The sequence below is a fragment of the Paraglaciecola sp. QJM3NY_14 genome (genome assembly GCF_056173245.1).
Map to the genome: position 1 here is coordinate 2,883,572 of NZ_CM149664.1, position 115,343 is coordinate 2,998,914.

Here is a 115,343-nt window from a genome sequence, read left to right on the forward strand (position 1 = left end):
AAATGATAATAATTAGCATTAACATCCATACACTTTTTCATGACCCTAAATGGATATTCAATGCGGTACACCTGTTTAACACCTATCAGCTATTTATCAATCCTCAGCGTTTTAGTTAGCACAGCACTTCAGGCTCAAAGTAACACGCAAAACGATAACCCAACTATCGAGCGTATGATAGTGACGGGTAGCCGTATTATGGAGAGTATTGATGAAGTGCCTGCATCAATCGTGATCATCACCCAGCAACAAATTCAAGATCAGTTAAAAGTAACCAGTGAGTTACAGTCGCTACTATCAACACTTGTTCCAGGTCTAGCACCATCAACTGGCACGTCTAGTAATTCAAGCCAAACACTACGAGGCCGCGCCCCTTTGATCATGATTGACGGCGTGCCTCAGTCCACACCATTACGTAACGGTTCATTGGGAGTACGCAGTTTAGATGCTAGCACTATTGAGCGTATCGAAGTCATTAAAGGGGCAACTTCGGTATATGGTAACGGCGCTGCTGGGGGGATTATTAACTACATCACTAAAAAAGCCGCCAGTGATAAAGCGATGGCCGGTCACGTCACCATTTCTTCACGTTTTAGTGCGGTAAAACTCGAAGACACCTTAGGTAGTCGGGTGGATGCGGGCATGAATGGGCAGCTAAATAAATTTAGCTATGTACTTAATGCAAGCTATGAAGAAAGCGGCGTTCAACGGGATGCACAAGGCGATATTCTCGGTCTAACTTATGGGCTATCGGATACTAATTCGCAAAATTATTTTACTAAATTTGGTTATCAGTTTGATGACGAGAAGACGCTACGCCTGACCTACAATTATTTTAAGTCAAAGCAAGATACTGACTTAATTAATGTGGTTGGCAATATCAATTCAGGCGATAAAACGTATGCTATTGAATCCCCCGACGGCTCGTCTATCGTCGGTGAACCTCAAGGCCCAGAAAACCACAATGTCATGCTGAAGTACTCAGATGACGAGATATTTAGTCAAACCCAATTAGTGGTCGATGCATACACCCAGCGGATTGAAAATGTTTTCTTCTTTTCGACAAATCTAGCCAACCCAGAACAAGGATTTGATGGAGGCCAATCCATTATAGAGTCTGAGAAAAAAGGCCTACGGGCCACATTTAACAGCCAGTTTACCTTGCAGGACATTGATACCACGTTAATTTACGGCATCGACGCATTAAACGATGTTACCTCACAGCCATTAGTCGACGGCCGTGTATGGGTGCCTGAAATGGATATGGAAAACATCGCTGGGTTCGTGCAAGGCAAATGGATTGTAAATGATGACATTATTATCAAAGCCGGCGTTCGTCATGAAAACATTGATTTAAAAGTGGCTGATTTTAGCACCCTTCGCTTGTGCCGCACGGCCGACCAATGCTCAGTCGCCTTTGACGTCGTCGGTGATACCCTCAATTACAAAGCCACTACCTACAATGCAGCCATTCGCTATAACTTAAGTGATGCATTTAGACCCTTTATCAGTTATTCGCAGGGCGCAGACATCTCAGATACCGGCCGCCTGCTGCGCACTGCAACCGTCACTGACATCGCCCTTATTCGTACCCAAGCCTCAATTATTGATAACTACGAACTCGGTTTTACGTCTGAAATCGACGCCCTACGCGTCGAGTTTTCCGCCTATCGCAGTACGTCAGAGTTAGGCACGACAAATTCTTATGATGCTGAGACCGGGGTATATTTACCCGTTCGTGCCCCACAAGAAATATATGGCTACGAAGCGTTGGCCACTTATAAAGTGCAGTCCAATTTAGACCTGTCAGCGACTTACTCTTGGGTTGAAGGTAAAAATACTGAATTAGATGTGTATTTAGGAGGTAAAGATATTGGTGCTCCAAAAGGCACCTTTAATGTAAATTGGCAACCCGTTGATGGTGCTCGCTTGGCACTAAATTACTTATACGTAGGTTCACGAAAACGCTTTGGTCAAGTTGATGGCGAATATATTGGCGATCAGGGGCCTGTTGATAGTTACCAGTTGATCAATATTAACGGCAGTTATGATTTAGGTAATCAATGGCAAGTATTTATGGGCATTGAAAATCTGTTGAACAATGATTACTACCCTGCTCGCTCACAAGTCTATACCTACGACGGATATAACCACAAAGGCTTAGGAATGACCGTTAACCTTGGCGCGACTTACCAATTTTAACGCACCCCATGGTCGCGCCCATTGCATCACGTAACCTGATGCAATGGGCAACACATGTGCAGCTAGCATTCATACTTTGAAGGACTAATTTGAAAACCTGGTTAAGACGAGTACACCTTATACTGGCGTTAGTCAGCGCTATTTTTATCGTTAACTTAAGCGTGACAGGTGCATTTTTAGTCTTTGCTAAAGATATTCAGGCGTGGCTAAACCCTCAGTATTGGTCTGTACAGCCCATTCAAATCGCCGATGTACTGCCCATCCCATTACCTGTTAGCCAACTAGCCGAACAGGTCTATCAAACGACTCAATCACCGATCGTTTTTATTGAACAAGACAAATCTCCTTTTAGGGCGTGGCAAGTTCGCCTCGCTGATAAAAGTTATGTGAGCATTAACCAATACAACGCCAATGTCCTGTTACATTACCAATATGATGAAACGTTTTATGGCTTTACCATGGCCTGGCACCGATGGTTACTATACACCGCAGATGATGCTCGGCCATTTGCCTTATTACCCCCTATTGCGACATTAATTTTGTGTTCCGAACTGCTACTTGGCTTTTACTTGTGGGTTCGCCCCAAGAACCGCTTAAAACGCCTTAACGTGAAATGGAAAGCGAAAAACAAAATCCGCTTCATGCAATTACACAATGTGTTGGGGGTTTATAGTTTGCTCCCTCTGTTTTTAATTGGATTCAGTGGCCTCGCTTTTTACTTTAAAAATGAAACTCAGGCAATCGTAGAAACATTGACATTTTCGTCAGTTCAAACCCCGCGACCAATGAAAGTACTGAGCGATAATCGAACCTTTTCTCAGCGAAACTTGTGGAATAAGTCAAGCAATGAGCAATATCAACTTGATGCAGCGGTTAAATCTGCTCAGGCTGAACTGCCGGGTGGCTGGCTGTATCGTGTGTATTTACCACAAACGCGAAATGCCCCACTGAAACTTCGAATACGTATGCCAAATGAAAGTCATGCATATAGCTACAGTTGGTCAAATGTCTCGACGGGGCAAGCTATCGAGAGCTTTGATGCAAGTGATACCTCTTTAGCAACTCGGGTATGGAACTTTAAATACGCCTTTCACATTGGCGACTTTATTGCCCTACCGATCAAATTTATGTGGTTAATATTGAGCCTGCTACCGCTATTTTTTGTGGGCTCAGGCATTTATTTGTATTTTACTCGACGCAGAGCAAAGAAAGGCAAATTAACGACTCAAAGGAATAAACGCACCAGGGCTATCAATGGTGCGACTCGGTAACAATTATACCAAGCATGAATAATTTTCTTCCCTCTCTTAAATTTGTTTCCCACTGATCTGTATATGGTATTGGCTTTAAAGAGCAACGCATCCTTTGCACACCGCTTGTGAATTGAGGTTCAGCAGCAGACGTCTGATTTTATCTCGTCTGGTACAGTCCATGCTTTATTAGTTTCAACGTTAAGTATCTTTACTCAAAGTGGGGCACAGATGTTCTTCATGAGCATTATAAGGTGTCGCCACTGCTAATAGGAGAACACAATGTCTAACGATATTCGCGAAAAAATGTGGAAAGCCATGGCTGATAGCCCCATCGTCATGCTTGGCCTTACGGATTCAGATGCTCATCAAGAGCCCATGCACGCCCAATTAGATAAAGACGCCGATAGTGCTTTTTGGTTCTATACCACCAAAACCAATCGTAGTGCTGCAGGTGGCAGTGCCATGGCACAGTTCGTCAGTAAAGATCACAAGGTATTTGCCTGTATATCAGGTACTTTGGTAGAAGAAACCGATCCTAAGATCATCGATAAGTATTGGTCTAAGCAGGTTGCTGCATGGTACAAAGACGGTAAAGACGACCCCAGCCTTAAAATGCTGCGTTTTGAGTTAAATGAAGCTGAGGTGTGGCACGCTGATCCTGACTTCAAAGCGATGGTCAACTTAACGTTTGGTGGCAAAGTGCAACCAGAAAAAATGGGCGATCACGAAAAAGTATCGTTGTAGAGAGAGCCTCGTTTAGGAGATGCGCCAGTATAAAATAAGTCGCATCTACGGCGTTTATCTAACACGCGTATGCATTTACAAGCCAGCATGAAAGTGCTGGCTTTTTTATATGCCCTATTATCACTTTTGCAAGCTTCTCACACTATTTTTAAATAGTGTCGAATCATACAGCTGCTTTTGGTCGCTACACTTTCTTAGCAATAGTTAGAAAGGAAAGTAACGAATAAAGGCTGCCGTTCACTGCTTAATTCAAATTAAATTTCGCCAAATTTAAACCTTTCTCCCCTTCCCTTCGACTTACCCAATGATTAAGGCAAAAAACAGGGATAAGCATGAACACGCCAAACACTGGGCGCGCAAAAAATGATGGTATTTCAGATACCAGCGCTCAAGACACAATAATTCAAAAAAAGAAGTCATCTAATGCACGGTGGATAGCGGTGTTGAGCGTTATCTGCGTACTCATTCTATATTGGGCGGTTGCCCCAGCAGTAAACAGTTGGCAATCATCCGACACCAGTATTTCCGCCAAACGCATTCACCTAGGCAAAGTTGTTAGGGGTGATTTAGTGCGTGATTTATCCGTTCAGGGGCGGGTTGTGGCAGCAGTTAGCCCGCGTTTGTATAGCCCAGCACAAGGCTCGATAAACCTATTGGTAGATGCAGGGGATTCTGTCACCAAGGGGCAAGTTGTCGCCAGTGTCGATAGTCCAGAATTAACTAATGAGTTACAACAAGAGGAATCAAGCCTACAAAAGCTCAAAATGGAGCTTGACCGCCAGCGAATTCAAGCTAAAAAGCAAGCACTGGAAAATCAAAAAGCGGTGGACTTAGCCAATGTTGCCCTTGTCGCGGCTGGCCGTGAAAAGCGCCGAGCAGATAAAGCCTTTGGCACCCAATCTATTAGCCAAATAGATTTCGAAAAGGCCCAAGATGAACTCGAAAATGCCAAGCTTGTGTTTCAACACGCCAAGCAAGATGCCGCTTTGAGCAAAGAGAGTTTGGCGTTTGAAGTACAATCAAAACAGCTATTAGTAAAGCGCCAAGCGTTGTTAGTCAGCGACTTGGCTAGGAAAGTCGACACACTTGACGTGCGCTCACCTGTTAGCGGCATTGTAGGCAATTTAGCGGCCCAGCAAAAAAATCAGGTAGCAAAGAATCAAGCGATTTTAAGTGTGGTTGACTTATCTGAGTTCGAACTCGAAGTGGATATTCCAGAAAGTTACGCCGATGACCTAGCGATAAACATGTCAGCGATTGTCAATATCAACGGTGATGAGCACCTTGCCACATTAGTCACTATTTCCCCAGAAATCGAAAATAACCAAGTTACCGGAAGGGTCCGCTTTGCCAATAAAGACGCTCAAGGCAATGATTTAATTCAACCCCAGGGCTTACGCCAAAATCAACGCTTAACCACGCGTATTCTGATGGACAAACGTCCTAATGTATTGATGCTATCTCGCGGTCAATTTTTAGAAAGTGGCTCAGGACGTATTGCCTATGTCGTGGAAGGTAACTTAGCCAAACGTACCAATATTGTCACTGGCGTACGCAGTTTATCCAATGTCGAAGTATTGTCGGGTCTGACCGCTGATCAACAGGTAATCATATCAAGCACTGAACAATTCAATGATGCGCAAACCGTGCTCATTACTCAGTGAAGCAGGACACAAAAATAACGCTGCTAAGCGCGACCAAATAGAGAACATCCAGATAAACAAAGCGCCAATAAAAATTTAAACACCTTAAACACACGAATTTATAAAAAAGATAACACGAAAGCTCATTTAAAAAGACATAAACAAACACCCACTAATACGCGGTAAAAACGTTTACACATACAGGGAACAACATCATGCTGACCATGACTGACATCAAGAAAATTTATCGTACTGACTCAATTGAAACCCACGCGCTACGTGATTTCAACTTACAAGTAAATGAAGGCGACTTCGTTGCTGTGACCGGCCCTTCAGGCTCGGGTAAAACCACCTTTTTAAATATCGCAGGGCTGCTTGAGACGTTCGAAGAGGGCCGCTTTGAACTAGATGGCGTTGATATCAGTCACCAAAACGATGCCGCTCGAAGTCGCCTGCGCAATCAAAAGATTGGTTTTATTTTTCAAAGTTTTAACCTCATCCCTGACCTGAACTTATTTGATAACGTTGATGTGCCCCTGCGCTACCGTGGGTTTAATCGCCAAGAGCGAAAAAAACGTATCGAAAATAGCCTTGAGATGGTCGGCTTAGCCAAGCGCATGAAACACCTTCCAGCTCAACTATCAGGTGGACAACAACAACGCGTTGCAATCGCGCGAGCGCTGGCCGGCGAGCCACGATTTTTACTCGCTGATGAACCCACAGGGAATCTTGATAGCAACATGGCCCAGAGCGTTATGTCATTACTCAAAGACATCAATGCCAATGGAACCACCATCATTATGGTCACCCATGATGCGGGTTTGGCAACGCAAGCAACGCGCAACATACATGTGCGTGACGGCAAGGTCAGTGAAATGAATGAGTCCGTTGTCACCAAAGTCGACATGCCAAATCTGGCGACCACGGATACCGGCCCTGCTGTTGCTTTGGTTAAATAAGGACGTCCCATGTTTAACTATTACCTAAAACTTGCCTTTAACAGTTTCAAACGTAATCCGATACTCACAGGGTTAATGATTGCGGCTATCGCCCTTGGCATCGGTGCAAGCATGACCACAGTCACAGTCAATTACTTGATGTCTGGGGATCCTATCCCTGAAAAAAGCAGCCAGTTATTTCATGTACAAGTCGACAGCTGGGACCCCAATACTGGCTTTAACGATGAGCCAAACACCCCGCCTAATCAACTGACCTGGACAGAAGCCACTAACCTTATGACGGCGAAGAAAGCTTTTCGGCAAACCGCCATGGCCAAATCAGGGGCCATCATTCAGCCAGATAATCCGGACATAAATCCGTTCGAGGCCTCGATCCGCTTAGCCTTTAATGACTTTTTCCCTATGTTTAACGTGCCCTTTAAATATGGAAACAGCTGGGACCAACAAGCCGACGAAGACCGCCAACTGGTTGTCGTGTTGAGTAAAGAGACGAATGACAAGGTGTTTAGCGGAGAAAACTCCGTGGGTAAAAGCATCATCATCTTTGGCAAATCGTTTCGCGTTATCGGCGTACTCGATGCTTGGCAACCCTTGCCAAAATTTTATGACGTTAACAACGGCGCATTTGACGATCCCGAAGATCTATTTATGCCCTTCTATCTAAAGCAAGAACTTGAGCTGCCAAATTGGGGCAATACCAACTGCTGGAAATCCCCTGAAGGGGAAGGCTTTCAGGCATTTTTACAATCAGAATGCATTAACTTTCAAATGTGGGTAGAGCTCGAAACCGAGCAAGATAAACAAGCGTATCTGACATTTCTGAACAATTACGTGAATGACCAAAAGAAGCTTGGCCGCTTCCCTCGCCCCCTAAACAATCAATTACTCAATGTGATGCAGTGGATGGACGACCAGGAAGTCGTGGCTGATGACGCTCAAATTATGATGTGGCTGTCTTTCATGTTTTTAATTGTGTGCTTGCTCAATACCATAGGCTTGCAACTGGCTAAGTTCAGCGCGAAATCTGCTGAAATTGGCCTGCGCCGAGCGGTGGGCGCGACCAAACAAGATTTATTTTTACAGTATACAGTTGAGACCGGCGCGGTTGGTTTAGCGGGTGGAGCAATGGGCTTATTACTTGCCCTGCTCGGCTTGGTGGGCATTCGCCACCTTTACGGCGATGAGCTTAATGATTTAGCCACATTAGACAGCACCATGATTGTTACTGCACTACTGTTGTCGTTATTTGCCAGTGTTTGTGCTGGCCTTTACCCAACGTGGCGCGCATGCAACATAGCCCCTGCTAGTCAGCTTAAAAGTCAATAAGGATTGAATGATGAATACACTAAAAGAGCGGTCTTTTTTCGCTGAAAACTGGGAAGTGGGCCCGATATTAAGAGCATTGCTGCGAAACAAAGTCGGCGCCATACTGATTGCTTTGCAAATCGCCTTTACCATGACCATAGTCGTTAACGCTATCTATATTATTCATGAGCGCAGCGAACAAATGAAGCGCCCTAGTGGTATCGATGAAGCCAACAGTTTTTATCTTTCAAGCGTTGGCTTTACCCATGACTTCAACACGTTAGTGACGATCAAAGAAGACTTAAACTTAATTAGATCTCTTGAAGGCGTGGTGGATGCCATTCAAATCAACGCCATTCCAATGAGCAACAGTGGTTGGTCAATGGGATTACAAACCCAGCCTGGAGCCGAGTTTGATGGCACGGGCAGCGCTGTCTATATGGTCGACGAACACGCTTTAAACACCTTGGATGTGGCGTTGGTGGCTGGTGAAAACTTCAGCCCAACCGACATTCAAACGCGTGTTGCGAGTCAAAACCACTGGCCAGATAAAGTGATCATCACACTTGCTATGGCGAATCGTTTATTCCCGGATGATGGCTTAGGGGCACTGGGTAAGACAGTGTACATTAACGATATCGAACCCATGATAATCACCGGCATTATCGACAAATTGCAAGCGCCTTGGGTGGGCTGGGACAACGTCGATAATGTGATACTGACCCCAGAAATTCGCGATGCTGAAACGAGCCGTTATTTCATTCGAACCAAACCCGGCCAACGTGATCGCATTATGACCGAAGTAGAAAGCCTACTAGCGAAAAGTAACACGGGTCGTATTGTGCGAGATATGCGTAGCATTGACGAAACGCGAGTTCGCGCCTATCGCGACAACAGTGCGATGATCCGAATTTTGGTAACGGTTATGGTGGTCTTGGTCATTGTCACTGGCCTTGGCATTGTGGGGCTAGCAAGCTTTAGCGTGAATCAACGTAAAAAACAGATAGGCACACGTCGAGCCTTAGGCGCCAGTCAGCAAGCGATTGTTCGCTACTTTATGTTAGAAAACTTGCTAATAAGTACTGTGGGTGTGGTCTTGGGCGCAATGTTAACCATAGGGCTGAATATCGTGCTGGTAGACGTTTTCAGCCTAAACCCAATGACTTGGTATTACATCCCTCTAGGCATGCTAGCGCTTTGGGTTGTGGGGCAATTAGCCGTATATGGCCCAGCTAAAAAGGCAGCAAACATTCCCCCGGCGCTAGCCACGAGAAACGCATAGCCTATGAATAGCACTTCAACCTCGTCATGTTAAAGATGACGATGTCGCATTGATAAATTGATCACATTTGTCAGCCAAGATGGATTATTGTCTTGGCGTTAACACCCACCTTACGCAATAATATAGTACCTCGATGACAGCTTTTAGCTGCCTCTTAGTCATCAGTCGCAACCCTGTTGCATATAGGTAACGAATGCGTCAATCCGCTACTCACTACATCGCCCTTGATGGCAATATTCTTGTTACCGAAATTACCGGAACCATAGATAAGGTCATGTATCGCAAAATGTTTAAGGAAGTCAGAGAGCAAATAACACCTCTTTGCGGGGCTCCTTGGGGTAACATTATTTTGGCCGAAAAATGGGAACTAAGCGCTTTAGAAATAGATGACACTTTGATAGAGATTGAAAGTTGGGCCAGAACGCATAATCGATCTCATTTAGCTTTTGTTGTTGGTGAAGAGCTCGCCCAAATTAAACGTTTTACTCTCGAAAAATATCTTGGCAATAATCTGAAAAAAGACACGGTGGCTATCTTTTCGAGCACATCATTAGCATTAGCTTGGCTATCCCAGAGTGGATTTTTATTGACCTCAAGAAACAGTGATATTGGTTAGGTAATGCTTGAAGAATTGAAATTATTTCGCTAATCTCCCCTGCGTCTTAGGGGAGTAGCCCGCTCGTTCATTCGAGTGAGACTGTCAACATACTTGAGCCCTCATGGCTTATGGCAGTTTCGTATTAACATTCACATTTGTTGATATCGGCAAGACCTAAGGCAAATAGCGCCCCATTGCGGGAGGCGACTATTTGCCTTTGGTTTAGTATCCCGCTTGAGTATCTTCAAATGGACGCCTTATTTACCTCAACGCTGACCGTTACCCTTGCCGAAATGGGCGACAAAACTCAGCTTTTATCTTTACTTCTCGTGACTCGCTTGCAAAAGCCGTGGCAAATCATCGCCGGCATTTTAATCGCTACTTTGCTTAACCATGGCATTTCCGCATGGTTTGGGAGCTGGATAAGCCAGTTCCTGAACAGTGATATGGGTCAAACCATCATCAACGCCAGCTTTATCATAGTGGGGTTGTGGTTGCTTATTCCCGATAAAGACGATGCGCCAAATACAAGCTTGGATAAATATGGCGCGTTTGTGGTGTCGTTGGTGCTGTTTTTCATCGCTGAAATCGGTGATAAAACCCAAATCGCTACGGTACTGTTAGCCGCGCAGTACCAGTCCTTTGTATGGGTAACCATGGGAACAACACTCGGCATGTTATTGGCAAATGTACCAGTGGTATTTGCAGGTAACTACATCATGCAGCGCATTCCATTCTCCCTGACCCGTGTGCTTGCAGCGGTAGTATTTATTGCGATAGGTGTGTACGGATTTTTTTGAGATGCTCGTGTTGTTTTATTAAAACTAATTTCATTCACTAATGAGCCCCTTGGCAAAAAATTAATGGACCCCATTTGATTGAATCAGCTACTGCTCTTAAAGCATTGCAAGAAGGGGTGAAATGTTTTGTTATCATTATTGGCTCTCTTTTAGCGGCATTAATGCTTATAATGCGCCTATTGGTTCAATCGGTTAAATGAAAGAGTTAAGTACAAGAAATGAAGTTTATTATTAAGTTTATCCGCGAAGCCTTGGGTCGATTGATCATTTTAATTGATTTAATCACCCGCCCTCGCAAACAGAAACGCAGTCCTGAAGCACAAGCTAAAGTAGAAGCCGAGTTAAGCAATTATGCGTTGTATCAGTTTTACGCCTGCCCGTTTTGCATCAAAACGCGCCGAGCGTTACACAAACTGAATTTACCTATGCAAAAGCGTAACGCTAAAGAAGGCTCAGAGCACAGAGCAGCCTTACTACAAGGCGGCGGTGCCGTAAAAGTGCCTTGCCTGCGTATTCAAAAAGACGGCCAAGACACCTGGATGTACGAGTCATCTGAAATCATTAATTATTTACAGCAAAAATTTGCCTAAACAATTAAAGGCTAAAAGAAGAAGCTGCTTAGTCAACTAGGCGCTCTTTCGCAGTAATACGATAAAATGCTTTAAAGTGCGGTGCTTGGCTGAATTAGCTAAGCACCTTTTTTGCAGCCCTAGAATATCGCCAATGTTTTACAGCCCATCCTTAATTCCTTTTATGTCAGTTCCTCACATCTACTCTTGTTTACAAATACAACAGCCATCAGTAAAGTAATGGTAAGTTTTACTCCCTTCACTTCTAATTAATGGGATAAACAAATGCTGAATGTCATGACGGCTCATGATACTGGCCCAAGCCCGTCACTTGATGCGATAACTGGTCAACACGTTCACGTCATTTTGCTACACAACCATAAAACTATGACCCACATGGGTGCTAGCATACAAGGAGGTTTAATGAACAATATCAATACGGCGCAAATTGCTATTTTTTTGCTCGTTCTATTCGCACTAATACTTCAATATTGGTTAATGAAAACGAAGAAATTTACTCCCGTGACATATTCCTCCAAACGAAGGCTAGGGATCGCAATCGCCGTTTCTACTCCTGTTTTTTTATCGAGCTATTTCTTATCAAGCTTCCCAATATTTATTTATGGCATTGCCTTTGGTATTTTCTGTTATACAAAGAAATCTTGGCAAACATGGAAAAAATAATAGAAACGCCAAACCGCTGGCGTGTTAATCAGTACTCAATGAATCAATCGATTATAAGTCTGTGTAGTCGTTTTTTGAGAATATATGCATATAAATTCAGAGACAGCTATCTTGGAATCAGCCCAAATGCCTAAGGGCCAAAAAGGGTGAAAATGCAAAGGAATAATTTACTTGTTAGCGCTGGGTACTTGAGCTTTTTTGCAGCACTACTTCACGTTAGTTGCATTTATGGAGGCCCAGACTGGTATCGTTTCTTTGGTGCTGGTGAGCACATGGCCCAAATGGCTGCTAATGGAGACTCATACCCAACCATTGTGACACTGGTTATCGCGACAGTCTTATCTGTTTGGGGGCTTTATGCTTTATCTGGTGCAGGGTTAATCTTTAAATTGCCCTTTATCAAGACGTGTTTAGTCGCCATTAGCGTTATTTACTTGGTGCGTGGGGACGCTGGTTTGGTCGTTCCTTTTTTTACCACGAATCCCGTTATTCACCAAAATTCAATGATGTTTTGGATGGTAAGTTCCATTGTATGCTGCATCTACGGTACATTTTATTTATTAGGTACAATGCGGTTATGGCGACAGGATCCATAGCTGACGATAACTGTTTCGCAAGTCAGTTATCAGAACAAATATATTTCACTACAGTAAATTTGAGGTTAACGGCTCTTAGGTCTTTCACAACCCTGTTTTTCAAATCAAGCTAGAAGCAATGCAAAAATCCCTTAGCCAATGAAAACGGCACAAAGACATTAAAAATGTCGTGCCATCCCTGAGATAAAAATGCCATCAATCAGACAGGTAATATTCTACTGTTGACACCACTCGCAGCTTTTTAATGTGGGGGTTGTTTCTATCTCTCGCGGTAATGCTAAATTGCCCTTGTGAGGCACGTTTTATTTTACCAAGCACACTGTTTGAATCTTTAGCGAACTTTTCGGCGACTTCTCTGGCTTTTTTGGTGGCTTCTTCGATCATCGAAGGTTTAACATCATTTAGACGTGTGAAAATATATTCGACGTTGGCTTGATAGTTATTTTGATTAAGTACTATGCCTTTTTTGCCCAGCTCAGTTAGCTTCCCCATGACCTCGCGCACCAAACTGATGTTGCCAGAATAGACAGTCACTGTTTGCACAGCGGTGAACCTAAAGGTGGGCGTGGCATTACCGCCGTATTGCTGGGCCGATTTATCGGTAATGGCCGCCGCGGATACGCTGATGTCAGTCTGAGGGATGTGATGTTGACGTAGAAAGTCTGAAATGAGACCGGTGTTGGTTTCAATCGATGCATAAAGTGCGTCAAGTGAGTTATCCGCTACCGTGTATTGAATTGGCCAAATGACAATGTCTGCGGGGTATTCCTGTTCAGATAAGCCTTTTACTGTGACACTGCGCTCGAATTGGCGGTACTCGATTACCGCACTGCTTATCTGAAAACCCAGTACAACCAACCCGGCACACAAAAACGTGCCTAATATAAAAGCTGCGCCTCTACTCTGGGTACTCACGTCCTGGGTATTCTTCATCGGAACTTAAAAATGGCGTTGTTTATTAAGGTTCTCGAATACGACTATCAGTAACGTCGCAAAGGGTCCCACAAACAAAGATACGATAAACCAAATAAGACCATTACGGCCTTTGCCTTGTGCTAAACCGGCGTTAATCAGTGCGAGGGTAAACCAGCCAACAAAATAAGAGCTTGTATTGGCGATGGATTCAAATTCCGACATATATATCCTTGAAATTAATAAAAATAGCGTGCGAAATGGCGTTCGTACCCTAGCTTATCAAAGCTAATTCAATCGCGCTGCTTTTTTACGACTTTAGGATAATATGATGAAAAAAAAGCAAGTAGGACGCCGCTAAACATTTAACGACGCACGTACTTGCTTCTGGCTTGCTTCTGGCTTGCTTGTGGTTTATTTAGGTATTGAACACTTAGCGTAAAAACGAGGTCCGTTCAAAACCGTCAAATAGTGATACTAGAATCGCGTTTAGAATGCAGCACTTGCCCAAACCCACAACTTATCAGTATCTTGACGGCCACTGTCCCCTGAATAAGCAGCGTATTTGATACCCGTGGCATAGCCGCCTTCAAATTTACGCACATAACTGAAATCAATCTCACTGCCTAAATCATCAACCGTGCTTGAGTCCTTATCGGCACTGAAATCATGATAAATCACAGACCATCCACCACCTGCCAATTTGCCGGATGCAGAAACACTCACATCCACTAGCCCTTCAGCTGGGGTACTCAAGAAGGTGTCAGCCCATCCATTGAATTTGTGCAGAGTAGCAAGTGGCGTCGAAAAGCCATATGCGCCATCGTCAGAGCCCAATGACTCGTAACCAAGTTTTAAGGTCACTGCCGACAGTTTCACCCCTGCTTCTAGCATCAAGTAATCAGCGTCAAAATCAGTGGTGGCGGTTTCGCTACTCTGGGTGGCATATTCAATGCCGTACAACACTGAAGTATCCGCTATTTTTGTGCCGCCATTAAAGCTAAAACCATAGGTATCCAGTGAATTGTCAATGTCGTTATCAACTTCTAACAAGTAGCTGTAACCCACTAATTTGCCTAATGCGGTGTTGTACCCAACATTGAAGAGATGATCTTTGCTGTCTAAATCAGCGTCTTGGCCAAAGATACGATTACGTTGGCTTAAATAAGCGTAGTTTAAGGTTAAATCTTTATTGGCTACGTATTTTACGCTCACCCCGTCGAACGTTTGCCAATCTTGACGCCACCCTACATGCCCCACAAACCTGTGATTGTCCATGGTGATAATTTGACGACCAAACTTTGCCGTGACACCGGCGTTTTGGTATTGCACGTAGCCTTGATCAAGCTCTGTATGCTCTGGATCTGCGATAACCGAATATTGCCCAGGATTATAGCCACTTGGGCCCACCGTGTAGTCGCCCTGCCCCAATACAATGCGTGTGTCTTCAACTTCAATTTTGGCTGAAAAACCCTTGTAGCTATCAGTGGTATAATTAAGCATAGTGCGCAAGGTTAATGCACTGGCATCGTTAGTATCTTGATCAACATCTTCGTAGCGCAATCGCAGGTTAACCGCTGCAGTGCCTTCTTTTAAGGCGCTGGTAATGCTGCTTTGCTCTGCTGCATGTGCCTGTCCCATGGTCGCCCCAGCACATACCAACCCAACCATTAGCGCAAGTGCAGATTTCTTTTTGTTAAGTTTTACGATGTGCGTGCTCATGTATATCCCTTAATATTGTGTGATGTAAAATGTGTTTGTGCCCGTTACGTCGAGCTTATATTTGATTTTTTAGTCGCACAGAGCCTTTCGCCAGCCTAAGCGGCTAGGTTCATTCTGTTCAGCGTTTATGTCTGTTTATCCACTTGTTCTACTTACATCAATGGCAGATAACCCGTATCGCCATTAGCCTGTATTAGGCGACATTCGCGCTTTTATCTTTGTTATTGACCTGTGATTTTTTGCGGTGAGCAGCTACCGATTCGACCTTGCGCTGCTTCTCATATAAGAAGGTCAGTACTTCGTGACGATAGTGGTTGTACTGAGGGTTGTCTGCCAGTGCCAAACGGTCTCTAGGACGAGCAAGCTCAATCTCCAAAATTTCGCCTATGGTGGCTGACGGCCCGTTAGTCATCATCACGATGCGGTCTGACAAAAGCACCGCTTCGTCAACATCATGGGTGATCATCACCACTGTGTTACCTAGGTCGGCGTGAATTTCCATGATGGAGTCTTGCAAATGCGCCCGAGTCAACGCGTCTAGCGCACCGAATGGCTCATCCATCAATAGCACTTTAGGCTCCATGGCTAGCGCTCTGGCAATACCGACGCGTTGCTTCATACCACCGGATATTTCAGCAGGCAGTTTGTCTACCGCATGACTCATGTGTACCAGCTCTAAATTGTGCTCAACCCAGTCGCGCATTTCTGCTTTACTGCGACCTTTACTGGTTTGCTTGACCGCTAGTTCAACATTTTTATACGCCGTTAGCCAAGGCAACAAGGAATGGTTTTGAAACACAACAGCGCGCTCAGGTCCCGGCTCATTTACCTCGTGACTGTCTAAGATTACCCCGCCTTTGGTGGCTTTGTGTAAGCCAGCAATGATGTTGAGTACTGTCGATTTACCGCACCCTGAATGACCAATTAGGGATATAAACTCACCTTTATTGATACGCAAGTTCACATCAGTTAACGCCGTAAACGGCCCTTTTGGGGTAGGAAAATCAATGCCTACTTGTGTTAGTTCTAAATGATGTTTATGCGTCATTATTGTCTGCCTTATCGTTGCCGATTTGTTTAAAAGTAGGTTTAGCTCGCTGATAGAGCAGTGGCGATATTGCCAAGGCTTGTTAACGCAGCACCGCCCCTTTGTCCCAGCTCACTTGTTTCTGCAGCAGCAACATTAGTCTGTCTAACGCAAAACCAATTAAGCCGATCGTTAATACCGCGACCATGATCCTAGCCAATGACTCTGAGCTACCATTTTGAAACTCGTCCCATACGAATTTGCCTAACCCTGGGTTTTGCGCGAGCATTTCTGCAGCGATAAGCACCATCCAACCTATGCCTAACGACAACCGTAAACCGGTAAAAATCATTGGAATTGATGATGGCATCACAATTTTCATTACATGTGAAAAAGGTCCCAATCGGAGCACCTTGCTCACGTTGATCAAATCACTGTCAATACTTGATACCCCAACAGCGGTATTGATCAAAGTGGGCCACAAGCAGCACAAAGACACAGTGACCGCTGATGTAATAAACGATTTCGAAAACATCGGGTCATCGCTTACATACACCGCACTAACCACCATAGTGACCAATGGTAACCACGCTAAAGGTGACACAGGTTTGAGCAGTTGGATCAACGGGTTAATGGCCGCATAAGAGGCTTTACTTAAGCCGCATAATATCCCCAGTGGTACCGCTATAACCGAGGCGATCAAGAAGCCAACCGTGACTGTGTATAGGCTGGTCCATATTTGATCAAAGAAAGTCGGAGCACCGGTAAATGCACGAATAGTCGGACTGTAGCTGGGATCTTTGGCGACCCGTGCGGCATTGCGCTGCTCTTGGCGCTCATAAAATGCGTTGGCTTTACTTCGCTGTTCCCCATGCTCTTCAATCAACACTTGAGCCTGAGTTAACACATCGCTTGGACCTGGGAACTTCCCCAGTGATGTATCAATGTTTTTGGCAAGCACAGCCCACAAGCCGAGAAATATTAAGATCCCCAGTAGTGGCAATGCTGCATTTCTTAGCCAGGATGAAACCAAGCTGATATTGACGCTTTTCACGGGTGTTAATATAAGCGATGCCGTTTGTGCTTTAGACATAATATGTTCCTCTAAGCCGAGGTCGAGCCATGCCCAACCTCTTTGGCTGCGATTAAATTTTGCTGTCGCCTTTTAAGCCAATCTCGAACTTTTCAAGATAAGCATTAGGCTGACTGCCGTCATAAACGATATTGTCGATAAAGTGTGTTTGTGGCTTTTTGAAGCCTGATTCGCTGGCAAATTCGGGAAAATCCGCTACGCTTGCTTTCCCCTCAGCTATCAATGACTTCGCCGCTTGAGCATAAATATCAGGGCGATACACTTGCTTAGCGATGTTTTTGTACCAATCATCAGATTTTTGCTCACTGATTTGGCCCCAACGACGCATTTGGGTTAAGTACCAAATAGCATCACTGTAATAGGGATAGGTGGCATTGTGGCGAAAGAACACGTTGAAATCTGGCACTGAACGCTTATCGCCTTTTTCATATTCAAAGGTGCCGGTCATACTGTTGCCAATCACCTCTGCATCAGCCCCTACATACTGGCTTTTCGCTAGAATTTGTACCGCTTCAGGACGGTTAGCATTGTCTTTCTCATCTAACCATATAGCCGCGCGGATCATCGCTTTTACCACACGAATATGGGTATTTGGGTTTGCTTCTGCCCATGCTTTGTTTACCCCGAACACTTTTTCAGGGTTGTCTTTCCAAATTTCGTAATCGGTAACCACCGGCACGCCTATGCCTTTGAACACCGCCTGCTGGTTCCACGGCTCACCTACGCAGTAACCATAAATAGTGCCAGCTTCCATGGTGGACGGCATTTGTGGTGGTGGAGTAACCGATAATTGAGCATCGGCATTAATCAGGCCTTTCACGTCATTATTCGGCCCATAATATCCTGGATGTATACCGCCTGCGGCTAACCAATAACGCAGCTCATAGTTGTGAGTGGACACGGGGAATACCATGCCCATTTTGAATGCTTTACCTTGTTTTTTGTAACTATCAACAACCGGTTTAAGGGCATCGGCTTTAATAGGATGGACTGGTTTGCCGTTCTCCTTGGGAATATTTGGCTTCATCTGCTGCCAAATATCATTCGAAACCGTAATGGCATTTCCGTTTAAGTCCATGCTGAAGGCGGTAATGATGTCCGCCTTTGTGCCATACCCTATGGTTGCCCCTAATGGTTGCCCCGCTAGCATATGCGCCCCATCTAATTGACCGTCAATGACGCGGTCGAGTAGCACTTTCCAGTTTGCTTGTGCTTCCAATGTGACATACAAGCCTTCATCTTCGAAGTAGCCTTTCTCATAAGCTATTGCCAACGGCGCCATGTCGGTAAGTTTAATGAAGCCGAATTTTAGTTCTTCTTTTTCTGGCCATCCTAACTCTTGTGCCGCCACACCCTGCCCAAATAACGTTGTTGTGCACACTGCTGAAATCATTGCAAAACGAAGCGATTTCACGGTATGTACAAGCGAGTTTAACAATCTGTTATTAACCATTTCCTACTCCGTATCAGTTCAAAAATTTTCCAAAAAAAAACCCACAACCATCCAAAATTTGGATGCTTGTGGGCTACTTTGCCGGTTGTAGTTCCGCCGTCATGGCAAACCTACAAATATGTTTCATGCTGCGCTGTATGCTCTATAAATACATGCGTTTTAAACACATGCTTTATGAATGCAATTATGCATGCACGTTAAGTGCACTTCCCATATGCCTATTTTTATTGTTTTATTGCAAATACCTCTTAGCATCAACAATGCCAACTTAAAATAACAATTAAAAACAATGACTTAACCATGAGGTAGTGTTAGGAGCTGTTTTAACTAAAACCATATAGGTGCAATTTTGCACGCCATTTGCACACTCTTTGCACACCTAAATCGCTAACAAGCTGCTAAAAAAAACCTGATAGATGCTCTGATTACGGCACTGAAGCAGCTGCTAAAGATGCGTTAAAAAGGGGAAGATAATTAAAGTAAGCTCAAAAGATACAGGATAATAACCAGCTGAATAATGCACAGCCCTTTATACACTACTAACGGGTTACGCTTGATAAGAGGTTGTTTGTTTGCAGCGGATACTAGCGCCTGATTGGGTTGGGAGAGATCCACTAAAAACTCAGAAAACGCATCATAACGAAACAGCGGATTTGGCTGCAGCGCTTTGCGTAACGTTAAGTCTAACCACTGAGGTAAATCACCTCGAAAGGTCTGTAATGGCTGGTAATCCCATTCATCGAAGGAACGGGGGATGTAATCTTGATAGCGAAACGCTTTAAACGGCAAGTGCCCTGTTAGCATTTCATACACCACCACGGCCACAGAAAACATATCGCACTTGTAATCACTGTTTTGCGTAAGCAAATACTCAGGTGCAATGTAGTGAACCGAGCCCAAGGCTATATTTTCAAGGGGCAGTGAATTGGTTTCTGCCAAAGCATTCACCAGCACAGTACCAAAATCAATCAGTTTGACTTCGCCGTTACCGTCCACCATCACATTCTCAGGCTTCACGTCTCTGTGCACCATGTCTCTGCGCTGCAGCACACGCAACGCAAGCACCAATGGGCGAATAATAGTGCGCACCTGCTCAATAGACGGAGCGGGGTTGTCGTGCATCCACTGGCGTAATGTTTGCCCCTCTATGTATTCACAAACATGATACATAAACTTCGCGTCATTTGGTCGCTTATGAATACGCATAATATTTGGATGAGCGATGTGTTGGCCTATCCACTCTTCACGCAGAAATCCACTGAGATAAACAGGATCATCAACAAAGTGTTGTGAGGGCGTTTTTAAGCCGTAGGTTTTGCCGTCTGATTCGTTTACGACTTTGTACAAGCTACTGCGCGTACCATTAAACACCGTTTGTACCACGCGATAGCCTTCAAGCTTCATGCCCACGTCAAGCGCTGGCGGCATGGCCAAATGCATAATTTGTCGATAATGCTCATCTAAACTGGCATTGGGCAGCTCAGTCACTTTGACCAACAGACACGTTAGGTTGTCGTCACTGCCTGAGGCGATGGCTGCGTTAACAACATTTTTAGCCCGCTGCTCTAAGGAAGTATCCGTGGCTGTCATGAGAGCAATCAGTGTTTTGCTGTTTAAAAATTCATGCACCCCGTCAGACGTTAAAACGAAAATATCATCCTTGACGAGTTCGACTGTACGAAAATCAACGTCTAAATGCGCCTCTATCCCCACCGCCCGAGTCAATACATTATTGCGCCCTTGTCGTGATACGTGATCTGTGGTGAGTTGCTCAAAATCATTATTTTGTATGCGACAAATGCGCGTGTCACCTGAATGTAAAATAAACCCCGTCGTCGATTTGAATATCATACTGCTGAAGGTAGTCACCATCTGGCTGTGACCACCGTGCTCGTAATCGTGCTGACCATAGCACCAGCGGTTGAGGCCTTGTAATACTTTGCCGGAAGCGTGTTTTACCGTCCAGGTTTGGGGAGTTTGGTAGTAATCTTGAATAAAATTGGTAACGCAGGTGATGGCTGCCTCTTTAGCACGTGTACAAACACTAACACCATCGGCGATTGCGGCCACGCCGCCTTTAGAGGTTAAATCAGGCTCTTTGGGTAAGTAAGCGGCAAAGGCGTCTTGATTTTCTGCCTTTACCCCTTCACTGGAAAAACCGCCAAATTCTAATTTAAGTTTTTCCAAGGCTCTTTTCTCATATAAACAGACTGAACGCTACGTTACCTTATGTAACGTTGATAAGCTCGACACTACCATCTTCGCGCACTTCCGTCATCGCTCCTTGTGGCTCTTTCATAAACAACAATGCCACAAACCCAAGCACAGCGGTGCACCCAATGACCACAAAGAAAGTGGACGTATCAACCACAGAGTAAACCGTTAAATAAACAACTGCTCCGACATTCCCGTAGGCTCCTGTCATACCGGCAATTTGCCCCGTTAAACGACGTTTTATCAAAGGAACCACGGCAAAGACCGCCCCTTCCCCTGACTGGACAAAGAAAGAACACGCCATAACCGCAACCACCGCCAACCAAATCGGCCATGTGGCATCAATCAAGCTCAAGCAAAAGTAACCCGCTGCTAATCCCGCGGTTAAAATAAGTAGGGTTTTTCTGCGCCCGAAGCGGTCCGAAATCAGGCCTCCACCAGGACGCGACATTAAATTCATGAATGCATACATACCCGCCAATAAACCCGCCGTCGCCATACTGAGCTCAAAGGTCTCGGCGAAAAATGCCGGTAGCATAGAGACCACCGCTAGTTCAGAGCCAAACGTGGCGAAATACAGAATGTTCAATACCGCCACTTGCCTAAAAGAATAACGATGTACCTCGGCAACCGGGGTAGTAAATAAGTCTTTATTGACCTTGTAGGTAAGATACGCGTCGTAAACATACAATGCACTTAGACCCAGATATATTGCTAACGCAACACCTTCACCTAATAGCGATACGCCTTGCGGTGAAAGCTTCCAGTTAAGTAGCGCTAAGGCCAGATACATAGGTGTTTTCATCACCAGCAGCAAGTAAAAGTCACCTACGCTTGTGACTTCCATTCCGCCTAAGTTTTTAGGGCGGAAATAAGTAGAACCTTTCGGGGTATCTGTGGTGTTTTTATAGTAAACAAAGCTGAACAATAAACTCATCAGCCCAGTAATGCCTACTGCATAGCGCCAGCCATCTTCGCCACCAAACAAAATAGCTATAGTGGGCAAGGTAAAAGCAGCAGCCGCTGAACCGAAATTGCCCCAACCTCCGTAAACGCCTTCGGCCGTGCCAAGCTCTTTGGGTGGGAACCATTCACTCACCATGCGAATTCCCACAACAAAGCCTGCACCAATACAGCCTAATGCAAAACGCGCGATAAGCAGTTGGGTAAAGCTATCAGCCAGAGCAAACATAAAACAGGGTATTGAGCATATTGCCATTAATGCAGAGTAAACAATTCGCGGCCCGAACTTATCGGTTAGCGCGCCGATAATCACGCGCGCAGGGATCGTCAACGCAACGTTGATAATGAGCAGGGTTTTCCATTCGCTGAGAGTCAGGCCTACACCATCGACAATAGCGCCTTTTAGGGGCGCCATATTGAACCACACCATAAATGTGATAAAAAAGGCTATCCAGGATAGATGTAGGGTTTTCATTTTGCCGGTGAAAGACAGCAAATTAAATTTCTCAACGCTCATGATGAATTCTCATAGAAAATTTACTCAAAAAAAAACCCGCAAAGACTCCAGGACACGGAAAGTCATTGCGGGCTACATTGCCTTACTTAGAAATTACAACGAGGTAATTCTGTCAGTATGTGTTTCGTTTTTAACGTTATTATTAACACAAGTGCATTCAACAATAATATTTGCACCTATGGTGCCAACATTATAAAAACTATTAATTACAATAAGTTAAGTGTTTTTAGACGAATTTGAAACGCGTTTAATAGAAACTGTGGGGTGATATTGGTGCATCTTGCACTGTAATCGTGCTTTGCGCTTGCTTTGCTCTTTCTTTAGATAGCCTCCCACCATCCTACTCGTTGTGAACATGTTATACGCTATGCACGCAACAATAACTTGCTTGGTAAGTATCCACATTATTTTCTGTGAATACCCCCTTGAGAGATGCGTTGAGAGGAGCTTTGCGATACGCTTTAATAAGCGTGCTTTTTGAATAAATCTTTGAAAACGTTGCCGAGCATGAAAAACCGCATTCCTTTGCGTTAGATAAGGTTATAAATGTGAGGCCACTTTGCTAAGCCAATGGGCCTTTTGCTCGTCATCCAAGAAGCTTGCTTTAAAGCTATTCTCGGCCAACGTTTTGACCTGTTCATGAGTCATGGGCAAATCGGCCGCTAATGCGTGGTAGTTATCGTTTAAGTAACCACCGAAGTAACTTGGATCGTCAGCATTAACCGTGACCAACAAACCTGCATCTAATAGGGTAAGAATATTGTGGTCCGCCATTTTATCAAATACGCATAACTTGATATTGGACAAAGGGCATACGGTTAACGGCATTTGCCTATTGGCCAGATGTGCCATTAGCTGAGTATCTTCAACACTGCGCACACCATGATCCACACGGTGCACATCTAACTCGTTTAACGCACTCCAAATATATTCGGCGGGCCCTTCTTCACCGGCATGCGCCACACGCATCAAACCCAGAGATTTCGATTTGGCAAAAACGCGAGCAAATTTCTCTGGCGGATTACCCAGCTCAGAGCTGTCTAGGCCAACCGCTGCAATCATAGGTAAGTAAGGCACGGCAGCATCGAGGGTTTCAAACGCACTGTCTTCACTTAAGTGGCGTAAGAACGACATGATCAAGAGACTAGATTGCCCCCATTCTTTTTCTGCCTGTTCCATCGCGCGTTTGAAGCCTGGCATGAATACGTCAAAACCGACGCCGCGCTCAGTATGGGTTTGTGGGTCGAACATCATTTCAACATGCACTACGTTGTCTTCTTTACACTTACACAGGTAATCCCACATTAAGCGGTAAAAATCGTCTTCATCTTGCAGCACTGACGCCCCCAAATAATACAAATCGAGAAAACTCTGTAGATTATCGAAATTGTAGGCGCTGCGTACATCATCGATCGTTGCGTACGGCAGTGCGACGTTATGCTTTGCTGCCAAAGACATCATTAATTCAGGCTCAAGTGTGCCCTCTATATGCAAATGCAATTCAGCTTTGGGAAGTGAATTTATTAGTTCTGCAATGGGTGTAGCTTGCGTGGGCATTTTTTATTCCTCTTATCATTATTATGGATGTACACAACGGCCCATTCATATTTTTATTGCTTTTGGTTGTTCTTGTTAGTTTCTGCTGCGTTACAAGGTGATAGTGTATTGTCTGTTATTTTAGTCCTGCGTTAGCGGATTAATATGGGTTATGTGTCTTGTGATGCACTGCTGTGCATGCATTCAGCGCGTTGTTAAACCTGTTTATCTATTGCGCGCTTAGTCAGTCACTACACTCGCTGTCGATTGCGCTCTTGAGCAACCAAACGTGTCATCTACTGCACTTTTCATCGAGTAAACGAGTTAGCTATTGCACTAGAAAAAGGCATATAACGCACCTAAAATGAGCAGTCGTTGGCAATAACCTAAGCTAAATACGTATTTTACCTCAAGAAAACACCCTTGCCGCTATTATTTTCCCGTTGTTAACGGTTCAAGAAAGCGCTTCTTAGTGACTTTGTGTATCATTGTTCAGCATAAACCACACCAAAGCTAGACTAAATGGTCAGGTTTTTGCTTCACGGGGTTACTTTAACCCTTTCATCATTGGCCCTGTGCGGCTAGTAAGAGAACCCAATGAGAAGCATCCATGTTTAACGCAGTATTCGAAAAGCTTTTTAAGCTGCAAGCCAACGGCACCAATATTAAAACTGAATTTATCGCCGGCCTAACCACTTTTGCGGCTATGTCTTATGTATTGGTGGTTAACCCGAGCATTCTATCCGCTGGCGGTATGCCGGTTGTCGGCTTAATAACCGTCACAGCACTTGCCGCTTGCTTGGGCACCTTGCTAATGGCTTTTATGACCAACTACCCCATCGCCATGGCGCCCGGAATGGGCTTGAATGCATTCTTTGCCTTTACAATATGTTTAACTAGGGACATTCATTGGGAAGCAGCTCTGGGTATTGTGTTTTGGAACGGTATTCTGTTTTTGCTGTTGTCGGTGACTGGGGTGCGAACCAAAATTGCCGATGCCATCCCCGCTGCGCTCAAAATAGGGGTGCAATGTGGTATTGGTCTATTCATCGCTTTTATTGGCTTAAAAAACGCCGGCATTGTCGTTGACCACCCTGCCACGTTCTTGACGATTGGCGATCTATCAGAGCCTGCCACTATGCTCGCGGTGGCCGGCATTTTGCTAACCATTGTACTTTTTATTAAAAAGGTCACTGGGGCAATATTAATTTCTGTATTGGTGCTGACCTTGATTGGCGCATTTATACCCACTGCAGACGGTTACCTTACTCAGCACACTGACTCATTTATTGGCATGCCCGATAGCATAAGCTCTACGTTTTTCGCCATGGATCTCATGTATCCCATAGAAAACATCGCAACCACGTGGGACCTTATCTTCGCCCTGCTGTTCGTGAACATGTTTGACACTATCGGTACTCTAATTGGCGTTTCACGCCGGGCTAACTTGTTAGACAAAGATGGGCGTTTACCCAAAATAGGCCCTGCGATGACCGCCGATGCAACCGCAAGTGTGGTCGGTGCTGCCCTTGGTACATCCCCCGTGACATCCTATGTGGAATCTGCTGCGGGGGTATCTTCTGGTGGCCGCACTGGCCTTACCGGTGTGTTCGTAGCGTTATGTTTCATGCTTGCCTTGTTCTTTACCCCTTTGATGAAAGTGATCCCGCTTATGGCGACCACGCCGGCGCTGATCATGGTGGGTATCTTAATGATGGACTCTTTCAGGCAGTTAGACTTTGATGATTTAACGGCGCTTGCCACAGCCACTGTTGCGCTATTGGTTATGCCACTGACGTTCAGTATCAGCGAAGGCATAGCCATGGGCTTTATCACTTATGTGGGTATCATGGTCGGCACAGGCAAGTACAAACAGGTCACATGGATAACCTATGCCATGGCTGCGGTGTTTATTCTGCGTTACGTCCTAGATTTGAAATAACGAATTAGTGTAGGCATCTGAGCCCGACCCCCACAAAAAAACGCGTAGAGGGCTTGCCTACTACGCGTTTTTTTATGGCTTGAGCGCAGCAATATATCACTGCTTGTTACCTTCTACTGGCTACTTGTTACTTGTTACTTGTTACTTGTTACTTGTAGGGAAAGTTATCTTTCCAATGTTGCGCTATTTCTTGTCTAGTGCACAGCCATACTTGGTCATGACTTTGTACGTATTCGATAAAGCGTTGCAGCGCAGCCATACGCGCAGGTCTACCTATGATCCTGCAATGCAAACCAATCGACAGCATTTTAGGCGCGTAATTGCCCTCTTCGTATAGCACGTCAAACGCATCTTTAAGATATTGAAAGAACTGCTCACCACTATTGAACCCTTGTGCACTGGCAAAACGCATGTCGTTGGTATCTAGCGTGTAAGGCACAATCAACAAAGGTTTTGGATAGTTGGTGTCGTAATAAGGAAGATCGTCCGCGTAAGAGTCGGCGCAATATAACAGATCATCACGCTCTGAGATGAGCTTTAAGGTATTCGGACTGGTTCTGCCTGTGTACCAACCCACAGGTTTTGAACCAGTAATGGCTTGATGAAGCTGCATAGAGGCATCAATCATTTTACGCTCTTGGGCTTCAGGCATATCTTGATAGTGGATCCAGCGCATCCCATGGCTAGCAATCTCCCATTTGGCGTCTTTCATTGCAGCGACCGCTTCTGGGTTTCGTTGCAACGCCATCGTGACACCAAATACAGTGATCGGCACATTTAAGCGTTCAAACAAGCGGTGTAATCGCCAAAAACCTGCACGGCTACCGTATTCGTACATGGACTCCATGCTCAGGTGTCTGTCTTTGTATGCCTGTGCGCCAATAATCTCAGAAAGAAAAACTTCAGATGCTTCATCACCATGAAGTACACAGTTTTCTCCACCTTCTTCATAATTGAGTACAAACTGTAGCGCGATCTTTGCCTTACCGGGCCAGTTTGGGTTGGGCGGAGTATCGCCATAACCGATTAAATCTCGTGGATATGCGTGGTTCATTGTCTATCTCTTGTCATTTATATTCGTTCGGTACTGTTAGGCCGCAGCCTTGCAAAATGAGCTTAATTAAACTCTTAGTGGCGTTTGCGAATTCGCTTTGATCCATCTCGTGCCCCATTAGTTCAGTGATCTGAGCAGAAAAATCAGCATAGTGCTGACTGCTCGCCCAAATATTGAACAACAAATAATGAGGATCAATGTCTGGTAATTTTCCTAACTCGATCCATTGGCGTATTACTGCCACTCGAGAATTCATCCAATTGGAATGTTGGTCTTTAAAAAAGCTGCTCAAGTTTGGTGCACCGTTGATGATTTCCAGTGCAAAGATTTTCGATGCATCAGGCCGAGAACGAGAGATTTCCATCTTGTCTGCTATATACGCAGCCAACACTTGAGCAGGATCATCTTGCGCTTTAGCGTTGTCGAAACTGCTGTTCCACAAACTTAGAATTTCTTGTAGCAGCGCAAGATACAAACCGTCTTTGGATTTGAAATAGTATAAAATATTAGTCTTTGGCAATTCCGCTCTATCCGCTATATTCTGCACTCTGGTTCCTTTAAACCCATGAATTGCAAACTCTTTTTCAGCTGCGGTTAAAATTTTTGCGCGATTAATTGCGCCAATGCTGTCATCTTTTTTTGATAATGAGTCACTCATCTAATCCGTTACTATCCTTTTCAAAGGGCTCATATTGAAGAGCCTTACATGCCCCATTAACATTGAGTTAACATCCTACCTAAAAATCTCTTGATTGCCTATATTCACGGTTAATTCTCGACAAATTAGCGACTTAGGCATTATTCAAGCAAGTCATAAACATAAAATGTCGCTAGGCACTAAGCACTCATAATACCAAGAATCGAAAAGTATTTAGCAAAAACCTGACCAACTGGTCTGGTTTTTGTATTTAATCAAGCTATTATACCCATCATTATAAGTAGTTTTATGACTGAGCCACGCGGAGACCACCATGATCAGCTTTTTACTTAACGACAAAGCTGTGCACATAGATGCCACACAAGCTGACACCACTTTACTGAATTATTTAAGAGATGAACGTAATCTGTGCGGCACCAAAGAGGGTTGTGCCTCAGGAGACTGCGGCGCGTGCACCGTCGTGGTGGCAAAAGCGAATGAGCAAGGCTCAGCACTTGAATACCAAGCTTTGAATAGCTGTGTTACGTTTTTATCTGCGGTGCAAGGTAAGCAACTTTTAACCGTTGAACATTTGGCCGATGGTGAAACGTTGCACCCAGTGCAAGCAGCAATGGTAGATGCCCATGGCTCTCAATGTGGATTTTGTACCCCTGGTTTTGTAATGTCGATGTTCGCCCTTTATCAACAAGGCAGCGCACCCAACCGGGAGCAAGTGAATGTAGCATTAGGCGGCAACTTATGCCGCTGTACTGGGTATCGCCCTATCATTGATGCCGCTTTAGCTTCATGCACTGGCACGCCACAAGACAAATTCAGCCAACAGCAAGCCGCTACAATAGCCCAGTTAAACTCGCTGCCTAAAAGTGAGGCTGGCTTAGATACCTTATTTATGCCGACTAACAGAAATGAGCTTGCTGCGACGATTAAAGCAGAACCTACCGCACGCTTTTTTGCGGGCAGTACGGATATCGCATTAGAAGTCACTCAGCAGTTAAAGTCATTGCCGACACTTATCAGCTTGACGCAAGTGAAAGAACTCCAAGTTGTTGAAGCAACTAGCAGCGGTTTAAAAATTGGTGCAGCGGTCCCCTTCAGTAAGATGGAAGCTTTACTTGTTAAACATTTCCCATCATTGCACGAACTACTCGACAGGTTTGCCTCAACACCTATCCGTAATCAAGCCACTTTAGGCGGCAACGTTGCGAACGCCTCCCCCATCGGTGATATGCCCCCAGCGCTATTGGCGCTAAATGCGGTGATCAAGGTAGATAATGGTACAACTCGTCGAGACATCGCTATCAGCGATTTTTTCACGGGTTATCGCCAAACGTTGTTGCAAAGTGATGAATGGATTGAAGCGATTTTCATCCCTTACCTTGAGCCGAGCGCCCAAGTGCGCGCGTATAAAATTTCTAAGCGCCAAGAAGATGATATCTCAGCTGTGTGTGCCGTGTTTAATTTGACGCTGGACGAGAACAACAACGTAACACAACTAAAATCTGGTTTTGGCGGCGTAGCAGCCACACCAGCATCAGTTGATGCGTTAAGCGATGCCATAAAAGGCAAAGATTGGTCTAAAAACAGTACCTTTGAGTTAGGCAAAAAAGTACTGAGTGAATCGTTTACGCCCCTTGATGACGTGCGCGCCAGCGCTGAGTATCGTCAAACCTTGTTAGTCAATCTGTTTAAGCGCTTTTGGTTACAAACGAATCAACACAGCCAGCAAATTGAAACACGGGTGCACGCATATGAATAACCTTTGCTGTGTTACTTGTGGCCACATGTCATTTGCACCTCGTGTGCTTTTTTGTCTTCTTAGCTTTTTCCATTCACTAATACAGCGAGGTTACGACCATGCGTAAACTTATTGAACAGCCGTTTACCAGTAACCCCCAAGGGAAAGTAGGCAAGTCTCATCCCCACGAAAGTGCCATTCGCCAAGTCAGCGGCCAAGCCCGTTATGTGGATGATATGCCCCAGCCTTCGAATTTGCAGTACGCGGCCGTGGGCACCAGCCCCGAAGCCTCAGGTACATTAAATTCTATCGATTTGACAGCGGTTTGGGCAAGCCCAGGCGTAACTGATGTGATTACTGTGGATGATGTACCAGGTCATGTGGATATCGCCCCAGTATTTGATGGCGACCCTATTTTTGCCCAAGGTAACGTATTATTTAACGGTCAGGCCTTATTCGCGGTATTAGCCGACAGCGTGCAACATGCGCGTCAAGCCGCTCTGAGAGCCAAGGTTGATATTACGCCATTAGCTCCTTGCCTAACGGTTGAAGCTGCGAAACAACAGAGTAATTTTGTGCGCCCAGCGCATTTTATGCAACAAGGTGATTTTGACACGGCCATTGGCCAAAGCGAACTAAACGCGCAAGGACATATAAGCATAGGCGGTCAAGAGCACATGTATCTTGAAGGCCAAGTGTCTATGGCGATAAACGATGAGGAAGACCGCGTATTGGTTTACACATCGAGCCAGCACCCCAGTGAAGTTCAAAAACTCATCGCAGAAGTATTAGGCTGTAAATTGCACAAAGTCGTGGTGGATATGCGCCGCATGGGCGGTGGTTTTGGCGGTAAAGAAACCCAAGCAGCACAATGGGCGTGTATAGCTGCCCTGCTTGCCAAACGTAACCAGTGCGCTGTAAAACTTCGCTTACCGCGCATGCAAGATATGATTGCCACGGGTAAACGTCATCCATTTGAAAACAGCTATCAAGTGGGATTTAACTCAGAAGGCTTAATTAACGCGGCTGATATAGATATAAACGGTAACTGCGGGCACTCACCTGACTTATCAGATGCCATTGTCGACAGGGCGATGTTCCATTGCGATAACGGTTATTATCTTGAAAACGTCAATGTGGCGGGCCATCGCTGCCGTACCAATCAGGTGTCACACACAGCCTATCGCGGTTTTGGTGGCCCACAAGGTATGATAGTTGCTGAAGCCATGATGGACGCTGTTGCTCGAAAAGTAGGAAAAGATCCGCTAACGGTACGTAAGTTAAACCTATATGGCGACAAAGATCGAAATCTCACACCTTATGGTATGACGGTTGAACACAACCTGTTGGGCGATTTGATTGCACGATTAGAAACCTCTTCTAATTATTGGGCCCGCAGAGAGGCCATCACTCAGTTTAATAAAAGCAGTCCCATTGTTAAAAAAGGCCTGGCGCTGACGCCCGTAAAATTTGGCATCTCCTTTACTGCTAAGCATTTGAATCAAGCTGGGGCACTGCTGCATGTGTACACGGACGGCAGCATGCAGATTAATCACGGCGGCACAGAAATGGGTCAAGGCTTACATACTAAAATTGGTCAGATTGTAGCCAATGAGTTTGGCATTTCTTTGCATGATGTAGAAGTCACCGCTACGCGTACTGATAAAGTGCCGAATACCTCGCCCACGGCAGCATCAAGTGGCACCGATCTTAACGGAAAAGCAGCACAAAATGCGTGTATCAGCGTCAAACAGCGCTTAGCAGAATTCTATGCACAAACCATTGACGATTCGGAACTTACCGCAGATAAAGTGACTTTCGCCGACAATCGCGTCACGTTAGGCCAACATAGCGTGGAGTTCGTGCAATTAGTACAAGACGCTTATATTGGCCGCATATCGTTATCATCAACGGGCTTCTATAAAACCCCTAAAATCCATTATGACCGCAGCACAGGTAATGGCCGCCCATTCTTTTACTTTGCTTATGGTGCGTCGGTATCCGAAGTCTCCATCGACACCTTAACGGGCGAGTACAAAGTAGAGCGTGTCGATATTCTGCATGATGTGGGCCGCAGCTTAAACCCAGCCATTGATATAGGGCAGATAGAGGGTGGCTTTATACAAGGCATGGGCTGGCTCACTACCGAAGATTTAAAGTGGGATGATAAAGGTCGCTTGATCAGCAACAACCCGGCGACCTACAAGATACCTGCCATTGGCGACACCCCCGACGTGTTTAATGTGGACCTATATCCAAGGGACAATGACGAAGACAGTATTTATCACTCTAAAGCGGTGGGTGAACCGCCCTTTATGTTGGCGAATTCAGTTTGGTGTGCCATTAAAGATGCGATTTCAAGCTTAACAGACTACAAAATTGATCCTCAGTTACCCGCCCCTGCCACGCCAGAAGCCGTGCTGAAATGTATTATGTCTATAGATGCTGACCCCACGTCTAGCGAGCCTAGTTAAGATGAATACCAATAAATGGTTTGACGCATTGCATCAATGCCAAGCGCAAGGCAAAGCCTACGTATTGGTAACAGTCCTTGGCGCTGCGGGCTCGACTCCTCGCGGCAACGGCACCAAAATGATCGTGACCGGGGATGAAACTTTCGACACGATAGGCGGCGGGCACTTAGAATTTGCCGCTACGGAACAAGCCAGAGGTCTACTCGCGAATAACGAGCAAACACAGCACATTGAGCACTATCCGCTTTCCAGTAAATTGGGGCAATGCTGCGGCGGTGCGGTCAACGTATTGTTTGAAGTGATGATAGAACAATGCCAAACCGTGCAAATTTACGGCGCGGGTCATGTGGCCCATGCATTAATTCCGTTACTAGCGCAGTTGCCTCTGCAAATACAATGGATTGATCAACGTGAAGCATTATTTCCCAAGAGCAGCGCGGGACAAAGACACCCGAATTACGATTTTGCCAATTTAGATATCATAGTGAGCGATGAGCCAACTGAGCATATCGCTCGGGCACCTGCCAATAGTTGGTTGGTGGTTATGACCCACAATCATCAATTAGATTACGAATTGGTTGAGCTGGCGCTTAAACGCCCTGACCTGCCTTATATTGGTATGATAGGCTCTAACACCAAAGCGAAACGATTTGTCACGCGTATCGCCGCGCGCATGCCTGATGTAACTCAGCCCGAGCGCTTGGTCAGCCCAATTGGGGTATTAGACATTCCAGGTAAACGCCCCATTGAAGTGGCGGTGTCTATTGCGGGTCAAATCATACAACGCCTAAACAATGATGCACTTGAGCAACAATCCAGTGAGGGCGCGAGTACGCAAGAAAACCAACTTAACACCAACCAAGCGCTTAAAATGCGACAAAAGCAAGTGAACGCGTGGCGCGCCTCTAAGAAATTAAAAGACTCATTATGACCTTAACTGAATTGAATAACCTCACTGCGAGTGAGGCTGAAACGTTTTTTGCTCAAACTTGCGCAGCGCAGCGCTGGGTAACGAAAATGCAAGAGCAACGGCCTTATGCCAATGCGCCGAGTCTGCTGCAAAAAGCGCAAGCAAGTTGGCAAGACATGAATAAAGAGGATGTTCTGCAAGCATTTGACGCCCATCCCATGATTGGGGATATCAGCAGCTTGCGTGAGAAATATGCCAGTACCAAGGCCATGGCAAGCAATGAGCAAGATGGGGCTGCGCAAGCGGATGAGGCAACCCTACTGGCTTTGCAAAAACTGAACTTAGCCTATAAAGAAAAGCACGGGTTTATTTTTATCATTTGCGCCAGCGGCTTGAGCGCGAAAACCATGCTTCAGGAAATCGAACAGCGTATCCATAATACTACTGCCACCGAAATCGATATTGCCAGTGGTGAACAAATTAAAATTACCATGCTACGTATACTAAAGGGTCTTTCAGATGAATAAAGCACCGTCACTTTCTAGCCATGTGCTAGACACCACCTTAGGCAAGCCTGCGGCTAATATGCAATTAATACTAACAACACCAGAAGGCAATATTGCGCATGTGCAAACTGACCCAGATGGCCGTTGTAATCAGTGGGGTGAGTTAACGATTTCAGCAGGACAATACCAACTTAGATTTCTCACTGGTGAGTACTTGTCAGCGGCCCACGGCAGTGCGTTTTACCCTTTCGTAGATGTGCATTTTGAAATAACCGCCGACGGTGGTCATTATCATATACCGTTGCTCATCTCTCCATTTGGCTTTAGCAGTTACCGCGGTAGCTAACGGGATCTATTTTTAAATGACGACACATCTATACCTTGCCTCTATTTTACATTTTCCACAGAAGACGGCGCAGCCGAAAGTAGACTTCAGCTATATCAAGGACGGCGCTTTGGTCACTCAAAATGGCAAGATCCTAGCCACAGGCCAGGCTAATGATCTTTTGAGCCAGTACCCTGAAGCGGTTTCTCACGATTATCGTGGCCAGATCATCATGCCGGGATTTATCGACAGCCACTTGCATTTCCCGCAGACAGAAATGTTGGCGAGTTTCGGTGAGCAGTTGCTCGATTGGCTGGATAATTACACCTTCCCCACTGAGAAGAAATTTGCGAACCCAGAGTATGCAGCCAAAATAGCAGATATATTTTTACGCCAGCTTTATCGCAACGGTACCACCAGCGCCATGGTCTATTCTTCGGTGCATCAATGTGCTGCAGATGCACTTTTTAAAGCGGCTAAGCAACACAAAATGTTAATGATCGCGGGTAAGGTATGCATGGACAGGCACTGCCCATCATGGCTACAAGACACGCCAGAAACCGCCCAAAAAGAAAGCGCTGAGTTAATTGAGCGTTGGCACGGCAAAGACCGCTTATATTATGCGATCACCCCGCGTTTCGCGCCCACCAGTAGCCATGAACAACTGCATGCATTGGGCGAGTTGGCACAGCAATATCCAGATGTGTACATTCAGAGCCATTTGAACGAAAACCTGAATGAGATCGACTGGGTTAATTCACTCTTTCCTGACTATAACGGTTATTTAGACGTATATGACAAGTTCAATATGCTGCGCCCTAAAGCCATGTTTGGTCACTGTATTCACATGCAAGAGCATGAATGGCAACGCATGAGCGATAGTGGCGCCAGTATTGCTTTTTGCCCTACATCGAACTTGTTTTTAGGCAGTGGTTTGTTCGATTTAAAAACGGCGGAAAAATACGATATCCCAGTGGCCCTCGCCACGGATGTTGGTGCAGGAACCACTTTTAGTATGCTGCGTACGTTGGGCGAAGCCTATAAAGTAGGGCAATTACGCTCCGAGCAGTTACCACCATTACATGGGCTGTATCTGATGACCCAGGGCGCCGCTGTTGCACAAGGTTTAGAGCAAAGTATTGGCAACCTAAATGCTGGGACAGATGCAGATTTCGTCATAGTTGACCCGTATTTTGACGAGCTCACCAGTTTGCGCTGTGAACAACAAAACGAGATCCAAGACATTATATTTGCGTTGAGTATGCTTGCTGATGACAGAGCCATCACGGCCACTTATATCGCCGGCGAGCCGGTTTACCGAGCAAACACATAACTTACTATAAGAATAAGAATTACAAACAAGGAACATCATAATGGCATGGTTTGAATGGTCATCTTTATTTATCCGCTGGTTTCACGTGATTGCGGGTGTCGCTTGGATAGGCGCTTCTTTTTACTTTATTTGGCTTGATAACAATCTACGTACACCGCCAAAGTGGAAACAAGACAAAGGCATAAAAGGTGATTTATGGGCAGTACACGGAGGTGGCTTTTACGAAGTGGCCAAATATCAACGTGGGCCAGAGAAGATGCCAGAAACCCTACACTGGTTTAAATGGGAAGCCTACACCACTTGGCTAAGTGGCTTCTTGCTGTTGAGCTTAATTTACTACCACGGTGCGTCTATTTATTTGATCGACCCTGCTGTGATGGACCTAACCCCAAGAGAAGCCATTATTCGTGGTTTGGGCTTAATATTTGGCGGACTCTTTATTTATGAAGGTGCTTGTCGCAGCGCACTTGGCCGTTACCCTGCTCTATTCGGTGTGTTCTTACTGTTACTGCTTGGCGCGGTAAGCTATTTAGCCACACATTGGTTTAGTGGGCGCGGCGCGTTTATGCATGTTGGCGCTTTGATTGGCACAATAATGGCTGGCAATGTGTTCTTTAAAATCATGCCCGCCCAGCGCTTAATGGTCGATGCAGTCACCAACAACAAGGAGATTAACCCTGCTTGGGGATTAGCGGCCAAACTGCGCTCAGTACACAACAACTACCTGACCCTGCCATTGCTGTTTATTATGATCAGCAACCACTACCCTATGACCTTCCAACACCCTCAGGCATGGGCTGTGCTTATGGCTATTGGTATAGTCTCTGCGTGGATACGTCATTACTTTAACCTAAAGCACGTAGGCATTTCGCGCCCATCAGTGCTCATCACGGGCGCAATAGGTATGTTACTAATTGCCGGTTGGGTCTCTTACCCTCGAGCGCATATTGATGACACGAAAGCGCTTGAAACCGCCAATATCAACGCGTCTGCACCAGTTCAACTTAGCGCGACTGAACAACACGCGTTTGACGTTATTCAAACCCATTGTGCGAATTGTCACTCCGCTAAACCGACGGATGAATTGTTCGTTGTTGCGCCACTGGGATTAATGCTCGATTCGTGGCAACAAATTCAGGCAAGAGCACCGCTGATATACCAGCGTGCCGTTGTCAGTAAAGATATGCCATTAATGAATAAAACCGGTATGACAGAACAAGACAGAGAAGCCATTCGTAAATGGTTTGAGCAATAAACTGCTTATTAGGAATTCTTTTCAAAAACGGTATACGTAATAAAAATGGCCTAAAATGTCTTATAGGCCATTTTTATATCGCTTACATCTCAAATACGCTTAGCACTGTCAGTCACGCCTTGCCTGCGTCACCACTGTTCGTCGTCTGCGATCGACAGTGTTAGCCTAACGTCAAATAACCACCAGCGCACGGCAGTGGGCGAGTCTAATAAGTTTGCGTTTATTCAACGCCGCCCACACCAAGTTGGCGTTTTTGCATATAGTTGGCCAATTGCATATCGCCTAAATCAGCGCTTTGACTTAGGGCCTTGAATACACCTTGTTGATCAGCCTCCTTACGCTGCTGCCCGAGTTTTTCCTTGGCATCGATATGTTCGATAACGACTTTGAAGCCAACTACGCCTCGGCGCAATTTAGCCTGATAATCCGCAGGCATTCTCACCTCATTGTCGAGTAAACTTGGCTCATACTTTGCCACCAAAGCATCCATCGCCTGCTCCGTTTCTTCATCGCTGATTAGACTTGCTTGGCCCTTACAATGAACCGCGGCGTAATTCCACGTGGGCACCCCAGGCCCTTCTGCATACCATGTAGGAGATACATATGCATGGGGGCCACTAAAAATCACCAATGCTTTCTCTTGTGTTAATTGATGAATATGAGGATTGGCTCTAGCGATATGGCCATAGAGTATCCCGCACTCCCCTTCATTTTGATGATAAATAAACGGGATATGCGTAGCATCAAGTGACTCAGACACTAAAATACCAAAGCTATTTTCACTGATAAACCGGTTAATTTCCTGGTTCTCTTGAATACGTAAATTGGGGGGGACAAACATAGATTAACGCCTTTTATTTTTGTGTGTTGAGCAACTTGCGGTTTTCGATTTTCGCCAGCACATTCTCATTTCAGCTTTCGTACTCTTCATTCGCTATTTGCCATTGTGGACAAAGCGCTCAGAACAGCCTAACACCGAAAAAGGTACATTCAGATGACAGTGAAGTAAAAATACAGCTTTAAACTAAAAACGAAAAAACGCTCTATAAAGAGCGTTTTAATGACTATTTTGCTGATGCACTGCGCTGTCATGTCAATCCATGGATGCTGCACGTTCCGCCCAGTACCCATGTTTACACCGCACTGTTTTTTACAACCTCATTAATCCAGTCTTAAACTCGCAGCAGAGTACAAATTTTGTTACCGGTAGGATCTCGAAGATAGGCTAAATGCATTTGATTTTCGCCTTCGCCGCGCACACCAGGCGGATCTTCACAGGCCACACCACCGTTGGCTATGCCTGCTGCATGCCATGCTTCAGCTTGTTCTGTGCTTTCAACCTTAAAGCCGAGCGTTGAACCATTACCGTGACATGCAGGTTCGCCATCAATTGGCTTGGTTAGGGCAAATACGCCACTTTTATCAAAGTAAAAACAACGGCCTTTTTCATCCATTACGCCGGGCTTGTAACCCAAAACTTGCATGGTCGCATCGTAGAATTTTTTTGATGCTTCCATATCATTAACACCTATCATCACGTGACTAAACATACCTATACTCCTTAAATTGCCTTGTGGCCCAAATGAGGTTAACCCGATAAACCTGAGCCTTTTACGCCAATCTAACTGGCAAAACAGGATAGATAAATCACAGTGAACCTTAATGTATTATCTGTTAACTCAATAACTTACCAGTACGACAAAACATGAGCAATAAGTTTAGTATTTTCACTTTAGTGATCCCGAGGCTGTGCGGTGTGAATAACATTTTTTAACCATCTGCATGCAGTAAAAACACTGAAAACATATCGTCTTTCGCTAACCATTGTTTTTCGAATTGCCACCCCGCCATTCTGGCCAAATGAATAAACTCATCAGGGCGATATTTGTAAGAGTTTTCAGTATGTATGGTTTCGCCCTGGTGAAACGAAATCTGCTGGTCACGAATATGTACAACGTGTTCACACTGACTGACTAGATGCATTTCAATTCGACCTAGGTGCGGGTTGGATAGTGAATAGTGCTCAAAAGCATCGGGGTTAAAATCGCTGCCAGTAATCTGGTTTACATGACGCAAAATATTACGATTAAACTTTGCAGTAACACCTGCGGAGTCGTTGTATGCTTGATGTAACTGCTGCGGTGACTTTTTGGTGTCAACGCCAATTAGCAGCATTGCGCTGTCCCCTAAAGAACGGCGAAGTCGCTGTAAAAACTGCAGCGCAAATTCGCGATTAAAATTACCAATCGTCGATCCAGGGAAAAAGCCGAGTTTGGAAAAGTCGCTTTGATTCTCTAATGATATAGGCTGGGTAAAATCAGCAAAAATCGGCGATACATTAATATCTGGGTAATCAGCAGCCAACGAATCAGCCGCGCACTGCAGGTGATCCTGAGCGATATCAATAGGCACCACTGAGCGGATCATATTCACGCTTTGTAGCAATATCCTAATTTTGGTTAAGCTACCGGCTCCAAATTCAATCAATTCTATTGGTTGAGTAATCAACTCAGACAAGTCCTTGGCGATATTAGGCAACATCGCCATTTCAGTGCGATAAGGATAGTACTCAGGTAAATCGCAGATTTGATCAAATAACTTTGACCCCAGGCTGTCATAAAAAAACTTTGATGAAATTGATTTTTGCTCTGCTAATAAACCTAACGTTATTTCTGCAGTAACGTCTTCAACTAGCCTATCTTGCTCAGATGATGATTCTTTTAACGCAGTTTGATGAGCTGCATCAATCTGGCGGGCGACGGGGGGAAAGGCCATTTTAATAATCCTTAGCTAAACGCAGGCCCATGAACTGCCAACGTTGATGAGGGTAAAAGAAAGTTCGATAGGTAGCGCGCATTTGCTCAATGGGCGTGACACAAGAGCCACCTCGCAAGACATATTGCCCTGACATAAATTTACCATTGTATTCGCCTACTGCCCCCTCAGGCACTTTGTACCCAGGGTATGGCGTATATGGGCTGCGTGTCCACTCCCAAACATCGCCGTGTAATTGCATATCATCGGGACTACCGGGTGCAGTAGGCGTAAAAACGCGACGTTCAGAGAAGTTACCCGCAATGGGCTGCATCCGTGCTGCTAACTCCCATTCGTATTCACTAGGCAGGCGGCACCCTCTCCACTGAGCATAGGCGTCCGCTTCGTAATAGCTGATATGACAAACCGGCGCCGTTAAATCCAAAGGCACAAGACCATTTAAGGTGAATTGAAACCATTGATCTTCTTGCTTTCGCCAGTATAGCGGATGCTGCCATTGTTGCTGCTGCGCTGTCGCCCAGCCATCGGCTAACCACAACACTGGGTTTTGGTATCCGCCTGCGTGAATAAAGGCTAACCAGTCACCATTCGTCACTAAGCCTTTGGCTAATGAAAATGCAGCTACATAGGCTTTATGTTTTGGGCCTTCGCAATCAAAATAAAATTCAGTTTGTGGATCAACACCGAATTCATGTAGCCCAGCCTCGAAGGTGATGAAGTGCTCAGATAATGACAACTCAGCCGACGCTCGCTCTGGTTGAGCGTTAAGGGCGAAAGCAGCAGGGTAAAGAGGGTTCAGTGAAAGGGCATGCAAAATATCAGTTAACAATAATTCTTGGTGCTGCATCTCGTGGTTCATGCCCAGCTCTATAAGCGAAAGTAACTCAGCATCGCTGTTTTGGGTTAGTAACTGTTCGATGGCGGCATCAACCTGCTGACGATACGCGTATACCTCTTCTATCGAAGGGCGACTGATCATCCCCCTTTGAGCACGGGGGTAACGCTCGCCTTTTTGCTCGTAATAGGAATTAAACAAATAATTAAATTGCGGTTGAGGAGATTGATAACGCGCAATAAAAGCATGCAGAATAAACTGTTCGAAAAACCAGGTCGTATGCGCTAAGTGCCACTTGGTAGGGCTGGCATCTGGCATAGACTGCAGCTGCATGTCCTCACTGGTTAGTGACTTGGCCAAATCGAGACTGTACTGGCGACGAGCATGAAAGCGAGTAATCAGTGGAATGTTTGATAAATCTAAAATGTGCGATGCAACCGTCATATCATATGCTTTCTTATGGTCTATTTTACTGAGCCAGTATTATCTGACTTCATGAAAATTTCATTAAACTCGATGAAAAAGAGCAAAGCCGCTACGCCTAGCCACTAACGGAGGCTAGAAAATAGTCTTGCCAGGATTGGTGCGCCCTACCGCAAGCCTGCTGATAGTGACTTTCGTTTTCTAGCGCTCCTATCGCAATACCTTGGTAAATTCCCGCAATCACGGTACCAATGAAATCCCCTAGTTCAGCCACGCGGTCTGCTTGGTATTCTTCAAAGGTCAATGGGACATAGTGAAGGTTAAGGTCAAATGCTTTGTTTAGATGCTCAACTAGTTGCTGCTGGGTTAACAATTCACCATGTAAATTATAGGTATGGCCATTATGCTTATCTTCAGTCAGCATTTTTGCATACGCGTATGCTAACTCCCCCCGACATGTATACGCACAGCGCCCTTTCCCAGCGCAATTGGTCACCTTTCCAGCCTTTTTATAGCTTGCGATGTATTCAATATCTGGCTCAATATAGATACCGTTTCTCCCAATGACCCACTCTAAACCGCTGGATTTTACGTCTTCTTCTGTTTGCCTATTACTTTGAATGACGGGTGAGAAAGCGGTGCCTTGCTGCGCTCCTTGCACACTGGTATAGACGATTTTGCAAACACCGCTGTTTTTAGCTGCATTAATAACGTTGCGATGTTGCACGATTCGTTTGTCGGGCGCATCCATCCCAGAGACTAACAATAAGGTGTCGACACCCATTAATGAGCGTTCCAACTCAGGTAACTTATTGTAATCACCAGGGCGCACTTCAACCCCAAGGGCGCTGGCCTTTTCCGGCGTTCTAGCTAAAGCGACTACATTTGCTGCACCAACTTGTTTGACAAGGGTATTGACGATCGCCCAGCCCGATTGGCCACTCGCCGCTGTTACCGCAATCTTCATATTCACCACCTGATGATAGAGCTGTACGTTATTGAGTGAATAGCGTGAAAAATATCTCAATTAACATAACAGTTGGGGAAGATAAAAAAAAGACAAGGAAGTATGGAAGATTATGCTATGAATATGCTTTTATGAACGATTGAGCTTTGGATGCAATAAAGCGTTAAAAGTGAATGAAGTTGCTTAGGGTGGATTAAAATAATCGTGTAAGTTAAGACCAATGAGTAACATACCGAGCCCGGCCACCTGAGTATAAAAAGACAGTTTTGCCACACGCCAATAAAGCACGATGAACACCAAGCATACAGGTTGAATAAATAAACACGCGAGTCCCCAAAACGTACTCTGGTTGAACGCTTCAAGTAGTAGTAACACCGCCCCAACAATAAATATTAGTAAGCCAACTAGGGTAATAATCATTGTAATCATGTTGTTTATCTAACCGAGTCAAATGGTAAATTGCGGGCGGTATTAGCTTATAGCTGCGCCGTGATAAGGGCGCTTTTCTTCGCAAATAGTCTGCTACGCACGCGAAACGATCAAGTTCGCCGACCAGTGTAGTGCTCTGAAGCCCGTAGCGTATGAAAAGTGCGTAGCGTATGAAAAGCACGTCGCCTATGAAAACGTAGCGTTAGAAAAGGCGACACATTGCCACAGACACCGCACAGTATTTTCTCATATGCGCATTATTATCTTCGCCACGTCTATAAGGGTGTTGTCTACCGCGGCTTTTCCTCGCGCGACGGAAGTACAGCGAACGATTAAGCGTAAAAAGCTTCAACCGTTCCTTTTAAGGTTATCAATAGCGGTTGGCCGCGGCGATCTAACGCTTTAGGTGAAGGAATTTTTACCCAACCTTCGCTGATACAGTACTCTTCTACGTTGGTGCGCTCTTTACCATTCAAGCGAATTCCAATGTTGTGCTCAAACACTTCTTCCACATAGTAGCGGCTACGAGGGTTGCTTGAAAGATGATCGGGTAACGGTGGTAAGGTAGTGGTGTCGTTCATAAAAATGACCTAGATTCTAAAAAAGTGCGCCATTGTAGACAATATGCCCGGTGCACTCAATAACTGTGTCAAATCGGTATAAAACGACCTTTCACAGCTTGTTTGCTAGGCCTTAACGAGTGCGCAAAAAACTACCGTAAAGAGATGCGTTAGCAGCACCTACTATTTTCTGCGACTTCGTTTGGCTCCCCCTGCACTACCTTTGTGCTGTTTTCGTGAACTCGAAGTATGCGGGTCAGCTTCGAAATTCCCATACAGTTCATCATCTTCATCATCAATGTTTAACTTGGCTGCAGGGAGTTTGCCCTTCACATGTTTCGTATTTTCCATATTCCTTGAGGTGGGTTTTTCAGCGCTGTTAACGCGTGTGTTGGCTTTGTTGGCTGACCATGACTTTGTCACTTGGTCTTTTGGCGCAAAACCAACCAAAGTAGAAGGCTTTAGATGCTGATCTAAATAGCGCTCAAGGGATTGAAGCTGCGAGATCTCATCTGGGCTGAAAAGAGAAATCGCCGTCCCTGTATTTCCTGCTCGTCCTGTTCGCCCAATACGATGCACGTAATCCTCAGGTACGTACGGCAGGTCATAATTAACAACGCAGGGTAACTGGCTAACATCAATGCCCCTAGCTGCGATATCGGTGGCAACCAAAACCTGTATTTCACCGGCCTTAAAGGCATTTAAGGCTTGGGTACGTGCATGTTGTGTTCGGTTGGCGTGAATAGATGCAGCAGCAATACCAGCATCTTCAAGTTCAGTCACTAGTGCGTCAGCCGTTCGCTTAGTGCGGATAAACACTAGTGTTTGCGACCATCTGTGCTCTCGAATAAGGTGGATAAGCGCGGCGCTTTTTCGCGCCTGCTCTATCGGGTGGAATGTTTGCGCAACCAAATCCACCGTACTATTGACTGCGCTGACTTCAATCGTCTTTGGAGCATTTAGCATTTCCCTCGCGAAGCGTTTAATTTCCTTTGAAAAGGTCGCTGAAAACAACAGCGTTTGGCGCTTAACTGGCAACAGCGATTGAATGCGCTTTACGTCGTCAATAAAGCCTAAATCCAGCATACGATCAGCTTCATCCAGCACGAATATCTCTAGATTTTCAAAGTGCACAGCCCGCTGTTCATACAAATCAAGTAAACGGCCAGGGGTTGCGATCAGCACGTCTACGCCCTCTTGCAATTGCGCTATTTGCGGCTCGATTCTAACGCCGCCGTAAACCGCAAAGCTGCGAATATTCAACTGAGTACTGTAAATTTCAACACTTATGGCTACTTGCGCTGCTAATTCCCGAGTTGGGGTAACAATCAAGCTTCGCACACCCTGTACTTTGATGCTTTGTTTCGCGGCTAAACGTTGCAACAAGGGCAAGGTAAACGCCGCCGTTTTCCCTGTACCGGTTTGGGCTATGGCTAACAGGTCATGCTGGGCTAATACAAGGGGTATCGCTTCACGTTGAATATCTGTGGCGACCGAGTAACCTTGTGTAGCAATGGCGTGAATGAGCTCATCACGCAAGCCTAATGCCTCAAATGACATAAATTGGGATCCCTTAGGTTAAATATAAATCAGTAACAGAAGATAAATAGCGGATGAAACACCGACGAAAAACGGAGGCTAAACCGACAACAAGTGCGGTGATTATTCTAACTTGGCTATCTAATAGGCGCGCCAACGCCAATCTAGCCGAGCCGCGCTTAACTAAGCCTACACGTTAGATTTTACACGCATCGTAAGCCGCTTTGCTATTCGAGGATTGCCTAACAACGAAATCATGTTGAAAGGTGAGCATTACGGGCTGGCGTTCGGTATTAGTCTGAGTTGGTACCCATACCCATTTTTCAATGGCAATCGTTGCCTGCTCATCAAATACCCCTTTTGGGAAAGATTTAACGATGGTAGGCGCGACCGCCCGGCCATTTGCATCAATAAGCAAAGAAAACTCAACGCAACCTGATAATTTCTGTTGTTTTGCCAGCGTTGGATACACAGGCGTGACTTTACGATAAGCAAACCAATATTCATCTACTGCAGCTTTATCTGCCGTTAAATCCAAGGGAGCCAAGGCACTCTTGTCTGGCACGCTGGTGCAAGCACTGACGAGCAGCGCCCCAGAGATAACCAACAGTAATTTATTCATAAACGCTCCAAGCAATGACAACATTAAGATACCAGAAAATGCGGAAGGGGTTAGCACGAATTGAATTACGCGCTAGGAGAACCAGAAAAGCCATGGAAACACGCATAGCGTTTATGTTCGCAGCAGGTTAATACGTATTTATTAAGGTTATCAAAGTACTACTAGGAACGTTCCACGAACTAAACGTGTTTATTTTTTACACAATTAGCATTGACCCACAGCGAACGACTAAGGTAAAACTATAACGCACTTCGCGTACCGGATTCGGATGTTCTTGCAGTGATAAGGATCATGGTTTCATACCGCTTACTATGCAGGGAGCATAAGAGCAATGAAAAACACATCAGTTTTACTGAGCCAAACGTCACTAAATAAACGCTATTCTCGCCTTTCTTCTTTACGTTATTTACGCCTATTCCTGCTATTAATGCCATCGTATTTTTCATCTACTTTGGCGCTCTCAAGCACATGTGACACGCAGTTATTAAAGAGAGCGGATTCTGGGTCTAATGGCTACAGGGACAGAAGTGGCATTTGCGAAGGGCTTTACGAGTCCCCGGTGTCCGCAGATTTTGAGCTTGTTTCGATGCTTAACGCCCCTCTGATAGAGCATTTTTCTAAGGACGACGTCATCCAGATAATGCAGCCGAACCTGACGCAACAAATGAGCACATCGTCAATCAGCATAAGAGGGTTAGCGTTAAAGCCGCGCTTGTATTACCGCATGGATACGACCTTCGGTGCTAGCGCTACCATTTCATGGCCGGTAAACGAGGTGCTGAGCACAATTAAACTCGACGCTCAGGAATTAGGGATTTATGGCTGGCAAGAAACCGATAAAGGAATGGTCTATATACCTGTGGATGCCAAAATCGCAAACTCACCCGCCAAAACAGCCGCAGCGTTTGATACTCAAGTTATTGTAAGAGCGGGCGTGCCGATTAAAAAAATTGCCTGGCGACTTCTGGGTGAGGGTGTTTCTGACGAGTACGTAAATGAATCAAAAAGCTACGCTGTCGGTGCCCCAATCCCTATTTTAATTACATGGCCATCGACACTTCCTCAAATTATTAAGCTGGAAGTAGCAGCAAAACCAATGACAAGCAATGAATGGATTATACAAATATTCAATATCGCATTGCCGCGCCCAGCGCTCTAGTCTATCAATCATTAAAACGATAAATACGCTCAGCTACAGATCGTTTCAAAGGGTCGCAATGTTTAAACTAGTAAAAAGTGTAAAACAGCTATTTAAGTCATCCAGCTTCAATCGCCGCCGAGAACGTAGGAAGCAACTTAGCAAGGCTAGCGAGCGTATAAAAGAGAAAGAGAAAGCATTACTCGAAAGTGTGACTCTGCGTTTGGGTAAGGATCCGTCGGCACCTGTGTCTGAAACGTTACGCCAACTAGACAACCTTTCAACCGTGCTAGAACTGCAAAGAAGTATAAAAATGGGCGCATATGGCATGGTGGTCATTGTTACTATTGGGATATTAGCCATTGCGGCATTTATACCGGGCTTACCTACACCTGGTCATATTAAAGTGCAATCGACATCAGTTGAAATCACGTTGTCAAAAGACTTCGACTGGTCAGGTACGCTAAGGACAATGGATAAGAATCCTATTTTGTTGTCGCAGTTCACGCAAATCGACTCCCCGCAAAGACCAGAACTTACCCAGCCCCTAGACTCTGATGTCTTGCAGATTACTTCACTGAGCACCGCCTCACTTGAATCTTTATTCATGCCCGCAGGTACAAAGCTATGGATCGAATGGGATGAACAGGAACGTGTTCTGATATTTATTATGACCCCCAGTTCTCCCGCGGTCTCTGATGAGTTAGTCGTGCGTGCAGAATTCAAACATGCAGGAGAAACACGGTTCGTGATGGGTGATAAAGCGCCATTGGTGAGACAACCACTGACCTGCCCTATGGAAGATAACTGTATATTGCCCCGCAGAACATTAGTCAGCGCACCACTAGGGCAAACCCCACGCATTCGACTGCATACCCGTGATTTAGTGAGTCTTGCGGGCCTAGAGGCGAGTCAGTTTTCTTTTTCAAAATATACCCTTGAAGACTCAAAAAGAAATGGGGGACGCTGTACTGCGACATCGGGCGAATATCAGTTAAGGGGCAGTCATGCTGCATCAAACCTACATAAGGGAGAATGTATTCATGTCAAAAGTATTGAGGGAGCGATGGGGATAGAAATGCCAATGCAAGAGAGCGTTTCCGATCCCCAACGTTTACAAATTTGGTATCAAGGAATGGTCAAATCGTTGCGAGTGGGAAGCCAAGCGTTTACGCAGGAGCAAACCCCGAAATTACTCGCTTATCTCATAGGCATACCTGCGGTGAGCATCATTGGGTCGATTTTGGGTGTACTACTGGCAACAGGTTTTGCCGTAATAAGGGTTAAACAATGAAAAAGATAATAAAATGGATAGCGCTCGTACTCGTATTGAATGCGGCGGCATCACATGCGGATATAACGTTACGAGAAAGAGCTCAATCGTTACGCCATAATGTCGTATCTGTTAACGCCAAAATGACAAATACTAACCAACAAGGCTTTGCATGGGTCATAGGTGAACGAGACGAATACCTTTATTTGGTGACAGCGAACCATGTCATAGAGGGCGCAAATCCAGGAGACAAATTAAAGGCATTAACGGTGCGCTTTTTCAGGGATGGAAACACGGTACACACTGCTCAAGTCGTTGCTGGGGACTCAAAAGGGCTCGACTTAGCGGTGTTGAAAATTGCCATGCCGCGTCGCGCCCCTTGGCTATACGCTGCGGCTGATATCACTGCTATTAGCCCGCAAAGTAAGGTCACTTATATTGGTAAAGCAGCTGATTGGCACGTGGGAGAGCAATTTGGCCAAATTGAACGTGTTAATACATCCGCCAATAGCCTCTACGATGTATCTGCCGTAGGGCTTGAATTGGACGTCGGTACCTCTGGAGCACCATTAATAGGTAAACGTGGCATCATTGGCTTAATAGCGACCCATTCATCACACCAAACCGGTGTCATTTCACTCGCTAAAATTAAAGAAGTTGTGACCAGTCGCAGCCTTCCTTGGGGGTTACTTCCATCAATCGATGCCCCTTACACGCTTGACGGAATATGGGCTGCAAGGGCACCAAATATTCCGGATAATATCCGCCTTACCTTCACTTCTTCCGACGATACGACGCATTACGACTACACAGTGGAATTTCCTACTAGCCCGCGAAGTAATATTGGTGTTGCCGTGGTTGACGGCGACGAGGTCAGATTATGGCAATCAATACCATCTGCAAAAACCTCTCACGGAACATTCAAAATACATGGCCCGAATGACGGTGACGTGACCGAAGGTATAGTGATGGATGGATTTATTGCCGATGGCGATGTTGGGCCTACACAAGTGCGAATGGTCAAACAAAAGAGCGGAAGTGATGACAATAGAGCTGTCGCATGGATGAAAGCAAACCCAAGTGATTTCAACCGTATGTTCAGCCAATACCTACCGGCCATAAATGCGCAAAAAAATGGTGCTGATGATGACGAAGCGTTCTCGGCGCTGGGGAAAGATGAACAGCTCACAGTAATGGGAGGAATGGCGCAAGGCATGATGTTAAGAGCAGGGTTAATGAGACTCGCTGAGCTGGGCTTAACCAACATTAAGCTCGCTATTGATGGTCAATGCTATTCTGCCTCGGGGGCGTTAACGTCCACTTCTGAGCAACAGCAAGTTGATACCTTGCTTAAATCGCTGGCAGAGGATGCTAACCAGGAATTTGGTAAGCGCTATGAGCCCTGTAACCTAACGCAAGTTACCAGCGCGAAAGAAACTGAGGTAAGCTCAGGAGAATTTGATTTTAGCGCCGAATTAGCTCAGCCTAAAAGAATACTCTCGGGATTAGCGCCAGATGCAACCCTCAGTATTCGAGGGGACTGTTTGCTTTTGGAAGGTAAACTCCCCTCACCCATGCACAAAATGATGCTAGCAAATATGTTAAAAGACTTAGCGGAAACATTAAGCGCCAAATCAAAAAAAACGCTTAATCCCTGTGACCAAACGACCAGTTAGCGAAAGTTGAACCGATGCAATTTTTGTATAAAACAAATAATAAGAAGAATAAAATGAATAAAAAACCTTGGTTAATCTCGCCTTTCATATCGATGTTCGCCTTGATAAGCAGCACTACTTTGGCTAAAGAGGCACCGTTGGTTTCCATACCTACCCACGATGCCTTTTTTACCAGTATTGCCCAATATTGTGGCAAGGCCTTTGGGGGTAAGGTAGCGGTTGATAATCAGCCAAGTTCAGCGTTTGATGCCAAATTAGTGATGTTTGTTCGCAAGTGCACGCCATCTGAATTACACATTCCGTTTTATGTTGGCGACAATGCGTCACGTACCTGGATCATAAAAAAAACCGGCAGTGGTCTTAGTCTAAAGCACGACCATCGCCATAAAGACGGCACTGATGATCCAGTAACCATGTATGGAGGGCATACACGTGATGCTGGTTATAAACAGATTCAATCCTTCCCTGCGGATGAATATTCTAAAATGCTATTCGCTGAGCAAGGTTTAGCGCAATCTATCACCAACACATGGCAAATCTTTATTTATCCGAATGTCTTTTCATATCGATTAATCCGTGAAGGCAGAGAGTTTAGAGTGGATTTTGATTTAACCAAGCCAATCCCTCAGCCCGATGCACCTTGGGGTTATTAAGCAACAGCGTTTACTTCGTTAATACCTGACCAGTAGTGCTCGTTCCCAGTGTGTTCTGGTGGCTGCTGACTCGCTTGGTGCAAGACTGTGAGTCACAGCGATTTCTTTATCGTAATTCGAGAGTTGATTTTTAATTGTGCTAGCAGTGGCTAACCCCTTTAAAGGGGAAACCTCGGACATTTTAAGCGGCTTGGCTCGGCGCAGTGCAAGCTGCGGCATTTTGCAGGCAGTCACCCATGGAGGTTAATGATTGGTTGATTGAATGACTGCCCATTGCGTATTGGCACAGGTTACGCATCTATATTAATTATTTACCTAAATCCATGAATACAGAGTCCAACCATTGGGCCTGCAGTTATGATTGGTACCGCTACGGTGTTAACCCCCTTTTTAATAACACAGCCGGGCATGGGTGCTGGTATTGCCACATCTCGCACACCAAATCCTAATTTAGCCAGAGCCAAAGTCATAGTGTTATCAATCAATCTTTCACTCTTTGGCCTTAGTTTGGATTTACCAGGTGTGGCAGCGCACCATTTTTATGTGCTGTAATTGATTAATGGCATACGCGATAGCAGGTAACAGAGAGTACATTACTCAATTACGAACTTCACCCGCGTGGTTATTTAGCAGGGACAGATTTGTCAGCCACACAGAAGTGCCGTGGTGCGATGAGCTTACGGCTATTCTTAACTCGACAAACGCTGCCAAATATCGCTCTGAACAAGGATATAAACACATGAAGCTATTACAATTAAACACCTATTTGGTGCACGTTAAGATAGTGGGGTTGGTCGCTATTGTTATCTCATTAGTGGCATGGTCGACGGACCTCACCGGCATGGTCTACGTTTGCCCTTATTGCCGAGCACAACGCACCGTGATCGGTATTTTAGGACTTATATTAGTATCCCCCGCCACCGGCCATTGGATAACTAAATTCATTGGCTTGGTGATTGGCTTTTTTGGCGCAAGCGTTGCAGCGAGCCAACATTTTATGGGCTGGAAGAAAATATCAGCAGGAACATTCGAGTTTAAAGAAAACATCGTGATTGACCCGTTCTTATTATCAGGCTGCGCATTGTTTGGCATTATCGGCCTGACTTACTTACTGTTATTTTTAGGCGAAGCCAAAACAAAAGAGTATTAAGTAGGTATAGGTTGTTTGAGTGGGTATGCATTAACGTAATTAAATCAATTTTCACGCTATATCTTCATATACTCCCCGCTAAAGCATATGAAGATATTTATGCTCGCTATCTATTTCGACAGCGAAAAACACTGCACGACACACAGCGTGATAAAGATTTTGTCGTGCTGTCCTGGTGTCAGGGAGAGTCAACGAGCTTATTTGAATTTAGGAAGAACAACTATAGTGCGACACGCCACCGGCATCAAAAAACGCCTGAGGTTTTAAGCTGTAGTACTTATTTTCAATCTCGCTCGACTGCTCATCAAAGGGCTGCGTTAAAACCTGTTGCAACTCACGAACAAGTTCGAAGTCACCTTTTCCCGCTTGCTGGTAAGCTGGCACAACTAACCATTCTCGCCAAGTATATTTAGGATTAACTTGCTGCATCATTTGCGCAGCTTTTTGAATGTCCTGATCAACCTTTACGACACTTAGCCAAGTTTGCAGCCACAAAGCCCATTGCTCAGACAACTCGCCTGTTGGCGCGTTGTAGAAGCTTTTGCTTAAACCTGCAATATCATCTGGGATTTTGGACAGTTCACGAAAGAAAATGGTGTAGTCGACAGAGGTTTGTACCATTAACGTGATCAGTTGATTAAACAGCTGAGCGTCAAAAGATGCCAAGCCAAGTTTTGATGCCCACATTGTTTCCATTTTTGCTTGCATGACTGAAGCGAACCCAAGGTTTATCTGATTCAATTCCTCAAGCGCTTCGGGCGCTTCCGAGAGCAGAGGTTGTAAGGCTTTACAAAACATGTCGAAATTTGTTTCTGCTGCCGCCCCTTGGTTGAAGAACGAAAAGTGTTGTCCCCCGCCCGTCCATGGTTGGTAATAAGGATCAAAAAGCTCAATAAAACCAAATGGACCGTAATCGAGCGTATAACCACCACAAGCACAGTTGTCACTGTTAAAGTTGCCTTGGCAGTAACCCACGCGTAGCCAGTGGCTAATCAACGTGGTTAATCGGTCACGGAATGCGAGGGCTAATTGTACGACCTTCTGTGAAATGACGAGTTCGTGATCAATCTCATTTTGATATTCGCGCGTAATCAAATGCAACACGATCATCTCTAGCTCTTTTAGCGCGTTGGGATGTTGATTAACGCGAGCGCGACGAGCAAAGAGTTCAAGTTGACCCACTCTTAAAAACGAAGGGGCGACACGCGTTGAAATCGCCACAGGGTTAGATACGTTCATATCTGGGTTTGTGGCATAAGAGCCTTCAGAATACCAAGGACGTCTCACCTGTTCTGATTGCGACACAAACAAACATAAGGATCGAGAGGTTGGCACACCCAATCCATGCATATGCTCTTGAACTAAAAACTCCCTGACACTTGAGCGCAACACGGCTCTGCCATCTCCGCCACGACAGTAAGGTGTGGGGCCCCCACCTTTTAACTGCATCTCCCAACGCTTTTTGTTGATCACAGCTTCAAGCACAGAAACCGCTCGGCCATCGCCGTAACCATTGCCCGTTCCAAATGGGCATTGTTGAACATATTCGGTACCGTAAATAGACAGCGCGTAACCTGTGGCCCACCCAACTCGGCGCATAGGGGATGGAACATTCGATATATCGCCGGTAAATAAACTAGCAAAATCCTCTGTGTGCACTAGGTTGTCATCAAACCCTAATTCAGCAAAGAATGTTTCGCTATGGGCAACGTATATCGGGTTAGCAATAGGTGTCGGTTTAACGGGCACATAATGCCCAGAAAACACTTGTCTTGGTGCGTAATCATCGCCCGTTACGGTGGCATCGGGATCACAGTTAAGCGTATTAAGTAAGGAGTAATCACTTAAAGACGCCAAATCTTCAAGTGTGTATACACTTTTAGGCACATCAGCGATAGGTTGGTTAGCCATGGAATTCAAACGCCCTTTTGATATCAGATTGATGGAGAACAGTATATTCAAACTGCACAGGAGCTGCACTGCAATAACTGTTTTATGCATTTAACACTTTCATCTTGGCAACGTTAAGCGAAGCAGCAGCTGAGCTTTACTGTGCACTTTGCAGCATCGGGTGACTCCAATTTATACTTTTTGGAAATGCGCAAATCTAGTTGATTTGAGTCCAGTGCGCTGTAAACAACACACGAGTGCAGCGCTTTGACTTTTGGCGATGCTTGCGAGCCTGTGAATGATGTTTTGTGGCGACTCTAATACGCCCACATCTAGCCAGATTTTTACCCTGAGACCTTACAGGCCTGGTAATGTGTTTGTATCTTTAGGCCTATAAAAAAGAGCCGTTGTTAGAGCAACAGCTCCTGTCGTTAAATACTAAAACACGTAGCCAATATTAAGGCTGATACGGCAATGATGATTGATGCAAAATAATGCGTACCTTGCCATCGTCACATACTTTGAATACAAAGCTCTTGTTCACAAAAATATGACTGTCGTCTTCACCGATAAAATGCACGTTACATTGCACAATGGCTAAATCACTGTGCAGAATAAAATCCTCTTTACTGAACCAAACTTTTACCCATGGCTTAAGCTTGAATCCTTTATCATCGGGGAACTCACTATTTCCGCCTACAAAATAAGAAAGTGCACCTTCTTTCGTGGGACGAAATGTCTGTTGACCAAACGTAAGTGTTGGTTTAAACAACACATGGCCATTATCGTAATCGTAACTTTCAGATAGTACCTGCAGAGAAAACGCTTGAACGTCGCCTCCTTCAGAATGAACTTTGCCAACTTTTACTACGTTGTCGCACCACGTTTGTAGCGCTGTATGTACCATTTCTTTAGTAAACATAATGTACACTTTCTCCTGTAAGGACGTTGTCTTCTGGGGACTTAATACTTAGGGTAAACCTTCGGACAACCTCAATGGCTAGAATAACCGCTTATTCATACTTTATTTCAATAACCTTGCATGTGTAAAACATCCATCGTTACTTAGCAAAGCGCTTATTCACTGTAAAATCTCACTATGTGATAATATCACAACTACAGACTAACTATTTTTCAAAGTATATCAACGGCAATTGGAGATAGCTTTTATCTATCAATGCTCAGTATAGACATTGATTATCGAATCACAGATGTATAAAGGACGAGAGTACTAAAACAAATTAATCGCAGTTATTTTACCTTTTTACCGTCGTGCCTTGATCACTCATTACTGCCGATCAGAGAAGGGATTATCCTAGGCAGCCATTATCTTTTTGACCTGAAAAAAGATCTGAAAAGTCGTCAATTGAGTCACTCAATGAATTTTGGCAAACGTTCATAAGCAATACCCTCCTAAGCGAATAAGATGACATCCATCATTAACGCAGTAATGTGGTGTCATAAATGCTTGGGCTAAAAAACGACGATGTCGGCGTGTTTTTGGCTCCAATTTTTGTTTGTTATATTTTTGCCTGATAAGCAGTAAATGTGACTTGCCCTTCGGTTCTGATCAATAGCTGGGCTTCTTCAGGTCTATCCCAAGAAACCTGATAAAATAATGCAATAAACGCTTCAACATCTAAATAATCTATAGCGGCAATAAAAATGTCACAACTCATAGGCTTATTCCCCCCAGAGTGCTCGGCCACACAATTAAACCGGGAACCTTGGTATCGGTTATATAAGTAGTCATTTAATATATCGACACTTCCGTAATCGCTATTCATCCAAGCGCCGTCGTGTATAGAGGTAGTTAATATTACATTAGTGATGCAAGTCATCGTATTACCAAATAACAATATTAATCTCCGGAAAGTCTCCGTGACTGCATCCACGTATTAAGCACGAAATTCACCCGCCTTCCCCCATATTTCGTTTTAACTCGTTGTACAGGCTAAATTTTTTCTATTTTATATTGTTCACTTTTGGAAACACAGAAAAATGCCTAGAGCTCGCTGTTATCCGAAAATAAACCCAAACTTGTATGCATTAACATTTATGGATGAGGCGCAACGGCTAAGTTGGTGTTTGAAAATAGAGTAAAGGATGAGATGCTCAAACGTCGCTACGCTAAACGAAGAATCGAAAGCAATACAAAATGGATTAATAGCTTTATTCACTTTCATCACAAGATTTTTTGGAAATTGATGCACGATACAGAAAGAGGCGTATTTTGTCGTATTTGGTATTTGGTATTTGAACTAGACTAGATGCCACATCGCGAAAATCGTGGTTTAAATCAGACCATTATCGATTTCTGAAACAAAATAATGTATTTGGATAGGTACGAAAATATAAATGGTGCCCGGGGCCGGACTTGAACCGGCACGTCCTTACGAACGAGGGATTTTAAATCCCTTGTGTCTACCAATTTCACCACCCGGGCATCGGGGGGATACTTGTTAATGAAAACAAGCTGGTATTGCTAAAGCGTATATGGAGGCGGAACCCGGAGTCGAACCGAGATCCACGGATTTGCAATCCGCTGCATAGCCATTCTGCCATTCCGCCACATTTGGAGCTAGAAACGAAATTCGTATCAAGCTACCAGTAGTAAAACCTTTCTACTACTTGCTACTTTAATTTGGAGCGGGAAACGAGATTCGAACTCGCGACCCCAACCTTGGCAAGGTTGTGCTCTACCACTGAGCTATTCCCGCACCTGCTTTAAAAAGCTAACTGGTTAAGTAACGGTGACTTGTTTACTTATCGAGTTGTGTGCTGCTCTCTAAATCTGGGCTGCATTCTACATTCACTATCAAGACTGTCAACAACAAAAATAACATTTTATGACTGACTGCTTGATTTTTGACTAATGCGCTTTTTTTTCCACCAATTTAACGCAAATAAGCCTATTTCTTCTCTGATTTTGATAGTGAAGGCCATGCTGCAAGTGTGTAAGAAATCATCGACCAGAAAGATAAAACCGCCGCGAAGTACAATAATATGTAACCTAGGGTGACCCAATAAATGGGAATTCCCATAAAATACTGCAATTCCGAGAGTAAACCTATCAGGGCTAACATTTGTGCCATCGTTTTCGCTTTACCCATAAACGAAACTTTGACGGTATCTTGCATCCCTTTTTGGCCCATCCATTCGCGTAGTGCTGAAATATATATTTCTCGGGCTAATAGTAAAATCGCTGGAATGGTTATCCAGATGGTGGCGTAGGTGTGGGTAATTAACACGAGGGCCGTTGCGACAATGAGCTTGTCAGCCACTGGATCTAAAAACGCACCAAATGCAGTAGACTGTTGCAATTTACGGGCTAAGTAGCCGTCAAACCAATCGGTGATGGCTGCGAACCAAAAAACAAATGCAGCGGCTTGATGCGCCCACTGCCAATCAAGAAAATACACAGCGACAAAAATCGGTATCAGTAAAACCCGGAGCACTGTGATGATATTAGGGATAGTCCACATGGAGCGGTGAGTCCTCGTTATTGATTCGGTAGGCTGCCCTACCTGCTGCGTGTTAACCACGCGCTGTTATTAATTGTGGATATGGTCATAAATCGTATCCGCTAGTTCTGCGCTGATCCCTGGCACATTGGCGATTTCACTGCGACTGGCTTGCAAGATCCCCTGCAAACCGCCCATATATTTCAACAAACTTTGACGACGCTTTGCCCCCACGCCTGGAATGGATTCCAACTTCGAGGTCTTTTTGTCCTTTTGACGCCGCGCTCTGTGCCCGGTAATCGCAAATCGATGAGACTCGTCACGAATATGCTGAATAAGATGCAGCGCGATGGAGTCACCAGATAACGGGATAGTAGCATGGTTGCCAGCCAAAATAAGCGTTTCCAATCCTGCCTTACGGCTACTGCCTTTCGCGACACCTATCAGTAAAGGTTTCTTCTCGTGTTTCCAATCTTCAAAGTAGTCCTCAGCTTGGGTCAATTGACCTTTACCGCCATCGATGAATAGGATATCCGGTATTTTACTGTCGTCTTTTACATCGCGATATCGCCTTGCTAACGCTTGCGCCATAGCGGCATAGTCATCCCCTGGGGTAATGCCTTCAATATTAAAACGGCGATAATCTGCTTTAAACGGCCCCTCACGATTGAATACCACGCATGAGGCCACCGTTAACTGACCCGAAGTGTGACTGATATCAAAACACTCCATGCGCTGAATGGGTTGCTCAAACTCAAGTATTTTTTCTAATTCGGTGTAGCGTGCAAATACCGATTTTTGCTGGCCCTGCTTCGCAATCAATGCATTTTCGGCATTGGTATTGGCTAAATCTAAATAGCGGCGCTTTTCATCTCTGGCACCGCGATAAAACTGAATACGACGCCCTGCTTCTTTGGTCAATAACTCTTCTATTGCGCCCTGTTCGTTTAATTCCAGTGGCGTAACAATTTGCTTAGGGATAACTTTGTTGCCTGCTAAGTAAAACTGTAGGATAAAAGACTGAAACACTTCCTCGTCAGTAGCCTCAGCAGGCACTTTGGGGTAGAAGCTTTTGCTGCCTAACAGTTTATTGTCGCGAATAAACAGGCCTTGAATACTGGCAATGCCATTACGGTAAGCAAAACCAAACACGTCCATTTCTTCTTGGTTACCACTGACCCACTGTTGCTCTTGCACTTTATTTAGCGCACTAATCTGATCGCGATAGCGCGCTGCAGCTTCAAAGCGCAAATCCGTGCTTGCGCGCTCCATATGCAGCACCAAAGAGTCAATTACCTGCTTGTTCTTACCTTTAAGAAACATGCGCGCTAAATCTACTTGCGCTTGGTAGTCCTCATCACTCACTAGCCCTTCAACACATGGTCCGGCGCAACGTTGCAGTTGATATTGTAAGCAGGGTCTTGAACGCGCCCGATAATAGCTGTCTTCGCATTGGCGAATAGGAAAAATTCGCTGCATTGTGCGCAAACTTTCGCGCACGGCCCAAGCACTTGGATACGGACCAAAGTACTCACCTTTGCGCTTTTTAGGGCCACGATGATTGGCTAAGCGGGGATGTTGGTGGTCTGATAAAAAGATAAACGGATAAGACTTGTCATCACGCAGCAGCACGTTATAGCGGGGCTTATATTTCTTGATTAAATTGTTCTCAAGAATGAAAGCTTCCGCTTCACTGTGCACGACAGTGACATCCATGTGTGCAATTTGCTTCACCAAAGACTGAGTCTTGATGCTATCAACTTGGCTACGAAAATAGCTAGATACGCGATTTTTGAGATTTTTAGCTTTCCCCACGTAAATCACATCCTGCTTGTGATTGTACATGCGGTAAACGCCCGGTTGGTTAGTGAGATCCTTGAGAAACGCTTTAGAATCAAACTCGATAGTGTCACTCATGAATTACAAATTTTCTGAATTAATCAACTTATGGCGCAGTGCCAAATGAGTCAGCTCAACATCCGTACTGACATTGAGCTTTTCAAACATACGATAACGATGGGTGTTCACTGTTTTCGCACTGATATTTAAAAACTTGGCAATGTCTGGGACTTTTGAACCCTTGGTCAGCATAAGCGTGATCTCTAATTCGCGCTCTGACAGAGACTCAAACGGGTTGCCGTCACTGAAATCTAGCGCACCTATTGCAATTTGCTGGGCGATATCAGGGGAAACGTACTTTTGCCCAGCGGCTACTTTACGAATAGCCAACTCCATCTCTTTAGGATCTGAGTCTTTCGTTAAATAACCAAATGCTCCCATACGCATCACTTTCGCAGGAATGGGGTTTTCTTTGTGAACCGATAACACGATAACACGTGTATTTTCACTAAAACGCAAGATTTGCTTGGTCGCTTCCAATCCACCAATGCCAGGCATACTCATATCCATTAATACCAAATCGGGTGCATTTTTACGGCAGAATTTGACTGCCTCTTCACCCGTTGTAGCTTCTCCAACTACGACAAAACCTTGTACATCTTCCAAAATACGTCTTATACCGGTTCTGACCAACTCATGGTCATCAACCAACAATATTTTTATCAAACAAGTGCTCCTAGAGGAGTGTTATTTTTCTCGATTAAGGCGTTCAATATCACACAAATTAGAAAATATTTCAGCCCTCAATTACCTTGTATTCACTCACAAGACGTGTTTATTTTATAAAACTGTGTGAATTTTGTACTTATCGGTAAAAGTGTGTGCTTAATCGGTTCCAACCTAGAATGGTATCTTTCAAACCCTGCCCCGTATTTCTTGCCAAACAGGTGGCGACAGAGCATCGAATAATCCATCGGTTTTCACAATCAGGGACCTTAGCGGGCGCTGTAGGTGTGCCCCCGCACCGGCATTTACTTGGCATATCTGCTATGTCGGCAAGGCGATTAGCCAAACTGCCTACTTCGTTTTTGTGTTTCATATATTAACTAAACTGATATTACCGTTAGGCAAAGAGCATAAAGTAAATAACCCTACAAAGTCACGGTTATATTTTGTCAAGCGTACTAATTTATCTATTTACGTAAACTTTTTGCTCATTTTCACAACCTAACAAACCCCAAATTGCTTAAAATGCAAGCTAAGTTGCCACTCATCCTGTTCTAAGTATTGGATAAATTTGCTATTAATCTTGCATCTTCAATTTGAATATTGCAGTTAAGGCATATTAGTTAAATATTGAATTTTGTTTGTGGGCCTATAACTAGGCTTATGCTTTATGATGACTCATATCGGCTATTTACGACTATTCCATCACCGATGATGGTGTACCCAAGATCTGCGCCGACGCATACGAATAAGCCTTTCACGCTCTCGGACGCTTCTCCCTCTAACCCAACGAAGTTTATTTAGCTTATGGGACCGCGCGCATCATAGCGCCGAGCTGTATAGGGCTATTAGTGTTTTGGTCAGCCAACTACAATGTTAGTTTGTACCTTTAAGCAAGCGTCATATTGCTTGGAGGTATCGCTGTTACTCTGGCTCATATGGTTAAGCGAGGGTCACTGGGTGCTCTTCGGTTGCGCGGAATGAAATAACGAAGACTTACACCATTGCACTTTAATATGTGCGCACTCATTAATTCACATTAGAATTAACGAATATGAGTGGGGGTTTGATTATCTATCACTGAGACAAAGCCCGAAGCGTAACCCAGACATTTGTTCGAACAGCGTGGATTTTCACCCTCACTACCGACTCGGCGAAAACAGAAAAGCCTACGGATACAGTTTTTGATTAACTATCTAGTGACATTAAAACAGTGCGAGGAGTGTACTCAAGCACTTCCCTGTGCCTGACGCTACGCGCGCCTGTGGCGGCAATGAATGTTCCAGACATTCGTTCGAACCGCGGGGGTTCTCACCCTCATTATCGACACAGCGAAAACAGAAAAGCCTACAGATACAGTTTTTGATTTAACTATCTAGTGACATTGAAAACAGAGCGAGGGATGTACTCAGGCACTTCCCTGTGCCTGACGCTACGCGCGCCTGCGGCGGTAATGAATGTTCCAGACATTCGTTCGAACCGCGGAGGTTCTCACCCTCATTACCGACACAGCAAAAACAAAAAAGCCCCAACGAACAACGTTGAGGCTTTTTTGTTTTTATGGCGGATAGCGAGGGATTCGAACCCCCGGTAGGTTTGACCCTACGTCTGATTTCAAGTCAGGTGCATTAAACCGAGCTCTGCCAGCTATCCAATTCTTTTTGTGTAAACAGATTCATCTCTAGTGATTTGCATCTATTTACTTCACAATATGGCGGAGAGGGAGGGATTCGAACCCCCGGTAGGTTTGACCCTACGTCTGATTTCAAGTCAGGTGCATTAAACCGAGCTCTGCCACCTCTCCGAATTGAGGAGCCGAATATTAATGACGTTTTACGTGCTTGTAAAGCCTTAATTAGTCAAAACTTACTGACCGACCACAAATTAGGCACACTGACCATTTTTACATCAAGTTACTAATATTTCGCATAATAGTCGCCCCTAGCACTTGAATAATTGAACAAAACCCCATACAAAGGCATCATAGATATATTATCTGTTTTCACTACATCACTTTACCTATTGGAGGTAACAAATGGAACATCGTACTACGTATAGCAATACTGCTCAGGGTTCTGCCCTGCAAACTAACAAGGTCTTGCGCAATACGTACCTACTATTGGCAATGACTCTGACATTTAGCGCAGTGTGTGCTGGTATAGCTGCTGCAATGAATATCGGCCCAGGTGCTGCGTTAGGTATGAACCTTGCCGCATTGGTTATGATTTTCTTTTTAAATAAAGCGTCACAAAGTTCAATGGGCATTTTATTCGTATTTGCCTTTACCGGTTTATTAGGTGGCTCTTTGGGTTACACCCTAAATTACTATGCTGGCTTCCAAAATGGTCCTGAAATGATTATGCAGGCCTTTGGCGCAACCGCGTTAGTGTTCTTTGGTTTATCCGGTTATGTTCTAACAACGAAGAAAGACTTCTCTTTCATGGGTGGTTTTTTAATCGTCGGCTTAATCGTGGCGGTTGTTGCATCTCTAGCTAACCTGTTTTTCCAAATCCCTGCGCTTAGCTTGGCCGTCAGTGCTGCTATCGTGTTTATTATGTCTGGCTTCATCTTGTTTGATACTAGCCGTATCATCAACGGTGGCGAAACCAACTATATTCGCGCGACAGTTTCAATGTACTTGAATATATATAACTTGTTCACATCGATCCTTCACCTACTGGGTGCTTTCGGTGGCGATGATTAATCGTTAATGTGTTGCAAAAACACCCCGCTTAGTCGGGGTGTTTTTATTTGTACTAAACTCAGGTGATTTTCAATTATGGCAAGCTTTTGTTTATTGGTTACCCACGCTCCGTTTGAGCAACAACATGCATTTACTGCTTATCGCTTTGCGTGCAGTGTGCTGGCTCTAGGACACGAAATAAAAGGCGTTTTCTTTTATCAAGCGGGCGTTCAGAATGCCAATGGCTATCAGGCGGGTCATAGTGATGAATTTAACGTGCATCAAGCGTGGATAGAGTTAGGTTCACAACATCGCATACCGTTAAATGTATGCGTCACCGCGGCTAACCGCCGAGGCGTCATTAACGCGCAAGATGCCAAAGATAACGACCAGCACGGGTTTAACCTAACCGAGCCTTTTATCGAAGTAGGTTTGGGTGATTTAGTTGAGCTATGCCAAGTCAGTGATAAGGTGATACAGTTTTGATTATGAAAACCTTAGGTATCATTAATAGTACCGCACCTTATGGTCTGTCTAACGGACAGGAAAGCTTAGACTTAGCGTTGGCCTCGGCCAATTTTGGACAAGAAGTGACGCTATTTTTTGTAGGTGATGGCGTATTTCAATTGCTCAAATCCCAACAACCATCTCCTGAACAAGGTAGGCATTACAGCAAGACGTTTCCCGCTCTCACATTCTACGATATTGACGACATTTATGTTTGTCAGCAAAGTCTCAGCGAAAGGAAACTAGAGGTGTCAGACTTGTGTATAGAAGTTACCGCCCTGCCCCCAGAAGAGCTAAATCAGCAGCTAGCTCAGCTTGACCAATTGATGAGATTTTAAATGACACTGCATATTGTTAGCACCAGTCCTTTTAGCAGCACTGTATTTGAAAGTGTTTTTAAACGTTGCAATAACGGTGACGGGATCATGTTGATACAAGATGGCGCATACGCATTGAACCATGTGGATGTCAGTCATCAATTAAGAGAACTGAGCCTATCATTAGGCATTACCTGCTTTGTCCTAGAAGATGATGTCGTCGCCAGAGCAAATCATCTAAAATCTACAGGTACAAACTCTAAATTAATAAAATCTATCAGCATGGAAGGTTTTGTCGCACTAACGCTTGACTACAAAACAACGATCAGTTGGTAAATAATAATGTTGATTTACACCATCTTTAACCAGAGGTGAAGTAAGTCGCCCGAGATTATAGATATTAAGAGGTTTCAGTGCACGTGAGCGGTTATATAGAATACAAAGAGCAACAGATCCCAATAGACAAACAAGGCTATTTATTAAATATGGACGACTGGCAACCAGATTTAGCACCCCTTTTAGCCGAAGACGAGAACATAGAGTTAACCGATGCCCATTGGGAAGTAGTCAACTTCGTGCGCGATTTTTATTTAGAGTACAACACCAGCCCAGCGATGCGTGCCTTAGTCAAAGCCATGAAGGTAAAATTTGGTGAAGAAAAAGCCAACAGCCGTTATTTATTTAGGTTATTTAAAAAAGGTCCTGCTAAACAAGCCACAAAAATAGCCGGCCTGCCCAAACCCGCGAAATGTTTGTAGTTTAAAGCATATTAAATCATAAAAAAGCGCGGCCACTTATCTACAAAGTGGCCGCGCTTTTTTGTATCAGTAACGCCAAAGCGCTATCACGCTATTTAACGGCACCAATCACAGTTACACCATTCATATAAGGCTGAAGCACTTCAGGAATGGTAATGCTGCCATCGGCTTGCTGGTAGTTTTCCAAAATGGCCACTAGCGTGCGTCCTACTGCCAACCCTGAACCATTTAACGTATGTAGCAACTCGGTTTTATTCGTTTGCGGGTCGCGGTAACGTGCTTGCATACGACGCGCTTGGAAATCAAGCATATTTGAGCAAGACGAAATTTCACGATAGGTATCTTGTGCGGGTAACCACACTTCTAAATCGAATGTTTTGCATGCACCAAAGCCCATATCGCCGGTACACAACAGCATCTTACGGTAGGGCAATTCAAGCAACTGAAGTACTTTTTCAGCGTGGCCAGTTAATTCGTCTAGAGCTTCGAATGATTTGTCCGCTTCGACCAATTGCACCATCTCCACTTTATCGAATTGATGCTGACGAATAAGACCACGAGTATCACGACCATATGACCCCGCTTCACTTCTAAAGCAAGGAGTATGCGCCGTCATTTTAATCGGTAATTCATTGGCTGCAAAAATACAGTCACGTGCAATATTGGTTAACGGCACTTCTGACGTGGGTATCAAGGACAAGCCTTGACCTTCTTCGGTTGCGGGTTTGGTGTGAAAAGCATCCCCTACAAACTTAGGAAATTGACCTGTACCTAACATGCTTTCTTCGTTCACTAAATACGGCACGTACATTTCTTGATAACCATGCTGCTCTGTGTGTAAATCAAGCATGAACTGAGCAATGGCTCGGTTTAAACGCGCTATTTGGCCACGCATCACCACAAAACGAGAGCCGGTTAACTTAGTGGCGGTTTCAAAATCTAAACCGTTGGCGACACCAGCACCTAAATCAACGTGATCTTTGATTTCAAAATCAAACTCCCGAGGCGTGCCCCAACGAGACACTTCTACATTCTCGTCTTCGTCTTTGCCTTCTGGCACACTGTCGTCAGGCAAATTGGGGATATTCAAAGTCAGCGCCTGAATTTCATCTAGCAAGCCTGTCAGTTCGGCTTTGGCCGCATTAAGCTCATCACCAAGTTGGCCGACTTGTGCAAGCAAGGGCTCAATATCTTGACCTGATGCTTTCGCTTTACCGATAGACTTGGAGCGTACATTGCGTTCATTTTGTAGTTCTTGAGTGCGCATCTGTAAAGATTTGCGCTTTTCCTCTAGTGCTGTGAACTGAGCAACATCAAGGGTGTAACCTCGTTTTTCGAGTTTTTGCGCCGCAATGTTTATATCGTTACGTAAATACTTAGCATCTAACATCTTGTTTGACTTAACCTTTAACTAGTTGTGTACCCAACCATGCTGCAAATAAACAGCAGGTGACATTAATAAATATATTGAGCGCCCCTTTCAGCCACATACCTTGTTGCAACAGCATGAGGCTATCTACTGAAAACGTTGAGAACGTAGTAAGAGCGCCTAAAAAACCGATACCAATGGCTGTGCGCCAAACGACGATTTCAAGATGCCCCTGTTCAATGAGCGTATAAAGCAGTCCTAAACTGAACGACCCTACAATATTGACCAGAAGTGTACCAAAAGGAAATCCTTTGCCAAACCATTGCAACATCAAACTGGAAAGAAAAAAGCGTAAACAGGCACCTGTTGCGCCCCCTAGCGCAATATATGTGTATATAGCAAAACTATGCTGCATTTACTTGTACCTTTTATGAGCGCTCTTGTTATTTAAATCAGTCAGAAAATCTAATTTCGCCTTGAGCTTTATCTCAAGCCCTCTCTCATTAGGCACATAGTATTGTGTATCTTGCATTTCGGGTGGTAAATAGCTTTCCCCCGCAGCAAAGGCATTTGGCTCATCATGGGCATAGCGATAGCCATCACCGAACCCCATTTCTTTCATTAACTTAGTGGGAGCATTACGTAAGTGGCTAGGCACTTCGTAATCCGGCAATGATTTAGCATCCCGCATCGCTTGCTTGAATGCCGTATAAACCGCATTACTCTTGGCAGCACTTGCACAATACAAGGTAGCCTGCGCTATGGCTCGTTCGCCTTCTGCAGGGCCAATGCGTTGGAAAATATCCCACGCATTGAGGCAGACTTCCATCGCTCGGGGATCGGCATTACCGATATCCTCAGTAGCAATGGCCAATAAACGCCGTGCCACATAAAGCGGATCACACCCAGCATTTAACATACGCGCATACCAATACAAAGCACCATCAGGAGATGAGCCACGCACAGATTTGTGAAAGGCAGAGATTAAATCGTAAAACTGGTCCCCGCCTTTGTCATATTGAGCGACCTTTTCGCCTACCGCTTCTTTAATGGCTTCAAGCGTGATTTTTCCTTCAGTGGAGAAGTCAGCAGCCAACTCAATATAATTCAATAGACGCCTTGCGTCACCGCCTGCAAGCTCGGTTAAAAGCGCAATACCCTTGTCTTCTATTTGCAGAGCTAACTGCCCCAACCCACGGGACTCGTCAGTTAACGCTCGCTTAGCAATATCTGTCAGATCGCTCTCAGTCAGTGATTTAAGCACATACACCCGGGCACGAGATAATAAAGCACCGTTTAATTCGAAAGATGGGTTTTCTGTGGTGGCGCCAATAAACGTAATCGTGCCGTCTTCAATAAAAGGCAAAAACGCATCTTGCTGACTCTTGTTAAACCTGTGTACTTCGTCAACAAATAAAATGGTGCGCTTGGCCTGGTTAAGCGCATTTTGTTTTGCTTGTTCAATAGCACTGCGAATATCTTTTACGCCGGAAGTAACTGCGGAGATCCGCTCGATATGCGCATCGCAATGCATAGCAATAATTTCAGCTAATGTGGTTTTACCTGTACCAGGCGGCCCCCAGAGGATCATCGAATGGCAGTGGCCACGCTCAATGGCGCTGCGCAGGGGTTTGCCTACACCAACAATGTGTTGCTGGCCGAAATATTCGGCAATATTCTGCGGGCGCATGCGTGCAGCTAGTGGTGCGAAGCTTGGGTCGTCTTGATAGCTAAAATCGAATCCTTGATTCATCAGTTACGTTGGTCGTCCAAGTCGTAGCCTTCAGGCAGACTAAAGGTAAAGACCTCATCACTGACCGTTTTATTTTGCTGAATATCATTGAAATACAAGTCGCTAATTTGCTGCTGGCTGTCTTGCATGCTCATCGACGTTAACTGTGCCCCATCAAACACCAACACGAGTGAGTGTACTGCAGAATCAGGTTTTTTCGCATCAATACGAAAAGTATCATTGGTATGAGAAACACTGAAATTCTCCCAAGCGTCACTGTTCGGCTGAGTGAGCAAAATAAGGGGATTATTGGCCACTGCTTGGTCTTGACTGATGGCAGTAACTTGCTCCACAAAAGGGTCCACATTCCATAGAGTACTGCCATCGGCAATGAGAATATTTTCATTGGGCGGGTTGAGCTCCCAATATAGTTTGTTGGGTTGTTTTAGCTTTATCACCCCAGTTGCTTCTTGCAGTACTTCGTGATTCGCGTCAGTCACTTTTTGGGTAAACGAGGCGCTAAAGTTATGTAGGGTTTGCAATCGCGCTTTCAGTTTATCTTCATCGGTTTGCTGGGCATTTACGCTAAAAATAGCCCCTAACATTAGCAATAAAGTCCCTGATAACTTCGCCACGTAACCGATATATTTAACACTGTTCATATTTTGCTGAATACCTATCATAAATTAATCTCTTGGTGGTGGAGGTGCCAACACTTCTCTATTACCATTGTGCCCTGGTGGCGTTACGACACCACTTTGTTCCATTTGTTCGACCAAGCGTGCTGCACGATTGTAACCAATTCTAAATTTACGCTGCACACTTGATACTGACGCGCGGCGTGACTCAGTGACGAAAGACACGGCTTCATCGTAAAACACATCAAACTCTTGATCGCCGCCTTCTGGTTGCTCACCGGGCAGTAATACCTCAGCTGTGGTGTCACCGTTGAGAATCTCATCAATGTATTGCGGTGCACCGCGGCTTTTCCAATCGGCTACTACAGCATGTACTTCTGGGTCATCAACAAACGCGCCGTGGACCCGTGTCGGCACGCCAGTGCCTGGTGGCAAGTACAGCATGTCGCCCATTCCCAATAAGGTTTCAGCGCCTTGTTGGTCTAAAATGGTCCGTGAATCTATTTTTGATGACACCTGAAACGCAATACGGGTAGGAATATTGGCTTTTATCAAACCAGTGATAACGTCAACTGACGGACGCTGTGTGGCGAGTACCAAATGAATACCAGCCGCTCTGGCTTTTTGGGCTATACGGGCAATAAGCTCTTCGACTTTTTTGCCAACGATCATCATCATGTCAGCAAATTCGTCGACCACGACCACGATAGCCGGCAGTTTTTCCAAATCAGGCGCTTCCGTTAACATGCTCTCTTCTGATTTCCACAAGGGATCTTTTATCGGTTGGCCTGCTTCAATCGCATCTTTGACTTTCTGGTTGAAGCCTTTGAGATTACGTACCCCCAGGGCTGACATTAAACGGTAGCGACGCTCCATTTCCCCAACACACCAGCGCAGTGCGTTGGCCGCTTCTTTCATGTCGGTTACCACTTCAGCGAGCAAATGCGGTATGCCTTCATAAACAGACAATTCAAGCATTTTCGGGTCAATCATGATCATACGCACGTCTTCTGGCGTTGATTTATACAACAGGCTCAAAATCATGACGTTAACCCCAACAGACTTACCTGAGCCAGTGGTACCTGCCACTAATAAATGTGGCATTTTGGCTAAATCAACAATTACAGGTTGGCCTGATATATCTGCTCCTAACACCATGGTTAAATCGGACTCGGCTTTTTGAAACGCGTCACAGCTAATCACTTCGCTCAAGCGCACCATGTCGCGCTTTTTATTGGGCAACTCTAAACCTATTACCGATTTACCTGGAATGACTTCCACCACGCGCACCGAAATAGCAGACATCGCACGGGCCAAATCTTTTGAAAGACCGGTAATCTTACTGACTTTGACACCTGGCGCTAAGTCCATCTCAAAACGGGTGATAACAGGCCCAGGATACACACCTACCACTTGTGCATCGATGTTAAAGTCTTTTAGTTTTTCCTCGAGTAAGCGAGAGACCATTTCAAGCTCTTCAGGGGTAATCGGATTTTTAATTTTGTCTGCTCGTTGCAGTAAATCAAATGACGGCATTGGCTCAGGAGGTTTACTGTCGGCAATCGCTTTAGCTGCCGCTTGCGCCTCAAGATTGGCTTTAACGTCATCAGAAACATAAACGCCATTATGCGCCTTATCCTTGGGCTGCTCAGCAGGTGCTTCTGGCTCATCCTGCATTTCATCAATATCGTCTTGCGATTTCTTTTTACGACCAAAGCCTATCTTGTCGCGCAACTCGCTGATTGAAATTGGGCTCGATTCCTCTTTTTTCGGTTCGGGCTCGAACAACACCTCATCGGGAATACTAAAACTCGGTTCAGGCTCATCATGACTAAAAGGCGTCACACTTGGCTCTACACGCTGGTGATCGGGTGTATAAGGCGGTGGAACTGAAGTATTCAGCTTGTCATCAGTGCTTGCTTGCTCGTCCTTACTATCGCGATTAAAACCGAGTCGTAGCATGGGAGCTTCTTGGATTTTCTGTGGCAGAGACCAAGCACCTGTTGCAAACGCGACGGCCAACGCACCGGTTTTATCGACAACGGTTAACCATGAAATTCCAGTTAAAAACGTAAAGCCAGTGCAAAACAAGCTAAGTAAAATAAGAACCGTACCGGCGAAATTGAGATAAGGAACAAGCGATGCGCTAATCACATCTCCTAACATCCCTCCTGCCGAGAAATAGAATAAGTCATTAAAGTTAAGGCTGGCTATTCCCGCTGCACCAACAAGGGCCAATAATAGTCCTAAAATTCGCAGTCCAATCGTTAAATAGTCAAACTCAGAAATACGCTTACGTTGCTGGAACATAAACCAACCGGCGAATGCCGCTGTGAAGGGGAAGATATAAGCAATGTAGCCGAACATAAAAAATAAAATATCAGCTAACCAAGCGCCAATCGCGCCAACCCAATTGTGAATGTCACCTTGCAAACCAGCTTGGCTCCAGCTTGGGTCGGCTGGATGAAAAGAAGCCAATGCGAGGAGTAAGAAAAAAGCAAATGCGCAACTGAGCATCATGCCTACTTCCATAATCCGTTGGATACCTGTGAGTCTTGCCATAGCGTTTTCTTTCAACTTAGGGTTACTGCGTAAAATTAGCTGTATAAGATACCAGTGCTTTGGTCAAAATCCTAGACAACGGCGTGCTTATGCCCAGTATTTGAGCAATCTGCGGTTAAACAGTTCAGCGTTGATTAATTTTCACCATGGTGGTGTCTTTGACTTCTTCCATTACAACGTAAGTTCGAGATTCATTCACTCCTGGTAATCTAAGTAGGGTGTCACCAAGCAACTTACGATAGGTCGACATGTCCGCCACTCGCGCTTTAAGTAAAAAATCAAAATCACCAGAGACTAAATGACACTCTTGGATGTCTTCATGCTGTTTTACCGCAGTAGAAAATAGCTCAAATATATCAGGCGACGTTTTGGTCAACGTAATTTCCACGAAGACTAACATCGCCGCACCGAGTTTTTGTGGGTCGACTCGCGCATGATAGCCTAGAATATAGCCTTGACTCTCAAGACGTTTAACTCTTTCTAAACAAGGGCTTGCACTTAAACCGACCTTATTGGCTAAATCGATATTTGATAAACGGCCGTTCTTTTGCAGCTCACTTAAAATATTACGATCGATTCTATCGAGGTGTTTAGGTGTTTTTATTAACATAGATAATACTGCATTTAATGGCTTTCTCCCTATTTTATACTTAAAGCATTAAATCTTCAGAATAATTTTCTTCGAACCTTCACTTATACTTCGCTCATTATGCAATACCGCATTCAATCGCCCTCGGGTTCAACCTTCAAAGGAAAATTTATGCTAATTGGTGTACCAAAAGAAATTAAAAACCACGAATATCGCGTAGGTCTTACGCCTGCTGCAGTTAAAGAGTTTGTTGTTCATGGACATCAAGTACTAATTGAAGATAATGCGGGTACCGCTATTGGCTTTACCAATGAAGAGTTTATTGCTGCCGGTGCTGAAATAGTGCCTGATGCAGCAACCGTTTTTGCCAAAGCTGAGATGATTGTAAAGGTTAAAGAGCCGCAAGAAAATGAATGCAAAATGCTGCGCAAAGGCCAAACCTTGTATACCTATTTGCACCTTGCCCCCGATCCTAAACAGACCGAGCTACTAATTGAATCTGGCGCAACCTGCATTGCCTATGAAACAGTAACTGATAACCGCAACGCCCTGCCCCTTCTTGCACCAATGAGTGAAGTTGCTGGTCGTATGGCGGTACAAGCTGGCGCGCACTATCTTGAAAAAGCACAAGGTGGTAGTGGTACATTGTTGGGTGGTGTGCCAGGGGTAGCTCCGGGTAAAGTGCTAATTATCGGTGGCGGTGTTGTGGGCACCAATTCAGCTAAGATGGCGTTGGGCCTTGGTGCTGATGTCACCATTTTGGATCGCTCTTTACCGCGTTTACGTGAGTTAGATGATATTTTTGATGGCCGTGTTAAAACTGTTTTTTCAACAGTTGATGCTATTGAGCATTATTCGTCAAAAGCTGACTTAGTGGTGGGTGCAGTACTCATTCCTGGCGCTGCAGCACCTAAACTATTGACCGCAGAACATGTTAAAAACATGAAAGAGGGCTCAGTAGTGGTTGATGTCGCTATTGATCAAGGTGGTTGTTTTGAAACCTCAAAAGCGACGACACATCAAGATCCGGTTTATATCGTAGATGGTGTTGTTCACTATTGCGTAGCAAACATGCCTGGCGGTGTTGCGCGTACATCCACTATGGCACTGAACAATGCAACGCTACCTTTCGGTTTAGCTTTGGCTAACAAAGGGCCTAAGCAGGCTATGTTAGATGATGCTCATTTGCTTAACGGCTTGAATGTGCATGAAGGTAAAGTTACGTACAAAGCGGTAGTTGATGCACTCGGAAAATCTTTAGGGTTGACCTACACCGATCCTAAAACGGCACTGAGTGCCTAAACATCAATGGATGTAGATTAAATAAAAAAGGCACTCGAGAGTGCCTTTTTTATGCGTTTAGAAATTTAACGTAAATGTCTAAATTTTAAATATTAGCTCAAGCGATAGATGCATTAATAGCGTCAAGCGCAGCGACTGGATCCTTCGCTTGCGTAATAGGACGGCCAATAACCATGTAATCCACCCCAACTTGCATAGCCTCTTGCGGTGTCATAATACGTTTCTGATCACCAACGTCACTCCCTTGGGGACGAATACCGGGCGTCACCAACATAAATTCCTTACCCAAAGTCTCTTTTAACATTGCAGCTTCTTGTGCCGAGCATACCACTCCGTCAAGTCCTGCATGTTTGGTTAGGGATGCAAGCGTTAACACGTGCTCCATGAGCGATGATTGAATACCAATTTGTAACAGCTGACGCTTATCCATGCTGGTAAGCACTGTTACTGCGATAAGATGAGGCTTGTCTTGACCGAACTGAGCTAAGCCTTCACGAGCACGAATCATCATATCTTCGCCACCAGAAGCATGTACGTTCACCATCCATACGCCTAAATCTGCGGCGGCGATGCACGCTTTGGCAACGGTATTTGGAATATCGTGGAATTTGAGATCGAGGAATACATCGAACTCCTTCGCCACCAAAGTGCGAACAAACTCAGGACCGAAATACGTGAACATTTCTTTACCGACTTTTAGACGACACTGAGATGGGTCAATCCTATCTACAAAATCAAGTGCGTCTTTCTTTACATCAAAATCAAGTGCGATAACCACTTTTGGATCTTGCATTAACGTTTATTCTCCGTCTAAGCCTTTAATCGGTTTAACCTGGCCCCATTTTTTACAGGATGGGCACAACCAATGTATTTGCCCGCCCGAAAAGCCACAGCTGTGACAGCGATATTTAGGTCGCTGCTTAATCTGCTCTTCAACAAGCTCTTTTAATAGCACAAGGCTATTCATGGACTCATCAGGGGCTTGTTGTTCAATATACAACCCCATAAGCGTTTTAAAGCCTTTCATGGTGGGATGTTTACGCAGTTGATCAAGCAAAACATCAGCCGCTTCTTTTGTTAAACCCTGCCGTGCCATTAATTTCACTTTGGCTAGATAGGAAGTGGCACATTGCTGCCAATATTCGTTAAGGATATTTTCTAGCTGCTCAAGATCGCCCAGTGCTTCAGCGCTTTGTTCTATCAGCGGCACCGCCTCACTCAACCAAGATATATCACGCAAAGGCACTTGTTGTAAGTACTCGATGGCGGTCTGATATTGCTCTTGGCTAATCGCTATTTGCCCTAGCATTAGCCATGGGCGAACGGTATTTTGGTCAGCCATAATGGCTTTTTGCAAGGTTTTCTCGGCTAGATTAAGTTCATTTTTACGTACATAAATAGCCGCTTGCTCACAATAAAAATGCGAGATGCGAATGCATAGCTCGTCACTATCGCCATGATTTTCCATCATATTCTCAGCCAGCTCTATCCCTCTGCCCCATTCTTTGGTGGCTTGATAGATATCGAAAAGCTGCTGTTGTGCATCTAGAAAATGTTTGTCTGAATTCAATAGCTGCAGAAAAGCGTTCTCAGCACGCTCTAAAAATCCTGCAAGCACATAGTCCTTGCCCAATTCTTTGAGGGCAGATTCGCGCTGTGCAGGGGAAATTTGTTCTTTACTGACAAGGTTTTGATGAACGCGGATTGCTCTGTCTAACTCGCCTCGGTGTCTGAAAAATTTGCCCATGGCAATATGGGTTTCAACCGTATCACTGTCGAGGTTGATCATTTTTATGAGAGTATCGACGGCCTTATCAGGCTCATCAGATAAGAGGAAATTTAAGCCTTTATAGTAATGCTTAGATAAAATACTAGATTGCTTACGCTGTGCTTGACGTACGCTATTGCGCCCCATCACCCAGCCATATCCGGCGGCTACAGGTAATAGCAGAAAAAGCAGTTCAAGCATAATTAAAGGGAGTCTACACGATTAGATTTTTTAAGTTGGCGTTCTAAACTTGCTACTCGCCACTTTAATCGTAAAACATAAAGTGAGAATAGAATTACGCAGAGTAGCACACCACATAAGAACACAATCAGCATAAGTAATGACACACGGATGTCGCTCTGCGCTACAAGATAATTTACTGTGACACTATGGGTATTTTGAGAACCAATAAAGCCGCCTATTAACAGCAAGACTAATACAGCAATAAGAGATAGTAATCCCTTCAACTTCATACTTATTTGCCTCCTAGTGGGCATTTGGATCTGAACTCTTTTTTATAAACATACTTTACTCATTTCTGAATTAAGTATTCGAAACAGCTACCACTACGGCCAATAACGAGATGTGTTTATAAACGTCATTTATAATTTACTACACTCTAACAAAAACGGCACCCCAATTGGAGTGCCGTTTTAATGATTTAGAGATAAATCAAGCAATTAAATCTTCGTTGACCCTTTCTCGTAACTCTTTACCAGGTTTGAAGTGGGGAACGTGTTTACCGTCTAACTCCACTGTCTCACCTGTTTTCGGGTTACGTCCTACGCGAGGCGCGCGGTAATGCAAAGAGAAACTTCCAAATCCACGGATTTCGATGCGTTCACCTTTCTGTAAGGTTTGCGCCATTTGCTCTAGCATTTCCTTGATAGCCAACTCAACGTCTCTTGAAGGTACGTGACGGGCTTTATCCGCTAGTCTTTCGATAAGTTCTGACTTTGTCATTAAAACTCTCCTTCAATATATAAGTACGTTGTGAAAATTTATCGGTGCGTATAATACGCACCTTGATTGATTAATCTTCGCTCTTCGCCGCTTTAAAGGCTTCAGCAAATGCGTTAGCAAAACCAACTTCTTCTTGTTGGTTAACTTTGTCAAGTGCTTCTTTCTCGTCTGCTTGGTCTTTTGCTTTAACAGACAAGTTAACGATGCGGTTCTTACGGTCAACGCCCATGAACTTAGCTTCGATTTCGTCGCCTACAGATGCTACTTCAGATGCATCTTCAACACGTTCGCGAGCTAAATCAGTTGCGCGGATGTAACCTTCAACTTCTTCTGCAAGTTTAACAGTTACGCCTTTGGCGTCAACTTCAGTCACAGTACCAACAACGATAGTACCTTTCTTGGTATCCGTCAGGTATTGGTTAAACGGATCTTCTTCAATCTGTTTAACACCTAGAGAGATACGCTCACGCTCTGGGTCAACTTGTAGAACAACAGCAGAGATTTCGTCGCCTTTCTTGTATTCACGAACAGCGTCTTCGCCAGTCTTGTTCCAAGAAATGTCAGACAAATGTACTAAGCCGTCAATGCCGCCGTCGAGACCGATAAAGATACCGAAGTCAGTAATAGACTTGATCTTACCACTAACTTTATCGCCTTTGCTCTGTGCCTTAGCAAACTCTTCCCATGGGTTAGGTTTACATTGCTTAAGGCCAAGAGAAATACGACGACGCTCTTCGTCAATTTCAAGAACCATAACTTCAACAGTGTCACCCAAGTTAACCACTTTAGATGGGTGAATGTTTTTGTTAGTCCAATCCATTTCAGATACGTGAACTAGACCTTCAACGCCGTCTTCGATTTCAACGAAACAACCGTAGTCAGTTAGGTTAGTGACTGCACCGCTCAATTTAGAACCTTCAGGGTAACGCTCTGCAATTTCTTGCCAAGGATCGTTGCCCATTTGTTTCATACCTAATGAAACACGAGATTTTTCTTTGTCGAACTTAAGTACTTTAACGTTGATTTCATCACCAACATTAACGATTTCACTTGGGTGCTTAACGCGTTTCCAAGCCATATCAGTAATGTGTAGAAGACCATCAACACCACCAAGATCAACGAACGCGCCGTAATCAGTAAGGTTCTTAACGATACCTTTAACTTCATGGCCTTCTTCAAGGTTAGCAAGAAGTTGATCACGTTCTGCGCTGCTTTCTGCTTCGATAACCGCACGACGTGAAACAACCACGTTGTTACGCTTAGCATCAAGCTTGATAACTTTGAATTCCAGTTCTTTACCTTCAAGATGAGTCGTGTCGCGTACTGGGCGTACGTCAACCAATGAACCAGGTAAGAATGCACGAACTGTATTCACTTCAACCGTAAAGCCACCTTTGACCTTACCATTGATAACACCTTTAATCGTTTCTTTGTCATCGTAAGCTTTTTCTAGCTCAACCCAGGCTTCGTGACGTTTTGCTTTTTCGCGAGACAAGATTGTTTCACCGAAACCGTCTTCAATTGCGTCTAGAGCAACGTCAACTTGGTCTCCGATTTCAACATCTAGTGTACCGTCAGCATTACGGAATTGTTCAGCTGGGATCGCGCTTTCAGATTTCAAACCTGCGTCTACAAGTACGATGTCTTTGTCGATAGATACGATAGTACCTTTAACAATTGCACCTGGACGGGTTTCGATTTCTTTTAAGCTTTCTTCAAATAGTTGAGCAAAATTTTCAGTCATAGTTAAGTTATTTGTTTCATTTTGACATCCACACTGCAATCCGGCTAACGTGGGGTTGTTATTCATTGCCAACTTCATCCTGATGTTGGGCAGTTTACAAGTGATATAATGCTAGCTCTTAAATCAGATTTCGATTTTAGAACTAGCAAATTCAGTAATTTTATCAATTACTTGCGTTATTGTTAATTCAGTAGAATCAACAATAAGCGCGTCTTTTGCTGGTACTAAAGGCGCTACACTGCGATTTGAGTCGCGCTCGTCACGAGCCTCTATGTCAGCCAAAAGGCGCAATATGCTAACATTATGACCAGCCTCTTTCAACTGATTAAATCTACGGCTAGCACGCTCTTGGGCGCTCGCCGTAAGAAATATCTTTACATCTGCCTCAGGGAATACAATGGTACCCATGTCACGTCCATCGGCGACAAGACCTGGCGCTTCTTTAAATGCTCGCTGGCGACGCAGTAACGCCTCACGAATACTTGGTAGTGACGCCACTTTGGAGGCCACTGCCCCGACCTCTTCTGTACGAATGTCATCACTGACATCTTCACCTTCTAAAATCACCTTACAGCCATGCTCTGCTGGCTCAAAGTTAACATCCAAGCCTGAAGCCAGTGGCAATAGGCCTGCTTCGTCATTAGGATCAATTTGATGATGGATAGAGGCGATAGCCAAAACACGATAGATCGCGCCGCTGTCGAGGAAATGCCAACCTAAACGATTGGCTAATAAGGTACTCACGGTGCCCTTACCAGCTCCACTTGGGCCGTCTACTGTGATGACGGGAAATAATTGCATGCTCTCTCCTGAGCTAATGAAAATCGCGCGCAATTATACCCGTTGAATTTATATAAGCAATGTAAGCAAGTTTACAATCTTGTGACCACTGTAAACACGAGCTCATGTTCACAGCGGTCACTAATTTAGGCGCTTATTTGCTTTAGGCGAGTGAAGTAATCAGGGAAGGTTTTAGCCGTACAGTCAGGATCGTTAATCGTCACAGGTGTATCGCTCAATGCCACAAGTGAAAAACACATGGCTACGCGGTGATCATCGTAAGTATCGATATCAGTTTGAATCAACGTGTTCGGAGGCGTAATAGTGATGTAATCTTGACCTTCGATAACCTCTGCACCCACTTTACGTAATTCACACGCCATAGCGGCTAATCTGTCTGTTTCTTTGACGCGCCAATTATAAATATTACGAATTGACGTGGTGCCTTTGGCAAATAATGCGGTCGTTGCGATGGTCATTGCTGCATCAGGGATGTGGTTCATGTCCATATCGACCGCAATCAAAGGTGCACCTGTGACTTCAATATAGTCATCACCCCATGTGATTTTCGCGCCCATTTTTTCGAGCACATCGGCGAAACGAATATCCCCTTGAATACTCTTCTTTCCTACGCCGGTAACACGCACCGTGCCGCCTTTAATGGCACCCGCGGCTAAAAAGTAAGATGCAGATGAGGCATCACCTTCAACCAAAAAATCGCCAGCAGCTTGGTACTGTTGGTTACCTTTGACAGTGAAGCTTTGGTAGTTGTTGTTTTCAACGGTTATACCAAATTGCGCCATGGTATTAAGCGTAATATCTATATAAGGTTTCGATACCAACTCTCCGACAATATTGATAACGCTGTCATGTTCAAATAATGGCGCAGCCATGAGTAGCGCGGTTAAAAACTGACTAGAAACCGTGCCTTCCACACTAATATTGCCGCCTTTTAACGCCATACCCTTCATTTTTAATGGTGGATAGCCTTCATTTTTCAAATAGGTAATCTGAGCACCGGCTTGGCGTAGTGAATCAACTAAGGCGCCAATTGGGCGCTCTTCCATCCGGGGTTCCCCCGTTAATTCAAACTCACCTATGGAGGTGGCTAATACAGCACATAAAGGACGCATGGCGGTGCCTGCATTGCCTAAAAATAATGTCTCTAGATTATCCACACTAAAACCACGACCTAAGCCCTGCACCCAACACTCGGTTTTATCGTCAGATAAGCGGTATTTTACACCCAGTTGAGTCAATGCTTTTAGCATGTGCCGAATGTCCTCACTGTCGAGTAAATTAGTGAGATGCGTTTCACCATTTGCTACTGCGCCAAGCAATAAAGCACGATTAGACAAACTTTTAGAGCCAGGCACGTTAACTGTGCCTGAAATCGCCGAAATGGGATTGAGTAACAATGGAGCTGAACGACTCATATTAACCATTCCTCTTAGCAAATTCTTGCATGAAGTTAACCAAGGCTTGCACACCTTCGATTGGCATGGCGTTGTAGATACTAGCGCGCATACCACCAACAATACGATGACCTTTTAAAGCTTTTAGCCCAGCATTTTCAGCTTCAGCTAAAAACTGCTTATCTAGTTCTGCATTTTTCAAATGAAACGTGACATTCATGCGAGAGCGATATTCAGGGGCAACATTGTTGCTATAAAAACCTAGGTCATCAATACATGAGTAAAGTAGATCTGATTTAGCTTTGTTGCGTTCAGCCATCGCTGCTACGCCGCCCTGCTCTTTCAACCACTTGAAAACCAAGCCTGCTAAATACCAAGCAAACGTTGGTGGCGTGTTATACATAGAATCATGTTTAGCGATAACCGTGTAATCGAAGATCGCAGGGGTAATCGAGCGTGCCTTGTCCAACAAGTCGTCGCGAACTATTACAACGGATAAACCTGAAGGCCCAATATTTTTTTGGGCTCCGGCGTAGATCACGCCAAATTTACTCACGTCGATAGGTTGCGACAAAATATTCGATGACATATCTGCCACAAGGGGTATGTCTCCTGTTTCTGGGATCCAGTTGATTTCAACTCCATCTACCGTCTCATTGGGGCAATAGTGAATATAAGCGGCATCAGGATTTTGATTCCAAGTCTCTTGGGCAGGCATCACCACTAGGCCGTCTTCATTAGTCGTAGTAGCGGCAATATTCACGTTAATGTATTTTTGCGCTTCATCAACGGCGCTTTTTGACCAAGAGCCACTCACTATATAGTCAGCGCTGTCACCTTCTTGTGACAAGTTAAGAGGCACTGCAGAGAACTGACCACGGCCACCACCGTGAGTAAACAACACTTTGTAGTTATCAGGGATACTCAATAAGTCTCTCAAGTCTTGCTCGGCGGTTTCAGCAAGGGCGATAAACTCTTTACTACGGTGACTCATTTCCATCACCGAACAACCTTGGTTCTGCCAGTTGATGAATTCATTTTGGGCTTGCTGCATCACAGCTTCGGGTAACATGGCCGGACCGGCACAAAAATTATAAACCTTGGTCATTCTTTAATTTCCGATACAAAAAGAGCGGCTAAGCCGCTCGTTTTAATAAACTATAGGATGATAAAGTAAGCGTGCAGCCTACCTTTTCATCTACGGGCTTTACTCTTCGTTTTGAGGATCTTCATCCGTGGTGTTATCCACGTCTGATGCTGCGGCTTCGACTGTCTCGTCACCTTCAGCTAACGCCTCTAGTTCTTCTTCTAACTCTTCAACTTCATCGATGCGCTGCAGACCTACAACATGTTCGTCCTCTCCAGTGCGTATTAAGCGTACGCCCTGAGTATTACGACCCACGGTAGAGACTTCACCGACGCGAGTACGCACTAAAGTACCTTGGTCACTGATCAGCATGATTTCATCGCTATCATTGACCTGTACAGCACCGACTACCTTACCGTTACGCTCTGAAACCTTAATGGATACCACACCTTGCGTGGCACGGCTCTTCGCTGGGTAATCTTCGACAGGGGTACGTTTACCGAAACCATTTTCGGTGGCGGTTAAAATCGCGCCATCACCTTGAGGTACAATCAACGACACCACTTTTTGGCCATCTTGTAAGCGTATGCCACGAACACCTGTTGCTGTGCGCCCCATTGGACGTAGTGCTAGGATTTCTTCGCCAGTTTCAGGATCAATTTTAACTGCCCCTGTTTCTGAATCACGCGCTTTCTCATTAAAGCGAACGACTTTACCCGCATCCGAGAACAACATGATATCACTGCTACCGTCGGTAATATCAACACCGATTAGCTCATCACCGTCGTTCAAGTTGACCGCGATAATACCGTTCGCACGTGGGCGTGAGTACTGGACCAAGGCCGTTTTCTTCACTGTACCATTAGCCGTAGCCATTAAGACGTACTTACCTTCTTCAAATTCTTGAATAGGCAAAATCGCAGTGATACGTTCATTTGCTTCCAACGGTAAAATATTCACAATTGGACGACCGCGTGCATTACGACTTGCTAATGGCAATTGATATACTTTTAGCCAATACAACCGGCCGCGAGTAGAGAAGCACAAAATGTGGTCATGGGTATTGGCCACCAGTAACTTCTCGATGAAATCTTCTTCTTTCATCTTGGTCGCTGATTTACCTTTACCACCACGGCGCTGCGACTCGTAATCGTTTAGCTTTTGATACTTTACGTAACCTTCACGAGATAGTGTCACCACAACCTCTTCACGTTCAATCAAGTCTTCAATATCGATATCGTGAGATGCGGCAGTGATTTCAGTGCGGCGCTCATCACCGAATTCATCACGAATTTTTTCAAGCTCTTCACGTATGACTTCCATCAAGCGCTCAGGGCTACCTAATATATGCAGTAATTCTGCAATCAGGTCTAATAACTCTTTGTACTCAGAAAGAATTTTTTCGTGCTCAAGACCCGTTAATTTATTCAAACGTAGGTCAAGAATTGCTTGCGCTTGCTGCTCTGTTAGATAGTACAAACCATCACGAATACCAAACTCAGGCTCTAACCAATCAGGACGAGCTGCGTCATTACCGGCACGCTCTAACATGTCAGACACATCACCTAATGCCCAACCTTGAGCCGTCAATGATATTTTGGCATCAGACGGGCTTTTAGACGCTTTAATCAGTGCGATTATCGGGTCTATATTAGCCAAAGCAATCGCTAAACCTTCAAGAATATGGGCACGCTCACGGGCTTTCTTCAGTTCGAAAACTGTACGGCGCGTGACCACTTCGCGGCGGTGTAAAACGAAAGCTTGCAGTATCTCAAGTAAATTGAACACTTTAGGCTGAGTTTTATCCAGTGCCACCATGTTGATCCCAAACACGGTTTGCATCTGTGTTTGTGAATATAAGTGGTTCAGTAAGACTTCACCTGACTCGTTACGTTTTACTTCAACTACAATACGCATGCCGTCTTTATCAGACTCATCACGTAGGGCTGAAATACCTTCAATTTTCTTTTCTTTTACCAGCTCGGCTATCTTTTCAATTAGGCGCGCTTTGTTGACCTGATAAGGAATTTCGTGAACGACTATGGTTTCTTTACCATTGTCTTCGCGCTCAATCTCTGCGCGGGCGCGCATGTATATTTTTCCACGCCCCGTACGGTACGCTTCTTCAATACCCTTACGACCACTTATAAAGGCAGCGGTCGGGAAATCTGGGCCTGGGATATATTCCATCAATTCTTCAATGGAAAGCTCAGGCTTATCGATTAACGCGATACACCCGTTCACAACTTCGGTTAAGTTGTGAGGAGGAATGTTAGTCGCCATACCAACAGCAATACCTGAAGAACCATTGATTAATAGGTTGGGTACTTTAGTGGGCAGTACGTCAGGGATGAATTCGGTGCCGTCGTAATTCGGAACGAAGTCGACGGTTTCTTTTTCTAAATCCGCTAATAATTCATGGGAAATTTTCGCCATACGGATTTCGGTGTAACGCATTGCAGCGGCTGAATCACCATCAACAGAACCGAAGTTACCTTGACCATCTACCAGCATGTAACGTAAAGAAAACGGCTGAGCCATACGTACGATGGTATCGTAAACAGCCGAGTCTCCATGTGGGTGGTACTTACCGATAACATCACCGACAACACGTGCCGATTTTTTATAGGGTTTGTTAAAATCGTTTTTCAGCTCGTTCATAGCGAACAAAACCCGGCGATGCACGGGCTTCAAGCCATCTCTTACATCAGGCAGCGCCCTGCCTACAATTACGCTCATGGCGTAATCAAGATAAGAATTTTTAAGTTCTTCTTCAATATTAATAGGAAGAATTTCTTGGGCGTGATCAGTCATATACAGCCTTGTCCCTAGTCATTATTATTAGAAATAGAATTAGACATAAAATTTACAATCCGCGTCAGTGCATTTGAGCTAGGCCTCAAAATAACAGTCAACGATTAACTCTGGAATTTCGTATTATCGAGCCTTGGGATTCTAACACTGACCGTAAAAAATAAATAGATAGGATCCGCTCATATAGTAGCCAAAGACGCTAAAAAACCGCATATATTGCGCTAGCCAGCTTTAATACATGCTGGCTATAATAGCGAAATTCAAATTTTTGGACCGCAATATGAACTCAGCTCAAAATGTTGACCATCAAGAAATACAGAAATTTGCCGATTTGGCATCTCGTTGGTGGGACCTAAACGGGGAGTTTAAACCCTTACATACCATCAACCCACTTAGAACCGATTATATCGTGCAGCGCACTCAAGGGCTTGAAGGCAAGAAAGTGATTGATGTGGGTTGCGGTGGCGGTATTTTAGCGGAAAGTATGGCGCGCGCGGGTGCTGAGGTATCCGGCATTGATATGGGCGAAGCCCCGCTTGAAGTAGCAAGATTACATAGCCTTGAATCACAATTAAGCATTGACTATCAGCTGTCAACAGCGGAAGAGTTCGCTGATGCCCATCCTGGGCAATTCGATGTGGTGACTTGTATGGAAATGCTCGAACATGTGCCTGACCCGTCATCTGTAGTTGAGGCTTGTAGCAGACTGGTTAAACCTGGCGGCACGGTATTTTTCTCGACCCTAAACCGTAATATCAAATCATATTTGATGGCGATAATTGGCGCAGAGCACATTCTCAAATTAGTGCCAAAAGAAACCCACAATCATGACAAGTTTATTAAACCCTCGGAATTATTAAACTGGGTAGACAATACACCTTTAATGGCGAAACATATGACAGGCCTACATGTAAACCCCATTACTCAACAGTTTTATTTATCTGACAAAAACGTTGACGTGAATTACATCGTACATTGTCAGCATGGCGGTGATGCATAACATGCTAAATAAGCCCAAAGGTGTATTGTTCGATTTAGACGGTACGTTATTAGACACTGCACGAGATTTAGGCAATGCCCTAAACTGGGTTTTACACCAACATAAAATGCCCTCATGCGCGTTCAGCGTATATCGTAATATTGCTTCTGATGGCTCTCAAGGATTACTCGAAATAGGCTTTGGCGATAGGCTCGCGGATTTTGACGTCGAAGCACTTAGGGCCCTTTTTCTTGAAAGATATGAACAAGAGATATGTGTAGATACCGTGTCGTTTGATGGCATTAGAGAGCTACTTGCACGTTTAGATAAGGATAATATCCCTTGGGGCATTGTGACCAATAAACCACAATGGCTCACCGAGCTTTTGTTACCTCATTTTGACGAGTTTGCCCAGTGCCAAGTGGTCATCAGTGGCGACACGTTAGAAAAACGTAAACCCCACCCTTTGCCCCTGATACACGCTGCAAACGCGATGAACATTAATCCTGCAGAGTGTTGGTACATCGGTGATGCTAAACGTGACATAGATGCCGCAAAAGCTGCGAACATGTTTAGTGTGGTGGCAAACTATGGATACATAGGCCCAGAGCATAGATCAGACAGCTGGAATGCGGATCTGTACATTGATCAACCACAGGCAATCCTCGCCCACCTATAACACCAAACACGACATGTAGTGGTTTTGTAAACACCTAGACACTATATATCGTGAAATTATAACAACTGATTTTTTCGATTAAAAAAGTTTATAAAAAAATAATTCCTAAAAATGATCTTGCATTCCCTATACATGCAAAGAGAATGGCCTTGTTAGGTGAGTCGTTACTAACATAAATTTTCTGTTGATTTGAACGTCTACAAAAGCACCAGATGTGGGGTTGCAAAGGCACTAAAACCTCATTATCTTGTGTTTTATCGACAGGATGGTCGTTGTAAAAAAGATCCGCAACTTTCCCTCTTCGTCAAGCATAATTTCCACAGAAATGGTGAAATTCACCGTTTCTATATTTTGTAAAAACTATAATCAAAACGGCGTATACATGAATAACAAACTCTTCGTTACCAAGCGAACTGGCGAGCGCGAAAGCATTGACCTCGAAAAAATCCACAAAGTTATTACTTGGGCAGCTAAAGGCCTTAATAATGTTTCTGTATCTCAGGTGGAAATTAAAGCGCATATTCAGTTCTACGACGGTATCAAGACAGAAGATATTCATGAGACGCTGATCCGCTCAGCGGCCGATCTTATTTCAACAGACGCGCCAGATTATCAATACTTAGCAGCACGTTTGGCTATCTTCCATTTACGTAAGAAAGCTTATGGGCAGTTTGAGCCCCCAGCGCTTTTCGCCCATGTTACCAACATGGTCGAGATGCAAAAATATGATCAACATTTGTTGAGTGATTACAGCGAAGCTGAATTTCAAGAAATGGATGATTATATTGACCACTGGCGTGATATGGACTTTAGCTACGCCGCAGTCAAGCAGCTAGAAGGTAAATACCTTGTTCAAAACCGGGTAACCGGCGAAATTTACGAGAGTGCCCAATTTCTATATATCTTGGTAGCAGCATGTTTGTTTGCTGATTACCCGAAAGATTCGCGCATGGAATACATCAAGCGCTTCTATGATGCGACGTCGAAATTCAAAATCTCACTGCCTACGCCAATTATGGCCGGCGTGCGTACACCTACAAGGCAGTTCAGCTCATGTGTATTGATTGAAGCTGGCGATAGCCTTGATTCAATTAACGCGACAGCCAGTGCCATTGTTAAGTACGTGAGCCAGCGCGCCGGTATCGGTGTCAACGCAGGGCGCATACGTGCTCTTGGTAGCCCTATTCGCGGCGGAGAAGCATTCCATACGGGTTGTATTCCATTCTACAAGTATTTCCAAACTGCCGTTAAAAGTTGTTCACAAGGCGGCGTTCGCGGCGGTGCAGCAACACTTTTCTACCCACTTTGGCATATGGAAGTGGAATCACTTCTAGTATTGAAAAATAACCGTGGTGTAGAAGAAAACCGCGTTCGTCATTTGGATTACGGCGTGCAATTTAATAAGTTGATGTATCAACGCTTGATTAAAGATCAGCACATTAGCTTGTTTAGCCCATCTGACGTACCTGGTTTGTACGATGCGTTCTTTGCTGACCAACCTAAATTTGAAGAGCTATACGTTAAGTACGAGCAAGATGACAGCATCCGCAAGACCCAAATCAAAGCAGTAGAGTTGTTTAGCTTGTTCATGCAAGAGCGTGCTAGTACCGGCCGTATCTATCTTCAGAACGTGGATCACTGCAACACGCACAGTCCTTTCGACCCGAAAGTTGCACCTATCCGTCAAAGCAACCTGTGTCTTGAAATCGCTCTACCGACTAAACCCCTTGAGCACGTTAATGACGAAAACGGCGAAATTGCCCTTTGTACATTATCAGCGTTTAACCTAGGTGCCATTGAAAGCTTAGAAGACTTCGCAGAAATGGCTGACCTCGCCGTACGGGCGCTTGACAACCTACTCGATTATCAAGATTACCCCGTACCCGCAGCGTACAATGCCACTATGGGGCGTCGTACATTGGGTATAGGTGTAATCAATTTTGCCTACTACCTTGCTAAGAACGGCGTTAAATACTCAGATGGCAGTGCCAACGGCCTCATTCACCGAACATTTGAAGCCATGCAATATCACTTGATGCGTGCCTCTTGTAACCTAGCAAAAGAGAAAGGCGCATGTCCTAAGTTTGATGAGACCACCTACTCTCAAGGGATCATGCCAATTGATACCTACAAGAAAGACTTAGACAAAATTTGTAACGAGCCACTGCATTGTGACTGGGACAGTCTACGTGCTGACATCAAGCAATACGGTCTACGTAACAGTACCTTGTCTGCCTTGATGCCGTCTGAAACATCATCACAGATTTCAAATGCCACCAATGGCATTGAGCCACCACGCGGCCACATCAGTGTTAAATCCAGTAAAGATGGAGTGTTGAAGCAGGTGGTGCCTGAGTACGAATTGTTGAAAGACAAGTACGAATTGTTGTGGGACTTACCGTCTAACGATGGTTACTTACAGTTAACCGGTATTATGCAAAAGTTTGTTGATCAAACAATTTCAGCTAACACCAGTTACGACCCGAACAAATACGACGGTGGCAAAGTCCCCATGAAGTTATTGTTGAAAGACTTGCTTACCGCTTATCAGCTAGGCGTAAAAACTTTGTACTACCACAACACTCGTGATGGCGCAGCAGATACATCACAGCAAGAGCTGAAATCAACCCAGTTCGTTCCACAAGAAGCAGTCGTTGAAGAAGACGACGATTGTGCTGGCGGTGCGTGTAAAATTTAATCTTTCTGAGCCCTTTAGCGTATCCCTAAAGGGCGAATTCAACTCAAAATGGTCTGCTAACATTCATGAAATACACAACGTTTAATCAAATCAATAATGACCCTTTGCAGGAACCTATGTTTTTTGGCAATCCGGTCAACGTTGCCCGTTATGATCAACAAAAACACAGCATTTTCGAAAAACTTATCGAGAAGCAAATCAGTTTTTTCTGGCGCCCCGAAGAAGTAGATGTCAGTAAAGACAGAGTTGACTTTCAAAAGCTGAGTGAATCAGAAAAGCATATTTTTATTTCGAATTTGAAATATCAAACCTTATTAGACTCTATTCAAGGCCGTAGCCCAAATATTGCTTTTTTACCGATTATTTCTATTCCTGAGTTAGAAACATGGACTGAAACATGGTCGTTTTTTGAAACCATTCATTCACGTTCCTACACCCATATTTTGCGTAACTTGTTTGGGGACCCAAGCAGTATTTTCTCTGATATCGTTGAAAATGAGCAAATCAAGAAGCGCGCTGCTGATATTTCTAAATACTATGACGATTTGATTTTTTACACCCAACTTTGGCAAACCCTTGGTGAAGGTACGCACACCATCAATGGTGAAGAACATGTTGTGACTATGCGTACGCTGAAGATAAAACTATTCTTATGCATGAATTCAGTCAATGCCTTGGAAGCGATTCGTTTTTACGTGTCGTTTGCGTGTACGTTTGCGTTTGCTGAGCGTGAATTAATGGAAGGTAATTCTAAAATTATTCGCCTGATTTCACGTGATGAAAACCTACACTTGACCTCGACGCAGCATATTTTGAACTTGTGGGCCAAAGGCAAAGACGACCCTGAAATGGCTGAAATCGCCCTTGAGTATAAAGAGGAAGCGACAAATATCTTCCTTGATGCAGTTAATCAAGAGAAAGAATGGGCTGAGTACTTATTTCAGAACGGCTCGATGATTGGCCTAAATAAAGATATTTTATGCCAATACGTGGAGTTTATTGCGAACCACAGAATGTCAGCAATTGGCTTAGGTCAGCCATTTGACATTAAAAATAACCCCTTGCCTTGGATGAATAATTATTTGAATTCAGACAACGTACAGGTCGCTCCGCAAGAATCCGAGATCAGCTCCTATCTTGTCGGCCAAATCGACTCTGAAGTCGGCAGCAACGACTTCGACGAGTTCGAGCTATAGTGTGCAAAAAAGTCACGGTTGTTGAACACGACGACCCCGACGCTCCCTGTGAGCAAACGATTTCGTTTGCTCACAACAATCTCCTCGACTGTTTGCTCACCCATAATGTTCCTAAGGAATACCACTGCAAAGAGGGATTTTGCGGCGCATGTAGAACACAGTTAATCGAAGGTGAGGTAGAATACCTACTTGATCCTCTTGCTTTCATCGATGACGGCGAAATACTGCCTTGTTGCTGTAAACCCTTGGGCCACATAAAAATTAAAGCGTAATCCAACCTCCAGTAAACACGCAGCGTCAATCGATTGGAATTAGCTAACAAGAAGTTAGCGGTTTTAAAACCCAAAAAAGCCAGCAAAATAGCTGGCTTATATGAGTCTCACCTTTCAAACGAGATATGAGTTTAGTCAATAAGCTGGTACTTTTCCCGTAAAACACTGATCACTTCTTCTTTAGGGTTATCACTGAGCACAATTTTTTGGCCGGTGATTTTCTCCGCTATTTGTGTATAAGTCTTTGATATGTCCATTAACACCTGTACTGGTAAGGCATTGTTTCGTGCTAATGCCTCGCGTTCGTCCATGCGCTCTTTATTAAGCAATATATCAGGATCAGGGAAGTAATTGAGCAGCAACTGCCTGAATCCCTCTTTTGAGTTCTCGACAATATTGCCTTGATCGTATTGCTTGGCGTCCCATATACGAGATGAATCTGGGGTTCCCACTTCATCCATATAAATTAATTTATCGTTTCCGTCTACGTCTTTTACATAACCAAATTCGAACTTTGTATCTACGAAAATTTGATCGATTTTGTTAAGCGCATGACTTATGACCCCGAAGCCTTCAGTGAGTAATTTTTCGTACAAAGCAATGTCATCAGCAGAGTTAAAGTTAAATGCAGCACAGTGTTGCGCTATATCACTACGAGACACATTGACATCGTCTGCTTCTGGCACCCCCTCAATGCCTTTAAGAACACCTTTGGTAGAAGGAGTAATCAATATATTGGCTAACTTGCTGTCTCTTGATAACCCTTCCTCAAGACGGATACCGCAAAACTCGCGTTCGCCTTTTTCGTACGCACGCCACATGGAGCCCGTAATATATTGACGGCAAATCGCCTCAATCATGATTGGACGAGCTTTCTGAACAATCCATACCAGTGGGTGAGGAATGTCTAATATATGACTATCAGCCAGCCCCTGCTCCTTAAATAAGCCAAACCAATGGTTTGAAATAGCATTTAAAGCTGCGCCTTTGCCAGGTACACCTTGCATACCTTCTTCACCACGCCAAATGCAATCAAACGCTGAAATACGATCGCTTATTAACATGATGGCTAATGGCGTATCTTTCGGTACCGGGTAATTATGCTCTTCAATAAGACGTCGGCTATCCTGTTCTGTTAACCAATATACAGAACGAACTTTGCCACTGTGCACAGGTAAATCAGTACGAATAGGAAGGTTGTCATTAACAGCAAGCACTTTATCAGCGAAGCTCATACTAGATTGTCCTCAAAATGGGTTGCCTAAAAACGAAAAAGCACCCTTGCGGTGCTCTTTCAATCGATACGAATTACATTAAATGTCTAAATTATCGTCAGCCATTACTCGGGCAAACACATCATACAGACCAGATAACTTATCTTTAGTAAATGGCGTGCTCTCGTTATCAAGCACAGTTAACGAGGTATACTCACCCGCGTCTTCCACTCTAAAACGATACTCTTGCTTTTCAAGCGGTAAAGCATTTTCGTCGTTAGACCAAACTGAATCCCACCAACCACTCTCGGTACCGTTGTACTTAACAAACAATAAACCATTAGATTTGTCGTAATCTTTCACGTCAAAACCAAGTTTACGCAACACCAATAGCACGCGCGGCCATGCTGTGTCGTAGTTACTGTCAATAATAAACGCAGGTGCATCTTCGCCATCTTGGCCAATTGTAATTTGCATACCACGGCGAATTTCCCGTAGGCGCTTAGCATCAGCCACTCGAATTTGGTATTCGTAGTGACCAATCACTTTATTCAAGATGTCGACTTCTTTAGCGCGGGAATCTACATCAGATTTTTCAGCAACAACCGCTTCCCCCTGACGCTCTTTATAATCCACTAGGTGCGCGTTCAATGTCGCCGTACGTCCGTGAGGTTTCATTTCTAAATCAAATTCAAAGCGTTGGCTGGTGTCACGCTCAACAGATGACCAGCTATACCAATGATCATCTAAAATCTCTTTGGCCACGACCCAATCGGTAACGAGGCGCTGTTTGTCTTTATCGAACGATTCAATGCCAATGCCCTGCTCTTCTAGATAACTCAGCAGAGAGTTCCAAATAGTGGTGTCTAGCGGTTGACTATCGTCGACTTGGTCGAAAAACACCTTAGCATCTTTACTGCCATCATCAACATGAGACCCAGTGACTAAAGGCAACACCAACGCGGGTGAAACGACCTTGAGCTTTTTGCCAATAAAATTGCGCGGCGCATCAGCATCCAAAGCAGGAAGCTTATAAGCCTGACTAAAATTAGGACGGTCAACATCGGCTGGTACTTGAATATCATGACCTGGCTGTTGCTTGGTATATTCAAAATTACCGCTGGCGATTTGTCGCTCTTCTAATGAACTACACGCGCTTAAAACACTAACCGCGATAGCTGTGCCAATGAAAAACTTAGTTGTCATGCAATCTCCTTAAGATAATACGCCCGAATTGCGCATGACTTGTTCGATATGATTTTGGCTATCAAGTTCCGATTCAATTAACGGTAAACGCAAAAATGCAGATTGAATGAGCCCCATTTTGTATAAAGCCCACTTAGGCAATACTGGATTTGGTTCAATAAATAGAGCGCTGTGAAGCTCGGCTATTTGCTGATCGATTTCTTTGGCTTTGGAGTAATCACCGGCAAGCGCCGCTTCACACATCTGAGACATTTGCTTAGGTACAACATTCGCCGTCACTGAAATAACGCCGTGCCCCCCTGCGGTTAAAAACTCACATCCTGTGGCATCGTCGCCACTTAAGAATACAAAGTCTTTATCTACTAAAGGTTGCATTTGTTTTAAACGGGCAATATCACCGGTGGCATCTTTAAGGCCAACAATTTTAGGGTGTGTTGCAAGTTCCGCCACTGTGTCAGGCAGCATATCTGCCACCGTACGCCCAGGTACGTTGTACAACAAAACCGGCAAATCAGTCGCATCTGCAACCGCGTTGAAGTGCGCCACCATGCCTTTTTGTTGCGGCTTGTTGTAATAAGGCACAACACTGAGGAAACCATCAATCCCAGTACCAGCCATTTGCTCGCTTAAAAATATCGCTTCAGCGGTAGAGTTGGCTCCACTTCCAGCGATTACCGGTATCTTCTTATCAGCGAACTCGACCATGCGCTTGACCACTTCAATGTGCTCATCAAAGGGTAACGTGGCAGACTCGCCCGTGGTGCCTACAGCAATTAAGCCATGACTGCCATTAGCAATATGAAAATCAACCAACTTCTTTAACGACGGATAATCTATCTCGCCTGATTGGTACATGGGGGTGATTAATGCAACGTAACTACCAGTAAACATGCCTACTCCAGAAAAAATTCGCGCCTAATGGTAAAGAGCCTGTGGGGTAAAAACAAGTAATGAATGCGCAGAATGCAAAACCAATCTTGAAACTGGAAATACTAGGGGTAATTCAGGTATGTTAGTAGTGTCAAAATTCACGAAGTAAGCTTAATACGTTAATGAAACAACAATTAATCATCACCATTCTAGGTGCCAACAAAGTCACCATGCTCAGCACAATCACTGATGTGGTTAGTGAGACTAATTGCAACATTCTGGATAGTCGGCAAGCGGTTTACGGTCAGGATTTTTCACTTACCATGATTGTAGAAGGCACCCAGAGCGCTATTGCACGTGTTGAGGTAGCTATACCTCTCGCTTGTCAGCAGCTTGATTTGCTATCCATGATGAAACGAACCAAACGCCATGCTAAACAAAATCTAGAGCACCTTGCAGACGTGACCTTCTCAGGTGTTGATGCTGTAGGTGTCATTAAAGAAGTGACGCAATTTTTCTCCACGTTTTGCGTGACCGTCAGTGCTCTGCGTTTAAAGACACTGCAAACATCCCCAGATGAACCAGATGAAGTGAAATGCAAAATGGTCGTCAGTATGCCTCACGATATTGACATAGCGGATTTCGAGAAGAAGTTTGAAGTGTTACTGCAACATCTAGATTTACACGGCGCTATTAAGCAAAATCACTGAATTTTTCATTCATCACATTTCCACAATTTTTTTACATCCATATTAAGGACGTTTTTATGAATAGACTGACAGCGGGTGCACCAGCACCTAAATTCTCTTTGCCCAATGAGCACGGCGAAACCGTGAACCTATCGGACTTTAGCGGTAAAAAGGTATTGGTGTATTTCTACCCCAAAGCCATGACGCCAGGGTGCACTGTACAAGCTCAAAATCTTCGTGATAATAAAAGTGAACTAGATAAGCTAAATGTAGTTGTGCTTGGCGTCAGCCCAGACGCGGTCAAGCGCCTGCCTAAATTCATTGAAAAAGAGCAGCTTAATTTCAGCCTGTTGTCTGATGAAGATCATGCTGTGGCGGAGGCCTTTGGCGTTTGGGGCTTAAAGAAGTTTATGGGCAAGGAATATGACGGTATTCACCGCATCAGCTTTCTAATTAACGAACAAGGCGTGATTGAACACGTGTTTGATAAGTTTAAAACCAAAGACCACCATCAGGTCGTACTTGATTATTTAAATCAATAAGATAACACCGTGATGCTTGCTTACCCTGAAGCCATATTCAGGACAGGCAAGCATCGTCCAAAAGCTTAAATAGCGGGAGGAAGCTCCTGCAAAGGCCCTTTCCAAGCATTAATCACCGCTTTTACCAACGTCGCCAGTGGGATGGCAAAAAACACGCCCCAGAAGCCCCACAAACCGCCAAAAAATAACACTGCGATAATGATGTACACCGGATGTAAGCTTACCGCTTCAGAAAATAGCACCGGCACAAGCACGTTTCCATCGAGTGCCTGAATCACCCCATAAGCAATCATTAACCACCAAAAATCCGGTGTTATTCCCCACTGAAATAAGGCCACTACCGCCACAGGAATTGTCACCACGGCAGCACCGATATAAGGTATCAATACTGAAAAGCCCACCAACACGCCAAGCAGCAAGGCATAGCGTAAATCCATCAAGGCGAAGGTTACGGCTGATATCGTGCCCACTATAATAATTTCGATGACTTTACCGCGAATGTAGTTGGCAATTTGGGTATTCATCTCGCTACCTACTTGCTTTATAAGACGGCGCTGAGACGGTAAAAGCGGCGACAAATTGTCTAGCAACTGATCTTTGTCCTTGAGCATGAAAAACACCATTAATGGCACCAACACAAGGTAAATCAACAAAGACGCTAAACTCCCAAGGGAACTAACAGAAGCTGAAAGAAGTTGTTCCCCCAAACTAACAATACGTTCATTCACGCCATCAAGCATGTCTTGCACATCCCCCAAATGCACAAAATCGGGGTACTGCTCAGGTAACTGCAATAACCATACTTGTGCGTGCCCCCAGATTTGCGGCATTTCGCGAATGAGATTAATGCTTTGCTGTGATACCACAGGCACAATGCCGATAAAGGTCAAAATACATAATGTCAAAAAGCCAAAGATAACCACACTACAAGCAAAGCCTCTACGCATACCTGAGCGCGACAACTGACTTACAGGCCAATCCAATAAATAGGCAATGACAGCGGCTACTAATACTGGCATTAAAATGGTGCCTAACAATGCCAACAGCAAAGACACAGCAATTAGCATTATCAGCAACATAACGGAATCAGGATCAGAGAATTTGCGCTTATACCATCTTTCGAACACACTTATCATATAACTGTTATACCTCTTAAAAACGCGGTTAAAATTGCTTTGACCCGATGTAGATCACATCATAAAAACGCTATTCGTTAAATGTGTGCCGTGCAAAAATCGATTAGCGCAGCATAATATAGTGTGCCACTAAAGAAAGATAAGATTTTAGCAAAGTAGTAGTGGCTTTTTTGGCCCTCTGTATTAAATAACGTTTGGGGGGGTGTCGCTTAGTACCAATAAAACACTTGAAGTTAGAGCCATTCAACGCAATATTAACGGTTATCATCAGTTTTTCGGAACTAAATCAGGCTATTGCCTTTCTTATTAACGAAGTTGTAATTGATTAAATAGGTGAAATGATTAAAACATCCCCAATTTGCAAAAAAGCATTGCTTAGTTTGGCTGTATCGCTTGGTATTATGACGAGCGCTACCGGCTTTGCTGCTAACCAAAAGAATGCTTTGCCCGAAATAGGCGTCGTTGCTTCAAGTGCCATAAGCTTGGACAAAGAGATGCAAATTGGTGATGTGTTGATGCGTCAACTGCGAGGTCAGGCCCCTATTATTAATGACCCTCTCCTTGATGAATATATTCAAGATTTGGGTAACCGCTTGGTTGCCCAAGCCGATAATGTTAAATTTCCGTTTGAGTTTTTCCTACTCAATAACGCCGATATTAACGCGTTTGCTTTTTTCGGCGGTCACGTAGGTGTGCACACAGGTTTGATTTTTAATGCGCGAAACGAGAGTGAACTAGCCTCAGTACTCGCCCACGAGGTCAGCCACGTTACCCAGCGGCACATCGCCAGAAGTATCGCCGCACAACAAAAATCGTCACCTTTACAGTTAGCGTCGGCCTTAGGAGGTATTTTACTTGCTTTAGCTAACCCAGAAGCGGGTATTGCCGCCATTAGCGCGGGCTCAGCTGCATCGGCACAGTCCTCAATCAATTACACTCGCCAAAACGAGAAAGAAGCGGATAGCATAGGTATTCGTATACTCGCACAAGCGGGCTTCGACCCAAACGCTGCCGGCGAGTTTTTCGGTACATTAGTGGAAAAATACCGCTTAAAATCTAAACCACCTGCTTTTTTGTTAACTCACCCCTTGCCTGAATCTAGAGTTGCAGACGCCCGTACACGTGCTGCAAGTTATCGCACAGCAAGAGTGGCCCCAAGCTTGAGCTTCCATCTTGCCAAGAGCCGTATTTTAGCGCGGTACTACGCAACACCCGAATACAACGTCAGTTATTTTGAAACCAGTTTAGAGCGTGGTAGCTATACGTTTAAAACCGCGTCTGAGTATGGCCTAGCCTTGGCTTACTTAGCAGATAAACAGTACGATAAAGCCCGTGATCTCATCGATGGTTTGCTAAAGGATGATCCACGTAATTTGTTTTATCTCGATACCTATACAGACATTGCACTTGAGACTGGGCGTGTCCAGGACGCCATCGACAAACTCACGACCCAAGCAGTGTTAACACCCCGCAATCGCGTGATCACACTGAATTTAGCCAATGCGTTGGTTAAAAATAAGCAATATGATCGTGCGGTACGCATATTAAAAGATTACTTATTGGTCGAACCTGACAATATGCTCGCCCATCAAATATTGTCTGACGCTTATGCAGAAAGTCAGAACAAGTTGGAGATGCATCAGACCAAAGCTGAAGTCTACGCACTGGCAGCGTCCTATCCTCGCGCCATAGATGAACTACACAGTGCGTATAATTACGCAGGTGCGCAAAACATTGAAAAGCAAAGAATACGCGCCCGAATCGAGCAGTTTCGTGAGTTTCAAACGCGTTTAGAGAGTCTTTAATATTTCGATAGCGCTGTGCAAGGACGCAGCGCTCTGTTCACCTAATAACTGTTTTTTAACTTTTCCGTCAGGTCCAATAATAAAAGTTGCGGGCAAGCTGTTTGGTTTTGTCATTGGCAGCGGCTGCTCAATGCCGGCAATAACCGGGAATTCGATCGCAAATTTTTGTTTTAGCTCGACTAACTCTTGTGGAGTGACATCATCGAAACTAATCGCAAACAATGGAGTGTCACCTTCATTTTGTTGATGAAATTTGTTGAGCTCGGGCATTTCTCGTAAACAGGGGGCGCACCAAAGTGCGAAGTAATTGACTACCACCCACTTTCCTTCGTAGTCACGCCATTGGTGTGAAAGGCCATCATCTGTCGTAAAATCAGTTCTAACCAAAGAATAGCCGTACATTCCCGCCAACAACCCGGCAATAATAAGCAGCGAAAATAGAAATTTACGTAACATTGTACAGCCTTCCCTTTTACCAATGAGAGCGAAACGATAGAATAACGATATTCATTGCAGATAACAGTAGAATTTACCATGTCGAAGCTGACCATACTACACAACCCACGTTGTTCAAAGAGCCGCCAAACGCTTCAATTATTAATTGATAATGGCCAGCAACCTAAGGTTATCGAATACCTTAAAAATCCGCCGAGCGTAGAAGAACTACAGGCTATTTTGTTGATGCTAGGTATGTCAGATCCTCGCTCCCTAATGCGTAAAAAAGAACCTGAATACAAAGCGCTAAACATAGACAGTGACAATATATCACCTGACGAACTGCTCACGGTTATGCACGTTACCCCCAAGCTTATTGAGCGCCCAATTGTGATAAAAGGTGCGTTAGATGACCGAGAAAGCTTAGCCGCAATCGGCCGCCCGCCAGAGAATGTGCTTAAGCTACTATGAGCAAGCATATTCTCGTTTTATATTACAGCCGACACGGCGCCACCAAAGCGATGGCAAACCGAATTGCCCAAGGTGTAGAATCAAAGGGGATGCAAGCGAAGATTCGTACTGTACCTGAAATCTCTAACGGAATTGATTTCAGCCAAGCCAGCGTGCCAGATGATGGTGACCTATTTGTACAAAAAGATGACTTGAAGACGTGTGCAGGATTAGCGTTAGGCAGCCCTACCCGTTTTGGTAACATGGCCTCTGCGTTAAAATACTTTATCGATAGTACCAGCAGTCAATGGTTGTCCGGTGCGCTGGTCGATAAACCGGCGACTGTATTCACCTCAACAGGAAGTATGCACGGCGGGCAAGAGAGTACGTTGCTCAGTATGATGCTACCGCTACTACATCACGGCATGGTCATTGTAGGGTTACCTTATACTCACCCTGAACTACATAGTACCACCACAGGCGGCAGTCCTTATGGTGCAACCCATTATGCCCATGGCGATAAAGGCAACAAACTCAGTGATGATGAACGCGCACTGTGTTTTGCTCAAGGTCAGCGCTTGGCGGTTATCGCACACAAGTTAACATCTCAATAGTTATTAAAACCAGGACACCACATGACCTTAAACACCCAATTCTACAAACGCCTTGCTTTAGGCAGTTACTTTTTGTTAATTGCTTGGCTGATCGTTTGGCACTTCTTTCTCACCATAGATAAAAACACGTCAACACTGTTTACCTTATTGCTGTGGATTATCCCTATTCTGTTGCCGATACGTGGATTGCTCGCTGGCAAACCATACACATATGCATGGACTAATTTTATCGTCATGTATTATTTATTGCATGGTTTGACCGCTGTATACGCCGTAGAGGGTGAACAGATCTACGCTGCTATAGAGATATTATTGTGCGTTGGTTTGTTTACTGGCTGTAGCTTTTACGCTCGATTACGTGGAAGAGAGCTCGGCACCGGCATTAGAAAATTAAAAGAAGAATTACTGGAAGAAAAAGAAGCATTTGAAGCGCGCAAAAACAATCGTTAATTGAGATTAAGCGCCTCTTTTACAAATGGGATGGTCAGCTTTCTTTGCTGTTGTAAAGACAGCTGATCTAATTTATCTAATGTATTCATCAGCGATGGCATATCGCGCTGCCAATGATTCACCAGATACATAGCGACTTTCTCTGGCATTACCAAACCTCTTTGCCTCGCCCGCGTTAAAAGCGCCACACATCGCCCCTCATCACTTAAACTGGCTAGCGTGAAACTCACCCCCCAAGCTAAACGAGATGCTAAGTCCGCTAGTTGCAGGTTTAAAGACGTGGGCCCACCGTTAGCGCACACGACAACATGACTGCGCCCTAGCTCTTTGACTCTATTTAACAAATCAAATACCGCTATTTGCCATGTTTGTGAATCTTGAAGTGCATCTGCGTCGTCTAAACAAATGAGTTGGCTGTGCTCGAGGCCGTCAAGCACTTCAGGGGAGTATTGCTGTTTATCTTTAAAACTAAGATACACCGCACTGACATTCGCCGATTGAGCTTTGTGACATAAAGAGTAAAGAAGATGACTTTTACCTACACCGTGATCGCCACTGACAAACGTTAGCCAAGGTTGATTTTTGGTATTCAACGTTCTGTTGAGCAAGCTTTTGAGCCGGTGAACCAAGTGCAAGTTTTCGCCAACAATAAAACTATCAAATGTTTCTGTATCGCGTAAATTCACGGCTAAAGACAATTGCTTGCTCATTATAGTTTCCAGAAATACTCCAACTTTTGCTTATCCAGCTCGAAGCGATTCACAGGAGAAATTCGGTTATCTAAGCTCATTGCATCTATGAGGTTGTCTACCTCGCCTAACAAGCTTAGTTCGAACTTCGCCACTTGGCCGTTTTGACTCACTAAACTGGCTGAACTTACGACACTTAGACTATTAAAAAACGTTAATATTTCTCCGTATTGTCTAAGGCTACTTAAGTTCTTTATGGTGACTATGGTCCGCATAGCAGCTGGATCGAAACGGCTAAAATCAATTGCGTATTTGTTCGCTAGGTTGTCAGCCATACCTTCGATAACCGCACTGACCACCTGCTCTTGATCTGCTCCTGAAACAGTTCCAACGCTTGTACTTCCCGCTTCCAGTAACGTCCAATCGGCTCGCCAAGCAACATCAACACCTTGAGCACTGCCTTGCTCATCATTTTCTTCAGCATCGTTGTTTTCTAATTGGTAGATCCTGGCTGAAAGGACATTTTCCACGCCGTAACGCTTGCTTGCCTGAGCGAGTTGATGCACAAAGCCGCCCCATACATCATAGATACTGATATTTTGCATATCATCTAAATCTAATAATGGTTGAACAATCTCGACCCCTCTGCGTTTTGCCACCTTTTGCGCAGCAACAAACAATTCTTGATGACCGCCTTCAGAGACCAACTCACGACGACCGTTAGGCTCCTTAATCGCCAACCATAATATGGTTTCTGGGCGGAGCTTATCCCAAATTCGATAACCTGAATCACGTAATTGCTTATCTACTTTTTCCTGATCAAAGTTAACCGCAAGATACAAATGCTCAGGAGTTTGCTCAAACCGATAAGTGCGTAAGTAACGTTTCGCTTGCTTAAGCTGTTGCTTGATTTGAGGGTCATTCAACAAAGTCGAATTACCACTGACCTTCACAAATACATCTTGTAGACCATCGCGTATGGCCGCATCCTGCGTGGCCGTTGATTGGTCTGCAACCTCAACTTGCGCATTGTACAATCCTTCAATGACACCCGCATTAGCACTCGCTAAACAACATAATGTCAGACAAAAAATAAGCTGCAATCGAGCTACAATAGCGACGCCTTTGAACATTTATCAACTTCACTCCAGAGTAGAAAGGCCCTATTGTCATTGATTTAAGTAGAAATTTCATCATTTGTTTCACCCTAGTTAATTTCCCCTTGGGCAAAATTGAGTAGATTATCTGTACCTTTTGCCATTCTGAACTGATAAAATCTGCGCTCATTTTTGGACCCTCACCCTCAAATAGGTAATTACGTGACCGATAATAAACCCTCCTTAAGCTATAAAGACGCAGGTGTCGACATCGATGCGGGCAATGAACTTGTCGAAAGAATCAAATCTGTAAGCAAGAAAACACATCGCCCTGAAGTCAGAGGAGGTTTAGGTGGTTTTGGCGCGCTTTGCTCACTTCCAACTAAATATAAAGAGCCGCTACTCGTTTCAGGCACCGATGGCGTAGGTACTAAACTACGTTTAGCCATGGATTTAGAGCAACATGATGGCATCGGAATCGACCTAGTCGCAATGTGCGTCAATGATTTAATCGTTCAAGGTGCTGAGCCGTTATTTTTCTTAGACTATTACGCTACTGGCAAGCTTGATGTTGATACCGCAGCCAAAGTTGTCACAGGTATAGGCAAGGGCTGCGAATTATCGGGTTGCGCATTAATCGGTGGCGAAACCGCTGAAATGCCAGGTATGTATCACGGTAACGATTATGACGTTGCAGGTTTCTGTGTCGGCGTTGTAGAAGCTGCCGACGTAATTGATGGAAGCCGTGTAAAAGCAGGAAATGTGTTAATCGCGCTGGGCTCTTCTGGCCCACACTCTAACGGTTACTCCTTGGTGCGTAAGATACTCGAAGTATCAGGTTGTGAGGCCAGTGAAGTATTTGATGGTAAGCCATTATCAGAGCATTTGCTCGAACCTACGCGCATTTATGTAAAGTCAGTCCTTCATTTATTGGAGAGTGTACAGGTGAATGCAATTACCCATATCACTGGTGGTGGTTTTTGGGAAAACATTCCTCGTGTATTGCCTCAAGGCACAAAAGCCGTTATCGACGAAAGTAGCTGGCAGTGGCCAAGTATATTCAACTGGCTGCAAGAAAATGGCAATGTAACCACACACGAAATGTACCGTACTTTTAACTGTGGCGTAGGTTTGATGATAGCGCTTGAAGCGGACAAAGCCGACGAAGCGATCGCGATCCTAAAAAGCCAAGGCGAAAATGTATGGCAAATTGGCCATATTGAAGACAGCAGTGATAACAATCAGGTTGAGATCAAATAGTGACAGTCAATACCGATATCACAAAAATCGTAGTGCTGATTTCCGGTAACGGGTCAAACTTACAAGCCTTGATTGATGATATAGCCGAGCAAAAGATAACGGCGCAAATTGTTGCCGTTATTTCCAACAAAGCCGATGCCTACGGTTTAGAGCGCGCGTCTCAGGCGAATATCCCTCATCATGTTGTAAGTCACAAAGATTACGCAACACGTGATGAATACGATGCCCAATTACACAGCACTATTGCAAGTTTTTCGCCTGATCTGGTTGTATTAGCCGGATTCATGCGCATATTAACTCCTTGGTTTGTTGAGCAATTTACGGGTAAGATGTTAAACATTCATCCATCTTTATTGCCAAAATATAAAGGTTTAGACACGCATCAACGAGCCATAGATGCTAAAGATGAAGAACACGGCGCTTCGGTACACTTTGTTACCCCCGAGCTAGACGGCGGACCGGTTGTATTGCAATCCAAAGTGCCTGTTTTTGCCGATGAAAATGCCTCACAACTTGCCGCAAGGGTGCAAGAACAAGAGCGCCAAATGTATCCATTAGTTGTCCGTTGGTTCTGCCAAAAAAGACTGCTAATGCTTAATAATAAGGCTTATTTAGATGGAAACGAGATACCAATCACGGGTTACGCAGCTGATTAGCAAACGTTGGCTAGTGGGCCTTTTATGCATAATAGGATCCGTGGCTCAAGCTACTGCTCTACCCACGTTTGATGCCGAGTACACCGCATTTCGTTACGGTAAAAAGTTAGGTTATGCCTTGCTCAGCGTTGAAAACGTAGATGATGAAACCTATCGCATGGAATATCACTCGAAGGTTTCCTTGTTCTTCTTATCTGATAAGCGTACTGAAATAAGTGATTTTGCTTTTGTTGACGATAAAATAGTGCCGAAAAATTATCGGTATAGTCGTACAGGCACTGGCAGCAATAAAAGTATCAAAGTTGTTTTCGATGCAGGCAAAGAAAAGATATTTATCGATAAAGAGCCTGGAATTGACTGGCAAGATCAGTTTGACAACCAGCTTTATCGGTTGGATTTGCAACAGAAGCTTGCTCAAGGTCAGAAGGAGTTTAGTTACCAAGTAATTAACTATCGCGGTCAAGAGCGGGATTACCATTTAAAAGTCATGGGGACTGAGCAGCTAACGTTGCCTTACGGTATGCTCGAAGGTATAAAAGTTGAAATTGTTCGTCATAACTCAACACGAGAGACCTTCGCATGGTTTTCACCTCAGCTAAATTACCAGCTCGTACGCTTGCAACAGTTCAAAGACGATAAAGAACAAGGTGATATTCAATTAAAGACCTTTACCGCCACTCAATAGTAAAATAAAAATACAGTGACTCATTTGAGTCACTGTTGCCGTTCAATCATCCCCTGCCCTTGTTATCCATTACCCTGCTAGATAATCAACCATCAACTAAAACATTAACCAAATAGTGACAATTGGCGTAAGCTAAGACTTGATATTGTGTTGGCAAAATACTACTCTGACACTCTGGTCTGACCTCTACATCTGGAGTCTTTATGCAAACGTTATTATGGACACTTATTATTATCGCCACCCTTGGTGCGGCGAGCTACTTTAGAATGAAACTGATGAATGCCACTATCGCAGTGGCGGTTGCTATGTTGCTTGGCAGCATATTTGGCCCTGTGGGCGGAATCGCTTGGCTGGTATTTTTAATCATCGCGATTCCACTGAACGTGGACTCTTTACGTAAGAAATATCTTACAGCTCCGATTTTAGATACCTACAAAAAAATTATGCCTGAGATGTCAAGCACCGAGCGCGATGCCATTGACGCCGGGACAGTGTGGTGGGACGGTGAAATTTTCAGCGGCAACCCGAATTGGCAAGCGTTACATAGTATCCCGCAAGCACGCTTGACTGCAGAAGAACGCGAGTTTTTAGATGGTCCAGTTGCGCAAGTATGCGAAATGGTCAGTGATTGGGATATTACTCATAAAGACACAGACTTGACGCCTGAAGTATGGCAATTTCTCAAAGATAATAAGTTCTTTGCGATGATCATCAAAAAGCAATACGGTGGCCTTGAGTTCTCAGCCTATGCGCAATCCCGTGTGTTACAGAAATTGTCGGGCGTCAGTGCGGTATTATCTACCACCGTTGGTGTACCAAACTCCTTAGGTCCAGGTGAATTACTTCAGCACTATGGAACCAAAGAACAACAGGACCATTACTTGCCTCGCCTTGCAACAGGTGAAGAAATTCCCTGTTTCGCGTTAACAGGCCCAGAGGCAGGTTCAGATGCTGGCTCGCTGCCTGACAGCGGTATTGTGTGCAAAGGCGAGTGGGAAGGCAAAGAAGTCATTGGCCTGCGCTTAACATTTGATAAGCGATACATCACCCTTGCACCAGTCGCCACGGTTATCGGTCTTGCATTTAAAATGTATGACCCTGAAGGACTGGTAGGCGACAAAAAAGATATTGGTATTACCTGCGCCCTACTACCACGCGATACCAAGGGGATGGAAATCGGTAATCGTCATTTCCCTCTTAACGTTCCATTTCAAAATGGTCCCATCCGCGGAAACGATATATTCGTCCCGCTTGATTACATCATTGGCGGCGTAGAAATGGCCGGTCAAGGCTGGCGTATGCTGGTTGAATGTTTATCCGTCGGTCGTTGTATTACGCTACCTTCAGCATCGGCAGGAGGGGCGAAAAGTATCGCTCTGGCTACAGGGGCCTACGCGCGTATACGCCGTCAATTTAAAATGCCTGTCGGTAAGATGGAAGGCGTAGAAGAAATGCTAGCCAGTATTGGCGGTAACGCTTATTTGATGGATGCCGTCACTAGCTTGACGACTAAAGCCGTAGATTTAGGTGAGAAACCGTCAGTTGTATCAGCGATTTGTAAATACCACTTAACCGAAAAAATGCGCCAGTTAGTTAATGACGCTATGGACGTGCATGGTGGTAAAGGCGTCATGCTTGGGCCAAATAATTATTTGGGTCGAGGTTATCAAGGTGCGCCTATCGCCATCACGGTAGAAGGTGCCAATATTCTTACTCGTAATATGATGATATATGGCCAAGGCGCTATGCGTAGTCACCCTTTCGTGCTTAAAGAGCTTTATGCGGCAAGTCATGAGGACAAAGAACAAGGCTTGAACGAGTTTGACGATGCGGTATTTGGCCACATCGGCTTCGCCATCAGTAACACATTCAGAAGTATTTGGTTCTCTCTCACAGGGGCACGCCTGGCGGGTGCACCTTTCGATGATGAAACTGCTGGCTACTATCGTTCATTGCAACGCTACAGCAGCAACTTGGCCTTGTTGTCTGATGTTTCTATGGCCGTGCTCGGCGGTGAACTGAAACGCCGTGAACGTATATCAGCCCGTTTAGGTGATGTGTTAAGCCATATCTATTTAGCCTCTGCAGTACTGAAACGCTATGATGACCAAGGCCGTTTGAAGGAAGATTTGCCTTTAGTACATTGGGCCATGCAAGACACCTTGTTCAAGCTAGAAACAGCCCTAATCGAATTGTTCGAGAACTTCCCATCGGCAGTTTTGGGCGGGATGTTAAAAGGAATCATCATGCCGTTCGGCCGTTCATACCGTCGTCCTTCGGATAAAATAGAACATAAAATTGCCGCTATTTTACAAAGCCATAATCCCTCACGAACCCGTTTGGGCGAAGGGCAACATTTCGGTGGGAAAGATTGCTTGATGGGTGATTTAGAACAGACACTGAAAGATGTGCTTGCAAGTGAGCCCGTGTTCGACAAAGTGTGTAAGGCAGCCAAAGAGCGTTACCCTTTCACTGGTCTTGACGTTATTGCACAAAAAGGACTAGAACTAGGCGTAATCACTGAACAAGAAGCTGAATTACTTACCCGCACGGAAGCAGGCCGCTTACGTACAATCAATGTAGATGATTTTGACCCGAAAGAGTTGATCGCCAATACACAGGCCGCCAAGCCTAAACGTCGTACAACTAAGTCTTCAGAGGCCGCTTAGTGCTCATCGCTTTAGGATGACAACCCGCTAATGAAACAAAACCGCTTCAATTGAAGCGGTTTTTTTATAGGTGGAATTTACTTAGAAATAACCTCTACCTCTATTAATCAAATGAGTAACAGCTAGGGCATGAATTTCAGATATAAAAAATCCGCTACCTAGCATGCTAGGTAGCGGAGTAATTATTAAAACCGACTCCGTATTACTCAGTCGGTTTTGTATTCTCTACGCGGCTTTTGAGCTTTTGACCAGGTCGAAATGTGACTACGCGTCTCGCCTTAATAGGGATATCTTCACCCGTTTTAGGGTTGCGCCCTGGTCGTTCACTCTTTTGTCGTAAATCAAAGTTACCAAAACCAGATAGCTTAACTTGCTCACCTGATTCCAATGCCTCACGGACCTCTTCGAAAAATGCTTCAACAAGATCTTTGGCATCTCTCTTGTTCATGCCCAACTTTTCAAATAAATGTTCCGCCATTTCGGCTTTGGTTAACGCCATATCCGTCAATCCCTCAATGTAGCCCCAAATTGCTCTGACAGTTTAGTCAGAATACCATCGACCACGGCTTGAATTTCAGCTTCTTCAAGCGTTCTTGCCATGTCTTGTAAAGTCAATGAAATAGCCAAACTCTTAAACCCTGGCTCGATGCCTTTACCTCGATAGATGTCGAACAAGTTTAGGCCAACTAGTTGATTTGCGCCAAATTTTTGGATGCAATCTAAAATTTCACCAACGACTTTATCATCGTCTACAACGATTGCAATGTCACGTCGATTTGCAGGAAATTTCGATATTTCTTTCGCTTCAGGTAACTTTTTCTCTCCAAAAGCGGCAATTTCCAGCTCAAATACGAAAACTCGACCATTTAACCCCAGTAATTTCTCGAATTTAGGATGTACGGCACCCATCACGCCAATAAAAACATCATCACGGTAAATTGCGGCGCTTTGTCCTGGATGAAGCGCACTATGCTGTGTCGCTTCGAAACGGAATACGTCAATAGGAGCAATAAGGCTGAGCAAAGCTTCAACATCCGCTTTAGCATCGAAAAAGTCTACCGCTTTATCTGCTCGATCCCAATTGGCCTCGTGTAAATTGCCTGCTATTACACCGGAGAAAACTGTCTCTTGACGCACGCCCATCTTTTCAGATGCATCAGGAATAAAACGTAAACCTGACTCAAACAAGCGAACCCGTGCTTGTTGGCGCTTTTGGTTATAAGAAACGGCTTGCAGCAATCCTGTCCAGGCGCTTACTCGCATGGCTGACATATCAGCAGAGATTGGGTGCGGTAATACGATAGCGTCACTTTCAGGGTATAATTTACTCTGTACTTTAGGATCAACGAACGAGTACGTAATAGCTTCTTGGTAATCGCGGTTGGTCAGCGTCAGTTTGAGTTCGTTCACATCAAGCGCTTGCTCTTTTCGACCTGACATTCTTAACTCTGCGCTAGGCGCCACATTAGGAATGTTGTTATAACCGTAGACCCGCGCGATCTCTTCTATCAAGTCTTCCTCAATCGCGATATCAAAACGATAAGCAGGCACTTTCACTTGCCATTGCCCGTTCGACTCATCGGCGTCTAGCCCTAAGCGCATCAAAATATCACCGACTACGCTTGCTTCGATTTCAATACCCAACACACGCGTTAAACGTGCAGCGCGGAGCACGACATCTTTAACTGGCGGGATGTATTGCTCGTCAATCGCTTCTACGATAGGCCCCGCTTCACCACCTACTATTTCAAGCAGTAAAGCGGTTGCACGCTCCATTGCTTGGCGCTGCATTTGAGGATCGACACCGCGCTCATAACGATGTGATGCGTCCGTATGTAACCCATACTGGCGCGCTTTACCCATGATCGCGTCTGGTGCGAAAAACGCACTTTCTAAAAATATATTTTGACTATTAGAGGTAACACCAGAATCGAGTCCACCGAATATACCTGCCATAGCAAGCGCCTTATCCTGATCCGCAATGACCAAGGTGTTATCTTTTAACGTAACCTTAGTTTCATCTAATAATACCAACTCTTCATCTTGTTTCGCCATCCGCACAACGATGTCACCAGACAATATGTCGTTATCGAATGCATGCATTGGGTGGCCTAGCTCTAACAGTACAAAGTTAGTTACATCCACCACAGCATCAATACTACGCACACCACTGCGACGGAGCTTTTCTTGCAGCCACAAAGGTGATGGAGCACTTACATCAATACCTTTAATAACGCGTCCTAAATAACGTGGGCACGCTTGTGGTGCTGCAAGTGAAATACCCCTAGTATCAGCAATACTCGCTGCCGTTTCTGGGTAAATAGGCATATCCACATTACTTTGATTCAACACGCCCACTTCACGTGCTAGGCCGCGCATGCCCAAGCAATCTGCACGATTCGGTGTTAAATCAACTTCAATCGTGACATCATTCAAATCAAGATATTCGCGAATATCCTGACCTATAGGTGCGTCCGCTGGTAATTCAACAATGCCATCATGGTCATCTGAAATACCAAGCTCTGAAAAGCTACACAACATGCCGAATGAAGGCTGACCACGTAATTTCGCTTTCTTAATTTTAAAGTTACCAGGTAATACTGCGCCGACTTTCGCCACAGCAACTTTTAAACCCTGACGACAGTTCGGCGCACCGCATACGATATCGATTAACTCGTCATCGCCAACATTAATTTTTGTTACTTGCAGCTTATCTGCATCTGGATGTTGGCCGCATTCAACCACTTCACCCACGACTACGCCACTGAACTCACCAGCGACAGACTCAACACCGTCTACTTCAAGGCCAGCCATAGTAATTTGATCTGCAAGCTGCTGTGTAGAGATATCAGGGTTTACCCATTCTCTTAGCCACTTTTCACTGAATTTCATACTTTCTCGCCCTTACTTAAACTGCTTTAAAAAACGAAGATCGTTTTCGAAAAATGCACGTAAATCATTCACGCCATAACGCAACATGGTGAGGCGTTCCACCCCCATGCCGAAGGCAAAGCCAGTGTAGACTTCAGGGTCAATATTCACAGCGCGCAATACATTTGGGTGCACCATGCCGCAACCGAGTACTTCTAACCACTTACCATTTTTACCCATCACATCCACTTCTGCCGAAGGCTCGGTAAACGGGAAATAAGAAGGACGAAAACGCACTTGTAAGTCCGCTTCGAAGAAGTTGTTCAAGAAATCATGAAGAATGCCTTTTAGCTGAGTAAAGCTCACATTCTTGTCTACCATCAAGCCTTCAACTTGATGGAACATAGGCGTATGCGTTTGATCGTAATCGTTACGATAAACTCTCCCTGGTGAAATGATACGCAATGGCGGTTGCTCGGCTTCCATGGTACGAATTTGTACACCTGATGTCTGCGTTCTTAACATCACATCAGGGTTGAAATAGAAAGTATCATGATCGGCACGCGCTGGATGATTGGCTGGAATGTTCAACGCATCAAAGTTGTGAAAACCATCTTCAATTTCAGGGCCGGTTTTAACACTAAAGCCTAACTCAGCAAAAAAGCTTTCAATACGATTAATGGTTCGCGTGACTGGATGCAGCCCACCCATTTCTGTCGAACGGCCAGGCAGAGATACATCGATTGATTCAGCAGCAAGCTTGCTGTTCATCTCTTGCTCACGAAGCAGTTCTCCGCGCTGATGAATAAGTTGCTGAATTTGCTGTTTAGCCTGGTTTATTTTTTGACCGGCTGCAGGGCGCTCTTCGTTAGACAGTTTTCCTAAGCCTTTGAGTAGCTCAGTCATACGGCCTTTTTTACCCATGAAGTCTACGCGAACCGCATCAAGCGTGCTGGCATCTTGGGCGACGTTGATTTGCGTTTCTGCCTCTTTGATTATGGCATCAAGATCCATAGTTTCCTCGAATTGGATTAAATATTGAGTCACTGACCATAGATCTAAAAGCATGGCTGGACATGTAAAAAGAACCCGCAATTCTACACGAAAGCAACTGTGTCAGGCTAGATGCAATTACCGGAAAGTACGGATATTAAACGCTTTTTCATTGATTATTGTAAACAAGGAAAGTTATTACACGCAGGATCGTGAAGGTAAGTTTGATTAAACAGAGATTAAATTCCAAACAAAAAAAAACGGCGAGCATCCGGCTCGCCGTTCTTCGAAAGAACTTAAACTTAATTGTTAATTAATTAAGCTAATGCACCTTTAGCGGCATCTACTAATGCGCTAAATGCGTTTTTGTCATGTACTGCGATGTCAGCCAAAATCTTACGATCGATTTCAACAGACGCCTTCTTAAGACCGTTAATGAAACGGCTGTAAGACATACCATTTTGACGCGCCGCAGCATTGATACGAGCAATCCACAATTGACGGAATTGACGTTTCTTTTGACGACGGTCACGGTAAGCGTATTGACCAGCTTTTGTTACTGCTTGAACAGCAACGCGATAAACTCGACTACGAGCTCCGTAATAACCTTTGGCTTGCTTTAGTACCTTTTTGTGACGGGCACGTGCAACAACACCACGTTTTACTCTTGCCATATTCTAAATCCTCTCTTAAACGTAAGGTAACATGCGTTGAATCAACGCTGTGTCAGCTACATGGGCCAATTTCTTGCCACGAAGGTGACGTTTACGCTTAGAGCTCTTTTTAGTCAAAATATGACGCAAGTGAGACTGCTTGCTTTTGAAACGACCTGAAGCGGTTTTTCTAAAACGCTTGGCGGCTCCACGGTTTGTTTTCATTTTAGGCATTGCTAAAACTCCGCATTGTTAATGACTAAACTGCTTTGCAGAAACAGTAAGTCGTAGTTACATAGTGTGTAATAAGGTGAGCTAGGGTGCAGTTCCCTGACTACTTGTAGACCTTAATTACTTCTTAATTGGGGCGAGCACCATGATCATCTGACGACCTTCAACCCGGTTAGGGAAGGATTCGCAGTTGGCAATGTCTTCTAAATCAACTTTAACGCGATTAAGTAGATCAATACCGATATCTTGATGAGCCATTTCACGGCCGCGGAAGCGGATCGTTACTTTAGCCTTATCACCACCTTCTAGAAAGCGACGCAGGTTGCGCAGTTTTACCTGGTAATCGCCTTCATCAGTGCCAGGGCGAAATTTAATCTCCTTGACCTGAATTTGCTTTTGTTTCTTCTTTTGCTCTTTCTGAGCTTTACTCTTTTCGAAGATGAATTTTCCGTAATCCATTACCTTACATACAGGCGGTTCTGCATTAGGGCTAATTTCAACCAAATCTAAATTAGATTGCTCAGCCGTCTCGAGAGCTTCAGTGATTGATACAACGCCAATCTGCTCCCCATCCTTTCCAACCAAACGAACTTCATTTACTGTAATTTCTTCGTTAATACGAGCTTTGCCCGAATCTTTAGCCTTAATGTTAGCGCCTTTAATATGTTATTCCTCCACGAAATTTACTGAATTTGTTTGCTTTTGATCTGTTCACAAGCCAATTCAATGAAAGCATCGACCGACATCTTACCAAGATCATCGCCTTTGCGTGAACGTACTGCTATTTCGCCAGCTTCAATTTCTTTATCACCAACGACAAGCAAATACGGGACACGCCTAAGCGTGTGCTCGCGGATTTTAAAGCCTATCTTCTCATTTCTCAAGTCTGACTTGGCTCTAATTCCAATTTCTTTTAGTTTTTTCACTACTTTTTGCGCATATTCGCTCTGATTATCAGTAATATTCATCACAACTGCTTGAGTAGGGGCTAACCAAAGTGGGAAGAAGCCTGAATACTCTTCAATCAAAATTCCAATAAAACGCTCAAGTGAACCTAAAATTGCACGGTGGATCATAACCGGCACTTTACGTTCGCCATCTTCAGCAACATAAGTTGAACCTAAACGACCAGGCATTGAGAAGTCCAACTGGACTGTGCCACACTGCCACGCTCTACCCAGGCAATCGTGCAATGTGAATTCTATCTTGGGACCATAGAATGCGCCCTCGCCTGGCAAATATTGGAAATCAATCCCCTTTGACGTGAGTGCTTCTGCCAGTTCTTTTTCTGCTTTGTCCCATACTTCATCACTGCCCACTCGTTTTTCAGGACGAGTAGAGAGTTTTACAGAGATGTTCTCGAAACCGAATATTTTGTAGATTTCATAAACTGAATCAATACATCCACCTACTTCTGCCAATATTTGGTCATCGGTACAGAATATATGTGCATCATCTTGGGTAAAACCACGCACACGCATCAAGCCATGTAACGCACCAGATGGCTCGTTACGGTGACAACAGCCAAACTCGGCCATGCGCAACGGCAAATCACGATATGATTTAAGACCTTGATTAAAGATTTGTACGTGGCCTGGGCAGTTCATCGGCTTAACCGCATATTCACGCTTTTCTGATGTGGTAGTGAACATGTTTTCAGCGTACTTATCCCAGTGACCTGATTTCTCCCATAAAGAGCGGTCCATCATCAAAGGGGCTTTGACTTCATCGTATTCGTATTCACGTAATTTGCTGCGCACGAATTTCTCAAGCTCTGTGTATATGCTCCAACCATCGTTGTGCCAAAACACCATGCCAGGCGCTTCTTCTTGCCAATGGAATAAGTCCAGCGCTTTACCAATTTTGCGGTGATCGCGCTTTTCAGCTTCTTCTAAACGATTCAAGTAAGCTTTAAGTTGTTTTTTATCAGCCCAAGCGGTGCCGTAAATTCGTTGCAACATTTTATTGTCGCTATCGCCACGCCAATAGGCACCTGCCACTTTCATTAATTTAAAGTGCTGGCAAAAACGCATGTTAGGTACGTGTGGCCCGCGGCACATGTCCACGTACTCTTCGTGATGATACAAACCAGGCGTAGCATCTTTTGGAATGTTCTCGTCTAGGATCTGCAGTTTATACTCTTCACCGCGTGCTTCAAATGTGTCTCTGGCTTCTTGCCAGCTAACGACTTTCTTAACCACATCGTAATTGGTTTTCGCCAATTCAAGCATGCGCTTTTCTAGCTTGACGAGATCTTCGTCGTTAAGAGAATGCTCCATATCAATGTCATAATAAAAGCCATTGTCAATCGTAGGACCAATTGCCATTTTGACGTCAGGCCATAATTGCTTGATTGCATGACCGATTAAATGCGCGCATGAGTGACGAATAATTTCTAAGCCATCTTCGTCTTTTGCAGTAATTATTTGCAACTGTGCGTCTTGCTCTATCAGGTCACAGGCATCGACACGAACGCCGTCTACTTTTCCAGCTATGGTGGCTTTGGCTAAACCAGGGCCAATATCATTTGCCACGTCTAGTACTGAAACTGCGTTATCGAATTGGCGTTGACTGCCGTCGGGAAGTGTAATTATGGGCATAATAATCCTTGTGCAGTGGTGACACCTACCAAGCGCCACATGCAAAATCTGAGTTGCGATTACATCGCGATAAAAAATAAAAAAACACCTCTAATAGGTGTTTTGTCTGCTGTTCTGTTACGATCAAAACAGAATCGGGATTATAACGAAATTTGTTCAAACTATGCAATCGTCTTTCAGGCACTCTCTATTGGTAATATTTCTAAGTGCGAGCTTTTCTGAAGTCGGTCTTGCTCACGACCTGCTAGCTCAGCCTATTCTAGATTGGGAGCTTGCCACTACAAGCAACAATGTGGCCATTTACCAACAAGACACTGACAATGGCCACATTAAGGTGCACGGTATAGTGCATGTTCATAATAGGCCTGAAGCATTTGTAGAATTGTTGGAACAAACACAGCTAGCGCCGAAGTGGATAGCCCATAATCAAGCCGTCCACCTACTCGAGGCAAACGATAATGTTCGCTTAGTACACAGCAAATTCGACGCACCTTGGCCCATCAGGGACAGGGACATGGTGACTCAATCCATTACCTATGTTGAACAAGGTAATGTGTATATCGATATTGTCGATGCGAGTGAGAAATATCCAGAATTAGAGAATTTTGTGCGGATAAAAGGCGTAAGTGGTCGTTGGATACTCAATGCGCACGCCAATCGTTTCACCTATATTGAGTATCAGGGACAAGCCAATCCCGGTGGCAATATTCCAATCTGGTTAGCCAATCGTACTTTAATATCCTCCATTCGTGAAACGTTTGAAAATATCGTACAACAGCTAGATAATCCCTCTTTAGTAGCACAAGATTAACCGTCAAGCTAAATCAACAGGTGCCATTCCTGTATTTTACATGTGTAATACACCCAGCGATAAGAATATTAACGGTTAAAGTAAACCTGAGATTGAGCCCCAATAATTACAGCCACCATGGAGCATTATGTCGACCAAAGTTGCCTTTATTACCGGTAGTGCCAAGCGTATAGGTGCATCTACCGCCACCTATCTACATAACAAAGGGTTTAACATTGTGCTGCATTGCCATCACTCTGTATCCGAAGCCGAAACCTTACTAGTCAATCTTAACAGTCAAAGGGAACATTCCGCGCGTTTAGTGGTTGCCAACCTGTGCGAAATCGACAACTTAGGTTTACTAGCAAAGCAAGTGGTTGGCGCTTTTGGGCGCTTAGATGTGCTAGTCAATAATGCGTCTTCGTTTTACCCTACGCCCGTGGGTGATATCACGCAAAACCACTGGCATGATTTATTTGGCAGTAATGTACAAGCGCCATTGTTTTTAGCACAGCATCTAGCTGGAAATTTGACCGTTAATAAAGGAGTCATTATTAACATGGTTGATATTCATGCCGATAGGCCACTTCAACAGCACACTGTTTATAGCATGGCAAAGTCAGCACTGGTCACTATGACCAAGTCATTGGCCATTGAGTTAGCACCGGACATACGCGTTAACGCTGTTGCCCCTGGCGCAATTCTATGGCCCGAACAAGCGCTATCTGATGCTGACAAAAAACAGGTGTTGCAACAGATCCCTGCTAAAACCTTAGGCACACCAGAAGATATTGCTCAGACTATCCATTATTTATGTGAAGCCAAATATGTGACAGGCCAGATCATTGCCGTGGATGGTGGGCGCAGTGTCGTGTCGAGCCATAAAGTTTGACCTAAAAAGATGACTTGGTGTCAGGCTACTCACTTCATGCTTAACCGGCTCACAATAGTATTGGCCCTGACCATAGCGACGGTAGGATGCGGGCGAAACGACATCAGTCATACGATGAACCAATACCAAGAGCGGATAGCCAATGTATTAGACGCCCCGTTCAATGCCCCAATACCAATCAAAGCTTCAGCCTCGCTGGTCTACCCTAGCAAACGATTATTGGTAAATGTAATCAACCCACCTCAGTTGGACGTAAAGCAATTTTTTGCCTTAAAGAAATGTGACCTGAGTGTATTGATAGCCCAGCGAAACACCCCGTTAGGGCGTATACAACCACCCTCAGTACGCTACCTTTATGAGCGTGAAGTGGTTGAGTCGTTGTCACGCTGTAAGCTACTGATGCCAGAGTACAGCGCATTACTCGATGACTGGCTGGAGCATAAACTCACTGCCCTGCCATTGGTATGGGCAAATCTTATACAAATCAGTGATGAAACCATTAATGCCTTTAGTAATAACAGTGATTTTTTTAACTCAGTAAGCTCCACCGAGCTACATACAACAAAAAGTGCTTTATCGTATTTACTCGACGCAAATAGCCAACTAAGCTCAGCGCCAAATAGCCAAGAATTGGAGCGCTATTTGTCCCAACTCTCAAAGTCGCACTTACCGGCCAAAACATGGCGAACCCAATCGGTAATAAGAGAAGAATTAAATAGCACCACATTATGGTTACAAAAGCAGGACCTGTTTGAACAATGCAAGGATGGCCAACCAAGTCAGAAAATGAAGTATCTTAAAAACGTGTTTACCTTATTTTTTATCGAGAAAATTCAACCTATTGGCAGTGAACTAAACCGCGTGCATTATACGCTTTCACCGCTCTATCAAAAATTAAGTACAGAACCGAATTTAGCCCCGTCATTTCGCCAGTTTATCAACGCCCAAGGTGACGAGGGTTTTAACGCATATCAACTGGCGATGAAACACCATGTGGAATTTTGGCAAACAATTTTTAAGCATTGTGGCATTTCACCTCGCGTAAACTAACACCAAATGGCAGAAATGGGTGACGTGTCATCTGGGTAATGTGTCGCCACTTGTGCTTGCAGCAGTTCTGCACATGCCAATGCATCGGTTAACGCATTATGCTGTCGATAATAAGGCAAACGATAGCGAGAGCGACAATCAGTGAGTCGAATGGACGGCGTTTTCTGCCCTAACAAACTGCGCAGAAATGTACGTTTGATGGTGCGGGAAAAGCGCGCTTCTAAAGCCATTGTATCGATACACGGGAAAACAATTTCCTCACCGATATAATGCTTTAACGCTGAATTTAAAAAACGGACTTCAATATCTTTGTGATGAGCCACCACCACTTTTCCCTGCAAGTGCTGCAATAGCTCATCCAGAACTCTGTTGAATGACGGTGCATCAGCCACATCGGAGTGGGTAATACCGTGGATCACCACCGACTTAGTTTTTAATTCAGTATCGGGTTTGATTATCCAGTGCTGCGCCTCTTGGCAACGTATGCGCTTCACTGTCATTGCCACCAAACCAATACTGACAATACTATCCGTTTTGGGATTTAAACCTGTGGTTTCAAAATCTAGTGCGACCAAAGGGGCCTCTGCGATAGGGGTATCTGCACTTATTGTCCCATGGGCGTAATACTGTTTAAGCGCAGGATACTTTGCTTGTTTATGGCGTTTAGCAAACTCACCAGTCCAATTAAACCCTTTGCCGACAGGTTTATTATTTGGCGTATCCTGAAGCGCTTTTTTATCTAAATAAAACATCCAATGACCTTTTGCATTACAAGTGACGACCAGGTTGATACCGATACTTCATGTATTTTTGCGCATCGCTGAGAATTTGAAACGCGTCTCGCAGGTTTTTACGTTCAAAATCGGACAAATACTCTGGCTCAATGTCATTATCAGGGACACGTTTCATTTCCAAATCAAATGCTTGATGGCGAATGCGTACCATAGCAATAAACTCAAGTGCGTCACGTAAGTCGACTCCGCGGCCTGGGGGCAGAATTTTGGCATCAATCACACCATTGAGCCGTGAAAAGCTGTTACGCCCCTCAGCCCCGACCGACAAAGCATGCACCCGGATTAAGTCGGCAATGGGGGCTGTCCCCCTGCGCTTCATATTAATAGAGTTGGTTTGCCGCCCATCCGTTTCCATCACAAAGTCTTTAAAGAACCCTAAAGGCGGCGTACGCAGCAATGCGTTTCGCGCCATACATGCTAGAAAGCGGGAATTTTTAAAGGCTTTCTTACGAATGAGTCTATTTAGCGCGTCAGCCCATACTTTTTTCCCCCACACCCCATCTAAATCGAAAAATATTGCACTATGTAAAAGTGTTTCGGGTGTTGGCTTATCTATCCACTGGGTAAAATATTGCTCCCATATTTTTAATGGTTGACGCCATTTTTTGTTAGTTGCCATAATCCCGCCTTTGCAATAGGTATACCCACAGCGGTCTAAGCCGTCACACACAAAGTTGGCTAAATCATTAAAGTAAGCGTCATGCAATTTGGGCTCAAAGCGGTTATCGAGCACCAAGGCATTGTCTTGGTCTGTTACTATGAGCTGTTCGTCACGGGCCATAGAGCCAAGGGCGAGAAAACAATAAGGTATCGGCGGCGGGCCGAACTCTTCTTCCGCTAACTCCAGTAGGCGCTGCTTAAAACTGCGGCCGATAACCGCCATCGCACTGCCAATCATCTGCGAGTTAGCATCTTCATCTACCATGC

Annotated in this window: 107 protein-coding genes, 5 tRNA genes and 1 riboswitch (1 of these 113 cut by a window edge); of the genes, 50 read left to right on the plus strand and 62 right to left on the minus strand. The window is 44.6% G+C overall.

The window, feature by feature from the left end:
* Positions 1–60: 60 nt before the first annotated feature.
* The 12 genes from AC0VYA_RS12075 to AC0VYA_RS12130 all read left to right on the plus strand — a co-directional run bounded on the left by AC0VYA_RS12075 (position 61) and on the right by AC0VYA_RS12130 (position 12,635).
* Entirely contained in the window at positions 61–2,202 is a 2,142-nt protein-coding gene (locus tag AC0VYA_RS12075) for a TonB-dependent receptor (protein ID WP_475488411.1), read from the plus strand.
* 89 nt (positions 2,203–2,291) lie between these two features.
* Complete coding sequence (locus tag AC0VYA_RS12080) at positions 2,292–3,473, plus strand: PepSY-associated TM helix domain-containing protein (protein ID WP_475488412.1); 1,182 nt, start codon at positions 2,292–2,294, stop codon at positions 3,471–3,473.
* 261 nt (positions 3,474–3,734) lie between these two features.
* The gene (locus AC0VYA_RS12085; protein ID WP_475488413.1) at positions 3,735–4,199 is read left to right on the plus strand and encodes a pyridoxamine 5'-phosphate oxidase family protein; all 465 of its coding nucleotides are present in this window, start codon (positions 3,735–3,737) and stop codon (positions 4,197–4,199) included.
* Between the two features lie 332 nt (positions 4,200–4,531).
* Positions 4,532–5,863, plus strand: coding sequence for an efflux RND transporter periplasmic adaptor subunit (locus AC0VYA_RS12090; RefSeq protein WP_475488414.1), 1,332 nt, complete (start codon positions 4,532–4,534; stop codon positions 5,861–5,863).
* Between the two features lie 194 nt (positions 5,864–6,057).
* Positions 6,058–6,801, plus strand: a complete 744-nt coding sequence (locus tag AC0VYA_RS12095) for an ABC transporter ATP-binding protein (RefSeq protein ID WP_475488415.1) — start codon at positions 6,058–6,060, stop codon at positions 6,799–6,801.
* Between the two features lie 9 nt (positions 6,802–6,810).
* The gene (locus tag AC0VYA_RS12100; RefSeq protein WP_475488416.1) at positions 6,811–8,127 is read left to right on the plus strand and encodes an ABC transporter permease; all 1,317 of its coding nucleotides are present in this window, start codon (positions 6,811–6,813) and stop codon (positions 8,125–8,127) included.
* A gap of 7 nt (positions 8,128–8,134) precedes the next feature.
* A complete protein-coding gene (locus AC0VYA_RS12105; RefSeq protein WP_475488417.1) occupies positions 8,135–9,388 on the plus strand; it encodes an ABC transporter permease in 1,254 nt (417 codons plus the stop codon).
* Positions 9,389–9,581: 193 nt separating this feature from the next.
* Complete coding sequence (locus tag AC0VYA_RS12110; RefSeq protein ID WP_475488418.1) at positions 9,582–10,004, plus strand: hypothetical protein; 423 nt, start codon at positions 9,582–9,584, stop codon at positions 10,002–10,004.
* Positions 10,005–10,041: 37 nt separating this feature from the next.
* A riboswitch (yybP-ykoY riboswitch) is annotated at positions 10,042–10,229 on the plus strand.
* A gap of 5 nt (positions 10,230–10,234) precedes the next feature.
* Positions 10,235–10,786 carry a TMEM165/GDT1 family protein gene (locus AC0VYA_RS12115; RefSeq protein ID WP_475488419.1) on the plus strand — a complete coding sequence of 184 codons (552 nt, stop codon included), beginning with the start codon at positions 10,235–10,237 and terminating at the stop codon, positions 10,784–10,786.
* Between the two features lie 218 nt (positions 10,787–11,004).
* A complete protein-coding gene (locus tag AC0VYA_RS12120; protein ID WP_006990910.1) occupies positions 11,005–11,376 on the plus strand; it encodes a glutathione S-transferase N-terminal domain-containing protein in 372 nt (123 codons plus the stop codon).
* Between the two features lie 264 nt (positions 11,377–11,640).
* Positions 11,641–12,039 carry a hypothetical protein gene (locus AC0VYA_RS12125; protein ID WP_475488420.1) on the plus strand — a complete coding sequence of 133 codons (399 nt, stop codon included), beginning with the start codon at positions 11,641–11,643 and terminating at the stop codon, positions 12,037–12,039.
* A 152-nt stretch (positions 12,040–12,191) separates the two neighbouring features.
* Complete coding sequence (locus AC0VYA_RS12130; protein WP_475488421.1) at positions 12,192–12,635, plus strand: hypothetical protein; 444 nt, start codon at positions 12,192–12,194, stop codon at positions 12,633–12,635.
* Between the two features lie 195 nt (positions 12,636–12,830).
* Here AC0VYA_RS12130 and AC0VYA_RS12135 read toward each other — a convergent pair whose 3' ends face one another.
* The 9 genes from AC0VYA_RS12135 to AC0VYA_RS12175 form a co-directional block, all read right to left on the minus strand.
* A complete protein-coding gene (locus AC0VYA_RS12135) occupies positions 12,831–13,568 on the minus strand; it encodes an SIMPL domain-containing protein (RefSeq protein ID WP_475488422.1) in 738 nt (245 codons plus the stop codon).
* A gap of 6 nt (positions 13,569–13,574) precedes the next feature.
* Entirely contained in the window at positions 13,575–13,772 is a 198-nt protein-coding gene (locus tag AC0VYA_RS12140) for a hypothetical protein (protein ID WP_006990913.1), read from the minus strand.
* Positions 13,773–14,036: 264 nt separating this feature from the next.
* A complete protein-coding gene (locus tag AC0VYA_RS12145) occupies positions 14,037–15,269 on the minus strand; it encodes an alginate export family protein (protein WP_011575205.1) in 1,233 nt (410 codons plus the stop codon).
* Positions 15,270–15,462: 193 nt separating this feature from the next.
* Positions 15,463–16,317, minus strand: coding sequence for a nitrate ABC transporter ATP-binding protein (locus AC0VYA_RS12150; protein WP_473481002.1), 855 nt, complete (start codon positions 16,315–16,317; stop codon positions 15,463–15,465).
* A gap of 82 nt (positions 16,318–16,399) precedes the next feature.
* Positions 16,400–17,389 carry an ABC transporter permease gene (locus AC0VYA_RS12155; protein ID WP_475488423.1) on the minus strand — a complete coding sequence of 330 codons (990 nt, stop codon included), beginning with the start codon at positions 17,387–17,389 and terminating at the stop codon, positions 16,400–16,402.
* Between the two features lie 52 nt (positions 17,390–17,441).
* On the minus strand, positions 17,442–18,842 hold the full coding sequence (locus AC0VYA_RS12160) for a CmpA/NrtA family ABC transporter substrate-binding protein (protein ID WP_475488424.1): 1,401 nt from the start codon (positions 18,840–18,842) through the stop codon (positions 17,442–17,444).
* Positions 18,843–19,316: 474 nt separating this feature from the next.
* Positions 19,317–21,029, minus strand: coding sequence for a bifunctional protein-serine/threonine kinase/phosphatase (locus tag AC0VYA_RS12165; protein ID WP_475488425.1), 1,713 nt, complete (start codon positions 21,027–21,029; stop codon positions 19,317–19,319).
* Positions 21,030–21,069: 40 nt separating this feature from the next.
* Positions 21,070–22,536 (minus strand): NarK family nitrate/nitrite MFS transporter, encoded by a 1,467-nt coding sequence (locus AC0VYA_RS12170; RefSeq protein WP_475488426.1) that lies wholly within the window; start codon positions 22,534–22,536, stop codon positions 21,070–21,072.
* A 540-nt stretch (positions 22,537–23,076) separates the two neighbouring features.
* Entirely contained in the window at positions 23,077–24,093 is a 1,017-nt protein-coding gene (locus AC0VYA_RS12175; protein WP_475488427.1) for an adenosine deaminase, read from the minus strand.
* A 589-nt stretch (positions 24,094–24,682) separates the two neighbouring features.
* Here AC0VYA_RS12175 and AC0VYA_RS12180 point away from each other — a divergent pair.
* Positions 24,683–26,014, plus strand: coding sequence for an NCS2 family permease (locus AC0VYA_RS12180; protein WP_475488428.1), 1,332 nt, complete (start codon positions 24,683–24,685; stop codon positions 26,012–26,014).
* A 148-nt stretch (positions 26,015–26,162) separates the two neighbouring features.
* On the opposite strand, the gene puuE is transcribed toward AC0VYA_RS12180, so the two are convergent.
* Both puuE and AC0VYA_RS12190 read right to left on the minus strand, forming a co-directional pair.
* The gene (puuE, locus tag AC0VYA_RS12185) at positions 26,163–27,068 is read right to left on the minus strand and encodes an allantoinase PuuE (RefSeq protein WP_011575213.1); all 906 of its coding nucleotides are present in this window, start codon (positions 27,066–27,068) and stop codon (positions 26,163–26,165) included.
* 13 nt (positions 27,069–27,081) lie between these two features.
* Positions 27,082–27,726, minus strand: a complete 645-nt coding sequence (locus tag AC0VYA_RS12190) for a TetR/AcrR family transcriptional regulator (RefSeq protein ID WP_011575214.1) — start codon at positions 27,724–27,726, stop codon at positions 27,082–27,084.
* A gap of 313 nt (positions 27,727–28,039) precedes the next feature.
* On the opposite strand from AC0VYA_RS12190, the gene xdhA reads away from it, so the two are divergent.
* The 7 genes from xdhA to AC0VYA_RS12225 all read left to right on the plus strand — a co-directional run bounded on the left by xdhA (position 28,040) and on the right by AC0VYA_RS12225 (position 36,264).
* Positions 28,040–29,482 (plus strand): xanthine dehydrogenase small subunit, encoded by a 1,443-nt coding sequence (xdhA, locus tag AC0VYA_RS12195; protein WP_475488429.1) that lies wholly within the window; start codon positions 28,040–28,042, stop codon positions 29,480–29,482.
* Positions 29,483–29,580: 98 nt separating this feature from the next.
* Positions 29,581–31,935 (plus strand): xanthine dehydrogenase molybdopterin binding subunit, encoded by a 2,355-nt coding sequence (xdhB, locus tag AC0VYA_RS12200; protein WP_475488430.1) that lies wholly within the window; start codon positions 29,581–29,583, stop codon positions 31,933–31,935.
* A gap of 1 nt (position 31,936) precedes the next feature.
* Entirely contained in the window at positions 31,937–32,866 is a 930-nt protein-coding gene (xdhC, locus tag AC0VYA_RS12205) for a xanthine dehydrogenase accessory protein XdhC (protein ID WP_475488431.1), read from the plus strand.
* On the plus strand, positions 32,863–33,372 hold the full coding sequence (gene uraD / locus AC0VYA_RS12210) for a 2-oxo-4-hydroxy-4-carboxy-5-ureidoimidazoline decarboxylase (protein WP_475488432.1): 510 nt from the start codon (positions 32,863–32,865) through the stop codon (positions 33,370–33,372). The genes xdhC and uraD overlap by 4 nt, the downstream gene beginning before the upstream one ends.
* Positions 33,365–33,697 (plus strand): hydroxyisourate hydrolase, encoded by a 333-nt coding sequence (gene uraH / locus AC0VYA_RS12215; RefSeq protein WP_011575219.1) that lies wholly within the window; start codon positions 33,365–33,367, stop codon positions 33,695–33,697. The genes uraD and uraH overlap by 8 nt, the downstream gene beginning before the upstream one ends.
* Before the next feature lie 16 nt (positions 33,698–33,713).
* The gene (gene guaD, locus AC0VYA_RS12220) at positions 33,714–35,009 is read left to right on the plus strand and encodes a guanine deaminase (RefSeq protein WP_475488433.1); all 1,296 of its coding nucleotides are present in this window, start codon (positions 33,714–33,716) and stop codon (positions 35,007–35,009) included.
* Positions 35,010–35,049: 40 nt separating this feature from the next.
* Positions 35,050–36,264 carry a urate hydroxylase PuuD gene (locus AC0VYA_RS12225; protein ID WP_475488434.1) on the plus strand — a complete coding sequence of 405 codons (1,215 nt, stop codon included), beginning with the start codon at positions 35,050–35,052 and terminating at the stop codon, positions 36,262–36,264.
* Positions 36,265–36,484: 220 nt separating this feature from the next.
* Here AC0VYA_RS12225 and AC0VYA_RS12230 read toward each other — a convergent pair whose 3' ends face one another.
* From AC0VYA_RS12230 to AC0VYA_RS12270, 9 genes are all read right to left on the minus strand, one after another.
* A complete protein-coding gene (locus tag AC0VYA_RS12230) occupies positions 36,485–37,105 on the minus strand; it encodes an FMN-binding negative transcriptional regulator (protein ID WP_475488435.1) in 621 nt (206 codons plus the stop codon).
* A gap of 331 nt (positions 37,106–37,436) precedes the next feature.
* On the minus strand, positions 37,437–37,814 hold the full coding sequence (locus AC0VYA_RS12235; protein WP_011575223.1) for a VOC family protein: 378 nt from the start codon (positions 37,812–37,814) through the stop codon (positions 37,437–37,439).
* Positions 37,815–38,034: 220 nt separating this feature from the next.
* Positions 38,035–39,039 (minus strand): L-histidine N(alpha)-methyltransferase, encoded by a 1,005-nt coding sequence (gene egtD, locus AC0VYA_RS12240; protein ID WP_475488436.1) that lies wholly within the window; start codon positions 39,037–39,039, stop codon positions 38,035–38,037.
* A gap of 1 nt (position 39,040) precedes the next feature.
* Positions 39,041–40,318 (minus strand): ergothioneine biosynthesis protein EgtB, encoded by a 1,278-nt coding sequence (egtB, locus tag AC0VYA_RS12245; RefSeq protein ID WP_475488437.1) that lies wholly within the window; start codon positions 40,316–40,318, stop codon positions 39,041–39,043.
* Between the two features lie 97 nt (positions 40,319–40,415).
* On the minus strand, positions 40,416–41,264 hold the full coding sequence (locus AC0VYA_RS12250; RefSeq protein ID WP_475488438.1) for an SDR family oxidoreductase: 849 nt from the start codon (positions 41,262–41,264) through the stop codon (positions 40,416–40,418).
* A 183-nt stretch (positions 41,265–41,447) separates the two neighbouring features.
* Positions 41,448–41,693 (minus strand): hypothetical protein, encoded by a 246-nt coding sequence (locus AC0VYA_RS12255; RefSeq protein ID WP_473481035.1) that lies wholly within the window; start codon positions 41,691–41,693, stop codon positions 41,448–41,450.
* A 332-nt stretch (positions 41,694–42,025) separates the two neighbouring features.
* Positions 42,026–42,274, minus strand: a complete 249-nt coding sequence (locus AC0VYA_RS12260; protein WP_475488439.1) for a DUF3297 family protein — start codon at positions 42,272–42,274, stop codon at positions 42,026–42,028.
* A 162-nt stretch (positions 42,275–42,436) separates the two neighbouring features.
* Positions 42,437–43,813, minus strand: a complete 1,377-nt coding sequence (locus tag AC0VYA_RS12265; RefSeq protein WP_475488440.1) for a DEAD/DEAH box helicase — start codon at positions 43,811–43,813, stop codon at positions 42,437–42,439.
* Positions 43,814–43,988: 175 nt separating this feature from the next.
* Positions 43,989–44,414 (minus strand): energy transducer TonB, encoded by a 426-nt coding sequence (locus AC0VYA_RS12270; RefSeq protein WP_475488441.1) that lies wholly within the window; start codon positions 44,412–44,414, stop codon positions 43,989–43,991.
* A gap of 559 nt (positions 44,415–44,973) precedes the next feature.
* On the opposite strand from AC0VYA_RS12270, the gene AC0VYA_RS12275 reads away from it, so the two are divergent.
* From AC0VYA_RS12275 to AC0VYA_RS12300, 6 genes are all read left to right on the plus strand, one after another.
* Positions 44,974–45,573: a hypothetical protein gene (locus AC0VYA_RS12275; RefSeq protein ID WP_475488442.1), complete on the plus strand. Its 600-nt coding sequence runs from the start codon at positions 44,974–44,976 to the stop codon at positions 45,571–45,573.
* 58 nt (positions 45,574–45,631) lie between these two features.
* Positions 45,632–46,846 carry a hypothetical protein gene (locus tag AC0VYA_RS12280; protein ID WP_475488443.1) on the plus strand — a complete coding sequence of 405 codons (1,215 nt, stop codon included), beginning with the start codon at positions 45,632–45,634 and terminating at the stop codon, positions 46,844–46,846.
* Positions 46,843–48,501, plus strand: a complete 1,659-nt coding sequence (locus AC0VYA_RS12285) for a S1 family peptidase (RefSeq protein ID WP_475488444.1) — start codon at positions 46,843–46,845, stop codon at positions 48,499–48,501. Before AC0VYA_RS12280 ends, AC0VYA_RS12285 begins: the two co-directional genes overlap by 4 nt.
* Positions 48,502–48,593: 92 nt before the next feature.
* On the plus strand, positions 48,594–49,154 hold the full coding sequence (locus AC0VYA_RS12290; RefSeq protein ID WP_475491068.1) for a hypothetical protein: 561 nt from the start codon (positions 48,594–48,596) through the stop codon (positions 49,152–49,154).
* 357 nt (positions 49,155–49,511) lie between these two features.
* A complete protein-coding gene (locus tag AC0VYA_RS12295) occupies positions 49,512–49,706 on the plus strand; it encodes a DUF2938 family protein (protein WP_475488445.1) in 195 nt (64 codons plus the stop codon).
* A gap of 187 nt (positions 49,707–49,893) precedes the next feature.
* Positions 49,894–50,304: a disulfide bond formation protein B gene (locus AC0VYA_RS12300; RefSeq protein ID WP_475488446.1), complete on the plus strand. Its 411-nt coding sequence runs from the start codon at positions 49,894–49,896 to the stop codon at positions 50,302–50,304.
* A 207-nt stretch (positions 50,305–50,511) separates the two neighbouring features.
* Here AC0VYA_RS12300 and AC0VYA_RS12305 read toward each other — a convergent pair whose 3' ends face one another.
* The 11 genes from AC0VYA_RS12305 to AC0VYA_RS12355 form a co-directional block, all read right to left on the minus strand.
* Positions 50,512–52,215 carry a protein adenylyltransferase SelO gene (locus AC0VYA_RS12305; RefSeq protein ID WP_475491069.1) on the minus strand — a complete coding sequence of 568 codons (1,704 nt, stop codon included), beginning with the start codon at positions 52,213–52,215 and terminating at the stop codon, positions 50,512–50,514.
* A gap of 436 nt (positions 52,216–52,651) precedes the next feature.
* A complete protein-coding gene (locus AC0VYA_RS12310; RefSeq protein ID WP_475488447.1) occupies positions 52,652–53,116 on the minus strand; it encodes a hypothetical protein in 465 nt (154 codons plus the stop codon).
* A 598-nt stretch (positions 53,117–53,714) separates the two neighbouring features.
* Positions 53,715–53,981, minus strand: coding sequence for a hypothetical protein (locus AC0VYA_RS12315; protein ID WP_475488448.1), 267 nt, complete (start codon positions 53,979–53,981; stop codon positions 53,715–53,717).
* 572 nt (positions 53,982–54,553) lie between these two features.
* A tRNA-Leu gene (locus tag AC0VYA_RS12320) sits at positions 54,554–54,640 on the minus strand.
* Between the two features lie 51 nt (positions 54,641–54,691).
* A tRNA-Cys gene (locus tag AC0VYA_RS12325) sits at positions 54,692–54,765 on the minus strand.
* A 74-nt stretch (positions 54,766–54,839) separates the two neighbouring features.
* A tRNA-Gly gene (locus AC0VYA_RS12330) sits at positions 54,840–54,914 on the minus strand.
* A 192-nt stretch (positions 54,915–55,106) separates the two neighbouring features.
* Positions 55,107–55,679: a CDP-diacylglycerol--glycerol-3-phosphate 3-phosphatidyltransferase gene (gene pgsA, locus AC0VYA_RS12335; protein ID WP_011575238.1), complete on the minus strand. Its 573-nt coding sequence runs from the start codon at positions 55,677–55,679 to the stop codon at positions 55,107–55,109.
* Between the two features lie 69 nt (positions 55,680–55,748).
* A complete protein-coding gene (gene uvrC, locus AC0VYA_RS12340) occupies positions 55,749–57,575 on the minus strand; it encodes an excinuclease ABC subunit UvrC (protein ID WP_475488449.1) in 1,827 nt (608 codons plus the stop codon).
* A gap of 3 nt (positions 57,576–57,578) precedes the next feature.
* Positions 57,579–58,223 (minus strand): UvrY/SirA/GacA family response regulator transcription factor, encoded by a 645-nt coding sequence (uvrY, locus tag AC0VYA_RS12345; protein WP_006991167.1) that lies wholly within the window; start codon positions 58,221–58,223, stop codon positions 57,579–57,581.
* A gap of 1,561 nt (positions 58,224–59,784) precedes the next feature.
* Positions 59,785–59,876: transfer RNA gene (locus tag AC0VYA_RS12350), tRNA-Ser, on the minus strand.
* Positions 59,877–59,935: 59 nt separating this feature from the next.
* A tRNA-Ser gene (locus tag AC0VYA_RS12355) sits at positions 59,936–60,027 on the minus strand.
* 231 nt (positions 60,028–60,258) lie between these two features.
* Here AC0VYA_RS12355 and AC0VYA_RS12360 point away from each other — a divergent pair.
* The 5 genes from AC0VYA_RS12360 to AC0VYA_RS12380 all read left to right on the plus strand — a co-directional run bounded on the left by AC0VYA_RS12360 (position 60,259) and on the right by AC0VYA_RS12380 (position 62,488).
* A complete protein-coding gene (locus tag AC0VYA_RS12360) occupies positions 60,259–60,927 on the plus strand; it encodes a Bax inhibitor-1/YccA family protein (protein ID WP_006991166.1) in 669 nt (222 codons plus the stop codon).
* A 75-nt stretch (positions 60,928–61,002) separates the two neighbouring features.
* On the plus strand, positions 61,003–61,392 hold the full coding sequence (gene tusD / locus AC0VYA_RS12365) for a sulfurtransferase complex subunit TusD (RefSeq protein WP_475488450.1): 390 nt from the start codon (positions 61,003–61,005) through the stop codon (positions 61,390–61,392).
* Between the two features lie 2 nt (positions 61,393–61,394).
* On the plus strand, positions 61,395–61,751 hold the full coding sequence (gene tusC / locus AC0VYA_RS12370) for a sulfurtransferase complex subunit TusC (protein WP_475488451.1): 357 nt from the start codon (positions 61,395–61,397) through the stop codon (positions 61,749–61,751).
* A complete protein-coding gene (tusB, locus tag AC0VYA_RS12375) occupies positions 61,752–62,066 on the plus strand; it encodes a sulfurtransferase complex subunit TusB (protein WP_475488452.1) in 315 nt (104 codons plus the stop codon).
* An 83-nt stretch (positions 62,067–62,149) separates the two neighbouring features.
* Positions 62,150–62,488, plus strand: coding sequence for a TusE/DsrC/DsvC family sulfur relay protein (locus tag AC0VYA_RS12380; RefSeq protein WP_475488453.1), 339 nt, complete (start codon positions 62,150–62,152; stop codon positions 62,486–62,488).
* Positions 62,489–62,579: 91 nt separating this feature from the next.
* Here the strand turns inward: AC0VYA_RS12380 and serS are convergent, their stop codons facing one another.
* The 6 genes from serS to lrp form a co-directional block, all read right to left on the minus strand.
* Complete coding sequence (gene serS / locus AC0VYA_RS12385) at positions 62,580–63,878, minus strand: serine--tRNA ligase (RefSeq protein ID WP_475488454.1); 1,299 nt, start codon at positions 63,876–63,878, stop codon at positions 62,580–62,582.
* A gap of 10 nt (positions 63,879–63,888) precedes the next feature.
* A complete protein-coding gene (crcB, locus tag AC0VYA_RS12390) occupies positions 63,889–64,272 on the minus strand; it encodes a fluoride efflux transporter CrcB (RefSeq protein WP_011575245.1) in 384 nt (127 codons plus the stop codon).
* A complete protein-coding gene (locus tag AC0VYA_RS12395) occupies positions 64,273–65,610 on the minus strand; it encodes a replication-associated recombination protein A (protein ID WP_475488455.1) in 1,338 nt (445 codons plus the stop codon).
* Entirely contained in the window at positions 65,610–66,272 is a 663-nt protein-coding gene (lolA, locus tag AC0VYA_RS12400; protein ID WP_041713789.1) for an outer membrane lipoprotein periplasmic chaperone LolA, read from the minus strand. The genes AC0VYA_RS12395 and lolA overlap by 1 nt, the downstream gene beginning before the upstream one ends.
* A gap of 3 nt (positions 66,273–66,275) precedes the next feature.
* Positions 66,276–68,789, minus strand: a complete 2,514-nt coding sequence (locus AC0VYA_RS12405) for a DNA translocase FtsK (RefSeq protein ID WP_475488456.1) — start codon at positions 68,787–68,789, stop codon at positions 66,276–66,278.
* A 124-nt stretch (positions 68,790–68,913) separates the two neighbouring features.
* Positions 68,914–69,399, minus strand: coding sequence for a leucine-responsive transcriptional regulator Lrp (lrp, locus tag AC0VYA_RS12410; protein WP_011575249.1), 486 nt, complete (start codon positions 69,397–69,399; stop codon positions 68,914–68,916).
* A gap of 150 nt (positions 69,400–69,549) precedes the next feature.
* On the opposite strand from lrp, the gene ald reads away from it, so the two are divergent.
* On the plus strand, positions 69,550–70,680 hold the full coding sequence (ald, locus tag AC0VYA_RS12415; RefSeq protein ID WP_011575250.1) for an alanine dehydrogenase: 1,131 nt from the start codon (positions 69,550–69,552) through the stop codon (positions 70,678–70,680).
* Positions 70,681–70,777: 97 nt separating this feature from the next.
* Here the strand turns inward: ald and pyrF are convergent, their stop codons facing one another.
* The 9 genes from pyrF to gyrA all read right to left on the minus strand — a co-directional run bounded on the left by pyrF (position 70,778) and on the right by gyrA (position 81,251).
* Positions 70,778–71,473: an orotidine-5'-phosphate decarboxylase gene (gene pyrF, locus AC0VYA_RS12420; protein WP_475488457.1), complete on the minus strand. Its 696-nt coding sequence runs from the start codon at positions 71,471–71,473 to the stop codon at positions 70,778–70,780.
* Between the two features lie 6 nt (positions 71,474–71,479).
* The gene (lapB, locus tag AC0VYA_RS12425; protein ID WP_475488458.1) at positions 71,480–72,649 is read right to left on the minus strand and encodes a lipopolysaccharide assembly protein LapB; all 1,170 of its coding nucleotides are present in this window, start codon (positions 72,647–72,649) and stop codon (positions 71,480–71,482) included.
* Between the two features lie 2 nt (positions 72,650–72,651).
* Positions 72,652–72,945: a LapA family protein gene (locus AC0VYA_RS12430; RefSeq protein WP_475488459.1), complete on the minus strand. Its 294-nt coding sequence runs from the start codon at positions 72,943–72,945 to the stop codon at positions 72,652–72,654.
* Positions 72,946–73,120: 175 nt separating this feature from the next.
* Positions 73,121–73,411, minus strand: coding sequence for an integration host factor subunit beta (gene ihfB, locus AC0VYA_RS12435; RefSeq protein WP_006991151.1), 291 nt, complete (start codon positions 73,409–73,411; stop codon positions 73,121–73,123).
* A gap of 70 nt (positions 73,412–73,481) precedes the next feature.
* A complete protein-coding gene (gene rpsA / locus AC0VYA_RS12440) occupies positions 73,482–75,155 on the minus strand; it encodes a 30S ribosomal protein S1 (protein ID WP_011575253.1) in 1,674 nt (557 codons plus the stop codon).
* 123 nt (positions 75,156–75,278) lie between these two features.
* Positions 75,279–75,956 (minus strand): (d)CMP kinase, encoded by a 678-nt coding sequence (gene cmk, locus AC0VYA_RS12445; RefSeq protein WP_011575254.1) that lies wholly within the window; start codon positions 75,954–75,956, stop codon positions 75,279–75,281.
* Between the two features lie 125 nt (positions 75,957–76,081).
* Complete coding sequence (gene aroA, locus AC0VYA_RS12450) at positions 76,082–77,371, minus strand: 3-phosphoshikimate 1-carboxyvinyltransferase (protein WP_475488460.1); 1,290 nt, start codon at positions 77,369–77,371, stop codon at positions 76,082–76,084.
* Position 77,372: 1 nt separating this feature from the next.
* Positions 77,373–78,458: a 3-phosphoserine/phosphohydroxythreonine transaminase gene (gene serC, locus AC0VYA_RS12455; RefSeq protein WP_473481077.1), complete on the minus strand. Its 1,086-nt coding sequence runs from the start codon at positions 78,456–78,458 to the stop codon at positions 77,373–77,375.
* Positions 78,459–78,557: 99 nt separating this feature from the next.
* Positions 78,558–81,251, minus strand: coding sequence for a DNA topoisomerase (ATP-hydrolyzing) subunit A (gyrA, locus tag AC0VYA_RS12460; protein WP_011575257.1), 2,694 nt, complete (start codon positions 81,249–81,251; stop codon positions 78,558–78,560).
* A gap of 280 nt (positions 81,252–81,531) precedes the next feature.
* Here gyrA and ubiG point away from each other — a divergent pair, with 280 nt between their 5' ends.
* The 5 genes from ubiG (at position 81,532) to yfaE (ending at position 87,075) form a co-directional block, all read left to right on the plus strand.
* Positions 81,532–82,251: a bifunctional 2-polyprenyl-6-hydroxyphenol methylase/3-demethylubiquinol 3-O-methyltransferase UbiG gene (gene ubiG, locus AC0VYA_RS12465; RefSeq protein ID WP_475488461.1), complete on the plus strand. Its 720-nt coding sequence runs from the start codon at positions 81,532–81,534 to the stop codon at positions 82,249–82,251.
* 1 nt (position 82,252) lies between these two features.
* A complete protein-coding gene (locus AC0VYA_RS12470; protein ID WP_475488462.1) occupies positions 82,253–82,909 on the plus strand; it encodes an HAD family hydrolase in 657 nt (218 codons plus the stop codon).
* A 382-nt stretch (positions 82,910–83,291) separates the two neighbouring features.
* A complete protein-coding gene (nrdA, locus tag AC0VYA_RS12475) occupies positions 83,292–85,607 on the plus strand; it encodes a class 1a ribonucleoside-diphosphate reductase subunit alpha (RefSeq protein ID WP_011575260.1) in 2,316 nt (771 codons plus the stop codon).
* A 65-nt stretch (positions 85,608–85,672) separates the two neighbouring features.
* Entirely contained in the window at positions 85,673–86,803 is a 1,131-nt protein-coding gene (nrdB, locus tag AC0VYA_RS12480; protein ID WP_473481081.1) for a class Ia ribonucleoside-diphosphate reductase subunit beta, read from the plus strand.
* Positions 86,803–87,075: a class I ribonucleotide reductase maintenance protein YfaE gene (yfaE, locus tag AC0VYA_RS12485; RefSeq protein ID WP_475488463.1), complete on the plus strand. Its 273-nt coding sequence runs from the start codon at positions 86,803–86,805 to the stop codon at positions 87,073–87,075. Before nrdB ends, yfaE begins: the two co-directional genes overlap by 1 nt.
* 131 nt (positions 87,076–87,206) lie before the next feature.
* Here the strand turns inward: yfaE and AC0VYA_RS12490 are convergent, their stop codons facing one another.
* The 3 genes from AC0VYA_RS12490 to dapA all read right to left on the minus strand — a co-directional run bounded on the left by AC0VYA_RS12490 (position 87,207) and on the right by dapA (position 90,386).
* Positions 87,207–88,310 (minus strand): phosphoribosylaminoimidazolesuccinocarboxamide synthase, encoded by a 1,104-nt coding sequence (locus tag AC0VYA_RS12490; protein ID WP_475488464.1) that lies wholly within the window; start codon positions 88,308–88,310, stop codon positions 87,207–87,209.
* Between the two features lie 78 nt (positions 88,311–88,388).
* On the minus strand, positions 88,389–89,495 hold the full coding sequence (gene bamC / locus AC0VYA_RS12495; protein WP_475488465.1) for an outer membrane protein assembly factor BamC: 1,107 nt from the start codon (positions 89,493–89,495) through the stop codon (positions 88,389–88,391).
* Positions 89,496–89,504: 9 nt separating this feature from the next.
* The gene (dapA, locus tag AC0VYA_RS12500; protein ID WP_475488466.1) at positions 89,505–90,386 is read right to left on the minus strand and encodes a 4-hydroxy-tetrahydrodipicolinate synthase; all 882 of its coding nucleotides are present in this window, start codon (positions 90,384–90,386) and stop codon (positions 89,505–89,507) included.
* A gap of 161 nt (positions 90,387–90,547) precedes the next feature.
* Between dapA and AC0VYA_RS12505 the strand changes: the two genes are divergently transcribed.
* Both AC0VYA_RS12505 and bcp read left to right on the plus strand, forming a co-directional pair.
* The gene (locus tag AC0VYA_RS12505) at positions 90,548–91,075 is read left to right on the plus strand and encodes a glycine cleavage system transcriptional repressor (protein WP_011575266.1); all 528 of its coding nucleotides are present in this window, start codon (positions 90,548–90,550) and stop codon (positions 91,073–91,075) included.
* Positions 91,076–91,131: 56 nt separating this feature from the next.
* On the plus strand, positions 91,132–91,596 hold the full coding sequence (gene bcp / locus AC0VYA_RS12510) for a thioredoxin-dependent thiol peroxidase (protein WP_475488467.1): 465 nt from the start codon (positions 91,132–91,134) through the stop codon (positions 91,594–91,596).
* A 65-nt stretch (positions 91,597–91,661) separates the two neighbouring features.
* Here the strand turns inward: bcp and AC0VYA_RS12515 are convergent, their stop codons facing one another.
* Positions 91,662–92,732, minus strand: coding sequence for an AI-2E family transporter (locus AC0VYA_RS12515; protein ID WP_473481087.1), 1,071 nt, complete (start codon positions 92,730–92,732; stop codon positions 91,662–91,664).
* A 338-nt stretch (positions 92,733–93,070) separates the two neighbouring features.
* On the opposite strand from AC0VYA_RS12515, the gene bepA reads away from it, so the two are divergent.
* A complete protein-coding gene (bepA, locus tag AC0VYA_RS12520; protein ID WP_475488468.1) occupies positions 93,071–94,537 on the plus strand; it encodes a beta-barrel assembly-enhancing protease in 1,467 nt (488 codons plus the stop codon).
* Here bepA and AC0VYA_RS12525 read toward each other — a convergent pair.
* Entirely contained in the window at positions 94,523–94,993 is a 471-nt protein-coding gene (locus tag AC0VYA_RS12525; RefSeq protein WP_475488469.1) for a TlpA family protein disulfide reductase, read from the minus strand. The genes bepA and AC0VYA_RS12525 overlap by 15 nt on opposite strands.
* Positions 94,994–95,071: 78 nt before the next feature.
* Here AC0VYA_RS12525 and arsC point away from each other — a divergent pair, with 78 nt between their 5' ends.
* Genes arsC through AC0VYA_RS12540 form a run of 3 tightly spaced genes read left to right on the plus strand, consistent with a single transcriptional unit; the run spans position 95,072 to position 96,486 of the window.
* Positions 95,072–95,443, plus strand: coding sequence for an arsenate reductase (glutaredoxin) (gene arsC / locus AC0VYA_RS12530; protein ID WP_006991130.1), 372 nt, complete (start codon positions 95,072–95,074; stop codon positions 95,441–95,443).
* Positions 95,440–96,036 carry an NAD(P)H:quinone oxidoreductase gene (gene wrbA, locus AC0VYA_RS12535; RefSeq protein WP_475488470.1) on the plus strand — a complete coding sequence of 199 codons (597 nt, stop codon included), beginning with the start codon at positions 95,440–95,442 and terminating at the stop codon, positions 96,034–96,036. The genes arsC and wrbA overlap by 4 nt, the downstream gene beginning before the upstream one ends.
* A 21-nt stretch (positions 96,037–96,057) precedes the next feature.
* Complete coding sequence (locus tag AC0VYA_RS12540) at positions 96,058–96,486, plus strand: DUF2069 domain-containing protein (RefSeq protein WP_011575273.1); 429 nt, start codon at positions 96,058–96,060, stop codon at positions 96,484–96,486.
* On the opposite strand, the gene hda is transcribed toward AC0VYA_RS12540, so the two are convergent.
* Complete coding sequence (gene hda / locus AC0VYA_RS12545; RefSeq protein ID WP_475488471.1) at positions 96,483–97,196, minus strand: DnaA regulatory inactivator Hda; 714 nt, start codon at positions 97,194–97,196, stop codon at positions 96,483–96,485. The genes AC0VYA_RS12540 and hda overlap by 4 nt on opposite strands.
* Positions 97,196–98,308, minus strand: coding sequence for a DUF2066 domain-containing protein (locus AC0VYA_RS12550; RefSeq protein ID WP_475488472.1), 1,113 nt, complete (start codon positions 98,306–98,308; stop codon positions 97,196–97,198). The genes hda and AC0VYA_RS12550 overlap by 1 nt, the downstream gene beginning before the upstream one ends.
* 186 nt (positions 98,309–98,494) lie before the next feature.
* Here AC0VYA_RS12550 and purM point away from each other — a divergent pair, with 186 nt between their 5' ends.
* The 4 genes from purM (at position 98,495) to fadE (ending at position 103,542) form a co-directional block, all read left to right on the plus strand.
* Positions 98,495–99,532 carry a phosphoribosylformylglycinamidine cyclo-ligase gene (purM, locus tag AC0VYA_RS12555; RefSeq protein ID WP_011575276.1) on the plus strand — a complete coding sequence of 346 codons (1,038 nt, stop codon included), beginning with the start codon at positions 98,495–98,497 and terminating at the stop codon, positions 99,530–99,532.
* Positions 99,532–100,188 carry a phosphoribosylglycinamide formyltransferase gene (gene purN / locus AC0VYA_RS12560; protein WP_475488473.1) on the plus strand — a complete coding sequence of 219 codons (657 nt, stop codon included), beginning with the start codon at positions 99,532–99,534 and terminating at the stop codon, positions 100,186–100,188. The genes purM and purN overlap by 1 nt, the downstream gene beginning before the upstream one ends.
* Positions 100,148–100,873: a DUF3108 domain-containing protein gene (locus AC0VYA_RS12565; protein ID WP_475488474.1), complete on the plus strand. Its 726-nt coding sequence runs from the start codon at positions 100,148–100,150 to the stop codon at positions 100,871–100,873. Before purN ends, AC0VYA_RS12565 begins: the two co-directional genes overlap by 41 nt.
* 203 nt (positions 100,874–101,076) lie before the next feature.
* On the plus strand, positions 101,077–103,542 hold the full coding sequence (gene fadE, locus AC0VYA_RS12570) for an acyl-CoA dehydrogenase FadE (protein WP_475488475.1): 2,466 nt from the start codon (positions 101,077–101,079) through the stop codon (positions 103,540–103,542).
* Between the two features lie 202 nt (positions 103,543–103,744).
* Here fadE and AC0VYA_RS12575 read toward each other — a convergent pair whose 3' ends face one another.
* The 7 genes from AC0VYA_RS12575 to thrS all read right to left on the minus strand — a co-directional run bounded on the left by AC0VYA_RS12575 (position 103,745) and on the right by thrS (position 110,890).
* Complete coding sequence (locus AC0VYA_RS12575; RefSeq protein ID WP_006991121.1) at positions 103,745–104,041, minus strand: integration host factor subunit alpha; 297 nt, start codon at positions 104,039–104,041, stop codon at positions 103,745–103,747.
* 5 nt (positions 104,042–104,046) lie between these two features.
* A complete protein-coding gene (gene pheT / locus AC0VYA_RS12580) occupies positions 104,047–106,434 on the minus strand; it encodes a phenylalanine--tRNA ligase subunit beta (protein WP_475488476.1) in 2,388 nt (795 codons plus the stop codon).
* Positions 106,435–106,446: 12 nt separating this feature from the next.
* A complete protein-coding gene (pheS, locus tag AC0VYA_RS12585) occupies positions 106,447–107,427 on the minus strand; it encodes a phenylalanine--tRNA ligase subunit alpha (RefSeq protein WP_473481101.1) in 981 nt (326 codons plus the stop codon).
* Between the two features lie 296 nt (positions 107,428–107,723).
* Positions 107,724–108,080 carry a 50S ribosomal protein L20 gene (gene rplT, locus AC0VYA_RS12590; protein WP_006991118.1) on the minus strand — a complete coding sequence of 119 codons (357 nt, stop codon included), beginning with the start codon at positions 108,078–108,080 and terminating at the stop codon, positions 107,724–107,726.
* Between the two features lie 15 nt (positions 108,081–108,095).
* Positions 108,096–108,293 (minus strand): 50S ribosomal protein L35, encoded by a 198-nt coding sequence (gene rpmI, locus AC0VYA_RS12595; protein WP_006991117.1) that lies wholly within the window; start codon positions 108,291–108,293, stop codon positions 108,096–108,098.
* Between the two features lie 117 nt (positions 108,294–108,410).
* Positions 108,411–108,938, minus strand: coding sequence for a translation initiation factor IF-3 (gene infC / locus AC0VYA_RS12600; protein ID WP_081429939.1), 528 nt, complete (start codon positions 108,936–108,938; stop codon positions 108,411–108,413).
* A 35-nt stretch (positions 108,939–108,973) separates the two neighbouring features.
* Positions 108,974–110,890: a threonine--tRNA ligase gene (gene thrS, locus AC0VYA_RS12605; RefSeq protein ID WP_475488477.1), complete on the minus strand. Its 1,917-nt coding sequence runs from the start codon at positions 110,888–110,890 to the stop codon at positions 108,974–108,976.
* A gap of 190 nt (positions 110,891–111,080) precedes the next feature.
* Here thrS and AC0VYA_RS12610 point away from each other — a divergent pair, with 190 nt between their 5' ends.
* From AC0VYA_RS12610 to AC0VYA_RS12620, 3 genes are all read left to right on the plus strand, one after another.
* Complete coding sequence (locus AC0VYA_RS12610; protein WP_475488478.1) at positions 111,081–111,701, plus strand: START domain-containing protein; 621 nt, start codon at positions 111,081–111,083, stop codon at positions 111,699–111,701.
* Between the two features lie 127 nt (positions 111,702–111,828).
* Positions 111,829–112,572, plus strand: a complete 744-nt coding sequence (locus AC0VYA_RS12615; RefSeq protein WP_475488479.1) for a pteridine reductase — start codon at positions 111,829–111,831, stop codon at positions 112,570–112,572.
* Positions 112,573–112,608: 36 nt separating this feature from the next.
* A complete protein-coding gene (locus tag AC0VYA_RS12620; RefSeq protein ID WP_475488480.1) occupies positions 112,609–113,622 on the plus strand; it encodes a DUF3080 family protein in 1,014 nt (337 codons plus the stop codon).
* Here the strand turns inward: AC0VYA_RS12620 and AC0VYA_RS12625 are convergent.
* Both AC0VYA_RS12625 and AC0VYA_RS12630 read right to left on the minus strand, forming a co-directional pair.
* A complete protein-coding gene (locus tag AC0VYA_RS12625; protein ID WP_473481111.1) occupies positions 113,619–114,374 on the minus strand; it encodes a 3'-5' exonuclease in 756 nt (251 codons plus the stop codon). The two genes, AC0VYA_RS12620 and AC0VYA_RS12625, sit on opposite strands and share 4 nt — an antisense overlap.
* 16 nt (positions 114,375–114,390) lie before the next feature.
* Positions 114,391–115,343 carry the 3' portion of a DUF294 nucleotidyltransferase-like domain-containing protein gene (locus AC0VYA_RS12630; protein ID WP_473481112.1) on the minus strand. Its footprint extends 934 nt past the window's final position, so 953 of the gene's 1,887 nt are visible here — the last part of the coding sequence; its start codon lies beyond the right edge, outside the window; it ends in the stop codon at positions 114,391–114,393.

Excerpts from the sequence above, each read along its gene's own strand:
- AC0VYA_RS12075 (WP_475488411.1), top strand. The coding sequence starts at position 61 with ATGCGGTACACCTGTTTAACACCTATCAGCTATTTATCAATCCTCAGC.
- AC0VYA_RS12085 (WP_475488413.1), top strand. The coding sequence starts at position 3,735 with ATGTCTAACGATATTCGCGAAAAAATGTGGAAAGCCATGGCTGATAGC.
- AC0VYA_RS12090 (WP_475488414.1), top strand. The coding sequence starts at position 4,532 with ATGAACACGCCAAACACTGGGCGCGCAAAAAATGATGGTATTTCAGAT.
- AC0VYA_RS12095 (WP_475488415.1), top strand. The coding sequence starts at position 6,058 with ATGCTGACCATGACTGACATCAAGAAAATTTATCGTACTGACTCAATT.
- AC0VYA_RS12100 (WP_475488416.1), top strand. The coding sequence starts at position 6,811 with ATGTTTAACTATTACCTAAAACTTGCCTTTAACAGTTTCAAACGTAAT.
- AC0VYA_RS12105 (WP_475488417.1), top strand. The coding sequence starts at position 8,135 with ATGATGAATACACTAAAAGAGCGGTCTTTTTTCGCTGAAAACTGGGAA.
- AC0VYA_RS12110 (WP_475488418.1), top strand. The coding sequence starts at position 9,582 with ATGCGTCAATCCGCTACTCACTACATCGCCCTTGATGGCAATATTCTT.
- AC0VYA_RS12115 (WP_475488419.1), top strand. The coding sequence starts at position 10,235 with ATGGACGCCTTATTTACCTCAACGCTGACCGTTACCCTTGCCGAAATG.
- AC0VYA_RS12120 (WP_006990910.1), top strand. The coding sequence starts at position 11,005 with ATGAAGTTTATTATTAAGTTTATCCGCGAAGCCTTGGGTCGATTGATC.
- AC0VYA_RS12125 (WP_475488420.1), top strand. The coding sequence starts at position 11,641 with ATGCTGAATGTCATGACGGCTCATGATACTGGCCCAAGCCCGTCACTT.
- AC0VYA_RS12130 (WP_475488421.1), top strand. The coding sequence starts at position 12,192 with ATGCAAAGGAATAATTTACTTGTTAGCGCTGGGTACTTGAGCTTTTTT.
- AC0VYA_RS12135 (WP_475488422.1), bottom strand. The coding sequence starts at position 13,568 with ATGAAGAATACCCAGGACGTGAGTACCCAGAGTAGAGGCGCAGCTTTT.
- AC0VYA_RS12140 (WP_006990913.1), bottom strand. The coding sequence starts at position 13,772 with ATGTCGGAATTTGAATCCATCGCCAATACAAGCTCTTATTTTGTTGGC.
- AC0VYA_RS12145 (WP_011575205.1), bottom strand. The coding sequence starts at position 15,269 with ATGAGCACGCACATCGTAAAACTTAACAAAAAGAAATCTGCACTTGCG.
- AC0VYA_RS12150 (WP_473481002.1), bottom strand. The coding sequence starts at position 16,317 with ATGACGCATAAACATCATTTAGAACTAACACAAGTAGGCATTGATTTT.
- AC0VYA_RS12155 (WP_475488423.1), bottom strand. The coding sequence starts at position 17,389 with ATGTCTAAAGCACAAACGGCATCGCTTATATTAACACCCGTGAAAAGC.
- AC0VYA_RS12160 (WP_475488424.1), bottom strand. The coding sequence starts at position 18,842 with ATGGTTAATAACAGATTGTTAAACTCGCTTGTACATACCGTGAAATCG.
- AC0VYA_RS12170 (WP_475488426.1), bottom strand. The coding sequence starts at position 22,536 with ATGAGCGTTGAGAAATTTAATTTGCTGTCTTTCACCGGCAAAATGAAA.
- AC0VYA_RS12175 (WP_475488427.1), bottom strand. The coding sequence starts at position 24,093 with ATGCCCACGCAAGCTACACCCATTGCAGAACTAATAAATTCACTTCCC.
- AC0VYA_RS12180 (WP_475488428.1), top strand. The coding sequence starts at position 24,683 with ATGTTTAACGCAGTATTCGAAAAGCTTTTTAAGCTGCAAGCCAACGGC.
- puuE (WP_011575213.1), bottom strand. The coding sequence starts at position 27,068 with ATGAACCACGCATATCCACGAGATTTAATCGGTTATGGCGATACTCCG.
- AC0VYA_RS12190 (WP_011575214.1), bottom strand. The coding sequence starts at position 27,726 with ATGAGTGACTCATTATCAAAAAAAGATGACAGCATTGGCGCAATTAAT.
- xdhA (WP_475488429.1), top strand. The coding sequence starts at position 28,040 with ATGATCAGCTTTTTACTTAACGACAAAGCTGTGCACATAGATGCCACA.
- xdhB (WP_475488430.1), top strand. The coding sequence starts at position 29,581 with ATGCGTAAACTTATTGAACAGCCGTTTACCAGTAACCCCCAAGGGAAA.
- xdhC (WP_475488431.1), top strand. The coding sequence starts at position 31,937 with ATGAATACCAATAAATGGTTTGACGCATTGCATCAATGCCAAGCGCAA.
- uraD (WP_475488432.1), top strand. The coding sequence starts at position 32,863 with ATGACCTTAACTGAATTGAATAACCTCACTGCGAGTGAGGCTGAAACG.
- uraH (WP_011575219.1), top strand. The coding sequence starts at position 33,365 with ATGAATAAAGCACCGTCACTTTCTAGCCATGTGCTAGACACCACCTTA.
- guaD (WP_475488433.1), top strand. The coding sequence starts at position 33,714 with ATGACGACACATCTATACCTTGCCTCTATTTTACATTTTCCACAGAAG.
- AC0VYA_RS12225 (WP_475488434.1), top strand. The coding sequence starts at position 35,050 with ATGGCATGGTTTGAATGGTCATCTTTATTTATCCGCTGGTTTCACGTG.
- AC0VYA_RS12230 (WP_475488435.1), bottom strand. The coding sequence starts at position 37,105 with ATGTTTGTCCCCCCCAATTTACGTATTCAAGAGAACCAGGAAATTAAC.
- AC0VYA_RS12235 (WP_011575223.1), bottom strand. The coding sequence starts at position 37,814 with ATGTTTAGTCACGTGATGATAGGTGTTAATGATATGGAAGCATCAAAA.
- egtD (WP_475488436.1), bottom strand. The coding sequence starts at position 39,039 with ATGGCCTTTCCCCCCGTCGCCCGCCAGATTGATGCAGCTCATCAAACT.
- egtB (WP_475488437.1), bottom strand. The coding sequence starts at position 40,318 with ATGACGGTTGCATCGCACATTTTAGATTTATCAAACATTCCACTGATT.
- AC0VYA_RS12250 (WP_475488438.1), bottom strand. The coding sequence starts at position 41,264 with ATGAAGATTGCGGTAACAGCGGCGAGTGGCCAATCGGGCTGGGCGATC.
- AC0VYA_RS12255 (WP_473481035.1), bottom strand. The coding sequence starts at position 41,693 with ATGATTACAATGATTATTACCCTAGTTGGCTTACTAATATTTATTGTT.
- AC0VYA_RS12260 (WP_475488439.1), bottom strand. The coding sequence starts at position 42,274 with ATGAACGACACCACTACCTTACCACCGTTACCCGATCATCTTTCAAGC.
- AC0VYA_RS12265 (WP_475488440.1), bottom strand. The coding sequence starts at position 43,813 with ATGTCATTTGAGGCATTAGGCTTGCGTGATGAGCTCATTCACGCCATT.
- AC0VYA_RS12270 (WP_475488441.1), bottom strand. The coding sequence starts at position 44,414 with ATGAATAAATTACTGTTGGTTATCTCTGGGGCGCTGCTCGTCAGTGCT.
- AC0VYA_RS12280 (WP_475488443.1), top strand. The coding sequence starts at position 45,632 with ATGTTTAAACTAGTAAAAAGTGTAAAACAGCTATTTAAGTCATCCAGC.
- AC0VYA_RS12285 (WP_475488444.1), top strand. The coding sequence starts at position 46,843 with ATGAAAAAGATAATAAAATGGATAGCGCTCGTACTCGTATTGAATGCG.
- AC0VYA_RS12290 (WP_475491068.1), top strand. The coding sequence starts at position 48,594 with ATGTTCGCCTTGATAAGCAGCACTACTTTGGCTAAAGAGGCACCGTTG.
- AC0VYA_RS12295 (WP_475488445.1), top strand. The coding sequence starts at position 49,512 with ATGATTGGTACCGCTACGGTGTTAACCCCCTTTTTAATAACACAGCCG.
- AC0VYA_RS12300 (WP_475488446.1), top strand. The coding sequence starts at position 49,894 with ATGAAGCTATTACAATTAAACACCTATTTGGTGCACGTTAAGATAGTG.
- AC0VYA_RS12305 (WP_475491069.1), bottom strand. The coding sequence starts at position 52,215 with ATGGCTAACCAACCTATCGCTGATGTGCCTAAAAGTGTATACACACTT.
- AC0VYA_RS12310 (WP_475488447.1), bottom strand. The coding sequence starts at position 53,116 with ATGTTTACTAAAGAAATGGTACATACAGCGCTACAAACGTGGTGCGAC.
- AC0VYA_RS12315 (WP_475488448.1), bottom strand. The coding sequence starts at position 53,981 with ATGAATAGCGATTACGGAAGTGTCGATATATTAAATGACTACTTATAT.
- pgsA (WP_011575238.1), bottom strand. The coding sequence starts at position 55,679 with ATGTGGACTATCCCTAATATCATCACAGTGCTCCGGGTTTTACTGATA.
- uvrC (WP_475488449.1), bottom strand. The coding sequence starts at position 57,575 with ATGAGTGACACTATCGAGTTTGATTCTAAAGCGTTTCTCAAGGATCTC.
- AC0VYA_RS12360 (WP_006991166.1), top strand. The coding sequence starts at position 60,259 with ATGGAACATCGTACTACGTATAGCAATACTGCTCAGGGTTCTGCCCTG.
- tusD (WP_475488450.1), top strand. The coding sequence starts at position 61,003 with ATGGCAAGCTTTTGTTTATTGGTTACCCACGCTCCGTTTGAGCAACAA.
- tusC (WP_475488451.1), top strand. The coding sequence starts at position 61,395 with ATGAAAACCTTAGGTATCATTAATAGTACCGCACCTTATGGTCTGTCT.
- tusB (WP_475488452.1), top strand. The coding sequence starts at position 61,752 with ATGACACTGCATATTGTTAGCACCAGTCCTTTTAGCAGCACTGTATTT.
- serS (WP_475488454.1), bottom strand. The coding sequence starts at position 63,878 with ATGTTAGATGCTAAGTATTTACGTAACGATATAAACATTGCGGCGCAA.
- crcB (WP_011575245.1), bottom strand. The coding sequence starts at position 64,272 with ATGCAGCATAGTTTTGCTATATACACATATATTGCGCTAGGGGGCGCA.
- AC0VYA_RS12395 (WP_475488455.1), bottom strand. The coding sequence starts at position 65,610 with ATGAATCAAGGATTCGATTTTAGCTATCAAGACGACCCAAGCTTCGCA.
- lolA (WP_041713789.1), bottom strand. The coding sequence starts at position 66,272 with ATGATAGGTATTCAGCAAAATATGAACAGTGTTAAATATATCGGTTAC.
- AC0VYA_RS12405 (WP_475488456.1), bottom strand. The coding sequence starts at position 68,789 with ATGGCAAGACTCACAGGTATCCAACGGATTATGGAAGTAGGCATGATG.
- lrp (WP_011575249.1), bottom strand. The coding sequence starts at position 69,399 with ATGTTAATAAAAACACCTAAACACCTCGATAGAATCGATCGTAATATT.
- ald (WP_011575250.1), top strand. The coding sequence starts at position 69,550 with ATGCTAATTGGTGTACCAAAAGAAATTAAAAACCACGAATATCGCGTA.
- pyrF (WP_475488457.1), bottom strand. The coding sequence starts at position 71,473 with ATGCAAGATCCAAAAGTGGTTATCGCACTTGATTTTGATGTAAAGAAA.
- lapB (WP_475488458.1), bottom strand. The coding sequence starts at position 72,649 with ATGCTTGAACTGCTTTTTCTGCTATTACCTGTAGCCGCCGGATATGGC.
- AC0VYA_RS12430 (WP_475488459.1), bottom strand. The coding sequence starts at position 72,945 with ATGCCCACTAGGAGGCAAATAAGTATGAAGTTGAAGGGATTACTATCT.
- ihfB (WP_006991151.1), bottom strand. The coding sequence starts at position 73,411 with ATGACAAAGTCAGAACTTATCGAAAGACTAGCGGATAAAGCCCGTCAC.
- rpsA (WP_011575253.1), bottom strand. The coding sequence starts at position 75,155 with ATGACTGAAAATTTTGCTCAACTATTTGAAGAAAGCTTAAAAGAAATC.
- cmk (WP_011575254.1), bottom strand. The coding sequence starts at position 75,956 with ATGCAATTATTTCCCGTCATCACAGTAGACGGCCCAAGTGGAGCTGGT.
- aroA (WP_475488460.1), bottom strand. The coding sequence starts at position 77,371 with ATGAGTCGTTCAGCTCCATTGTTACTCAATCCCATTTCGGCGATTTCA.
- serC (WP_473481077.1), bottom strand. The coding sequence starts at position 78,458 with ATGACCAAGGTTTATAATTTTTGTGCCGGTCCGGCCATGTTACCCGAA.
- gyrA (WP_011575257.1), bottom strand. The coding sequence starts at position 81,251 with ATGACTGATCACGCCCAAGAAATTCTTCCTATTAATATTGAAGAAGAA.
- ubiG (WP_475488461.1), top strand. The coding sequence starts at position 81,532 with ATGAACTCAGCTCAAAATGTTGACCATCAAGAAATACAGAAATTTGCC.
- AC0VYA_RS12470 (WP_475488462.1), top strand. The coding sequence starts at position 82,253 with ATGCTAAATAAGCCCAAAGGTGTATTGTTCGATTTAGACGGTACGTTA.
- nrdA (WP_011575260.1), top strand. The coding sequence starts at position 83,292 with ATGAATAACAAACTCTTCGTTACCAAGCGAACTGGCGAGCGCGAAAGC.
- nrdB (WP_473481081.1), top strand. The coding sequence starts at position 85,673 with ATGAAATACACAACGTTTAATCAAATCAATAATGACCCTTTGCAGGAA.
- AC0VYA_RS12490 (WP_475488464.1), bottom strand. The coding sequence starts at position 88,310 with ATGAGCTTCGCTGATAAAGTGCTTGCTGTTAATGACAACCTTCCTATT.
- bamC (WP_475488465.1), bottom strand. The coding sequence starts at position 89,495 with ATGACAACTAAGTTTTTCATTGGCACAGCTATCGCGGTTAGTGTTTTA.
- dapA (WP_475488466.1), bottom strand. The coding sequence starts at position 90,386 with ATGTTTACTGGTAGTTACGTTGCATTAATCACCCCCATGTACCAATCA.
- AC0VYA_RS12505 (WP_011575266.1), top strand. The coding sequence starts at position 90,548 with ATGAAACAACAATTAATCATCACCATTCTAGGTGCCAACAAAGTCACC.
- bcp (WP_475488467.1), top strand. The coding sequence starts at position 91,132 with ATGAATAGACTGACAGCGGGTGCACCAGCACCTAAATTCTCTTTGCCC.
- AC0VYA_RS12515 (WP_473481087.1), bottom strand. The coding sequence starts at position 92,732 with ATGATAAGTGTGTTCGAAAGATGGTATAAGCGCAAATTCTCTGATCCT.
- bepA (WP_475488468.1), top strand. The coding sequence starts at position 93,071 with ATGATTAAAACATCCCCAATTTGCAAAAAAGCATTGCTTAGTTTGGCT.
- AC0VYA_RS12525 (WP_475488469.1), bottom strand. The coding sequence starts at position 94,993 with ATGTTACGTAAATTTCTATTTTCGCTGCTTATTATTGCCGGGTTGTTG.
- arsC (WP_006991130.1), top strand. The coding sequence starts at position 95,072 with ATGTCGAAGCTGACCATACTACACAACCCACGTTGTTCAAAGAGCCGC.
- wrbA (WP_475488470.1), top strand. The coding sequence starts at position 95,440 with ATGAGCAAGCATATTCTCGTTTTATATTACAGCCGACACGGCGCCACC.
- AC0VYA_RS12540 (WP_011575273.1), top strand. The coding sequence starts at position 96,058 with ATGACCTTAAACACCCAATTCTACAAACGCCTTGCTTTAGGCAGTTAC.
- hda (WP_475488471.1), bottom strand. The coding sequence starts at position 97,196 with ATGAGCAAGCAATTGTCTTTAGCCGTGAATTTACGCGATACAGAAACA.
- AC0VYA_RS12550 (WP_475488472.1), bottom strand. The coding sequence starts at position 98,308 with ATGTTCAAAGGCGTCGCTATTGTAGCTCGATTGCAGCTTATTTTTTGT.
- AC0VYA_RS12565 (WP_475488474.1), top strand. The coding sequence starts at position 100,148 with ATGGAAACGAGATACCAATCACGGGTTACGCAGCTGATTAGCAAACGT.
- fadE (WP_475488475.1), top strand. The coding sequence starts at position 101,077 with ATGCAAACGTTATTATGGACACTTATTATTATCGCCACCCTTGGTGCG.
- AC0VYA_RS12575 (WP_006991121.1), bottom strand. The coding sequence starts at position 104,041 with ATGGCGTTAACCAAAGCCGAAATGGCGGAACATTTATTTGAAAAGTTG.
- pheT (WP_475488476.1), bottom strand. The coding sequence starts at position 106,434 with ATGAAATTCAGTGAAAAGTGGCTAAGAGAATGGGTAAACCCTGATATC.
- pheS (WP_473481101.1), bottom strand. The coding sequence starts at position 107,427 with ATGGATCTTGATGCCATAATCAAAGAGGCAGAAACGCAAATCAACGTC.
- rplT (WP_006991118.1), bottom strand. The coding sequence starts at position 108,080 with ATGGCAAGAGTAAAACGTGGTGTTGTTGCACGTGCCCGTCACAAAAAG.
- rpmI (WP_006991117.1), bottom strand. The coding sequence starts at position 108,293 with ATGCCTAAAATGAAAACAAACCGTGGAGCCGCCAAGCGTTTTAGAAAA.
- thrS (WP_475488477.1), bottom strand. The coding sequence starts at position 110,890 with ATGCCCATAATTACACTTCCCGACGGCAGTCAACGCCAATTCGATAAC.
- AC0VYA_RS12615 (WP_475488479.1), top strand. The coding sequence starts at position 111,829 with ATGTCGACCAAAGTTGCCTTTATTACCGGTAGTGCCAAGCGTATAGGT.
- AC0VYA_RS12620 (WP_475488480.1), top strand. The coding sequence starts at position 112,609 with ATGCTTAACCGGCTCACAATAGTATTGGCCCTGACCATAGCGACGGTA.
- AC0VYA_RS12625 (WP_473481111.1), bottom strand. The coding sequence starts at position 114,374 with ATGTTTTATTTAGATAAAAAAGCGCTTCAGGATACGCCAAATAATAAA.